The organism is Halobacterium sp. R2-5 (assembly GCF_011734195.1).
GTDB lineage: Archaea > Halobacteriota > Halobacteria > Halobacteriales > Halobacteriaceae > Halobacterium.
The window spans coordinates 1-109,654 of record NZ_JAANTH010000002.1; the positions used below are offsets into that span (position 1 = coordinate 1).

Annotated in this window: 113 protein-coding genes and 3 tRNA genes (1 of these 116 cut by a window edge); 54 read left to right on the plus strand and 62 right to left on the minus strand. The window is 69.2% G+C overall.

Annotation, left to right across the window (positions count from 1 at the left end):
• Window positions 1-112: 112 nt before the first annotated feature.
• Window positions 113-185, minus strand: a tRNA-Pro gene (locus G9C83_RS08475).
• 84 nt (window positions 186-269) lie between these two features.
• On the opposite strand from G9C83_RS08475, the gene G9C83_RS08480 reads away from it, so the two are divergent.
• Window positions 270-551 (plus strand): pro-sigmaK processing inhibitor BofA family protein, encoded by a 282-nt coding sequence (locus G9C83_RS08480; RefSeq protein ID WP_167245714.1) that lies wholly within the window; start codon window positions 270-272, stop codon window positions 549-551.
• Window positions 552-554: 3 nt separating this feature from the next.
• A complete protein-coding gene (locus tag G9C83_RS08485) occupies window positions 555-977 on the plus strand; it encodes a DUF6789 family protein (protein ID WP_167245715.1) in 423 nt (140 codons plus the stop codon).
• Here G9C83_RS08485 and G9C83_RS08490 read toward each other — a convergent pair whose 3' ends face one another.
• From G9C83_RS08490 to G9C83_RS08515, 6 genes are all read right to left on the minus strand, one after another.
• Window positions 978-2,786: a cbb3-type cytochrome c oxidase subunit I gene (locus tag G9C83_RS08490; protein ID WP_167245716.1), complete on the minus strand. Its 1,809-nt coding sequence runs from the start codon at window positions 2,784-2,786 to the stop codon at window positions 978-980.
• 63 nt (window positions 2,787-2,849) lie between these two features.
• Window positions 2,850-4,901, minus strand: coding sequence for a DEAD/DEAH box helicase (locus tag G9C83_RS08495; RefSeq protein WP_167245717.1), 2,052 nt, complete (start codon window positions 4,899-4,901; stop codon window positions 2,850-2,852).
• A 253-nt stretch (window positions 4,902-5,154) separates the two neighbouring features.
• On the minus strand, window positions 5,155-5,535 hold the full coding sequence (locus G9C83_RS08500) for a cupin domain-containing protein (protein ID WP_167245718.1): 381 nt from the start codon (window positions 5,533-5,535) through the stop codon (window positions 5,155-5,157).
• A 48-nt stretch (window positions 5,536-5,583) separates the two neighbouring features.
• A complete protein-coding gene (locus G9C83_RS08505; protein ID WP_167245719.1) occupies window positions 5,584-6,516 on the minus strand; it encodes a ring-cleaving dioxygenase in 933 nt (310 codons plus the stop codon).
• 48 nt (window positions 6,517-6,564) lie between these two features.
• Window positions 6,565-7,407: a 3-keto-5-aminohexanoate cleavage protein gene (locus G9C83_RS08510; protein ID WP_167245720.1), complete on the minus strand. Its 843-nt coding sequence runs from the start codon at window positions 7,405-7,407 to the stop codon at window positions 6,565-6,567.
• Window positions 7,404-7,589 (minus strand): hypothetical protein, encoded by a 186-nt coding sequence (locus tag G9C83_RS08515; protein WP_167245721.1) that lies wholly within the window; start codon window positions 7,587-7,589, stop codon window positions 7,404-7,406. The genes G9C83_RS08510 and G9C83_RS08515 overlap by 4 nt, the downstream gene beginning before the upstream one ends.
• A 126-nt stretch (window positions 7,590-7,715) precedes the next feature.
• On the opposite strand from G9C83_RS08515, the gene G9C83_RS08520 reads away from it, so the two are divergent.
• The 3 genes from G9C83_RS08520 (at window position 7,716) to G9C83_RS08530 (ending at window position 11,185) form a co-directional block, all read left to right on the plus strand.
• Window positions 7,716-8,732: a ring-cleaving dioxygenase gene (locus G9C83_RS08520; protein ID WP_167245722.1), complete on the plus strand. Its 1,017-nt coding sequence runs from the start codon at window positions 7,716-7,718 to the stop codon at window positions 8,730-8,732.
• The gene (locus tag G9C83_RS08525; RefSeq protein WP_167245723.1) at window positions 8,729-9,946 is read left to right on the plus strand and encodes an iron-containing alcohol dehydrogenase family protein; all 1,218 of its coding nucleotides are present in this window, start codon (window positions 8,729-8,731) and stop codon (window positions 9,944-9,946) included. The genes G9C83_RS08520 and G9C83_RS08525 overlap by 4 nt, the downstream gene beginning before the upstream one ends.
• Window positions 9,947-10,012: 66 nt before the next feature.
• Complete coding sequence (locus tag G9C83_RS08530; protein ID WP_167245724.1) at window positions 10,013-11,185, plus strand: CBS domain-containing protein; 1,173 nt, start codon at window positions 10,013-10,015, stop codon at window positions 11,183-11,185.
• Here the strand turns inward: G9C83_RS08530 and G9C83_RS08535 are convergent, their stop codons facing one another.
• Both G9C83_RS08535 and G9C83_RS08540 read right to left on the minus strand, forming a co-directional pair.
• Entirely contained in the window at window positions 11,186-11,947 is a 762-nt protein-coding gene (locus tag G9C83_RS08535; RefSeq protein WP_167245725.1) for a DUF4097 family beta strand repeat-containing protein, read from the minus strand.
• A 220-nt stretch (window positions 11,948-12,167) separates the two neighbouring features.
• Window positions 12,168-12,240, minus strand: a tRNA-His gene (locus G9C83_RS08540).
• 130 nt (window positions 12,241-12,370) lie between these two features.
• On the opposite strand from G9C83_RS08540, the gene G9C83_RS08545 reads away from it, so the two are divergent.
• The 4 genes from G9C83_RS08545 (at window position 12,371) to G9C83_RS08560 (ending at window position 14,906) form a co-directional block, all read left to right on the plus strand.
• Window positions 12,371-12,760, plus strand: coding sequence for a metalloregulator ArsR/SmtB family transcription factor (locus G9C83_RS08545; protein WP_167245726.1), 390 nt, complete (start codon window positions 12,371-12,373; stop codon window positions 12,758-12,760).
• Window positions 12,753-13,898 carry an ACR3 family arsenite efflux transporter gene (gene arsB, locus G9C83_RS08550; RefSeq protein WP_167245727.1) on the plus strand — a complete coding sequence of 382 codons (1,146 nt, stop codon included), beginning with the start codon at window positions 12,753-12,755 and terminating at the stop codon, window positions 13,896-13,898. The genes G9C83_RS08545 and arsB overlap by 8 nt, the downstream gene beginning before the upstream one ends.
• 90 nt (window positions 13,899-13,988) lie before the next feature.
• Window positions 13,989-14,405 carry a low molecular weight phosphatase family protein gene (locus G9C83_RS08555; protein ID WP_167245728.1) on the plus strand — a complete coding sequence of 139 codons (417 nt, stop codon included), beginning with the start codon at window positions 13,989-13,991 and terminating at the stop codon, window positions 14,403-14,405.
• A gap of 48 nt (window positions 14,406-14,453) precedes the next feature.
• Entirely contained in the window at window positions 14,454-14,906 is a 453-nt protein-coding gene (locus tag G9C83_RS08560) for a DUF5814 domain-containing protein (RefSeq protein ID WP_167245729.1), read from the plus strand.
• Here the strand turns inward: G9C83_RS08560 and G9C83_RS08565 are convergent, their stop codons facing one another.
• The 4 genes from G9C83_RS08565 to G9C83_RS08580 form a co-directional block, all read right to left on the minus strand.
• Window positions 14,907-15,308 (minus strand): CopG family transcriptional regulator, encoded by a 402-nt coding sequence (locus G9C83_RS08565; RefSeq protein ID WP_167245730.1) that lies wholly within the window; start codon window positions 15,306-15,308, stop codon window positions 14,907-14,909. It abuts the gene before it with no gap.
• A 46-nt stretch (window positions 15,309-15,354) separates the two neighbouring features.
• Window positions 15,355-15,945, minus strand: a complete 591-nt coding sequence (locus G9C83_RS08570) for an RPA family protein (protein ID WP_167245731.1) — start codon at window positions 15,943-15,945, stop codon at window positions 15,355-15,357.
• 1 nt (window position 15,946) lies between these two features.
• Window positions 15,947-16,879: a replication factor A gene (locus G9C83_RS08575; protein ID WP_167245732.1), complete on the minus strand. Its 933-nt coding sequence runs from the start codon at window positions 16,877-16,879 to the stop codon at window positions 15,947-15,949.
• A 62-nt stretch (window positions 16,880-16,941) separates the two neighbouring features.
• Window positions 16,942-17,562, minus strand: coding sequence for a LysE family translocator (locus tag G9C83_RS08580; RefSeq protein WP_167245733.1), 621 nt, complete (start codon window positions 17,560-17,562; stop codon window positions 16,942-16,944).
• A gap of 148 nt (window positions 17,563-17,710) precedes the next feature.
• Here G9C83_RS08580 and G9C83_RS08585 point away from each other — a divergent pair, with 148 nt between their 5' ends.
• On the plus strand, window positions 17,711-18,706 hold the full coding sequence (locus G9C83_RS08585) for a sugar phosphate nucleotidyltransferase (RefSeq protein WP_167247174.1): 996 nt from the start codon (window positions 17,711-17,713) through the stop codon (window positions 18,704-18,706).
• Window position 18,707: 1 nt separating this feature from the next.
• Here G9C83_RS08585 and G9C83_RS08590 read toward each other — a convergent pair whose 3' ends face one another.
• Window positions 18,708-19,178, minus strand: a complete 471-nt coding sequence (locus tag G9C83_RS08590; protein WP_167245734.1) for a Tfx family DNA-binding protein — start codon at window positions 19,176-19,178, stop codon at window positions 18,708-18,710.
• Between the two features lie 120 nt (window positions 19,179-19,298).
• Between G9C83_RS08590 and G9C83_RS08595 the strand changes: the two genes are divergently transcribed.
• On the plus strand, window positions 19,299-21,368 hold the full coding sequence (locus G9C83_RS08595; RefSeq protein ID WP_167245735.1) for a hypothetical protein: 2,070 nt from the start codon (window positions 19,299-19,301) through the stop codon (window positions 21,366-21,368).
• 91 nt (window positions 21,369-21,459) lie between these two features.
• Window positions 21,460-23,526 carry a hypothetical protein gene (locus G9C83_RS08600; RefSeq protein ID WP_167245736.1) on the plus strand — a complete coding sequence of 689 codons (2,067 nt, stop codon included), beginning with the start codon at window positions 21,460-21,462 and terminating at the stop codon, window positions 23,524-23,526.
• Here G9C83_RS08600 and G9C83_RS08605 read toward each other — a convergent pair.
• From G9C83_RS08605 to ahaH, 13 genes are all read right to left on the minus strand, one after another.
• Complete coding sequence (locus G9C83_RS08605) at window positions 23,523-24,008, minus strand: TRAM domain-containing protein (RefSeq protein ID WP_167245737.1); 486 nt, start codon at window positions 24,006-24,008, stop codon at window positions 23,523-23,525. The genes G9C83_RS08600 and G9C83_RS08605 overlap by 4 nt on opposite strands.
• Window positions 24,009-24,080: 72 nt before the next feature.
• Complete coding sequence (locus G9C83_RS08610) at window positions 24,081-24,473, minus strand: DUF6276 family protein (RefSeq protein ID WP_167245738.1); 393 nt, start codon at window positions 24,471-24,473, stop codon at window positions 24,081-24,083.
• A gap of 60 nt (window positions 24,474-24,533) precedes the next feature.
• Complete coding sequence (locus G9C83_RS08615) at window positions 24,534-25,214, minus strand: V-type ATP synthase subunit D (RefSeq protein WP_167245739.1); 681 nt, start codon at window positions 25,212-25,214, stop codon at window positions 24,534-24,536.
• A gap of 67 nt (window positions 25,215-25,281) precedes the next feature.
• Window positions 25,282-26,301, minus strand: a complete 1,020-nt coding sequence (locus G9C83_RS08620) for a Brp/Blh family beta-carotene 15,15'-dioxygenase (protein WP_347877791.1) — start codon at window positions 26,299-26,301, stop codon at window positions 25,282-25,284.
• The gene (locus G9C83_RS16040) at window positions 26,298-27,008 is read right to left on the minus strand and encodes a lycopene cyclase domain-containing protein (protein WP_167245741.1); all 711 of its coding nucleotides are present in this window, start codon (window positions 27,006-27,008) and stop codon (window positions 26,298-26,300) included. Before G9C83_RS16040 ends, G9C83_RS08620 begins: the two co-directional genes overlap by 4 nt.
• 98 nt (window positions 27,009-27,106) lie before the next feature.
• Window positions 27,107-28,525, minus strand: coding sequence for an ATP synthase subunit B (locus tag G9C83_RS08630; RefSeq protein WP_167245742.1), 1,419 nt, complete (start codon window positions 28,523-28,525; stop codon window positions 27,107-27,109).
• Window positions 28,525-30,276 carry an ATP synthase subunit A gene (locus G9C83_RS08635; RefSeq protein WP_167245743.1) on the minus strand — a complete coding sequence of 584 codons (1,752 nt, stop codon included), beginning with the start codon at window positions 30,274-30,276 and terminating at the stop codon, window positions 28,525-28,527. Before G9C83_RS08635 ends, G9C83_RS08630 begins: the two co-directional genes overlap by 1 nt.
• Before the next feature lie 7 nt (window positions 30,277-30,283).
• Window positions 30,284-30,613 (minus strand): V-type ATP synthase subunit F, encoded by a 330-nt coding sequence (locus tag G9C83_RS08640; protein WP_167245744.1) that lies wholly within the window; start codon window positions 30,611-30,613, stop codon window positions 30,284-30,286.
• Window positions 30,610-31,659, minus strand: a complete 1,050-nt coding sequence (locus tag G9C83_RS08645) for a V-type ATP synthase subunit C (protein ID WP_167245745.1) — start codon at window positions 31,657-31,659, stop codon at window positions 30,610-30,612. Before G9C83_RS08645 ends, G9C83_RS08640 begins: the two co-directional genes overlap by 4 nt.
• Window positions 31,656-32,243, minus strand: coding sequence for a V-type ATP synthase subunit E (locus G9C83_RS08650; RefSeq protein ID WP_167245746.1), 588 nt, complete (start codon window positions 32,241-32,243; stop codon window positions 31,656-31,658). The genes G9C83_RS08645 and G9C83_RS08650 overlap by 4 nt, the downstream gene beginning before the upstream one ends.
• Window positions 32,244-32,265: 22 nt before the next feature.
• Window positions 32,266-32,535, minus strand: coding sequence for a F0F1 ATP synthase subunit C (locus G9C83_RS08655; protein ID WP_167245747.1), 270 nt, complete (start codon window positions 32,533-32,535; stop codon window positions 32,266-32,268).
• Between the two features lie 5 nt (window positions 32,536-32,540).
• A complete protein-coding gene (locus tag G9C83_RS08660) occupies window positions 32,541-34,766 on the minus strand; it encodes a V-type ATP synthase subunit I (protein WP_167245748.1) in 2,226 nt (741 codons plus the stop codon).
• The gene (gene ahaH / locus G9C83_RS08665; RefSeq protein WP_167245749.1) at window positions 34,753-35,085 is read right to left on the minus strand and encodes an ATP synthase archaeal subunit H; all 333 of its coding nucleotides are present in this window, start codon (window positions 35,083-35,085) and stop codon (window positions 34,753-34,755) included. Before ahaH ends, G9C83_RS08660 begins: the two co-directional genes overlap by 14 nt.
• Before the next feature lie 103 nt (window positions 35,086-35,188).
• Between ahaH and G9C83_RS08670 the strand changes: the two genes are divergently transcribed.
• Window positions 35,189-35,830: a methyltransferase domain-containing protein gene (locus G9C83_RS08670; protein ID WP_167245750.1), complete on the plus strand. Its 642-nt coding sequence runs from the start codon at window positions 35,189-35,191 to the stop codon at window positions 35,828-35,830.
• Here G9C83_RS08670 and G9C83_RS08675 read toward each other — a convergent pair whose 3' ends face one another.
• Window positions 35,831-36,292, minus strand: a complete 462-nt coding sequence (locus tag G9C83_RS08675) for a type IV pilin (protein WP_347877792.1) — start codon at window positions 36,290-36,292, stop codon at window positions 35,831-35,833.
• Window positions 36,293-36,331: 39 nt separating this feature from the next.
• Window positions 36,332-37,537, minus strand: coding sequence for a hypothetical protein (locus G9C83_RS08680; RefSeq protein WP_167245751.1), 1,206 nt, complete (start codon window positions 37,535-37,537; stop codon window positions 36,332-36,334).
• A 205-nt stretch (window positions 37,538-37,742) separates the two neighbouring features.
• Between G9C83_RS08680 and G9C83_RS08685 the strand changes: the two genes are divergently transcribed.
• The 3 genes from G9C83_RS08685 to G9C83_RS08695 all read left to right on the plus strand — a co-directional run bounded on the left by G9C83_RS08685 (window position 37,743) and on the right by G9C83_RS08695 (window position 40,750).
• Window positions 37,743-38,906 (plus strand): hypothetical protein, encoded by a 1,164-nt coding sequence (locus G9C83_RS08685; protein WP_167245752.1) that lies wholly within the window; start codon window positions 37,743-37,745, stop codon window positions 38,904-38,906.
• A gap of 72 nt (window positions 38,907-38,978) precedes the next feature.
• Window positions 38,979-39,779, plus strand: coding sequence for an electron transfer flavoprotein subunit beta/FixA family protein (locus tag G9C83_RS08690; protein ID WP_167245753.1), 801 nt, complete (start codon window positions 38,979-38,981; stop codon window positions 39,777-39,779).
• A complete protein-coding gene (locus G9C83_RS08695) occupies window positions 39,776-40,750 on the plus strand; it encodes an electron transfer flavoprotein subunit alpha/FixB family protein (RefSeq protein WP_167245754.1) in 975 nt (324 codons plus the stop codon). The genes G9C83_RS08690 and G9C83_RS08695 overlap by 4 nt, the downstream gene beginning before the upstream one ends.
• Before the next feature lie 15 nt (window positions 40,751-40,765).
• Here the strand turns inward: G9C83_RS08695 and G9C83_RS08700 are convergent, their stop codons facing one another.
• Entirely contained in the window at window positions 40,766-41,989 is a 1,224-nt protein-coding gene (locus G9C83_RS08700; RefSeq protein WP_167245755.1) for an acyl-CoA thioesterase/bile acid-CoA:amino acid N-acyltransferase family protein, read from the minus strand.
• Between the two features lie 300 nt (window positions 41,990-42,289).
• Between G9C83_RS08700 and G9C83_RS08705 the strand changes: the two genes are divergently transcribed.
• On the plus strand, window positions 42,290-43,132 hold the full coding sequence (locus G9C83_RS08705) for a polyprenyl synthetase family protein (protein ID WP_167245756.1): 843 nt from the start codon (window positions 42,290-42,292) through the stop codon (window positions 43,130-43,132).
• Here the strand turns inward: G9C83_RS08705 and G9C83_RS08710 are convergent.
• Complete coding sequence (locus tag G9C83_RS08710; protein WP_167245757.1) at window positions 43,129-44,226, minus strand: DUF373 family protein; 1,098 nt, start codon at window positions 44,224-44,226, stop codon at window positions 43,129-43,131. The two genes, G9C83_RS08705 and G9C83_RS08710, sit on opposite strands and share 4 nt — an antisense overlap.
• A 119-nt stretch (window positions 44,227-44,345) precedes the next feature.
• Between G9C83_RS08710 and G9C83_RS08715 the strand changes: the two genes are divergently transcribed.
• A complete protein-coding gene (locus tag G9C83_RS08715) occupies window positions 44,346-45,341 on the plus strand; it encodes a radical SAM protein (RefSeq protein ID WP_167247176.1) in 996 nt (331 codons plus the stop codon).
• Window positions 45,342-45,405: 64 nt separating this feature from the next.
• On the opposite strand, the gene G9C83_RS08720 is transcribed toward G9C83_RS08715, so the two are convergent.
• Window positions 45,406-45,675, minus strand: coding sequence for a hypothetical protein (locus G9C83_RS08720; RefSeq protein ID WP_167245758.1), 270 nt, complete (start codon window positions 45,673-45,675; stop codon window positions 45,406-45,408).
• A 392-nt stretch (window positions 45,676-46,067) separates the two neighbouring features.
• Window positions 46,068-47,318, minus strand: a complete 1,251-nt coding sequence (prf1, locus tag G9C83_RS08725) for a peptide chain release factor aRF-1 (protein WP_167245759.1) — start codon at window positions 47,316-47,318, stop codon at window positions 46,068-46,070.
• A gap of 117 nt (window positions 47,319-47,435) precedes the next feature.
• Here prf1 and G9C83_RS08730 point away from each other — a divergent pair, with 117 nt between their 5' ends.
• Window positions 47,436-48,272, plus strand: a complete 837-nt coding sequence (locus G9C83_RS08730; RefSeq protein ID WP_167245760.1) for a MinD/ParA family protein — start codon at window positions 47,436-47,438, stop codon at window positions 48,270-48,272.
• A 147-nt stretch (window positions 48,273-48,419) separates the two neighbouring features.
• Here G9C83_RS08730 and argS read toward each other — a convergent pair whose 3' ends face one another.
• Window positions 48,420-50,174: an arginine--tRNA ligase gene (gene argS, locus G9C83_RS08735; RefSeq protein WP_167245761.1), complete on the minus strand. Its 1,755-nt coding sequence runs from the start codon at window positions 50,172-50,174 to the stop codon at window positions 48,420-48,422.
• 113 nt (window positions 50,175-50,287) lie between these two features.
• Here argS and twy1 point away from each other — a divergent pair, with 113 nt between their 5' ends.
• From twy1 to G9C83_RS08755, 4 genes are all read left to right on the plus strand, one after another.
• On the plus strand, window positions 50,288-51,244 hold the full coding sequence (gene twy1 / locus G9C83_RS08740) for a 4-demethylwyosine synthase TYW1 (protein WP_167245762.1): 957 nt from the start codon (window positions 50,288-50,290) through the stop codon (window positions 51,242-51,244).
• A 65-nt stretch (window positions 51,245-51,309) separates the two neighbouring features.
• Window positions 51,310-52,017: a DUF120 domain-containing protein gene (locus G9C83_RS08745; protein WP_167245763.1), complete on the plus strand. Its 708-nt coding sequence runs from the start codon at window positions 51,310-51,312 to the stop codon at window positions 52,015-52,017.
• The gene (gene ribB, locus G9C83_RS08750; RefSeq protein WP_167245764.1) at window positions 52,001-52,663 is read left to right on the plus strand and encodes a 3,4-dihydroxy-2-butanone-4-phosphate synthase; all 663 of its coding nucleotides are present in this window, start codon (window positions 52,001-52,003) and stop codon (window positions 52,661-52,663) included. The genes G9C83_RS08745 and ribB overlap by 17 nt, the downstream gene beginning before the upstream one ends.
• Window positions 52,664-52,834: 171 nt before the next feature.
• Window positions 52,835-54,520, plus strand: coding sequence for a Na+/H+ antiporter NhaC family protein (locus G9C83_RS08755; protein ID WP_347877807.1), 1,686 nt, complete (start codon window positions 52,835-52,837; stop codon window positions 54,518-54,520).
• Window positions 54,521-54,536: 16 nt separating this feature from the next.
• Here G9C83_RS08755 and G9C83_RS08760 read toward each other — a convergent pair whose 3' ends face one another.
• A complete protein-coding gene (locus tag G9C83_RS08760; RefSeq protein WP_167245766.1) occupies window positions 54,537-55,988 on the minus strand; it encodes a Na+/H+ antiporter NhaC family protein in 1,452 nt (483 codons plus the stop codon).
• Window positions 55,989-56,130: 142 nt separating this feature from the next.
• Here G9C83_RS08760 and G9C83_RS08765 point away from each other — a divergent pair, with 142 nt between their 5' ends.
• The gene (locus tag G9C83_RS08765) at window positions 56,131-57,057 is read left to right on the plus strand and encodes a branched-chain amino acid transaminase (protein WP_167245767.1); all 927 of its coding nucleotides are present in this window, start codon (window positions 56,131-56,133) and stop codon (window positions 57,055-57,057) included.
• On the opposite strand, the gene G9C83_RS08770 is transcribed toward G9C83_RS08765, so the two are convergent.
• Entirely contained in the window at window positions 57,058-57,651 is a 594-nt protein-coding gene (locus G9C83_RS08770) for a DUF502 domain-containing protein (RefSeq protein ID WP_167245768.1), read from the minus strand.
• A gap of 48 nt (window positions 57,652-57,699) precedes the next feature.
• Complete coding sequence (locus G9C83_RS08775; protein ID WP_167245769.1) at window positions 57,700-58,539, minus strand: proline dehydrogenase family protein; 840 nt, start codon at window positions 58,537-58,539, stop codon at window positions 57,700-57,702.
• A 120-nt stretch (window positions 58,540-58,659) separates the two neighbouring features.
• On the opposite strand from G9C83_RS08775, the gene G9C83_RS08780 reads away from it, so the two are divergent.
• Window positions 58,660-59,205, plus strand: a complete 546-nt coding sequence (locus tag G9C83_RS08780; protein WP_167245770.1) for a CDP-2,3-bis-(O-geranylgeranyl)-sn-glycerol synthase — start codon at window positions 58,660-58,662, stop codon at window positions 59,203-59,205.
• 244 nt (window positions 59,206-59,449) lie between these two features.
• On the opposite strand, the gene G9C83_RS08785 is transcribed toward G9C83_RS08780, so the two are convergent.
• Window positions 59,450-59,938, minus strand: a complete 489-nt coding sequence (locus tag G9C83_RS08785; RefSeq protein WP_167245771.1) for a GNAT family N-acetyltransferase — start codon at window positions 59,936-59,938, stop codon at window positions 59,450-59,452.
• Window positions 59,939-60,013: 75 nt separating this feature from the next.
• Between G9C83_RS08785 and pyrE the strand changes: the two genes are divergently transcribed.
• The 4 genes from pyrE to G9C83_RS08805 all read left to right on the plus strand — a co-directional run bounded on the left by pyrE (window position 60,014) and on the right by G9C83_RS08805 (window position 63,203).
• Window positions 60,014-60,541 carry an orotate phosphoribosyltransferase gene (gene pyrE / locus G9C83_RS08790; protein ID WP_208288761.1) on the plus strand — a complete coding sequence of 176 codons (528 nt, stop codon included), beginning with the start codon at window positions 60,014-60,016 and terminating at the stop codon, window positions 60,539-60,541.
• Between the two features lie 87 nt (window positions 60,542-60,628).
• Window positions 60,629-61,342: a phosphoribosyltransferase family protein gene (locus G9C83_RS08795; protein ID WP_167245773.1), complete on the plus strand. Its 714-nt coding sequence runs from the start codon at window positions 60,629-60,631 to the stop codon at window positions 61,340-61,342.
• Between the two features lie 131 nt (window positions 61,343-61,473).
• Entirely contained in the window at window positions 61,474-62,910 is a 1,437-nt protein-coding gene (locus G9C83_RS08800) for an NCS2 family permease (RefSeq protein ID WP_167245774.1), read from the plus strand.
• A gap of 50 nt (window positions 62,911-62,960) precedes the next feature.
• Complete coding sequence (locus tag G9C83_RS08805) at window positions 62,961-63,203, plus strand: glutathione S-transferase N-terminal domain-containing protein (RefSeq protein WP_167245775.1); 243 nt, start codon at window positions 62,961-62,963, stop codon at window positions 63,201-63,203.
• A 94-nt stretch (window positions 63,204-63,297) separates the two neighbouring features.
• Here the strand turns inward: G9C83_RS08805 and G9C83_RS08810 are convergent, their stop codons facing one another.
• Entirely contained in the window at window positions 63,298-64,260 is a 963-nt protein-coding gene (locus G9C83_RS08810) for a transcriptional regulator (RefSeq protein WP_167245776.1), read from the minus strand.
• 138 nt (window positions 64,261-64,398) lie between these two features.
• Here G9C83_RS08810 and G9C83_RS08815 point away from each other — a divergent pair, with 138 nt between their 5' ends.
• Window positions 64,399-65,658, plus strand: coding sequence for a tRNA(Ile)(2)-agmatinylcytidine synthase (locus G9C83_RS08815; RefSeq protein WP_167245777.1), 1,260 nt, complete (start codon window positions 64,399-64,401; stop codon window positions 65,656-65,658).
• A gap of 85 nt (window positions 65,659-65,743) precedes the next feature.
• Window positions 65,744-65,959 carry a hypothetical protein gene (locus G9C83_RS08820; protein ID WP_167245778.1) on the plus strand — a complete coding sequence of 72 codons (216 nt, stop codon included), beginning with the start codon at window positions 65,744-65,746 and terminating at the stop codon, window positions 65,957-65,959.
• 30 nt (window positions 65,960-65,989) lie between these two features.
• Here the strand turns inward: G9C83_RS08820 and G9C83_RS08825 are convergent, their stop codons facing one another.
• Both G9C83_RS08825 and G9C83_RS08830 read right to left on the minus strand, forming a co-directional pair.
• Window positions 65,990-67,066: a pyridoxal-phosphate dependent enzyme gene (locus tag G9C83_RS08825; RefSeq protein ID WP_167245779.1), complete on the minus strand. Its 1,077-nt coding sequence runs from the start codon at window positions 67,064-67,066 to the stop codon at window positions 65,990-65,992.
• Window positions 67,066-68,022, minus strand: coding sequence for a succinylglutamate desuccinylase/aspartoacylase family protein (locus G9C83_RS08830; protein ID WP_167245780.1), 957 nt, complete (start codon window positions 68,020-68,022; stop codon window positions 67,066-67,068). Before G9C83_RS08830 ends, G9C83_RS08825 begins: the two co-directional genes overlap by 1 nt.
• A gap of 84 nt (window positions 68,023-68,106) precedes the next feature.
• On the opposite strand from G9C83_RS08830, the gene G9C83_RS08835 reads away from it, so the two are divergent.
• Window positions 68,107-68,394: a hypothetical protein gene (locus G9C83_RS08835; protein ID WP_167245781.1), complete on the plus strand. Its 288-nt coding sequence runs from the start codon at window positions 68,107-68,109 to the stop codon at window positions 68,392-68,394.
• Between the two features lie 50 nt (window positions 68,395-68,444).
• Entirely contained in the window at window positions 68,445-69,038 is a 594-nt protein-coding gene (locus G9C83_RS08840; protein ID WP_167245782.1) for a hypothetical protein, read from the plus strand.
• On the opposite strand, the gene G9C83_RS08845 is transcribed toward G9C83_RS08840, so the two are convergent.
• Window positions 69,035-70,225 carry a potassium channel family protein gene (locus G9C83_RS08845; protein ID WP_167245783.1) on the minus strand — a complete coding sequence of 397 codons (1,191 nt, stop codon included), beginning with the start codon at window positions 70,223-70,225 and terminating at the stop codon, window positions 69,035-69,037. The two genes, G9C83_RS08840 and G9C83_RS08845, sit on opposite strands and share 4 nt — an antisense overlap.
• Window positions 70,226-70,355: 130 nt before the next feature.
• Here G9C83_RS08845 and citZ point away from each other — a divergent pair, with 130 nt between their 5' ends.
• Complete coding sequence (gene citZ, locus G9C83_RS08850) at window positions 70,356-71,492, plus strand: citrate synthase (protein WP_167245784.1); 1,137 nt, start codon at window positions 70,356-70,358, stop codon at window positions 71,490-71,492.
• Between the two features lie 469 nt (window positions 71,493-71,961).
• A complete protein-coding gene (ilvA, locus tag G9C83_RS08855) occupies window positions 71,962-73,191 on the plus strand; it encodes a threonine ammonia-lyase (RefSeq protein ID WP_167245785.1) in 1,230 nt (409 codons plus the stop codon).
• A 1-nt stretch (window position 73,192) separates the two neighbouring features.
• On the opposite strand, the gene G9C83_RS08860 is transcribed toward ilvA, so the two are convergent.
• Entirely contained in the window at window positions 73,193-74,032 is an 840-nt protein-coding gene (locus G9C83_RS08860) for a hypothetical protein (RefSeq protein WP_167245786.1), read from the minus strand.
• Window positions 74,033-74,120: 88 nt separating this feature from the next.
• Here G9C83_RS08860 and G9C83_RS08865 point away from each other — a divergent pair, with 88 nt between their 5' ends.
• From G9C83_RS08865 to thsB, 5 genes are all read left to right on the plus strand, one after another.
• Complete coding sequence (locus G9C83_RS08865; RefSeq protein ID WP_167245787.1) at window positions 74,121-74,504, plus strand: Rid family detoxifying hydrolase; 384 nt, start codon at window positions 74,121-74,123, stop codon at window positions 74,502-74,504.
• On the plus strand, window positions 74,505-74,693 hold the full coding sequence (locus G9C83_RS08870; RefSeq protein WP_167245788.1) for a hypothetical protein: 189 nt from the start codon (window positions 74,505-74,507) through the stop codon (window positions 74,691-74,693).
• Window positions 74,694-74,739: 46 nt separating this feature from the next.
• A tRNA-Ser gene (locus tag G9C83_RS08875) sits at window positions 74,740-74,821 on the plus strand.
• A gap of 383 nt (window positions 74,822-75,204) precedes the next feature.
• Window positions 75,205-75,426 carry a TRAM domain-containing protein gene (locus G9C83_RS08880; protein WP_167245789.1) on the plus strand — a complete coding sequence of 74 codons (222 nt, stop codon included), beginning with the start codon at window positions 75,205-75,207 and terminating at the stop codon, window positions 75,424-75,426.
• Between the two features lie 169 nt (window positions 75,427-75,595).
• Window positions 75,596-77,263: a thermosome subunit beta gene (gene thsB / locus G9C83_RS08885; protein WP_347877793.1), complete on the plus strand. Its 1,668-nt coding sequence runs from the start codon at window positions 75,596-75,598 to the stop codon at window positions 77,261-77,263.
• Between the two features lie 312 nt (window positions 77,264-77,575).
• On the opposite strand, the gene lrp is transcribed toward thsB, so the two are convergent.
• The gene (gene lrp, locus G9C83_RS08890; RefSeq protein ID WP_167245790.1) at window positions 77,576-78,037 is read right to left on the minus strand and encodes an HTH-type transcriptional regulator Lrp; all 462 of its coding nucleotides are present in this window, start codon (window positions 78,035-78,037) and stop codon (window positions 77,576-77,578) included.
• 124 nt (window positions 78,038-78,161) lie between these two features.
• Between lrp and glnA the strand changes: the two genes are divergently transcribed.
• Window positions 78,162-79,535, plus strand: a complete 1,374-nt coding sequence (gene glnA / locus G9C83_RS08895; protein ID WP_167245791.1) for a type I glutamate--ammonia ligase — start codon at window positions 78,162-78,164, stop codon at window positions 79,533-79,535.
• A 49-nt stretch (window positions 79,536-79,584) separates the two neighbouring features.
• Here the strand turns inward: glnA and G9C83_RS08900 are convergent, their stop codons facing one another.
• From G9C83_RS08900 to G9C83_RS16165, 6 genes are all read right to left on the minus strand, one after another.
• Entirely contained in the window at window positions 79,585-80,409 is an 825-nt protein-coding gene (locus tag G9C83_RS08900) for a phosphatase PAP2 family protein (protein WP_167245792.1), read from the minus strand.
• On the minus strand, window positions 80,406-81,608 hold the full coding sequence (locus G9C83_RS08905) for a YihY/virulence factor BrkB family protein (protein WP_167245793.1): 1,203 nt from the start codon (window positions 81,606-81,608) through the stop codon (window positions 80,406-80,408). The genes G9C83_RS08900 and G9C83_RS08905 overlap by 4 nt, the downstream gene beginning before the upstream one ends.
• Before the next feature lie 16 nt (window positions 81,609-81,624).
• Window positions 81,625-82,743, minus strand: a complete 1,119-nt coding sequence (locus tag G9C83_RS08910) for a tRNA (guanine(26)-N(2))-dimethyltransferase (RefSeq protein ID WP_167245794.1) — start codon at window positions 82,741-82,743, stop codon at window positions 81,625-81,627.
• 222 nt (window positions 82,744-82,965) lie between these two features.
• Window positions 82,966-84,270: a malate synthase AceB gene (gene aceB / locus G9C83_RS08915; RefSeq protein WP_167245795.1), complete on the minus strand. Its 1,305-nt coding sequence runs from the start codon at window positions 84,268-84,270 to the stop codon at window positions 82,966-82,968.
• Window positions 84,271-84,313: 43 nt separating this feature from the next.
• Entirely contained in the window at window positions 84,314-85,369 is a 1,056-nt protein-coding gene (locus G9C83_RS08920; RefSeq protein ID WP_167245796.1) for an isocitrate lyase/PEP mutase family protein, read from the minus strand.
• Entirely contained in the window at window positions 85,362-85,493 is a 132-nt protein-coding gene (locus G9C83_RS16165) for a hypothetical protein (protein ID WP_279587167.1), read from the minus strand. The genes G9C83_RS08920 and G9C83_RS16165 overlap by 8 nt, the downstream gene beginning before the upstream one ends.
• Window positions 85,494-85,728: 235 nt before the next feature.
• On the opposite strand from G9C83_RS16165, the gene G9C83_RS08925 reads away from it, so the two are divergent.
• Window positions 85,729-86,067 (plus strand): hypothetical protein, encoded by a 339-nt coding sequence (locus tag G9C83_RS08925; protein WP_167245797.1) that lies wholly within the window; start codon window positions 85,729-85,731, stop codon window positions 86,065-86,067.
• Window positions 86,068-86,264: 197 nt separating this feature from the next.
• Here G9C83_RS08925 and G9C83_RS08930 read toward each other — a convergent pair whose 3' ends face one another.
• The gene (locus G9C83_RS08930) at window positions 86,265-86,456 is read right to left on the minus strand and encodes a hypothetical protein (RefSeq protein WP_167245798.1); all 192 of its coding nucleotides are present in this window, start codon (window positions 86,454-86,456) and stop codon (window positions 86,265-86,267) included.
• A gap of 55 nt (window positions 86,457-86,511) precedes the next feature.
• Complete coding sequence (gene hisH / locus G9C83_RS08935; protein ID WP_167245799.1) at window positions 86,512-87,168, minus strand: imidazole glycerol phosphate synthase subunit HisH; 657 nt, start codon at window positions 87,166-87,168, stop codon at window positions 86,512-86,514.
• Between the two features lie 130 nt (window positions 87,169-87,298).
• On the opposite strand from hisH, the gene G9C83_RS08940 reads away from it, so the two are divergent.
• From G9C83_RS08940 to phnE, 3 genes are all read left to right on the plus strand, one after another.
• Entirely contained in the window at window positions 87,299-88,333 is a 1,035-nt protein-coding gene (locus G9C83_RS08940; RefSeq protein ID WP_167245800.1) for a phosphate/phosphite/phosphonate ABC transporter substrate-binding protein, read from the plus strand.
• Window positions 88,334-88,419: 86 nt separating this feature from the next.
• Entirely contained in the window at window positions 88,420-89,163 is a 744-nt protein-coding gene (phnC, locus tag G9C83_RS08945) for a phosphonate ABC transporter ATP-binding protein (protein WP_167245801.1), read from the plus strand.
• Window positions 89,160-90,173: a phosphonate ABC transporter, permease protein PhnE gene (phnE, locus tag G9C83_RS08950; RefSeq protein ID WP_167245802.1), complete on the plus strand. Its 1,014-nt coding sequence runs from the start codon at window positions 89,160-89,162 to the stop codon at window positions 90,171-90,173. Before phnC ends, phnE begins: the two co-directional genes overlap by 4 nt.
• Before the next feature lies 1 nt (window position 90,174).
• Here the strand turns inward: phnE and G9C83_RS08955 are convergent, their stop codons facing one another.
• From G9C83_RS08955 to G9C83_RS08965, 3 genes are all read right to left on the minus strand, one after another.
• Window positions 90,175-90,771 (minus strand): uracil-DNA glycosylase, encoded by a 597-nt coding sequence (locus tag G9C83_RS08955; protein WP_167245803.1) that lies wholly within the window; start codon window positions 90,769-90,771, stop codon window positions 90,175-90,177.
• A 152-nt stretch (window positions 90,772-90,923) separates the two neighbouring features.
• Entirely contained in the window at window positions 90,924-91,475 is a 552-nt protein-coding gene (locus G9C83_RS08960; protein WP_167245804.1) for a DUF99 family protein, read from the minus strand.
• An 81-nt stretch (window positions 91,476-91,556) separates the two neighbouring features.
• The gene (locus G9C83_RS08965; RefSeq protein ID WP_167245805.1) at window positions 91,557-91,736 is read right to left on the minus strand and encodes a DUF5786 family protein; all 180 of its coding nucleotides are present in this window, start codon (window positions 91,734-91,736) and stop codon (window positions 91,557-91,559) included.
• Window positions 91,737-91,842: 106 nt separating this feature from the next.
• On the opposite strand from G9C83_RS08965, the gene G9C83_RS08970 reads away from it, so the two are divergent.
• Together G9C83_RS08970 and G9C83_RS08975 are read left to right on the plus strand one after the other, a co-directional pair.
• The gene (locus tag G9C83_RS08970) at window positions 91,843-92,448 is read left to right on the plus strand and encodes an MBL fold metallo-hydrolase (protein WP_167245806.1); all 606 of its coding nucleotides are present in this window, start codon (window positions 91,843-91,845) and stop codon (window positions 92,446-92,448) included.
• A gap of 64 nt (window positions 92,449-92,512) precedes the next feature.
• On the plus strand, window positions 92,513-93,109 hold the full coding sequence (locus G9C83_RS08975; protein WP_167245807.1) for a GNAT family protein: 597 nt from the start codon (window positions 92,513-92,515) through the stop codon (window positions 93,107-93,109).
• A 1-nt stretch (window position 93,110) separates the two neighbouring features.
• Here the strand turns inward: G9C83_RS08975 and G9C83_RS08980 are convergent, their stop codons facing one another.
• Window positions 93,111-93,254, minus strand: coding sequence for a 50S ribosomal protein L40e (locus G9C83_RS08980; RefSeq protein ID WP_058984215.1), 144 nt, complete (start codon window positions 93,252-93,254; stop codon window positions 93,111-93,113).
• 160 nt (window positions 93,255-93,414) lie between these two features.
• The gene (locus G9C83_RS08985) at window positions 93,415-93,912 is read right to left on the minus strand and encodes a DUF367 family protein (RefSeq protein WP_167245808.1); all 498 of its coding nucleotides are present in this window, start codon (window positions 93,910-93,912) and stop codon (window positions 93,415-93,417) included.
• A gap of 265 nt (window positions 93,913-94,177) precedes the next feature.
• Here G9C83_RS08985 and G9C83_RS08990 point away from each other — a divergent pair, with 265 nt between their 5' ends.
• Window positions 94,178-94,540, plus strand: coding sequence for a nuclear transport factor 2 family protein (locus tag G9C83_RS08990; protein ID WP_167245809.1), 363 nt, complete (start codon window positions 94,178-94,180; stop codon window positions 94,538-94,540).
• Here the strand turns inward: G9C83_RS08990 and G9C83_RS08995 are convergent.
• Together G9C83_RS08995 and serS are read right to left on the minus strand one after the other, a co-directional pair.
• Window positions 94,492-95,460, minus strand: a complete 969-nt coding sequence (locus G9C83_RS08995; RefSeq protein ID WP_167245810.1) for a TIGR03557 family F420-dependent LLM class oxidoreductase — start codon at window positions 95,458-95,460, stop codon at window positions 94,492-94,494. The genes G9C83_RS08990 and G9C83_RS08995 overlap by 49 nt on opposite strands.
• A gap of 80 nt (window positions 95,461-95,540) precedes the next feature.
• Window positions 95,541-96,920, minus strand: a complete 1,380-nt coding sequence (gene serS / locus G9C83_RS09000; protein WP_167245811.1) for a serine--tRNA ligase — start codon at window positions 96,918-96,920, stop codon at window positions 95,541-95,543.
• Window positions 96,921-97,059: 139 nt separating this feature from the next.
• Between serS and G9C83_RS09005 the strand changes: the two genes are divergently transcribed.
• From G9C83_RS09005 to G9C83_RS09020, 4 genes are all read left to right on the plus strand, one after another.
• Window positions 97,060-98,235, plus strand: a complete 1,176-nt coding sequence (locus G9C83_RS09005) for an inorganic phosphate transporter (RefSeq protein WP_167245812.1) — start codon at window positions 97,060-97,062, stop codon at window positions 98,233-98,235.
• A gap of 64 nt (window positions 98,236-98,299) precedes the next feature.
• Window positions 98,300-99,214, plus strand: coding sequence for an MBL fold metallo-hydrolase (locus tag G9C83_RS09010; RefSeq protein WP_167245813.1), 915 nt, complete (start codon window positions 98,300-98,302; stop codon window positions 99,212-99,214).
• Window positions 99,215-99,219: 5 nt separating this feature from the next.
• A complete protein-coding gene (locus G9C83_RS09015) occupies window positions 99,220-101,157 on the plus strand; it encodes a long-chain fatty acid--CoA ligase (RefSeq protein WP_167245814.1) in 1,938 nt (645 codons plus the stop codon).
• Between the two features lie 99 nt (window positions 101,158-101,256).
• Window positions 101,257-103,122, plus strand: a complete 1,866-nt coding sequence (locus tag G9C83_RS09020; RefSeq protein ID WP_167245815.1) for a cation:proton antiporter — start codon at window positions 101,257-101,259, stop codon at window positions 103,120-103,122.
• A gap of 24 nt (window positions 103,123-103,146) precedes the next feature.
• Here the strand turns inward: G9C83_RS09020 and G9C83_RS09025 are convergent, their stop codons facing one another.
• From G9C83_RS09025 to G9C83_RS09035, 3 genes are all read right to left on the minus strand, one after another.
• Window positions 103,147-103,626, minus strand: a complete 480-nt coding sequence (locus tag G9C83_RS09025) for a GtrA family protein (protein WP_167245816.1) — start codon at window positions 103,624-103,626, stop codon at window positions 103,147-103,149.
• Entirely contained in the window at window positions 103,623-104,384 is a 762-nt protein-coding gene (locus G9C83_RS09030; protein WP_167245817.1) for a glycosyltransferase, read from the minus strand. Before G9C83_RS09030 ends, G9C83_RS09025 begins: the two co-directional genes overlap by 4 nt.
• A 79-nt stretch (window positions 104,385-104,463) precedes the next feature.
• Window positions 104,464-105,609 carry a thiolase family protein gene (locus G9C83_RS09035; protein WP_167245818.1) on the minus strand — a complete coding sequence of 382 codons (1,146 nt, stop codon included), beginning with the start codon at window positions 105,607-105,609 and terminating at the stop codon, window positions 104,464-104,466.
• Between the two features lie 131 nt (window positions 105,610-105,740).
• Here G9C83_RS09035 and G9C83_RS09040 point away from each other — a divergent pair, with 131 nt between their 5' ends.
• Both G9C83_RS09040 and G9C83_RS09045 read left to right on the plus strand, forming a co-directional pair.
• On the plus strand, window positions 105,741-108,794 hold the full coding sequence (locus tag G9C83_RS09040; protein WP_167245819.1) for an FAD-binding and (Fe-S)-binding domain-containing protein: 3,054 nt from the start codon (window positions 105,741-105,743) through the stop codon (window positions 108,792-108,794).
• A gap of 165 nt (window positions 108,795-108,959) precedes the next feature.
• Window positions 108,960-109,654: the 5' portion of a flippase activity-associated protein Agl23 gene (locus tag G9C83_RS09045; protein ID WP_167245820.1), read on the plus strand. 982 nt of this gene lie beyond the right edge of the window; only the first 695 of its 1,677 coding nucleotides appear in the window; its start codon is at window positions 108,960-108,962; its stop codon lies off the right edge, out of view.

A 109,654-nucleotide genomic window follows, 5' to 3' on the forward strand; every position in this document is an offset into this window, starting at 1 on the left:
CGTGACAAACCGGCGGCTCCGCGAGTAGGTCCGAGCGCGGAGACTCACGCAGACCACCCCGCAGAGCCGTCGCTAAGTGTCGGGAAAACCCGGAAAAGGGTTTTATACGCAGTGGGACCGCCCGAATTTGAATCGGGGTTATCGGCACCCAAGGCCGAAAGGATACCAAGCTACCCCACGGTCCCGCAGGCTTACGTACCGCGGCGTGCGGCGTAAGGGTTTCGTTCGTCGCCACAACGACTTTCGCGGTGGGGGACACACCGGGAGGTATGCCTACGATGCTGGAGGTCGGGCTTCTGCTGCTGGTGCTGGCGGCGTTGTTCGGCGCGTACGGTGTGATTCGCGCGGTGAAGCCGTTCGTCGTGAACGCCGTCGTGGGGCTGGTGGTGATTCTGCTCGCGCAGTGGCTGGGCGTGCAGGTGGCGGTGTCGCCGCTGGTGTTGCTGGTGGTGGCGCTCGGCGGGGTACCGGGCGCGATACTCGTGGTGTTGCTGGCGACGCTCGGGATAGCGTTCGCGCCGGGACTGCTCGCGGTTCCGCTGGGGGTGTGAGAGATGGATCCGGTTCGACGCGTTATCGGTGGCGGGGTCGCGGGCACGATCGTGATGACCGTGGTGCTGGTCATCGCGGAGATCGAGGCGCGCTTCGAGCTCGGCATCGGCGGGGCGATAGCGGGGTACGCGGGCGTCGCGGACCAGCCGGCGCTCGGGCTACTGGTCTTCCTGCTGGTGGGGATGGTCGTCTTCCCCCTCGTCTTCCTCAAACTGGAGGCGCCGCTGTCGCGGGTGCCGGGCGGCGGCGACCCGGCGATCCGCGGGATGGCGTTCAGCCTCCCGCTGTGGGTGGTGTTCATCCTCATCGGGTCGCCGGACCTGGGGTCGCTGCGGGGCGCGCTCCACCTCTCGTTCACGCTGTTCGCGCACCTGCTGTACGGGTTCACGCTCGGCGCGGTCTACCACTCCCTCGAGGACGTCTGATCAGTCCCGACTGTAGGGGAGTTCGTCCCACTCGGCGGTGCGCTGGTCGCCGCGCTCGCGGAGGTCCCAGGGGTCGTCCGTCGTGACGGGGTCGCCCATGCGGTAGGACTGCACGAGGTTGAACAGCCAGACGACGGTGCCGAGTGCGATGAGGACGGCGCCGAGCGTCGCGACCTGCTGGAGGCCGGCGAACTCCGCGGGGTAGGCGGCGTACCGCCGCGGCAGTCCTTCCTGGCCCATAATCATCATCGGGCCGAACGCGAGCACGATGCCGGCCGTGGTGAGCACGAAGTGCGCGACGGCGAGAGCGTGGTTCGGGTGTTTCCCGACAACGAGGGGGTACCAGTAGTAGGTCGCGGCGAAGAACGCGAACGAGATGAGCCCCATGATGATGAAGTGGAAGTGGCCGACGACGTAGTAGGTGTCGTGCAGCAGTAAGTCGACGGGGATGGCGGCGAGGAAGATGCCGGTGACGCCGCCGACGATGAACGTGCCGACGCCGCCGACGCAGAACAGCATCGGGGCGGCGAGGCGGACGCGGCCGTTCCACATGGTGGTGATCCAGTTGAACACCTTCACCGCCGACGGCACCGCGATGGCGATGGAGACGGCCATGAAACTCGCCCGGAGGCGGGGGTCGATGCCGGTGGTGAACATGTGGTGGGCCCACACGCCGAACGAGAGGACGCCGATCGCGAGCGTGGAGTAGACGACGAACTTGAACCCGAACAGCTTCCGCCCCGCGAACTTCGGAATCAGGAGGCTGACGATGCCCATCGGCGGCAGCACGAGGATGTACACCTCGGGGTGGCCGAAGAACCAGAACAGGTGCTGCCACAGAATCGGACTGCCGCCCTCCAGCGCGAAGAACGTGGTTCCCAGATTGCGGTCGAGCAGCAGCATGACGAGCGCGCTGCCGAGCAGCGGGAACGCGAACAGGATGAGTCCGGACTGGGTGAGCATCGTCCACGAGAAGATGTCGAGGTTCTTCCACGACACTTCGCGCTCGGTGAAGATTGTCGCGATGAAGTTGATGGCGGACATCGTGGTGGCGACCCCGGAGAGGTGCAAGCCCAGGAGGACGACGCTCACCGTCGGCAGGTCGATCTGGACGGACAGCGGCGTGTAGAACGTCCAGCCGGTGGCGGGCGGCGCGAGCGCGAGCAGCTGTTCGCCGAGGGCTCCGAGACCGCCCGCGACGAAGACGTGACCGAGGACGTCCGAGAGCAGCCCGGCGCGCATCAGCACGAGCGCGGGCACGAGCAGCCAGAACGCGATGGCGTTGATGCGCGGGAACGCCATGTCGTCGGCGCCGATCAGCAGCGGCAGCAGGTAGTTCCCGAGGCCGGCGAGCGCGGGCGTCCCGAACAGGAACAGCATCGTGAGCCCGTGCATCGTGAACAGCGCGTTGTACGTGTGTTCGTCCCAGACGGAGACCGCGGGGTCGTACAGCTCCGTCCGCATCATCATCGCGTCGGTGCCGCCCCAGAGGAACGCCACCGCGGCGAACGCGAGGTACAGCAGCCCGATGTCCTTGTGGTCGACGGTGGTGAGCCAGCGCGTCACGCCGCCGCGCTTGTGGGACTCGGAGGTGCCGAGGAGGTAGCCGGAGTCCGCGGGTTCGCCGCCGTCTGGCTCCGGCGGGCCGTTCGTATTCGTTCGCTCGCCGCCGTCCGCACGGGTCGGGCCCGTTGTCGACCGCGCGCCGCGCGCGCCCCGCGACGGGCTGGCGCGCCACGCGGCGTACAGCACGAGACAGGCGGCGGCGACGCAGAGCGCTGTCAGACCGGCCGCACCGACCAGGGTCATGTGCGCCGATTCACAGGCCTCGGGGTAAAATCAAACGGCGGATTCGGGGCTGAACTGCGGCCCCTACTCGTCGTCGCGCAGTTCGATGTCCGCGACGATCTCGTAGGGGTGTTTGGCCTTGCGGACGCCGTCCAGAATCGTGAACGCGGCGCCGGGTTCGAGGAAGTGCGTGGTCACCGCGCGCCCGAGCGGCGTCGGCTCGAAGCCGTCGACGAACTCGTACTCGATGAGTTTCCCGAGCGCGTGCTTGGTCGGCACCTCGCCGAGCATCCGGTCGTTCAGTCGCTTGGCGGCCTTCCCGCCGACCGTGACGTTCGCGAGCGTCTCCTCGACGGCCGCGGTCTCGTCGTAGTGCGTGACGACGTCTTCCATCTCGCCCTTCAGGAGTTTGAACGCGATCTCCTCCTCGGTGCCCTCCATGGAGGCGTGGTAGGAGGCGTCCGGCTCGACGAGCATGTACACCTTCCCGCGGTCGTGGTAGTCGGGGCGGCCGGCGCGCCCGAGCATCTGCTCGAACTCCTGGACGGAGAGCCACTCGATGCCCATCGCGAGCGTGTCGAAGATGACCTGCGACGCCGGGAAGTCCACGCCCGCCGCGAGCGCCGCGGTCGTCACGACGGCCGAGAGGTCCTGGTTCCCGAAGCGGCGCTCGACGGATTTCCGCTCGCCGTAGTCCAGCCCCGCGTGGTAGGCCGCCGAGGGGTAGTCGAGCTTGCGCGAAATCTCGTGGCAGCGCCTACGGGAGTTCGTGAAGATGATGGTCTGGCCCTTGTACCCCTTCGAGGACTCCTGGTCGAACTCCCGGCGCACCAGCTTGTTCTCGATGTCCGGCTTCTCGTTGCCCTCGGCGAACGTGACGTGGCGCTCGATGGGAATCGGGCGCTCCTCGAACTCCACGAGGTTCGCGCGCATCCCCCGCGCGAGCTCGCCGGGGTTGCCGACGGTCGCCGAGAGGTAGATCCACTGCGCGCCGCCGTAATCCTGGTACTGCTGCTCGCGCTGCTCGCAGTAGTACTTCAGTCGCGAGATGAGGCCGTCGAGGCGGTGGCCGCGCTCGTCCTCCTTGAGCGTGTGCACCTCGTCGATGACCACCGTCCCGATGTCCCCGAGGTCCTTCCCCGTGCGGAGCGCGTGGTCGATGCCCTCGTACGTCCCGACGATGATGTCCGCCGAGGGGTCGAACGCGTGGCCGTCGTCCCGGATGCGCGAGGAGCCCACCCGAATCGTGACGTTCGCGAGGTCGCCGTACTCGTCCTCGAAGTCCTCGTGCTTCTGGTTCGCGAGCGCCACCAGCGGCACGAGGAACAGCATCTTCCCGTTCCCGGAGAGCAGCCGGTGGAGGCCCGCCATCTCCCCGACGAGCGTCTTCCCGGTCGCCGTCGCGGACACCACGAGCTGGTCCTCGCCGTCGAGCAGCCCGTGCTCGACGGAGAGGCTCTGCACGGGCAGTAACTCGTCGAAGCGGCTCTCGAACAGCTCCTTCACGCCGGGGTGGAGGTCGAGCTCCGACACCGGCATCAGGTCGACGTCGTCGGTCGTCGCGGACACCTCGTCGAACTTCGTGAGGTCCGGGTCGAGGTTCCCCTGCAGGAGCCCCGTGATGCGGTCGAGGTCCTGCTCTTCGAGCAGTAGTTCCTCGAGGCGGTCCTGGGCCGCGCCCGTCATGCCGCCGTTGAACGACAGCTCGCGCTCCAGCTCGCGGACCGCACAGTCCTGGCAGATGTACTCGCCGTCAGCCTCGATGGCAGTATCGGAGGTGATCGGCGAGTACCGGCCCTTCCCCGCGCAGTACCGGCACGTCCGCACCGCCTTCGCGTCCTGCTGGTAGGCGTCCAGCATCTCCCGGAGCTCCTCGCGGCCCGCCTTCGAGGTCTGCTCGCTGATGCGGATGCGGTCCGCGCGCCGCGCGATGTCCACGAACTGGTCGGGGCTGCGCGGCTCCTCGCCCCCGCCGGTCTTCACGCGGAATCGGCCGGGCCGCGGCCCCGCGTCCCGCTCCGTCAACTCCAGTTTCGCGCGGAACAGCCGCTCCCCGTCCCGCTGAGCGACCGCCAGGTAGTCGTCCCCCGTCTCGTGGAGGAACAACGTACCCACGCGCTGGACCTGCTCAGACACGAATCGTGGTAGGCGAGCGCGGTATTTCAGGGATTCGCTTGCTAGGTATCGTCTTCACTGTCGCGTTCGTACTCGCTGGAGTTCTCGACGTTTCCTCGAAAGCCCCGAGACTGTAGATCCGGTGCGCTCGCTGCGCTCCTCGTCACTCGCTGTGCTCGTTCCTGCGGTGCTTGCTTCGCGCGCCTTCGTCTACAGTCTCGCCCCTTTCGTCCACCCGTTGTCGGCTGCTCAGTCGCTGTCCACGGTGGTCAGGTCACTCCACGAGTTCGATGCTGTCGTCGCCGTTCGGGACGACGCAGATGAACGCCCCCTCCTCGTCGCCGTCGTTCTCGTACCAGTGGACGGCGCCCGCGGGGACGAGGAGACTGTCGCCGGCGCTCACCTCGTAGGTCTCGCCCTCGATGCCGACCGTGTACTCGCCCGCGAGGACGTACTGCTCGTGTTCGACCTCGTTCGTGTGCTCGGGGACGCTCGCGCCGGATTCGAGGACGAACCGCCGCATCGCGAAGTTCGGCGCGCCGTCGGAGTCGTCCAGCAGCACGCCCTTCCGCATCCCGTCGGCCGCGTCGACGGTCTCGTACTCGACGTCGCTCGCGCGGCGGACCACGTGGCTCGCTGTCTCGGAAGCCGTCATACCACGGGATAGGCGAGCCCGCGCCTTAGGCGTAGCCGTCGCCGCCGGCTACTCGTCGGCGCGCAGCGGCGGCAGCCCCGCCTCGATTTCCCCGCGGCGGTCCTCCAGCCACTCCGGGAGGACGAGGCTGGAGCCGAGTTCGTCCAGCGGCTCGTCCACGGTGTACCCGGGCTCCTTCGTGGCGTACTCGAAGAGGACGCCGCCCTGCGTGCGGGCGTACACGGACTCGAACCACTTCCGGTCGATAATCTCGGTCGGCCGCAGCCCCTCGCGAACGAGGATGTCCCGCCACTCCGACTGGTCCTCGCGTGTCACCTGGAACGCGACGTGGTGGACGGTGCCGGCGCCCGGCTGGCCGCGGGGCGCCTGCGGGTTCTCGCAGACGTCGACGACGAACCCGAGGTCGCCGTCGCCCTCGTAGCGCTGGCGGCCGCGGTCGCGCTCGGTCGGCCGGAACCCCATCGCCTCCAGCAGGCGGGCCGTCGAGTCCGCGGACTGCAGGGACAGCGTCACGCCGAAGAACCCCCGAATCGCGTGCTCCGCGGGGACGGGGCCCTCGGGCGGGTCGCCGGCGGGCGCGTCCTCGTGCGCGACGAGTTCCAGCGGCAGGCCGTCCGGGTCGCGGAACGGAATCACGGTGTCGCCGAAGCGCTCCCGGGGGTCGTCCGCGTCGACGCCCTCGCTGGCGAGCCGGTCGACCCAGTAGTCGACGCTGCCGGCGGGTATCAGGAACTGCGTGGCGCTCGCCTGCCCGGTGCCGACGCGGCCCTGTTGGGCGCCGACGTACGGGAAGAACGTCATGCTCGTGCCGGGCGACCCGCCGCGGTCGCCGTAGAACAGGTGGTAGACCGAGACGTCGTCCTGGTTCACGCTCTGTTTCACGAGCCGCAGACCGAGCGTCTCCGTGTAGAACGCGTGGTTCGCCTGCGGGTCGCTCGCGATAGCGGTCACGTGGTGGATGCCGGGGATGTCCGCGGGCATACGCGGTCGTTCGCCCGGCAGCCGGAATAGTGTCGGGGCCGCGACGGTTCAGAGCCCGAGAATGTCGCGAGCTTCGTCGGGAGTGGCGACTGGGCGCCCGAGCGTCTCCGCGACGCCGACCACGCGCTCGACGAGCTGGGCGTTGCTCTCGGCGAGCTCGCCGCGCTCGTAGTAGACGTTGTCCTCGAGGCCGACGCGGACGTGCCCGCCGAAGAGGACGCCCATCGTCGCGAACGGGAGCTGGTGCGGGCCGAACCCGAGCGTGTTGAACGCCGCGCCCTCCGGGAGGTTCGAGATCAGGTTGAGGAAGTTCCGGGGGCGCGGCCGCGTGAGCGTCCCCGGGCCGAATATCAGCGTGGCGTAGACGGGGTCGTCGAGGTCGCGGCGGTCGAGCAGCCCGTGGACTTCGTTGAGGTGGCCGTCGTTGAACACCTCCAGTTCGGGCTTGATGCCGCGTTCTTCCATCTCGTCGTACAGCGAGTCGACGAGCCCGCGGGTGTTCTCGCTGGTGAGGTGGTCGTAGCGGTTCAGCGGCCCCATGTCGAGGCTCGCCATCTCCGGCGCGGGGTCAGTCCGCAAGGGCTCGTGCCGGAGGTCGTCGGGCGCGCCCGTACCGCCCGTCGAGTGCTGGATAATGACATCGTCCGCTCGCGCCCGGATTTCGTCGTCGATGGCCTGGAAGTCCTCGGTCGCGAACGACCGCTCGCCGTTCGGCTTCCGCGCGTGGACGTGGACGACCGCGGCGCCCGCCTCCTCGGCTGCTGCGGCCGCCTTCCCGACCTCCTCGGGCGTCTCGGGAACGTTCGGGTTCGCTTCCTTGCCGTGGACGCCGCCGGTCAGCGCCGCCGTCACGATTACCGGTTCGTCCGCGAGGAACGCCTCGTAGCTCATTGCTCGTCCGCGTGCTCGCGGAAGATCTCGCAGTGCTCGGCGTGGTCGAGGTCGTAGCGGTCGTTGCAGACGTCCGCGCGCATCGGCTGCACGAACTCCCCGATGGCTCCGCAGTACGCCCGCTCGGTGTCGAACGAGCGGCCGTCGCCCTCGCTGCGGTACTCCAGGAACGGACAGGTCATACGCTCCGTTCGCCCGCTGGCGTGTTAACAGTTCGCTGGCTCGGCCGTCGCGGGGTGACGCGCCCGTCACCCGGTGACGGTGCCGTCTAACGTGGGTATACGTGCGTGGGAGCGCTACAGCGAGATATGCCACCGACTACGCCGGGACTCCACCACGTCACGGCCATCGCGGGCGACCCGCAGGCGAACGCCGACTTCTACGTCGGGACGCTCGGCCTGCGCTTCGTCAAGCGGACCGTCAACCACGACGACCCCCAGACGTACCACTTCTACTTCGGCGACTACGAGGGGTCCCCCGGGACGAACGTCACGTTCTTCCCGTGGTCCGAGCGCGGCCGCGACGGCGAGTTCGGCGCGGGCCAGACGCGGGACACCGCGTACCTGATTCCGCCCGACTCGGTCGACTACTGGACCGACCGGCTCGCCGACGACGGCGTCGCTGTCGAGGAGAGCGAGCGCTTCGGCGACACCGTCCTCCGCTTCTCGGACCCGGACGGCATCGGCCTCGAACTGGTAGCCAGCGCGGAACGCAGTTCCGCGGAACGGGCGAGCGGTGACGAACCGCGAGCCAGCGACCACGCCGCCGATGCCGACGCGGTGCCGTGGCCCGACGGCCCCGTTCCCGACGAGCACCAGCTACGGGGGTTCCACAGCGTCACGCTCGCGGTCCGGGAGTTCGGCCCCACTGAGGAGATTCTCACCGACGTGCTCGGCTACGAGCGCGTCGCCGAGGATGGTGACAGACGGCGTTACCAGACGCCCGCGGACGGCGCGCACTCGATTCTGGACCTCGTGGAGACCGACGCCGGCCGCGGCCGGATGGGCGTCGGCACCGTCCACCACGTCGCGTTCACCGCCGAGAGCGTCGACGAGCTGGAGGCGTGGAAAGAAGCCTACGGCGAGCGCGGGCTCTCCGCGAGCGGTCCGATCGACCGGAAGTACTTCCGGTCGCTGTACTGCCGGGAGCCCGGCGGCGTGCTGTTCGAGATCGCGACCGACGGCCCCGGGTTCGACGTCGACGAGTCCGTCGAGGACCTCGGCTCCAGCCTCGTGCTCCCGGAGTGGCTGGAAGACGAGCGCGCCGAAATCGAGGCCGCGCTCCCCGAGTTCGAGCCGCCGAGTGTGGCCGGAGGCGCTCGATGACCGGCCGCTCCGGCGACCGCGTCGGCGCGCCGTTCCGCTTCGACTACGACTCCCCCGTCCTCCGGTACGGCGCCGACTGCGTCGCCGACCTCGCGGACGAACTCGACCGGCAGGGGTTCGAGCGCGCGCTCGTCGTCTGTGGGTCGACCGTCGGCAGCACGCCCGCCGTGATGGACCCCGTGCGGAGCGGCCTCGGCGACAAGCTCGCGGACGTCTTCGACGGGACGACCCCGGAGAAGCGCCTCTCGACGGCGCTCGACGCCCGCGACGCCTACCGCGAGCACGACGCCGACGTCCTCGTCTCGCTCGGCGGCGGCAGCAGCCTCGACGTCGCGAAGGCCGTCAGCGTGCTCGCAGCGGGCGGCCACGCCCGCGACGCGGCCGCCCAGGAGTTCGCCGAGACGGGTACGCTCTCCGCGGACGGCGACCTCGACCCCATCGTCGCCGTGCCGACGACGCTCGCCGGCGCGGACCTCTCCGTGGTCGCCGGGCTCAACGCTCACCCGGATTCGGGACTGGTCGACGAGGCCGTCAGCGGCGGGCTCTCGGACCGCCGGCTGATGCCGCGCGCGGTCTGCTACGACCCCGCGCTCGTCGCCACCACGCCCCGGGACGTGCTCGCCGGCTCCGCGATGAACGGCTTCGACAAGGGCATCGAGACGCTGTACGCAGCGAACGCCACGCCCGTCACGGACGCCACCGCCGCCCGCGGCCTCGGCCTGTTCGCCGACGGCCTGCGCGAGCTCGGGCGCGGCGACGTGACTGTCGACACCCTCGAACCGGTCCTCGAGGGACTGCTCCTCGTCCAGTACGGTATCTCGCGGCCCGACGAGACCACGCTCTCGGTCATTCACGCGTTCGGTCACGGACTCACGGACGGCTACGCGGTCCAGCAGGGCGCCGCGCACGCCGTCGTCGCGCCCCACGTCCTCCGGCACCTGTTCGCGGAAGTGGACGGCCGCCGCGACCTGCTCGCGGACGCGCTCGGCGTCGGAACGGCGGACGACCCCGCGGAAGCCGTCGTCGAGGCGGTCGCGGACGTCCGGGACGCGCTGGGGCTGCCCGACTCCCTCGAAGACGTCGCAGGTCCCGAGCCCGACGACTTCCCCGCGGTCGCCGAGACCGTCGTCGAGGACGCGTTCGCGGCAAACGCCCCCCGCGGGCTCGACCTCACGACCGACGACGTCGAAGCCATCCTCCGGGCGGCGTACTGACCGCCGGGCTGCTCATGGGCGGCCGTCGCCCCCGCCTTTATCCTGCGTGCGCCGATACCTCAACGTATGCGAAGCTTCAAGGTCGGGAGCGCGTTCGGCATCCCGATAAAGCTCGACGTCACGTTCCTGCTGATTCTGCCCGTCTTCGCCTACCTCATCGGAACGCAGGTCGACGTCTGGATCGGGACGCTGAACGGCGCGCCCTTCTTCGCGAACCTCGACGCCGAGGCGCTCACCGCCGGCGACACCCAGTGGTACCTCGGTGCCGCCGCCGCAATCGGGCTGTTCGCCGCGGTCGTCCTCCACGAACTCGGGCACAGCGTCGTCGCGATACGCTACGGGTTCCCCATCGACTCCATCACGCTGTGGATTCTCGGCGGCATCGCGGCGCTCTCCGACCAGCCCGAGGAGTGGAGCCAGGAGTTCTGGATCGCCATCGCCGGCCCGGTCGTCAGTATCGCCGTCGGCGTGCTCTCGTACGGCGTCCTCCTCGCGCTGCCGGCGTCGCTGGACGCCGTCCGGTTCGTGTTCGGCTACCTCGCGCTGATGAACTTCGCGCTCGCCGCGTTCAACCTCCTGCCCGGCTTCCCGATGGACGGCGGTCGCGTCCTCCGCGCGCTGCTCGCCCGCACGCGGCCGTTCGCCCGCGCCACCCAGATCGCCGCCGAGGTCGGGAAGCTGTTCGCCGTCGTGCTCGGCATCCTCGGCATCCTCGGGTTCAACCTCATCCTCATCGCCATCGCCTTCTTCATCTACATCGGCGCGTCCAGCGAGGCCCAGCGCACCGTGATGAACGCCGCGTTCCAGGACGTCAGCGTCGCCGACATCATGACTCCCGAAGTCCACACCGTCGGCGCCACCGACTCCGTCGCGACGCTCATGGAGCGCATGCTCGACGAGCGCCACACCGGCTACCCCGTGATGCGCCAGGGCAGCGTCGTCGGCATGGTCACGCTCGACGACGCCCGCGACGTCAACGCCGTCGAGCGCGACGCCGTCCGCGTCGAGGACGTGATGTCCGACGACGTCTACTCCATCTCCCAGTCGAGCAACGCGATGGACGCTCTCGACGCCATGCAGGAGCACGGCGTCGGCCGCCTCGTCGTCCTCGACGACCGCGATGAGATGGTCGGTCTCGTCTCCCGCACGGACCTCATGACCGCCTTCGACATCATCCAGTCGACGGGCGTCAGCGAGAACCCCGACCTGCGCGCGAGCGGCCGGCAATCCGCTCGCTGACTACTCCAGTGCCCGTATCTCGACTGCCCCGTTCGCCGTCTCGACCGTCACGTCGTGCGTACCGTCACCGAGCGTTCCCGTGACGTCCGCGTCGTCCCCGCTCCGATTCTGTAGTTCCAGCCCGTCGATTTCCACGTAGTTCGTCTCCGTCTGCGCGGCCAGCGTCGCGTCGACGTCTGCCGACAGCGCCACCCCGACGTCGCCGTTCTCGCTGCGCACCAGTACGTCGCCGGGGAGCGGTGCCGGCACGTCCACGGCGACGTCACCGTTCGCGCTCGACACCGAGGAGACGGGGCCCGCGTCCCGGACCGTCACGTTCCCGTTCACCGAACGCGCCGCGGCCACTCCGGAGACGCCACGGACCTCGACGTCGCCGTTCTCCATCTGTACGGGCGCCACCGCGGCGGCCTCGGGGACGCGCAGGTCGAGATCGACGCTCACCCTGCTCGCGTCCCCGTCGACGTCCGCAGTCACTGCGATTTCGTCGCCGTCCTCGCTCACCGACACGGTCACGTCGTCGAGGCGGCGCTCCCCCGGCGCCGTCACCGTCGCGTCGACGCTCGCCTCCGGCTTATCGCGGCCGGTCACAGCCACGTCGCCGTTCTCGTTCTCGACGCGAATCCGCGCGCCGTCGGGCACGTCGAAGTACTGATCGCGGGTCTCCTGCACCGGGTCGCCGAACAGGCTCCCGGCGTCCGTACAGCCGGCCAGGGCGGTCGTCGTGCCGGCCGCGAGGCCGGCGAGGAGGGCTCTGCGCTCCATACCGGACGCCCGTGGCGAGCGTGTAAAGTCGTTGCCGTGGTGTGGCACGCGTTCAGCGTCTGCTGGGCGATTCTGGTGTGTGAAGAGGTCCAGGGGCGAGAATCGAACCGGAGCCAGAGGTTCCTGCTCGCTCCCGGTGGTCGCTGCGCGGGCGTGCCACTGGCAGAGCTCGCTCTCGCCTGCTGGACTTTACGCTCCTCACTTCGTTCGTCGCGAAAAGGTCCAGGGGCGAGAATCGAACCCGCGTCTCAGCCTCCACAAGGCTGAAGGATAGTCCACTACCCTACCCCGGACACTGCATCCGTCTCTAACCGACTGGAATTCAAATACGTTACGACACGCGACGATTCCCCGCCGCCCGACTCTATCTGAACGAGAATTCAGACCGCAACAGCTATCTGAACGCTCGTACAGATAGAGCGTATGGCTCAGACGTCCGACCGGCTGCGGCGGCTGCTCGCCGACGAACTCGGCGAGTGCTGCGACGGCGACGTCGAGCGGCGCCTCGGCGAACTCCGCGCGCTCGCCGACGACGCCTTCGACGACGACGCCCAGTCCGTGTTCGCGGTGCTCGGCAACGACACCCGCTACCGGCTCGCGCGCGTGCTCGCCGCCAGCGACGGCGAGCGCTGCGTCTGCGAGCTCGAACCGCTCGTCGCCGTCTCCGACAGCGCCGTCAGCCACGCGCTCTCGGACCTCGTCGACGCCGGGCTCGTCACCCGGCGGAAGGACGGCAACTGGCGGTACTACGACGCCACCGCGCTCGCCGACAACCTCTTCGCGGCCGCCAACCGCGGGGGCACCGATGAGTAACGCCCACGAGCACGGTCCGAACTGCGACTGCGAGGCCTGCGGCGACCCGCGCTCGATGGACTTCCTCGACAAGTACCTCACCGTCTGGATTTTCGGCGCGATGGCGGTCGGCGTCGGCCTCGGCTACGTCGCGCCGTCGGTCACGCGGCCCATCCAGGACCTCCACCTCGTGGAGATCGGGCTCGTCCTGATGATGTACCCGCCGCTCGCGAAGGCCGACTACTCGCAGCTCCGCGCCGTCTTCAGCAACTGGCGCGTGCTCGGACTGAGCCTCGTGCAGAACTGGCTCATCGGTCCGACGCTGATGTTCGCGCTCGCCGTCGTCTTCTTCGGCGGCGTCGTCCCCGGCCTCCCGGCGCGTCCCGAGTACTTCCTCGGGCTCGTGTTCATCGGGATGGCGCGCTGCATCGCGATGGTGCTCGTCTGGAACGAACTCGCGGAGGGCTCCACCGAGTACGTCACCGGGCTCGTCGCGTTCAACAGCCTCTTCCAGATTCTCACGTACGGCGTCTACGTCTGGTTCTTCGCCCTCTTCCTGCCGCCGCTGCTCGGCATGGAGACGCTGGTCGCGGGCATCTCGACGTTCGACGTCACCCCGACGCAGGTGTTCGAGGCCATCGTCGTCTTCCTCGGCATCCCGTTCGCGGCGGGCTTCCTCACGCGCTACGCCGGCACGCGGCTCCGCAGCGAGGAGTGGTACGAGGACGTGCTCGTCCCGAAAATCGACCCGCTGACGCTCGTCGCGCTGCTGTTCACCGTCGTCGTGATGTTCGCGACGCAGGGCGGCAACATCGTCGCCGCACCCGGCGACGTCCTCCTCATCGCGGTGCCGCTGACCGTCTACTTCGTCGTGATGTTCCTCGTGAGCTTCGGGATGGGGAAGGGCATCGGCGCGGACTACTCGACGACCACCGCTATCGGCTTCACCGCCGCGAGCAACAACTTCGAACTCGCGATCGCCGTCGCCGTCGCCGTCTTCGGCGTCGGCTCCGGCGTCGCGTTCGCCACCGTCGTCGGCCCGCTCATCGAGGTTCCGGTGCTGCTCGCGCTCGTGAACGTCGCGCTGTACTTCCAGCGGAAGTTCGACTGGACCGGCCACACCACCGGCAGCCTCGACACCCCGCCTACCGATGACTGAGCCACCGACGACCCTCGCGTTCGTCTGCGTGCAGAACGTCGTCGCACCGGCGGTGCGACGTGCTCTGCACGCCCCGCGAGAGGTGGTCGCGTGACCACCACTGTCGCGTTCGTCTGCGTGCAGAACGCCGGCCGCTCACAGATGGCGTACGCGTTCGCCGAGCGCGAGCGCGCGAACCGCGGACTCGAAGCCGAAATCGACCTCGTTACCGGTGGTACCGACCCCGCCGACCACGTCCACGAGGAAGTCGTGGACGCGATGGCCGACGCCGGCTTCGACCTCTCGGACCGCACGCCACGAGAGGTCACCTTCGAGGAGGTCCGGGACGCGGACTACGTGATCACGATGGGCTGTTCCGCGGAGGATGTCTGCCCCGCGGGCTGGGCGGGCGAGAACCGGGACTGGGACCTCGACGACCCGGACGGCAGGTCCCCCGAGGACGTCGCGCGGATTCGCGACGAGAGCCGGGAGCGCGTCGCCGACCTCTTCGACGAACTCGCCGCCTGAACGCGGACGATACGCTTTTCCACGGCAGCCGCCTACTGTCGGGTGACTGTGGCCGTCACGGACAAAATCTACGTGAAGAACCACCGGCAGATCGCGTCCCAGCTGGACACGCGCTTCCCGAAGAGCGCGTTCAGCGGCGCGACCCTGGACATCCTCTTCACGGGCGACCTCTCGGACCTCGACGAAGCCACCCGCGACAAAGTGCTGGACTTCTCGGAGGACTTCCTCGACTGCGGCTGCGACTCGAACCCCTACTGCGGGCACCCCGAACGGAAGTTCGTCGCGTACCTCCTCGACCTCCGCGCGCAGGGCTTGGACCCCGAGTCGATGGTCGACGTGATGACCGCCGACTACATGGTGTACGCCTACCCGGGCGACCTCTACTCGTTCCTCGACGACGCGGTCCGCACGCTCGAAGCCGTCGAGGACCTCGCCGAGGTGGACGGCCGCCGCGAGCAGGCCGAGCGCGCGAGCCGGGAGAAACGCGAGCTCACGCGGTAGCTACCCGAGCTGGTAGGGTTCGTCGTCGTCGCCGTCGAGCTCCTCGAGGTGGATGACCTCCTCGACGTCGCCGTCGGCCTCGATCTGCTCGCGGAGGTGGTCGATGTACTGCTTGTGTTCTTCGAGCTGGTCGCGGAGGTGCTCGGCCTCCAGTTCGAGGCGCTCGTGCTCGCGCACGAAGCTCTTCGACACCTCGACCTTCGGCGGGAACTCCTCGCCGTCGACAGCCTCGGGCTCGTTCTCGGGGACGACCCGGACCTGGCCGTCGTGGGCGACCAGCGAGTCGACGTAATTCCGGAACACCGCGGACAGCGAGAGGTCGCGCTCCTCGGCGATGTCCCGGAGCGCGTCGAACGTGTCCTCGTTCACGCGGAACGAGATGGTCTTGTTCTTGTTCCCCATTCGAGCGGAGATAAGAAAACGAGCCCTATAATTGTTTGTCAGACGGTCACGCGTCCGCCGGCACGTCCGCCTCTGTGTCGAAGTCCTCTAAGGCTTCGAGGAGCGCGCGGCGGTACGCGGAGACGTCCTCGCCGTACTCGGCGCGGGCGCGCTCGGCGTACTCGTTGCCTTCGTCGTCGAACGCGTCGAGGCGTTCGAGCGTGCGCTCGGCGGTCTCGACGACCCAGCGGTCCCGGGTCGCCTCGTCGACCTTCGTGATGGACTCCGGCCGCAGGGAGACGTTCACGGACCCGTCGTCGGTCTCGAAGGTCCGCGGCTTCCCGACCACGGCGACGTACTGTGGCGTCTCGGCGTCCCGGAGCGCGGACGCCGCGTCCGGCTGGTACTGGCCCGCGTACACGAAGAACGTCCCGGTGGGGTCGACGACGCGGCCCCGCCAGTACTCGGAATCCTCGCCGATGTCCTCGGTCTCGGTGAGCGTGCCGACGACGAACACGCGGTTCGCGCGCTCGCCGGTCGGCAGCAGCGCGTACAGCGGCGCGCGCTCGTCGTCGGACTCCTTGAACGTGAACTGGGCGTCGTTGAACTCGGCGGCGAAGGCGCGTCGCGCGACCTCGCGAGTGGGTGCGTTGCTCATTTCACATCGACCTCGCTTTGATGAGGACGGCTTCCGGGTCCGCGGGTTCGTCGAGCTGTTCGGTGTCGTTGGCGAGCACGTACCGGCCGAACGTCGGGCCGGTCACGCGGTAGTAGCTCCCGAGGACCGTCTCGCGCATCTCGTCGGCGACGACGGTCGTGTCGAGGGCGTCCTTGGCCATCTGCTTGGCCTCCTCGAGACCGATGCCGGTCAGCGCCTCGGTGGCTTCCTCGTCGAAGATGACCTCGTGGACGTCCCGGCCGTCGTCGAGCACGCCCTTGATGCGGAGGTCGAACTCGCCCTCCACCTCGCCGTGCTCGTTGCAGCGGCCGTTCTGGAGGACGCGCGTGCAGTCCTCCTCGGGGCAGCGCTTGATGAGCCCGCTCCCGGACTGGATGTCCACGAGCGCGCCCTCGACAACGTCTTCGTTGTCGCCGACGTCGAAGTCCTCGTCGACCTCCTGGATCGAGGTCGTGCGGTTGAGCTTCACGGAGTACCGGCCCTGGTACTCGTCGGTGACGACGTTCCCGAGGCGGTAGGTCTGACCCTCCTGGAGGTCCTGGAGGTCGGATTTGGCCCACTTCGTGAACTTGATCGTGCCGGTCGGGTCGCCGAGCAGGCCGACCTGCCCGACGGAGTCCGAGCGCGGCTCCCAGAGTTCGACGACCTTCGCAGTGAGGTCGACCCACTGCTCGGGTTCGTCGACGTCCTCCACCTGGACGGTCTCGTTGCCGCCGCCGCCCGCGAGGTCGTCGCGGTCGAGGCCGGCCTCGTCGAGGTAGTGGTTCTCGACCGAGCGCCGCGCCTCGTCGAGCGGGACTTTGTACTCGGAGACCAGTTTCTGTAGCCGTTCTTCTACGTCGTCGACGGTCGCGTCGACGTGCTCGGAGAACTCGTCGTGGATCTCCGTAGCGGTGTCTGAAAGGTCGCTCATGGTCGTATTCGTCTCCGCGTGTTTTCGGTGGGAGACGTATCGACGTTGGTTCGCTACGGTATTTAAATTGTCGCCACCGGGGTGAAAGTGGTCGCTGCGGCCTCCGCGAGCACCCCGAGGCCGAGCGCGAGCAGGGCCGCTCCGGACAGCACTCGGAGCGCTGTGGCGTGGTCGTCGAACAGCGACCGCGCCCGGCCCGCGGTCGCGCCGACGGCGCCGAGGTAGGCCGCGGTGAGCACGGCGTACGTCGCGCCGAGCACCGGCACGTTCGTGGCCGCGCCGCCGTCCACGAACTGCGGGAGAAAGGCGAGGAAGAACACCGCTACCTTCGGGTTCAGGACGTTCGTCGTCACGCCCGTGACGTACGGCCGCGACACTTCACTTTCACCGCCGAGACTGCCGCCGCCAGCGAGCGTCCGCGCGCCCAGCCAGCAGAGGTACGCGCCGCCACAGAGCTTCAGTGCGGCGAACGCCGCCGGCGACGCGGCCAGCAGCGCGGCCACGCCGACCGCCACGAGTCCCGTGTGGACGAGCACGCCCGTACTGACGCCGAGCGCCGCGAGCGCGCCCGCTCGCTGGCCGCCCGCCGCGCCCGCCGACAGCACCAGCACGGTGTCCGGGCCCGGCGCGAGCACGAGCGCGCCCGCAGCGAGCACGAACGCCGCGAACCCCGCGTCGAACACGTCTGCCCGGACGCGCCCCCGGACGGTAAGCCCCGCGGTCGGCACAATCCGGCCCCGCAGGCCTATAACGCGAGGCGTGCAAGCCCGAGTCGATGCACTGCTCGCCCGACGCGCGTTCCTCGACGCTCGCGACCGCCGGTGGTTCCACGTGGTGACCACTGCCGCTGTCCTGCTCGCAGGCGGTACGGGAACGCGGCTCTACCCGGCAAGCCGTAGCCACCGCCCGAAGCAGTTCCTCGCGCTCGGCGACGACGACCGCAGCCTCCTCCGCCGGACCGCCGACCGCGCCGGCTTCGCCGACGAGCTGTTCGTCGTCACCCGCGAGTCGTACGCCGACCGCGTCCGCGATATCGTTCCCGAGGCGTCCGTCCTCGTCGAGCCAGCGGGCCGCGACACCGGGCCGGCGCTCGCGTACGCCGCCAGCGACATTCGCGAGCGTTATCCCGACGCCGTCCTGCTCTGCCTGCCCAGCGACCACGTCGTCGGCGACGGGTTCCGCGCGACAGCCGAAACCGCCGCCGACGTGGCCGCGCGCACGGACGCGCTCGTCACGCTCGGCGTCGAACCCGACAGGCCCGCCACCGGCTACGGCTACATCCAGCCCGGCGACGACCGCGGCGACCACTACGAGGTCGCGCAGTTCCGCGAGAAACCCGACGAGGAAACCGCCGCGGAGCTCCTCGACGCGGGCTGTTTCTGGAACGCGGGGATGTTCGCGTGGGCGCCCGACGCGTTCCTCGCCGCCGCCCGCGACGGCCCGCTCGAACCACTCGTCGACGCACTCGAAACCGGGGGCGACGTCGACGGCGCGTTCGAGGAAACCGAGCCGGTGAGCGTCGACTACGCGGTCTTAGAGCGCGCGGCGGACGTCAGGGTCGTGCCCGCGGACTTCGAGTGGGACGACGTCGGCGCGTGGGACGCGCTGTTGCGGCTCGCCGACGGAGAGAACGCCACGCTCGGCGACTCCCTCGCAGTCGACGCCTCCGGGAACGTCCTCGCCAGCGACGACAAGCACGTCTCCGTGGTCGGCGCCGACGACCTCGTCGTCGCCGCCTTCGACGACCGCGTGCTCGTCGTCCCCACCGACGAGGCTCAGCGCGTCCGCGAAGTCGTCGCCGAACTCCGCGAGGACGAACTGTTCTGAGTTAGCTGTCGCCTTCTCGCACCTGGAGGTCGCCGTCGCTGGTCACGGAGACGAGCAGCGGCGCGTGGACGCCGCGGCCCCGCACCGCCGACCCCGCCGCGTCGCTGACGCGTTTCATCACTTCGGGCGCGGACAGCGACACCTTCACGTTCGCGTCGTCGCAGGCCGCGTACACCATGTCCGGCACGTCGTAGAGGTCCGCGCCGGCGTCGATTTCCACGCGCACGGGCGCCTGCAGCGCCGCCGCGAACGCCACCGTCTCGCGGGCCTTCGCGACGTTCTCGCGCGCGCTCGCCTCCACCTTCGAGATGTTCGCGCGCGAGGTCCCGAGCTGGTCGGCGATGTCGGCCTGGGCGGCGCCGCGCTCGCGGAGCGCCAGCACCTCCGCCTGCCGCCGCGTCAGCACGCTCTCGTCGGCGTCGAAGCCCGCGCTCGCCAGCACCTCGTCGGCGTCCGGAACCTCCCCGTCCATACGTCCGACGACGCCGGGGGAACGCAAAAACCCCGTGGACGACCCCCGAACGCTTTTACGCACCGGAAACGTTCTGCCACCAATGAATCGAGGGCCGGCCGCGGGCCGGGGTCGTCGGGCGTGACGATTCGCGTCGACGCGCTCGACGACGAACGCGGAATTCGTGTTCGCGACACTTCCGAAGGCGAAGCGGTAGCGCTCCGCACGGACCGCGAGCCGAACCCCGAACCCGCGAGCACGGAGGGGTTTACGATGCCCGTCGATGCCGCGTTCGCCATCGACGCGGGCGAACTCCACGCGCCGGTGATCACGACTGCGGTGTTCTGGCGGGACGGCGAGGTCGTCGATCGCGCGTCCCCCGACGACTCCCCGCAGCTACCCGCCGGAACGTACGAAATCGACTTCTCGCCGCCCGCCGCGAAGCTCTACGTGCGCGTCGAAGGCGGTGCGCCGACTGCCGAGTACACCGGCGACCACACCTACCTCGACTTCGGCGGTGCGAGCCGGGTTGTCGTCGGCGTGCGCTCGTTCCACGAGACGCCAGCCGCCACGGTGACGACGACGGACGACCCGCGGGACTTGATGCGGGCGGTGTCGACGATGGGTTCGGCGCTGAAGACCCAGTCGCCGGACCGGTCGTGGCCGACGCTGCGGGGGCACCCGCCGGCCATCGAGCGCGGCGACGAACTCTCCATTCCCGAGGAAGTCAGTCCGCCGGAGACGGGCGTGACCGTCGAGGTGCCGCCGGAGTACGGCGCGATCTACACGGTGGCGCCGCTGGCGTACTACCTCGGCGCCACCGTCGAACCCGGTGGCCACCCGCGACTGGTCGCGGCCGGCGGGACGTACGAGTTCGACACCGCGGATCTCGCTGGCGACGTCCGGTCCGTGCTGGAGCACGTGTTCACCCTCGACTGCGTCGTGCGGACAGCGGGCATCTACCCGTTCGAAACCGCGGCGTCCGACGGGCTGGCGGAGCGCGTGACGTTGGACTACGAGCGGCTGTTCGAGCTGCCGCTGGACGACCGGACCGCCGAGTACCTCGAGATTCCGCGGTCGGCGACGGAGGGCTTGCTCGACTGGCACTACACCGCCGACGTGGCCGCGGCGCCGTCGTACGCGCCGGCGCTCCCGTACCTGCTGGACGAGATGGCGCTGGTACGGAGCCCGCCCCAGCGCGCTTCCGAGGTCGACCTGACGCCGTCACCGAACGCGCTGGAACCGCGGACCGACGACGCGCTCGCTCGGTCGGTCGCCAGTGCTACGGCGGACCCGCTCTCCGGGGTCGTTCCGGCGGACACCGGGACGCCCGGCCACGCGTGGGTCGCCGGCGACTTCTCCCCGAGCGCGGCGAACCCGACGGTGGGGTCGTTCCGGCGCGGCCTCGACTGGCCGCAGGGCGACGACCCACTGGACGTGCACGTCGTCTACAACGATGCACGCCTCGAGGCCGGCGACGAGACCGCCTACGATACCCACCAGACCGCGGAGACGGACGTGCGGGTGTCCCGCGACCTCTCGACGGCGGAGCTTCGGGAGGCGCTGTATGCGGAGACGGACTTCCTCCACTTCGTGGGGCACGTTACCGATTCAGGAATGGTGTGCCCGGACGGGACACTGGACACGCGGACGCTCGCTCGGACTGGCGTGAAGGCGTTCTTCCTGAACGGCTGCCGGTCCTACGAGCAGGGCCGCGCGCTGTTGACGGCGGGAAGCGTCGGTGGTGTCGTCACGGTCGACGACGTCGCCGACGACGTAGCGGGCCGAGTCGGGCACGACATCTCGCTGCTCCTGGACAGCGGGTTCCCGCTGTACGCGGTTCTGGACGTACTCGACCGTACCGGCACGCCCGCGGAGCGCTACTCGATTCTCGGCAGCGGGACGCTCGCGTTCCGTCGGAACCCCAGTGGAACCCCGTCGATGTACGCCTTCGATACGGACGAGTTCGGCGCTGATTCCGACACCGTCCCGGTGAGCATCCAGCGGTATCCCTACGGCGAGAACGGGATGGGTACCTTCGTCGTTCCCACGTACCCCACCGTCGATGGAGTCGTCGCTAACGGTGGCGTTCGTCGTAATTCAATCCCGCTCGCGGCGCTCGAACAGCTGCTTGACGCGTCCCCGGCACCCATTCTGCTCGACGGCGACCTCCGGTACACGTCGAACCTGACGCTGGAGGACTTCGAATGACTGGGCCCCACCACGGACAGAATGTTTTTACTCGAAACACCCCAGCACCCAGTATGGGCTGGAGGCCGACTGTCGGCAGGAGTCGCGAAACGTGACGATTCACGTCGACGCGCTCGACGAGGACGACGGTGTCCGCGTCCGCGACACCGCCGAAGGCGAGCAGTTCCCGCTCCGGACGGACCGCGCGGTCGACCCGACCCCGGCGTCGACCGACGTGTTCACGATGCCCGTCGACGCCGCGTTCGCCGTCGAGGCGAGGGAACTCCACGCGCCGGTGTTCGTCGCCGCGGTGTTCTGGCAGGACGGCGAGGTCGTCCACCGTGCCGAGTCCGATGAGTCGGTAGAACGCCTCCCGCGGGGGACGTACGAGGTGGACTTCTCGCCGCCGGGCGGGAAACTGTACGTGCGCGTCGAGGACGCTACGCCGACCGTGCGCACCCGGAACGGTCGAACGGCGCTCCGTACGGAGACGCCGACGCGGATGGTTCTCGGCGTGCGCTCGTTCCACGAGACGCCGGCGGGGACGGTGACGACGACGGACGACCCCCGGGATCTGATGCGGGCGGTGTCGACGATGGGTTCGGCGCTGAAGACCCAGTCGCCGGACCGGTCGTGGCCGACGCTGCGGGGGCATCCGCCCGCCATCGAGCGCGGCGGCGAGCTCTACATTCCCGAGGAGGTCAGTCCGCCGGAGACGGGTGTTCGTATCGAGGTGCCGCCGGAGTACGGCGCGATTTACACGGTGGCGCCGCTGGCGTACTACCTCGGCGCCACCGTCGAACCCGGTGGCCGTCCGCGGCTGGTGGCGGCCGGCGAGACGTACGAGTTCGACACGACGGACCTCGCTGGCGACGTTCGCTCCGTGCTGGAGCACGTGTTCGCGCTGGACTGTGCGGTACGAACGGCGGGCGTCTATCCGTTCCGGACGGCGACCGTCGACGAACTCGAAGACCGAGTTACACTGGACTACGAGCGGCTGTTCGAACTGCCGCTGGGCGACCGGACCGCCGAGTACCTCGACGTGCCGCGGTCGGCGACGGAGGGGTTACTCGATTGGCACTACACCGCCGACGTCGCGGCAGACCCGACGTACGCGCCGGCACTGCCGTATCTACTCGACGACCTGGCGCTGGTGCGGAGTCCGCCACAGCGGGCGTCGGCAGTCGACCTCTCGCCGTCGCCGAACGCCCTCCAGTCAGCGGACAGCGCGCTCGCGCGGTCCGCGAGCGAGACGTCACCCACGATGCGCTCGGTCGTCGTCCCCGAGGACGCCGGAACGCCCGGCCACGCGTGGGTCGCGCCCGGGCACGCGGTCCGCGCGGCGAACCCGACGGTGGGGTCGTTCCGCCGGGACATCTCGGCGCCGGCGGACGACCCCCTCGACGTCCACGTCGTGTTCAACGACGCTCGGCTCCAGCGGGGCGACGTCTCCCTGTTCGACTCCCACCCCTACCAGGAGACGAACGTGCGGGTGTCCCGGGACCTCTCCACGACGGAACTCCGGGAGGCGCTGTACGAGGACGTCGACTACTTCCACTTCGTGGGGCACGTCACGGACTCCGGAATGGTGTGTCCGGACGGGACCCTGGACACCCGCACGTTAGCGAGGACGGGGGTGCAGGCGTTCTTCCTGAACGGCTGTCGGTCCTACGAGCAGGGCCGGGCGCTGTTGACCGCCGGCGCCGCCGGCGGCATCGCCACGGTCGACGACGTCGCCGACGGTGACGCGCGGTCGGTTGGCGAGATGGCTGCCGTCCTCCTCAGCGCGGGGTTCCCGCTGTACGGGATTCTGGACGCCCTCGAGCTCGCGGGCACGCCGGCCGACAGGTACACCATTCTGGGCGACGGACGGAGCGGCGTCCGACGCAGCTACTCCAACATCTCCGTCCTCCACGTGTTCGACACCGACGCCATCGACGCGGCGTCCGGGGCGTGGCCGATGTCTATCCGTCACTACCCGCACGGGAAGGGCGGCGTGGGTGGAATGACGGCGTACGCACACACGGACACCTCCACGGACGTCCACGACGCGTCCGTGCGGGAGACGACACTCCCGCAGTCGGCACTGGAAGCGTTCTTCGGAGACACCGGAATTCCGGTGCTCGTCGACGGGACTGTCCGCCTCACCGACCACCTCGCGGTCGAGGAGTTCCGCTAGCTACCCCAGAAGTTCTCGCGGCTGCCGAGGCGCTCGCGGTCCGCTCCGCCGTCGCCGCTGTCGCCCTCGTCGGATTCGTCGGCTTCGTCGGCCTCGCTGGCCGCCTCGTCGTCGCCGTCGGCGTCCGCTTCCTCGTCGTCGGGCTCGTCGGGGAGCTTCTCGACGAGGTCGGCGCGCGCGTAGTTCGGCTTCACCTTCGTCACCTCGGCCTTCACGCGGGCCGGCGGCAGCACGCCGTCGACCATCACGATGAAGCCGCTCTCCTCCTGCCGCCCGACGCCGGCGCCGCTCTCGTGCATGTCGTCGACCTCGAGGACGACCTCCTGGCCGGGCACCACGGGCGCGGTCTTCAGGTCCTCGATGGGCTGGCTGTAGTGGTTGCACCACTCCATCCCCCCGCGGTCGCCGTAGTGCTGGCACCCCATTCCCTCGATCTGCTCCTGGAAACTGGGGCATTCGTCGGCGAGTGGACAGTCGGCCATACAGGTGATTACTGACCAGCGGGCTAAACGCTTGCGGCACGCCGTCGCTGCCGGTGGTCGCGCGCTTCCACCTCAGATGAGCTGTTCGAGCTGGCGCCGACGCCGCTCGACGTCGAGCTGGGGGTCCAGTCCCGAGTCGCCGGCGAGCCTGTCGAGGAAGAGCAGGACGTCGACGCCGCGCCGCTCGGCCTCCGTCGCGACCCGTTCGGCGTCCTCGCGGTGGACGACCAGCCGGTCGAGCAGCGCGAGCAGGCACGCGAGCCCGGCGCCCGTCTCGCCGTCCGCGGGGAACGCGTCGCTGACGCGCGTAAAATCCGGGTACTCGTCGGGTACGTCGTCGGCCGGCGCCACCGCGAGGCAGTTCGTGCACAGCGTCGCGGCCGGCCGGTCGTCGGGCAAGTACTCGGCGACGGCTTCCGGAATCGGGAATTGTAGTTCCTCGCCGCCGCAGTTCGGACAGCTCATACCTCGACGTCGCGCGGGCGGTACTTAGCCGGCGCGGACGGAAACGAGAGACCGCAGAGATCAGTCGGCGAGCGCTTCCTCGCGTGCCTGCTCGGCTTCCCGCTCCTCGTCTTCCTCCTCCTCTTTTTTCGCCTTGACCTTCTTCATGCGGAAGATCTCCTCGCGCTCCTGCTCCTCGAGCTTCTGCTCGATGTACTCCTGGCCCTCGTAGAGCTCGGGGAGGAGCTTGAACTCCAGGGCGTTCACGCGGCGCTTGGTGGTCTCGATCTCCGTGAGCATCTTCTTCATCGCGGTCTCGACTTCCGCCGCGAGCACGATGGTCTCCAGCAGGTCCTCGTAGGCCTCGGCGGCCTCGTCGATGCGCGCGCTCGTGCCGAGGATGCCGTAGCCGCGCTCGTCGAGGCTCTTGCGGACCTTCGAGGATTCGATCTCGGGGACGACGACGCCCATGATGTTCCGGGACTCCACCGTGATCTCGGGGTGCTCTTCGAGCGCCGCGGCCGCACCTCGGACCGACATGTCGCCCTCCATCGCGCGCGCCATGTTGATCTTCTTCTGGGCGGTCTGGTAGTTGGCCTCGACGTCCTCGCGGACGTCCTGGGCCTGGTCGAAGATGTCCATGAACTCCATGATGAGGCCGTCGCGCTTCTGTTCGAGCGTGTCGTGGCCCCGCTCGGAGAGTTCGATGCGGTCCTCGATCTCCATGAGGTTCTTCCGGGTCGGTTTGATGTCCTGGGCCATCTGTTCTCTTGGTCGTGGGTTGTCCGCGCAGGGTGGTAAACGTTTTCAGTCGCTGCCGCCGGGAGCGCTACAGGAGCCCTTGCGCGCGGTCCATCCACGCCACCACGGCGACGTGCGGCAGCGTCAACACGGCGATGAACACGAGGTACAGCGCGGCGCCGCCCGACAGCGTGGTCGGCGGGTTCGGCACGGCGAGGTAGAGCCCGCCGAGCAGCAGCAGCGCGGCGGCGGTCAGCGGCGCGGCCTCGCGTCCGAACCGGCGAAGTGGCGCCCGCAGGTCGCCGGCCGCCAGCGCCGCCCGCGACCCGTCGTGGACCGCGACCGCGCGCGCGACGTGGCGGACCGCGTGCCAGAAACAGAAGTAGACGCCCACCGCGAACACCGGCGGGACGGCGAGGAAGAACGCCCACAGGCCGACGGTCTCGGCGGCGTCGACTCGCCACGCGGTCGGTGGCGACTCCGCGGTCGCGAGGCGGTTCGCGGCCAGCGTCCCCGCGGTCAGGACGGCGAACCCGGCGCCGAGCGCGAGCCGCGCGTCCGGCGCGAACAGCCAGAGGTCGCCGACGCTGCCGCCGAACGGCGCGGCGAACGCCGCCACCACCTCCCGGTACGTCTCCGGGTTCCCGAGCAGCGGTACGAGCATCGGCAGGCCGCCGCGAACGAGGCCGGTCGTCGCGCGCCGCGCCGGCGAGTCGAGGTAGTCGGCGTCCAACAGCACGGCCAGCGGGTAGACGTCGCCCTGGCCCCAGTGGAGCCACGTCAGGCCGACGAACGCGAACGCCGCGGCGACCGGGACGGCGAACCACGCGGCCGCGTAGGCGGCGCCGAGCACGAGGTAGAGCGCGCCGACGGCGGCGAGCCAGCGCCCGGTCACGCGGCCCGCGACCGCTCGCGGCAGCGCGACGTAGTCGATGGCACCGTGTGGCAGGCCGAAGACGACGACGCTCGCGACCAGCGGCGCGTACCGCACGGTCGTCGATAGCTCGACGCCCGCGAGCGCTGGCAGCGCCGCGACGAACAGCGCGACCCAGCCGGCGGCGAGCGTCGGCCCCGTGAGCGTGTCTCGCACCGAGCTGTCGAGAGTCACTCCCACCGCGCGACCACCCAGTCGAACAGCACCAGCCCCTGCACGACGAAGAGGTTGGTCACGAGGAAGAATGCGCCCTCTTCGACGGGGAGGCCGGCGACGGCGATCCCCGTCGTGTACTCGGGGGAGAGCGTCCAGATGCCGTCGGCGAGCGCGAACCGGTCGGCGACCGAGAAGTACAGCGTCGGCACGCCCGCGCCCGCGGCGACGACGCGGGGTCGCTCGGCGAGGTACCGCCAGCCGACGCCCCACTGCATCGCCAGCACGGGGCCAGCCCACGCGAGGATGGCGCCGAGGTAGAACGTGTCCGCCGTCCCGAGGCACGCGAGTCCGGCGCCGGTGACGGCGAGGCCCCCGACGACGCCGGCGGCGACGTCGCGCTTCGACGACAGGAACTCGGGAGTGGCTGGACCGGCCACCCGTTGGACCCATAGCCCGGTCACGACGGTCTGGCCCGCGACGAACGCGTACTCCTCGACGGGCGCGAGCCACAGCCGCGCGAGCACCGTCCCCGTGCCGTACGTCCAGACCCCCCGGCTCACGAGGTAGTTGTCCCACGGGGTCGTGTACGCCAGCGCGAGCACGAGCAAGACGCCGACGCCCGCCAGCGACCACCAGTCCTCGTGACGGTCACGGGCCCGTAGCGCGGCGAGGACGAGCAACGGCGGTGCGACGGCCACCGCGAGGAACTGGAGGTACGTCGCCATCAAGCCCCCCTCGCGTTGTCTCGTGCGCGCACGCGTGGCTGCCGGCGTGCGTCACGTTCGAAAAATCGGGTCGTGGTCGGCACCGCCGCGTCGAGCCGTCAGTCCGCGGCCGCGGCCTCTTCGGCCTCGGACTCGTCCTCGACGTAGTACTGCTCGATGAGCTCCTCGTCGACGCGGTTGAGCTCGTCCTTCGGGAACAGGCTGAGCAGTTCCCAGCCGAGGTCCAGGGTCTCCTCCACGCTGCGGTTCGTGTCGAAGCCCTGGTCGACGAACTCGTCCTCGAAGCGGTCCGCGAAGTCGAGGTAGAGGTTGTCGCGGTCGCTGAGCGCCTCGCGACCGACGATGTTCACGAGGTCGCGGAGGTCCTCACCTTCCGCGTACGCCGCGTACAGCTGGTCGGAGATGTCGCCGTGGTCCTCGCGCGTGAGGCCCTCGCCGATGCCGTCGTCCATCAGCCGGCTCAGGCTCGGGAGGACGTTCACGGGCGGCGTGACGCCCTGGCTGTTCAGGTCGCGGTCCATCATGATCTGGCCCTCGGTGATGTACCCCGTGAGGTCCGGAATCGGGTGGGTGTCGTCGTCGCCCGGCATCGTCAGGATGGGAATCTGAGTGACCGAACCCTCCCGGCCCTCGATGCGGCCGGCGCGCTCGTAGAGCTGCGCCAGGTCCGTGTACATGTACCCGGGGTACCCGCGGCGACCCGGCACCTCTTCGCGTGCCGCGCCGATCTCGCGGAGCGCCTCGCAGTAGTTCGTCATGTCCGTCAGGATGACGAGGACGTGGTAGTCCTTCTCGAAGGCGAGGTACTCCGCGGTCGTCAGCGCCATCCGCGGCGTGACCGTCCGCTCGACGGCGGGGTCGTCCGCGAGGTTCATGAAGACGACGCTGCGTTCGAGCGCGCCCGTGCGCTCGAAGTCGTCCATGAACTCGTTGGCCTCCTCGGCCGTGATGCCCATCGCGCCGAAGACGACAGCGAACTCGCTGTCCTCGCCGTCGCCCTCCTCTTCCTCCGGGACGGAGGCCTGCCGGGCGATCTGGAGCGCGAGGTCGCTGTGGGGCAGCCCGGACGCCGAGAAGATCGGGAGCTTCTGGCCGCGTACGAGCGTGTTCATGCCGTCGATGGCCGAAACCCCCGTCTGGATGAACTCCTCGGGGTACTCGCGGGCGTGCGGGTTGATCGCTTCGCCGACGATGTCCAGCCGTTCTTCGGGGACGATGTCGGGGCCGCCGTCGATGGGCTCGCCGGAGCCGTCGAGCACGCGACCGAGGAGGTCCTCGGTCACGGGCATCTTCAGGGTTTCGCCGAGGAACCGCACCGAGGCGTCCTGTCCGATGCCCTCGGTGCCCTCGAACACCTGGATGGCCACGAACTTGTCGCTGGATTCGAGCACCTGACCGCGCTTGACTTCGCCGTCGGGCGTCTCGATTTCCACCATCTCGTCGTAGGCCACCGGCTCGTCGATGTCGACGTACACCAGCGGGCCGCTGACTTCGGTGATTGTCTTGTACTCTTTCATTAGTAGAGGTCCCGTAGTTGCTCGGTGAGGTCGTCTTTCAGTTCCTCGATGTACTCCTCCCAGTCCTCCTGGACGCCCATCCGGTTCAGGCGCGGCGCCGCGTCGACGTTCTGAATCTCGTCGACCGGGACGCCGGCCTCGAGCGCCTCGAAGGCCTCGTCGTTGAACGTCTGGATGGCCGTGAGCATCTTGTACGTCTTCTCGGGCTCACAGTTCGTGTCGACGTCGTGGAGCGCGTTCTGCTGGAGCCACGCCTCGCGGAGGTAGCGCGCCACCTCGAGGGTGAGCTGCTGGTCGTCGGGGAGGGCGTCCTTCCCGACGAGCTGGACGATCTCCTGCAGTTCGGTCTCCTCGTCGAGGACGTCGACGGCCCACTGCCGGACCTCCGGGAAATCCTCGGAGACGTTCTCGCGCCACCAGTCGTCGAGCTGGTCCTTGTACAGCGAGTACGACTCGTTCCAGTTGATCGCGGGGAAGTGACGGCGCTCGGCGAGGTCCGCGTCCAGCGCCCAGAACGTCTTCACGATGCGCAGCGTGTTCTGGGTGACCGGCTCCGAGAAGTCGCCGCCCGGCGGGCTGACCGCGCCGACCACGGACACCGACCCCTCCTCGTCGTTGAGGGTGGTGTAGAGGCCCGCGCGCTCGTAGAACTGCGCGAGGCGGGCGGCGAGGTACGCGGGGTACCCCTCCTCGCCCGGCATCTCCTCCAGCCGCGAGGAGATCTCGCGCATCGCCTCGGCCCACCGCGAGGTGGAGTCCGCCATCAGCGCGACGTCGTAGCCCATGTCGCGGTAGTACTCCGCGATGGTGATGCCCGTGTAGATGCAGGACTCGCGGGCCGCGACCGGCATGTTCGACGTGTTCGCGATGAGGCAGGTGCGGGCCATCAGCGGGTTCCCGGTCTGAGGGTCCTCCAGCTCCGGGAAGTCCTCGATGACCTCGGTCATCTCGTTGCCGCGCTCGCCGCAGCCGATGTAGACGACGATGTCCGCGTCGGACCACTTCGCGAGCTGCTGCTGGGTGACCGTCTTCCCGGAGCCGAACGGCCCCGGAATCGCGGCCGTCCCGCCCTTCGCGAGCGGGAACAGGCCGTCCTGGATGCGCTGGCCGGTGACGAGCGGCGTCCGCGGCGTGTGCTTGTCCTCGGTCGGACGCGCGCGGCGGACCGGCCACTCCTGGTGCATCGTGATCTCCTCGCCGCTGTCGAGCGTGACGATGGGCTCGTCGACCGTGTACGAGCCGTCCTCGACGTCGACGACTTCACCGCCGTCGCTGCGCGGCGGGACGAGCACCTTGTGCTCGATGCTGATCGTCTCGTCGACGGTGCCGAGGACGTCACCCGCCTCGACGTAGTCGCCCTCCTCGACGACGGGGGTGAACTCCCACTCCTTCTCGAGGTCGATGCCGGGCGCGTCGACGCCGCGGTCGAGGAACGCCCCCATCTCGCCTTGGAGGACGTCCAGCGGGCGCTGGACGCCGTCGTAGATGGAGTCCAGCATGCCGGGCCCCAGGTCGACCGTGAGGGGTTCGCCCGTGTTGTCCACGGGGCCGCCCGGGCTGACGCCCGAGGTCTCCTCGTAGACCTGGATGGTTGTTACCTCGTCTTCGATTTCGATGACCTCGCCCATCAGCCCTTCGTCGCCGACGTAGACGACGTCGTTCATCTGGGCGTCGAGGTCCGTGGCGGTCACGACCGGACCGCTCACGCTCTCGATTACGCCGGAGTCCGTGATTTCTTCTGCTTGACTCATTCGTTGATTAGTCTTCCTCGGCCATCAGGTCGATGCCGATGGCTCGCTTGATCTGGTCGCGCAGTCCGCTCCCGCCGGCGGCGCCGCCGCCGATGGTCACGAACGTCGGCTCTACGCTCGTCTCGACTTCCTCGCGCACCTGTCGGGAGAGCGCGTCGAGGTCGTCGTCGTGCATCACCGCGATGCCGACGTCGTCGTCCTCGAGCACCGACTCGACCGCGTCGTCGAGTTCCTCGTCTTTCTCGTCCTGCGGGACGTTCTCGAACTTCCGGACGCCCGCGAGCCGGAACCCGGTCGTGAACTCCGGGCTGCCGACCACTGCGATTTCCTGGCTCATAGGATGACGAGCTCCTCCTCGATTTCGTCCTCGCTCAGACCGGCCTCGCGGCCGCGAGCGATGGCGCGAATGTTGTCCACTTCCCGTTCCTTCGCGAGCACGTACGCCAGCACCGGGCAGACCGACAGCGGGTAGACGTACGAGAGGTGGTCGGAGTACTCCAGCAGCGCCCGGTCGAGGGCGTGCTCGAAGCCGATGAGGCTGTCCGCCTCCTCCAGTTCGTCCAGCGCCCGCGAGAGCTCGTCGCCGTACCGGCTGTCTCGGATGTGGCCGACGAGCGCCGAGCGGTCCGCGGCGAGCTGGCTGATCTCCTTCCGGTCGAACAGCGCGCCGCCCTCGATGAAGTACTCCGCCGGGTCGACGTCGGCGCCCGACCGCGCCAGCCGCAGCGCGTTCCGCGCGTTCCGGAAGTCGATCTCGGCCTCCAGGAACTCGCGGTACAGCGCCGCCGCCTCGCCGCGGGCGGAGGCGTCGGGTACGAGGTTCTCGTAGTACGCTCGGTCGATGGCGTTCTCCAGCGGGACGAGCGTCCCGGACTCCTCGTAGGCCTCGTACGCGCCTTCGAGATACGTACCGAAGAGCGTGTCGTCGAGCAGGTCGACGACGGCCTCGATGGATTCGGCCGCGACCAGGCGGTCGAGGAAGTCCGCGTCGAACTCGCCGGCCTCGATGAGGTCGGTGCGGATCTCCGCGTCGGTCGCCTCCGAGTAGCGCCCGCGCAGCACCGTCTTGACGTTCCAGGCGTCGAACTTGCGGAGGTAGCGAGCGACCTGCTCGTAGAGCCGGCCCTCGCTGTACCGCAGCAGGTCCTGGAAGTCGTCGGCGAGCGTCTCGTTGAGCGCGTGCTCGATGAGGTCGACGCCGCTGAACCGGGAGCCCAGCGCGTTCACCGCGTCCTCGTACTGGGTCTCCTCCATGAACCGGGCGATCTCGCCCGTGCCCATGCGGAGCAGCTTCCGGTACTCGTCGTCGCTGAACAGGCTGGCTCGGCGGTGGCGGACGCGGGCGACCACGTACTCGTAGTTTGCCGACCCGTACACGCTCATCGCTCCTCGTCGAAGAGGCGTGCGCTGATTTCCTTCAGGTTGTTCTCCCAGACGTCGTCGATGACCGAGTCGAACGTGTTGTTCACGCGGACCCGGGACGTCTCGCTCTCGACAACGACGCCGCCGAGACAGTCGTACTCGCCGGCGTACTCGAAGCCGTCGTAATCGTCGAGGATGTCCGAGATGAGGGCCTCGTCGTCGCTGCGGCCGTAGACGCTGACGTCCGCGTCGGCGTCGAACTCGTCGGCCGCGGCGTCGAGGAGCGCGCGAGTGAGTTCCTCGCGGTCGTCGCCGTCGATGTCGGCGATCTCCTCCTCGGCGAGCTCGCGGACGTCCGCGAGGGCGTCCCGGCGCGCTTCGAGGCGCATCTGCTTGGCCTCGAGTTTCGCGCTGGAGACGCGCTGCTCGCGCTCGCGCTCGATTTCGCGCTCGGCCTCCGCTTCGGCCTCTGCGACGATGTCGTCGGCGTCGGCTTTCGCCTCCGCGACGATGTCGTCGGCGCGGGATTCGGCGTCGTTCCGAATCTCCTTCGCGCGCTCGCGGGCCTCGTCTCGAATGTCCTCAACTACTGTTTCCAGGCTCATAGATGGAGAGGGGGGACGGTTGTTAGAATGCGGACGGCACGACGAACACGACGACCAGCGCGAGAATGACCAGCGTCTCCGGGAGGACCGTCAGGATGAGGCCCGTACCGAAGAGGTCCTGGTCTTCCGCGATGGCGCCGACTGCGGCGCTACCGATGCCGCGCTCGGCGTACCCGGCGGCGAGGGCTGCGAGACCGACCGCGAGAGCGGCGGCGGACTTCGGGGTGATTGCGGGGCTGCTGCCCCCGGACTGTGCTGCGACGGTTGCGACTTCTGCGAGTGTGTCGAACATTTTACTTAGTCCTCAGTGGTGTAGTTTCGCTGGTAACCGAACGGGTTGTACTTCTCGCCACCGCCTTCATAAAACTTGTTAAAGAACTCGACGTATTCCAGGCGTAGAGCCTGTAAGCCGGCGGATGTGACGCCGAGTCCGAGCACGAGCATGTGGCCGAGCACGAGCACGACCACGCCAGCGAGCACGCCGCCCCAGCCCATGTGGATGAGGCCGTCGAACACGACCGAGTAGTACTCGGCCTGGTGGCTCCCCGGCCCACTGAACAGCATGAAGTGGGTCTCGTGCTGGATCTCTGTCGGGAACAGCCCGAACAGGTAGTCCGCGGTGTACGGCTCGTACCCGTGGGCCTGAGCCGCCTCGGTCGTCAGGTCGACTTCGTACGCGCCGAACACCAGCAGGTTCACGACGTACGCCATCCCCGCCTTCGCGAGCAGGACCGCGGCGATACGCGTGTAGGAGACGGTGTTGACGAGCGCGTACGTCGGGCTCTCGAGGAACCCTGCGGCGCCCTCGCCGATCGTCACGAGTACGAGGCCGAGCAGCGCGAGCGCGAGCCCCGCGATGCCCACGACGGGCGGGAGCTCGAGCGCGCGGTACAGCAGTTCGGGGCGCGGACCGCCGCCGGACTGCATGTGCGTGCTGAACAGCCACGCGCCGACACCTGCCATCAGCAGGAGCGGGCCGCCGCTCTCCGTGACGGCGGTCTTGACGCCGTGCGAGCGCGTCTCGTTGACGAGCCCGAACACGTAGCCGATGGCGAGGTGCGCGATGCCGAACAGCAGGCTCGCCGCGAGCCAGAGTTCGGCGAACGCGCCAACGTGCAGGCCCTTCTTCAGGGGCGCGTCGGCGAGGCCGAACACGCCGCTCCACACGTACTCCGTGATGAGGTGGAGACCGAAGATCTCGCCGTACAGCACGCCGAACAGGGCCGTGAATCCGCCGGCCCACATCGCGACGCCGCCGAGCTTCGAGATCATCTCGCTGTCGAACCCGCGGTACAGCCAGAAGCCGAGCGCGGCGTACAGGATGCCGTACCCGAGGTCCCCGATCATGAACCCGTAGAACGCGGGGAACGTCAGGAACAGCACGATGGTCGGGTCGAGCTCCGTGTACTTCGGCCGGTTGATGACCTCGGTCAGCGCCTCGAACGGCCGCGCTGCGCCGGGGTTGTCCTGGATGACCGGTGGGCTGTCGTCCTCGTCGAACTCGGAGGCCGTGCCGCCGTCCGCGGCGACTTCGCTGTCGTCGACCTCTTGACCGCCCTCGACGGGCGCGTGGTGCCCGTGACCGGACGGCTCGTAGTCGGCGCGCTCCAGTTCCTCGACGGCCGCGTGGTCGCCGACGGCGTCCTGGACGGCCTCGACGAACTCCGCGTACTCGTCGCTGGGAATCCACCCCTCGGCGACGAACGCGCGTTCGGTGGTCGCGAACTGCAGCGGGACCTCCGTCTTCTGGACGTCGATGGAGAGTTTCTCCTCGGCGGCCAGCAGGAAGCCCGCGTGCTCCACGCGGAGGTCTTCGAGCTCGTTCTCGACGCTGTCGAGCTTCGACTCGACGGTGTCGCGTTCGTGGCGGAGTTCCTGGACGTACTGCTCCGGACTCGCCTCCGCGTCCGGCACTTCCAGTCGCGCGAACTCCACGCCGACGAGCGCGTCGTCGAGCGCGTCCGGGTCGTCGTGGCGCGGGTACGCGAACGCCGCGGCCGTGTTCTCGCCCTCGAAGACCTCGTAGGACTCGATGGCCTCCTCGGTCCGGAGCGCCTCGCGGACGTCGTCCGCGTCGCCCTCACCGACTGCGACCTGCAGGCTGTCGTAGCCGCCGAGCAGGTCGAGGTCGATGCCGAGGTCCGCGAACGGCGCGACCGCGTCGATTCGCTCGTCGACCTCGCGGAGCTCGTCCTCGAGCTCGCCGCGGCGGTCGTCGAGGTCGTTGACCTGCACGCGGATCTCCTCGAGTTCCGTCTCGAGGGCGTCCTCGGTGACGATGCGCGTCGGACCGGCGTCCTCCTCGTCGACGTCGAGCGTCGATTCGAGCGAGCGCACCGTGACGAGCTTCTCGGAGGCCTCGTCCGCGCCCTCCATCGGGTTCCCGTTCTCGAACCCCTCGATGTCGCCGTCGTAGTCGGAGAGGTGGACGAGATTCAGGTCGTGAATCGTCTCGATGACGTCGCTCATCACGCGCTTCGAGCCCGTCACCGAGACCTTGCTCATTCGCTCAGGTCTGAGCATGTACCGCCTCCTCGAACCGTTCGACGGCGAAGGCGACCGCCTCGTCCTCGTGTTCGGCGGCGAGGGCTTCGAGCTCTTCGCGCTCGGCTTCGCCCTCCTCGAGGATGCGGTCGCGCTCCGCCTCGATGTCTTCGCGTGCCTCTTCGTGCTTCTGTTCTTTCAGCTCGCGGGCCTCCTCTTCCGCCTCGCTGCGGATTTCATCGGCCCGCTGGCGGGCTTCGGACAACCGTTGCTCCCGGTCCTCCTCCGCCTCGGCCACGATGTCGTCGGCGTCCGATTCAGCCGATTTGATGTCTTCAAGAACCTCTGGCCTTGGCATACACTCTTACCGGTCGGAACTTTGGCTACGGCCTATATGGTAGTTGCGAAGTTCCCGGGCGTAACGCAAGCTATTATGCCGCCTCGCCCGCAATTCCTGCCTGATGGGAGTCCTCGAAGACAAGGCGCGGGCCCGCACTTTCTACAAGTACCTCTCGAAGGTGTACGACCGCGTCAACCCGTTCGTGTGGAACGAGGAGATGCGCGACGAGGCCCTCGAAATGCTCGACGTCGACGCCGGCGACCGCGTCCTCGACGTGGGCTGTGGCACCGGCTTCGGGACGGAGGGACTGCTCCGGTACACCGACGACGTCTACGGGCTCGACCAGAGCCCCCACCAGCTCGCGAAGGCCCGCGAGAAGCTCGGCCGACACGACCCGGTGGCGTTCCACTACGGGGACGCCGAGCGGCTCCCGTTCAGGGACGACAGCTTCGACGCGGTCTGGTCGTCGGGCTCCATCGAGTACTGGCCGAACCCCGTGGAGGGCCTGCGGGAGATTCGGCGCGTCCTGAAGCCCGGCGAGTGGACCGTCGTCGTCGGCCCGGACTACCCGAACTCGACGGTGTTCCAGAAGGTCGCGGACGCCATCATGCTGTTCTACGACGAGGCCGAAGCCGACCGGATGTTCGCGGAGGCCGGCTTCGTGGACGTCGAGCACCGCGTGCTGCAGGCGAAGCCGGGGAGCCCGCGCGCTATCGTGACGCTCGCGAGAGCGCCCGAGGACGGCGAGCTCGCCGAGGACTGATCACGACGCCTTCTCGACGGCCGTCTCGGTGACGGCGACCACGTGGCGGTCGACGCGTACCTCCACGCGTAGCGTCTCGCCTGCGCGAATCGCGGGCTCGTTCGTCGCCGCGACGCGCAGCGACGCGGCCTCGCCGACCGTCCACGTCGGGTCCGCGGCGACGTTGAACGGGCCGGTCGGGCCGCCGTGGAATCCGCGCGCCGCGAAGAACGGCACGGGCGGCTGGCGAGCCAGTGGCTCACCGTCGACGGAGAGCCGCACGCTCGCCTGCCGAACGTCGATCGGTTCGCCGGACAGCAGCGTGATTGTGACGCGACCGTCGGCCGAGGCGTCGACGCCGACGGCACGCTGGGGCGGCGACTCGCCCGGGAGCGCGGGGAGGCCGGCGGCGACGGCTGCGGCTGCGACGACGGTGATCGCGAGCAGCAACACGACGGCGACGGGCGCGTAGCCGCGAGCCACGCCACGCGGTGGTCCCGTCCTCCTACAAGAACACTCGGACTACGGCGCCGGGCGCGCGGTCACGTTGACCTGTAGCGTCTCGAACCCGTAGACTGCCGAGACGGAGTACTCGCCCGCCGGGCTCACCAGCCAGAGACGGCCGTCGTCGCCGGTCTCCCCGACGTCCGTGCCGTTCAGCACGACGGTCGTGTCTATCGCGCCGCCGGTCTCGTTCTCCACGGTGACCAGCAGCGGCCCGCCCGTGTACGTCCGGGAGGCGGACAGCGTCGCGTTGTTCGCGGTGGTGTTCACCTCGGTGTCGCCGGGGAGCTGGGCGAGCGTCTGGCGGTGGCGCTCGACGTAGACGCGCTCGGTCGTCGAATCGATGTACGCCTCGAGCTGTCCGTGGCCGTAGTTCGCCGTGTAGTGGAAGGCGTACCCGCCCCGGGTCTCGATGCTCGGGGACGTCGAGTGGTTCGACACCCACGGGTACTGCGCCTGGATGACGGCCGGGGCGTCAGAGATGTCGCCGCCGAGCTCGCTGTCGACGTTGTCCGGCCGGTACACCTCCCGGAGGTACTGGTCGCCGTCGATGGTCGACAGCATCACGCCGTTCCCGGCGGTGACGTGGACGCGGACCTGGTCGCGCTCGCCGTGGATGGCCTCGGCGATGCGCTCCCGGACGGGGCCCTCGACGGTCGCGAGCTGCGCGCGGAGCCGGTAGATCCGCGTGCCGATGTCCGAGAAGCCGTTGTCGTAGGCGTACGCGTACAGCGTCCCGGGAGCGGACGTGCTGCCGAGCGCGCCGGACAGGCTCTCGGCCTCGGCGTGCAGTTCGCCGAGCACGAGCGCGTACTCGCTGGCGGTAATCTCGCCGGCGGCGAACGCTTCCTGCGCGCCGCGTGCTCGAGCGCGGAGCGTGTCGACGCGGTCGGCGGCTCTGTCGGTGGTGTTCTGGAGGATTTCGCGGCGCTGGCTGCGCTCCTCTGTGGCTTCGAGACGCTGTTCGACCTGCTTGACGTCGAGGTCGATGGCGAGGTCGGCGTACCCCGCCGAGAGGGTGTTTGTCACGGTCGCGTTCGGTTCTTCGAAGGAGGCTGCGCCGGCTTCCGTGAGGAGGAGGACCTGGGAGGACTGCTCGGAGGTGCCGACGACGGGTCCGTCGGCGGGTTCGGCGGGCGCGCCCACGTCGCCGACGGCGACTGCGGCCGTCGCGGCGGCGGACACGAGGAGGACGGCGACGAGGACGGGGCGGACGCGGGACATGGGAACGCGTTCGAAGCCACCCGACAAAAACGATGCGGAGACGACGAGCGCCCCGAAGGCCGCCGGCTTTGCGCCGTCGCGGCGACCGAGGCGTGTCAGGCGGCTGCGAAGACGGTCTCGCTGCCGTATCGCGGTCAACGCCCGCGAGTGGGGGGATTTCCCGGGATAGAAAGTACTTTGCACGAGCGGAGTTGACGAAACGGGTATGCGGCAGGCCGCCCTCCTCGTCGCCGTCGTCTGTCTCCTCGCGGTGCCCGTGGCCGGTGCGGTGGGCGCGCCGGGCGCGCAGTCGTCGGCAGCCCTCCAGGATGATTCGACGCCGGCAGCCCTCCAGGACGCCTCGGCGCCGGAACGGTCGGGCGTCGACGTCACCGTCCAGATACGGCCCGACGGCGACGCCCGCTGGACGGTCTCCTCGAAATACCCGCTCGGCGACGCCAACGACACCGCGGCGTTCGAGCGGCTCCGCACGGAGTTCGAGGCCGCCCAGACGGACAGCGAGTTCTCCGCGGACGTGTTCCGCGCGGTCGTTCCGCGGGTCAGCGACCGCGTCGGCCGCGAGATGGAGATCCGGAACGTCGACCGCTCCTCGCGGATCGTCGAGGCGGCGAACAACTCTACCGGCGTGCTCGCGATCCAGTTCACGTGGACGAACTTCTCGCGGGTCGAGAACGGGGACAACCCTCGGCTCGTCGTAGACTCCTTCTCTGGCGGCTGGTTCGGCGACCTCGCCGCCGACCAGACGCTGACGATTCGCACGCCCGAGGGCTACGACACCGACCAGGTCCAGCCCGGCCCGAACAGCATCACGAACGGCGCCTACCAGTGGTCCGGCCCGCAGTCGTTCGGCGCCGACCAGCCGCGCGTCGTGTTCACCGAAGCCGGCAGCCCGGTCGGCGTCTCGCTGCTCGTCGTCGCGGTCGTCGTCGTCGTCGCGCTGCTCGCCGGCGCCGCGTTCGTGTGGATGTACTATCGCGGCTCCTCGCCGTCGTGGTTGGAAAGCGGTGGCGAAGCGAGCGACGAGTCCACTGTGGACGCGACCGCCGACCCCGCCGCCGACGAGCAGCCTCGGGACCCCGCGACCGAAGCGGGCGCGGGAGCGGCGGCAGGCGGTGCGGCGGCCGACGCCGACGAGGAAGACGACGCGGTCGACCCCGAGCTGTTGAGCGACGAGGAGCGCGTCGAGCGGCTGCTGCGCGAGCACGGCGGCCGCATGAAGCAGTCGAAGATCGTCGAGGAGACGCGGTGGTCGACGGCGAAAGTCTCCCAGCTGCTGTCCTCGATGGCCGAGGAGGGCCGCGTCGAGAAGCTCCGCATCGGCCGCGAGAACCTCATCTCGCTGCCGGGCGAGGGCGTCGACGAGGAGTGACGCCGAGAAACTGTTCGTGCGCTCCTAGCGGTTCCGAAAACGTTTACCTCCGTCCAACGGGATGGGCGTACGATGAAAGTTCTCGTCACCGTCAAGGAGGTCGCGACCGTCGAGGACGACTTCGAGATTTCCGGCACGGAGATCGAGGAGACGTACCTCGACTACGACCTCAACGAGTGGGACGACTACGCCGTCGAGGAGGGCGTCCAGCTCGCGGAAGCGGGCGACGACGTCGAGGTCGTCGCGGTCACCATCGGCCCCGAGCGCAGCGAGGAGACCATCCGGATGGCGCTCGCGAAGGGCGCCGACCGCGCGGTCCGGGTCTGGGACGACGCCATCGACGACGTCGAACTGCTCGACGTCGAGACGAAGGCCGAGCTGCTCGCCGCGGTCGTCGAGGACGAGGACCCGGACGTCGTGCTCTCGGGCGTCCAGGCGAACGACGACAGCTTCGGCGCAACCGGCGTCGCGCTCGCGGAGACGCTCGGCTTCGAGTGGGCGGCCGTCGTGAACGCCCTCGACACCGAGAAAGTGCTCGACGAGGGCGTCGCGTCCGTGCGCCGCGAGCTAGAAGGCGGCGTCGAGGAGCTCACTGACGTCGAGCTCCCCGCGGTGCTCGCCATCCAGACCGGCATCAACGAGCCGCGGTACGCCAGCCTGCGGGGCATCCGGCAGGCGCAGTCGAAGGAGATCGACGTCCAGAGCCTCGACGACCTCGCGCTCGGCGCCGACGACGTCGCCAGCGACCTCGACGTCACGGCGATGTACGAGCCGGAGACGGAGAGCGACGCCCAGTACCTCGAAGGCGACGCCGGCGAGCAGGCGTCCGCGCTGGCTGAAGTGCTCCGCGAGAAGGGGGTGGTCGGCGAATGAGCGACGTACTCGTCGTCGCCGACCACCGCCGCGGGGACCTGCGCGACGTGAGCTTCGAGCTGCTGACCGCGGGCCGCGAGCTCGCGGACGCCGCGGACGGCGACCTCCACGCGGCCGTCGTGTCGGGGAACGTCGAGGAGTTCGCCGAGGAGCTGAACCGGGAGGGCGTCGACCAGGTCCACACGGTCGACTACGGTGAGGAGTTCAACCACGACGTCTACACGCAGGCGGTCGTCGCGCTCGCCGAGGAGCTCGACCCCGAGTTCGTCGTGACGCCGAACAGCGTCAACGGCCTCGACTACGCGCCCGCGGTCGCGACCCGGCTCGGCCGCCCGTACGTCTCGGACGCCACCGGCCTCGACTACGCCGACGGGACGCTCGAAGTCACCCGCGAGATGTACGGCTCGAAGGTCGAGACCACCGTCGACGTCGCCGAGGGCCCGTTCGTGGTGACCACCCGCGGCGGCGAGTGGCCGCCCGTCGAGGGCTCCGGCGACGCCGAAATCTCGGCGTTCGACGTGGACGTCGACGAGGACGCCGTCCGGTCGACCGTGAAGGGCTTCGAGGAGGTCGGCGGCGGTGACGTCGACATCGGCGAGGCCGACTTCCTCGTCTCCATCGGCCGGGGCATCGAGGAGGAGGAGAACCTCGCGCTCGTCGAGGAGCTCGTCGACGCCACCGGCGCGACGCTGTCCTCGTCCCGCCCCATCGTGGACAACGGCTGGCTGCCAAAGAACCGGCAGGTCGGCCAGTCCGGCAAGCAGGTCACGCCGGACGTCTACCTCGCGATCGGTATCTCCGGCGCCGTCCAGCACGTCGCCGGGATGAAGGGCGCGGACACCATCATCGCGGTCAACAACGACCCGAACGCGCCCATCTTCGACATCGCGGACTACGGCGTCGTCGGCGACCTCTTCGACGTCGTGCCCGCGCTCATCGAGGAGTTCGGCGGCGAACCGCCGAGCGTCTGAAGCGGACGTAGCGGCTCACCTCTCGTTTTTCAGCCCAGTTTCGAGCGTATCCAGCACTGCCGGCCACGCGTTCTCGCCGGCGCGGGCGGTGCCGCGTGCGGTGCCGCCGGCGCGGTCGGTCTCGTCGATGCCACGGAGGGGCGCGTACGGTGTGCCGACGAGGTGCCCACAGTCGTCGTAGGTGCGGTGCTCGAAGTCGTGGGAGAAGCCGCGTTCACGGAGCCGGTCGGCGACGGCCTCGGAGAGGCGTCGCGAGTTCCAGACGGTGTCGTCGCCGCCGGAGAGCAGGAGAACTGGGCCGTCGGCGTTTTCGACGGGCGGGACGACGTCCGCAATGGGGTGCTCGTCGAGGTCCTCGAATCGTGGCGCTTCCTCGGCGGTGAGGTGGGGGACGGGGTCGCCGTCGCGCGTCCACGCGGGTTCGCCGCTGGGCGTGTCCCAGGGGACGCTGCCGGCGTAGGAGACGACGGCGCCGACCCAGTCGCAGTGAGCGGCGAGCAGGAGCGCGAACTCGGCGCCGCGCGAGGCGCCGACGAGGCCGACGCGACCGTCTTCGACCTCGGATTGGGCGCGCAGCCAGTCGGCGGCGTCGCCGGCGTACGACAGCGGGATGCGTTCGAGTTCGTCCGGTAGCCCGTCGTATTTCTCGCCGAAGTACGTGAGCGCGAGCGCGGCGTACCCCTCGCTGGCGAGCCGTTTCGCGGTGCCGTCGCCGCGGCGGCCGCCGGAGCCGTGGAGCTCTATCACGCCAGGGTAGGGTCCGTCGCCCGGAGGGAGATAGAGCGTGCCGACGAGGCCGTCGCACTCGACGGGTCGGGCCTCGACGTCGTCGTGAAGGACACGGGTGATTGTACGGGCAGCTTCCGCGTCGTCGGTGGCTGCGCGGAGCGCGATGTCGACGCGCCGGAGGTCGCCGAACCGCGCGAACGGCGCGTCGGCGTCGCTGGTCATCGACCACAGCCAGCCCATCGGTTCGACGCCGTGGTAGCTCCCGGCGTCGGGCGCGTGCTCGGTGCAGTCGACGACGCCGTTCTCGTCGGCGGTGAACGTCGCCTGCGAGGAGAATTCGACGCCGTCGGCGTCTTCGAGCGCTGCCGTGAGCGTCACTTCCTCGCCCGCCTCTGCGCCCGTGATGCGGACGGTGACGGGTTCGTCGTTCGGGCTGACGTCGGGGGCGTCGATTGCGAGCGGTTGGCCGGTCGTGGACGCACTCGTCGCTGACTGTCTGTCTTCTGTCATGGTCTCGGGGCGCTCTCGGTTAGCTGGCGATACGACGGACCAGAGGGTGGGTGGTACTGTGACGGATGCTACGTGTATACGGCTATCCGCAAAAAGAGTTGTGGGAAAGTTTGAACTTACTCTTCACTTACAAATTCGTCGCGCGGGTAAATAGGCGTTTTCCGGATTCGCCTGACACTTCTGCGAGTCAGGCCGACGGGCACGAACGGCCGAGTTCTGTCGGACCCGGAGGGACGCGTGCGCGCCGCTGGCCGCGGAATCCCGTCATATATTTCCGCGCGAATCCCCGACTGTCGGGTAATGGAGTACGTGGAGGCGCGCCGCGCCGCCATCGAACAGCGGCTCGCGGAGACCGTCGCGGCCGTCGAGCCGTCGGAGCTCAGCGACGAACTCGAACACGTCGTGCTCGCGGGCGGCAAGCGCGTGCGACCGACGCTCACCGTGCTCGTCTGTGAGGCGGCGGGCGGCGACAGCGAGGACGCCATGGACTTCGCGGTCGGCGTCGAGCTCGTCCACAACGCCTCCCTCGTCGTCGACGACATCATCGACCAGTCCGCGCTCCGCCGCGGGAAGACCAGCGCGTGGGCGGAGTTCGACCACGGTCCCGCCCTCGTCGCGTCGAACGGTCTGCTCGGCGAGGCGTTCGCGCTGTTCTCCCGTGACCCCCGCGCGATGGAGTGCGTGACCGACGCGCTCGTCGAACTCGGCGAGGGCGAGGCCATCGAGCTCGTCGACCGGCCGGGGACCGAGGCGGAGTACATGGAGCTCGCGCGCCGGAAGACGGGTGCGCTGTTCCGCGCCGCGGCGGAGCTCGGCGCGGTCGCCGCGGACGCCGACGGCCGCTCGATAGAGGCGCTCGGGGAGTACGCCGAGCGCGTCGGCGTCGCGTTCCAGATCCGGGACGACGTCCTCGACGCCACCGCCGCCAGCGAGGACCTCGGGAAACCCGCGGGCATCGACGAGGAGATGGACCGCCCGAGCATCGTCCGCGTGACGGACCGCTCGCCCGCGGAGCTGAACGCGCTCGCCGAGCGCGAGAGCGAGCGCGCGATGGACGCCCTCGACAGCCTCGACCTGCCCGCCGGAGAAGCCTACGACTACCTGGAGTACCTCGCGGAGTTCGTCGTCTCCCGGGAGGCTTAGGCGGCGTCAGCGTCGCCGCGGCGCTTCGCCCGCCAGGACTCGACGACGGCGAACGTCAGCGTCGACAGCACGCTCACCAGCGTCCCCGCCGTCAGCACCGCGGCGAGCTCGGTGAGCGTGACGTACCCGAGGAAGAACGCCGACAGCATGTGGAGCACGGCGGCGATGGAGAGCACGTAGAACGGCGCGTTCAGGTACCGCCAGCGGAACCGGTCGGCGAGGTACTCGTCCGTGACCTGGCCGAGACTCGTCGTGAGCCCCGCCGCGGCGAACCACCGGACGGCGCCGTACGTGAGCGCCGCGACGATGGTCGAGGGCGCCAGCGACCCGGCCGTGTTCTCGCGGACGGCGGCGAGTTCGTTCATCCCCTCGACGCCGCCGATGACGAGCAGTGCGGCCGCGACGACGTACGTGATGAGCGTGACTCTGCCGGTGTACAGCCCCGAGCGCACGCGGTCGACGGCCTCGTCGACGACGGTTTCGAGGCCGAGCCCGCGGAACAGCGCGTACAGACCCACTGCCGCCGACGAGACGCCGAGGACGGCGCCGGGCAGCCCGAGGAAGTCCGCGAGCACCGCGAGCGGGTAGATGAGCAACAGGATGCCCAGCGGCACCAGAATCGTCCCCCGGGTCTCGGGGTCGTTCATCACCTGCTTGAGCGTGTAGTACATCGACTCCAGGTCCTGGGCCTGCCGCACGACCACGCGCTTGACGGCGTCGATGGGCACCCGCGAGCGGATGACCGGGACGACGGACTCGTCTTGGGCGCCGTCCGTGACGACGACCGCCCGCACGGGGTCGTCGGTCTGGATGCTCGCCAGCACCTCGTCGACCTCCCGGCCGACCTTCCGGTTGGCGGCGACGTCCCCGCGTTCGAGGCCCGTGACGGCCGCGACGACGACTTCCTCGTCGGGGCTGTACTGGTCGTAGAGGTGGACGCCCTCGAAGAGGACGTTCACGTCGCTGTCCTCCGGGTCGGCCTCCGCCAGCGACACCGCGGCGTGCTCGACCTCGTTGCGACCGACCACCGGCGTCGGCACGCCGGTCTTGCGCCCGAGGTCGTCGTCGAGGTCCACGCACAGCACGAGCAGCATTCGGCGGGAGATACGTGAGGCCGGTATAACTGCTTTCGGGACCCTGCGGGCAGGCGGACGTTCGTCCACCCCGATTCGCACGGTTTTTGAGTCCTCGGGGAGTAGACGTGTTCCAACGAATGATCTCGAAGGGCTGCGAGCAGTGCGCGAAGGGCGGCAAGATGGTGCTCTTCGTCTACGGGTACTGCGACCAGCGCGACTGCTTCTACTGCCCGCTGGGCGAGAACCGGAAGAACGTCCAGCAGGTGTACGCCAACGAGCGGCCGGTCGAGAGCGACGAGGACGTGATCCGGGAGGCGAAGCTGATGGACGCGCTCGGCACCTCGATTACGGGCGGCGAGCCCCAGGAGGTGCTGGACCGGACGTGCCGGTACCTCCGCCTGCTCAAGGACGAGTTCGGGGAGGACCACCACACGCACCTCTACACGGGCATCACGGGCGGCCGCGAGAACATGCGCCGCCTCAGCGAGGCCGGCCTCGACGAGATTCGCTTCCACCCGCCGGTCGAGCAGTGGGGCGACCTCCACGGCACCGAGTGGGAGGACATCCTCTACATCGCCCGCGAAGAGGGCCTGACGCCCGCCTTCGAGATTCCCGGCATCCGCGCCGAGCAGGAGTTCCTCGACTTCCTCGACGAGGGCGCAGCCGACTTCTGCAACGTCAACGAGTTCGAGATGAGCGACGGCAACTACGAGCGCATGCAGGACGAGGGCTTCGAGCTCCAGGAGGACCACATGAGCGCGGTCGACGGCTCGAAGGACGCCATCCTCGAGGAGATGGCCGACCACGAGAAGGTGTACTTCTGCACGAGCGTCTTCAAGGACGCTGCGCAGCACCGCTCGCGGCTCAAGCGCATGGCGCGGAACGTCCGCCGGGAGTTCGACGACGTCACCGAGGACGGCACGCTCGTCTACGGGAAGACGACCGTCAGCCCCGAGCGCATCCGCGAACTCGGCGTCCCCGAGGAGTTCTACACGGTGAAGTCCAACCACGTCGAGGTCGCGTGGTGGCTCCTCGAGGAGATGGTCGAGGAGGGCGACATCGACAGCGGCGAGATCGTCGAGCAGTACCCGACGTACGACGGCCAAGTGGTCGAGCGGACGCCGCTGGCGTAGCTCCGGATATTCTCGTCTGACTGCAACAGTAGTCGAAAAGTGGCAGCAGCCGCCGGCCCGCGTTTCAGGTCGAGAGCGGGCTCCGGTGCCAGCCGGGGTCGTGGCCCGTGCGCTCGATGAGGTCCGAGCGGCAGGCAGGGCAGTAGTCGGGGGTCTCCGAGGCCGTCCGGGGAACGTACACCGCGCCGCCACACTCCACGCACGCGTCGTCTACGACGGTCGCACAGTCCGCACAGACGTTGAAGTCGTCGACCGTGAGGTCGCGCAGGGGTTCGAGTTGTTTGTCCAGCGTGTACTCGTCGATGACCGCCTGACAGTTTTGGCACGGTTTCATAGCGATGCGCTTTGACCCATGTGACCACGCCACAAGTACCTGTCCCTGGCGGCGAAACGGGATTTGCGATGGGTACCTTGCTGTTGAGACAAAACACAACAAGCATCCGCGAGCCGAGTGGCTCGAAGTTCTCGTGAGCGAAGCGAACGAGAGCCCGCGAGACCGAAGGTCTCGCTAAGAGCCCGAGGCGAGCGGTTCACTCGCGGCGAAGCCGCGAGGCCGACGAGCGACTAACGCGAGCGTAGCGAGCGGCAGGAGCGAGGAGTGCTTTTTCCGCAAGTTTTTGCCCGAGCGAGACCGGAGGTCTCGCTGGCCGTGCGAACGGGCGCTTCGCTCCCGTGAGCAGACGAGGGGCGCGCGGAGCGTGCCCCACGCAGAGTAAAAAGTGGTTACTATACGCCAGTTCCGTAGCGCAGCAGCCCCGCGATGCCGCCGAAGGCGGTGAGGAGCTGTTCGCCTTTCTCGAAGTCGGTGGAGATGAAGTGGGTGTCGGTGCCGCGCTGTTCGGCGATCTCCATGAGGTGGTCGATCGCGTCGTCGCGTTCGGCGGCTTCGGCGTCCTCGCCGCACTCCGAGCACGTGTGTTCGGGGGTGTCGGCGCGCTGGGCGACGAGTTCGCGTTCCTCGTGGTCGTTCGGGCACTCGTAGGTGACGACGTCCTTGCGGAGGTCCTCGGAGATGAGCAGCGTCTCGACGGAGCCCATGACGAGGTTCTTGCGCGTGGGCTCGAACCCGTAGGTGGCGAGGTCGCCGCCGTTGAGCTCGGCGAAGAACTCCTCCATGTCGGACTTGTCGTCCATCAGGTCGGCTTCCGCGAGCGTGTCCTGGGCGCGGTTGACGAGCTCCTTCAGGCCGGACTCGTCGGTGTAGGAGACGTCGAACTTCCCGAGGACGGAGTCCTGGAGCTCGTGGTGGAGGTAGTCGCCGTCGAGGAACTCGTCCTTGGTGGGGGAGGGACCGCCGACGAGGATGCCGTCGAGCTCGTGGCGGCGCGGGACGAAGAGGTCGTCGGCCATCCCGGCGACCTCCTGGTAGAAGTTGTCGATTGCTTCGAGGCGGAGGCGGGCGAACCGCTGTGCGGACTGACCGCCCTTGCGCTGTTTGCCGGGGACGAGGCTGGACGCTGACTTGACGGCCTCGATGCGTTTCCCTTTCAGCCAGCCGACGTTGGCCTCGCGGCGGTCGAGGACGATGAGCCCGTAGAGGCCCTTGTCGCCGAGCATCTCCTCTAAGGGCTCGGTGAGGAACGCGTCGTCGCAGTGGTAGCGGAACGACTGGATTTCCTGGGGCGGGGACTCCAGAACTTCGGTCACCATGTCGGTGCGGCCGCCGCCGGTATCGACGGCCCCGGAGAAGACGACGAGGCCGTTGTCCGGCGGGAACGTGTCGTAGTACCGCAGCCGGTCCTTGATGGATTTGAGGGCGTCCTGGACGTTCGTCCGGGTCTGCTTGGACTTGATGTTGGAGGCTTCGGAGTGCTCCTGGGTGACGTGGGCGACGACGTCCGAAATCTGCTTGTCCGGGGGGATGTAGATGGTCACCAGCTGGGTGCCGCTCCCGGTGTACTCCTTGAGGTCCTCGATGACCTTCTGGAACTCGTACTTTCGGCGGTCCTCGGACGGTGCGCCCTCCTGCTCGCTCATTACTCCGAGATAGCCGGCGTGCGCGTAAGTAAGCTTTGACCCGCGAGGTTCCCGCTCGGTTCGCGGTCCACAGTCCCGCCCAACGCTTTAAGTGCCGCTCTGCGTACGCGACAAACAATGACTGGACGCGTGTTCGCCGTCGCCTCCGGAAAGGGCGGCGTCGGCAAGACGACGACGGCCGTGAATCTGGCGGCGGCCATGGCGGAGGCCGACCGGTCGGTGGTGCTCGTGGACTACGACCTCGGCATGGCGAACGTCGGGGCCGTCCTCGACATTGAGCCGGGGGCGGCCACGCTCCACGACGTGCTCGCGGGCGAGGCGGACGCGCTGGACGCCGTCGTCGAGGCGCCCGGGGAGTTCGACGTGATGGTCGGCGGCACGAACATCGAGGACTTCGGTCGCGCGGACCCGTCCGGGCTCCGGGAAGTCGCGGCGGACCTCCGCGAGGAGTACGACGTCACCATCGTGGACACGGGCGGCGGGCTCAGCCACGACACGACCGTGCCGCTGGGGCTCGCGGACGACGTGCTGCTCGTGTCCACGCCGCAGGGCGCCGCGCTGGAGAACACCGCGAAGTCCCTGGAGCTCGCCGACCGCGTCGGCGGCGACGTGACGGGACTGGTGTTGACGCGAGTGGGCGGCGGCGACGCGGACGTGGAGGCCGCCGTCGAGGCGGTCGACGCGCCGCTGCTCGGCACGATTCCCGAGGACGGCGCGGTCCCGGACAGCGAGGCGGCGGGCGAGCCGCTGCTCGTCTACGCCCCGGAGAACCCGGCGGCGCAGTCGTACCGCGAGCTCGGCTACGAGCTCCTCGGGGAGTCGCCGCCGGTGTCGTTCCGGGACGGCGACGAGGACGGCGAGGTGTCGCCGGGCGCGGCGTTCGCGGAGGTCGCCGACGACGTGCCCGAGGAGGAGTCGCTTCTATCGCGGCTGACGGGCGGGCGCCTCGGTTGAACGGCAACAATTAAGCGAATACGGCCGCCGAGTGTCGGGTATGGCAAACGAGAACTCCGTCTCGACCGGCTGGCTGCTCCTCTACGTCGTGGTGGCACTGGGCATCGTCTACGGGTCGCTGGCGTTCGTCGGCGCGCTGTAACTGTTCTACATCGACTCCGGCGCTTCGATGCCGAGGACGTCCAGCGCGTTCGCCAGCGTTGTGCGCGCCGCATCGACGAGCGCGAGGCGCGCGGCCGCGACGTCGTCGTCGACGTCCTCGCGGAGCACTGGACACGACCGGTAGAACGCGTTGAACGTGTCCACGAACTCGCGGGCGTACGTCGCGACCTGGTGGGGTTCGCGGTCCATCGCGGCTTCCTCGACGACGCCGGGGAACCGCGCAACTGCTTTGAGGAGGTCGCGTTCCTCCTGTTCGTCCAGCAGGCCGGCGTCGAGCGCGGGTTCGAGGTCGCCGGCTTCCGCGCTGATGCCGCAGGCGCGAGCGTGCGCGTACTGGATGTACGGCGCGCTCTGTCCCTCGAAGTCGAGGGCGTCCTCCCAGTCGAACGTGATGGCTTTCGTCGGCTGCTTGGAGACGATGTCGTAGCGGACCGCGCCGATGCCGACCTGCCGGGCGATGCGCTCGACGTCGTCCTCGGTGAGGTCGTCGTCGCGGATGCGGTCGTCCATGCGCGAGCGGACGGCCTCCTCGGCGCGCGCGACAGCCTCGTCGAGCAGGTCGTCCATGTCCACGCCCGTCCCCTGCCGCGTGCTCATCGACTCGCCGCCCGGGAGGTTCACCCACGCGTAGAACACTTCCTCGAGCTGGTCGGTGTCGTTGCCGAGGATGTCCAGCGCGGCGTTGAGCTTGTTCGCGTGGAGCTCCTGGTCCTCGCCGAGTACGGTGACGGCGTAGTCGAATTCCTCGAACTTCCACTCGTGGTGCGCGAGGTCCCGGGTCGTGTACAGCGTGGTGTCGTCCGAGCGCAGGAAGACGAACGACTGCTCGATGCCCCAGTCCGCTAAGTCGAGCTGCCACGCGCCGTCGTCCTCGAAGGCGTACTCCGACTCGCGGAGCTCGTCGACGACGCCGTGCGTGGAGCCGTCCCGGAGGAACTGCGTCTCCTTGACGAACTCGTCGAACTCCGCGGGCAGCCGGCCGAGGGTCTCGGTCATCCCGCCCAGCACCGTGTCGACGACTTCCTCGCAGCGCGCCAGGGTCTCCTCGTCGCCCTCGTCGAGGCTCTCGATGATGGACGCGATTTCGGCCTCGGCCTCCTCGACGTCCTCCGGGTCGCCCTCCTCTAAGAACTCGTTGCCCTTGCGGTAGTAGCGTACGAGGTCGTAGTCGTCTTTCTCGCGCTCGGGCTCGGAGAGGTCGCTCTCGTCGAACGTCTCGTACGCCCACGTGAACACGGCGATCTGGCGGCCGGCGTCGTTGACGTAGTACTCGCTGGTGACGTCGTGGCCGGCGTAGTCGAGGACGCGGGCGAGCGCGTCGCCGAGAATCGGGTTGCGCGCGCGGCCGACGTGGACGGGCCCGGTGGGGTTCGCGCTCGTGTGCTCGACGACGACGGACTCGCCCGTGTCGGGGAGCCGGCCCCAGTCCTCGGACTGGGCGTCCGCGAGCGCGCCCTCGAAGTACGCCTCGCTGGGCGCGAAGTTCACGTACGGACCCTGCGTGGAGACGCCGGCGACGTACTCGGCGTCCGCGAGGTCGACGGCGTCCGCGATTTCGGCGGCGACCTCGGGCGGCGGCGCCTGCGCCTCGCCCGCGAGTCGGAACGCCGCGCTGGACGCGAGCACGGCGGGCACGTCCGCGGGCGGTTCCTCGATGCCGAGGTCCTCGGTCGGGTAGCCGAGGTCGTCGAGCGCGGCTTCGAGGGCCGCCTCGACTTCCCGGCGGAAAGCGATGAACATGCTCGCTCGTTTACCGCGACGGCTAAAGGGATTTCCGAAGCCGACCGGCCGCAGCGACCCGCGCGTGCGGCCGTAGCGCCACGTTTTTCCACGCGCTCGGCCAACACTGGCGTATGCCGAAGCAGGTGGACGACCCGGACTACCACCACGACAACCACACCGCCGCCCAGACCTGTGGCTGGACGGCGAACGCGCTCCGCGGCGAGGGCACCTGCTACAAGCACGCGTTCTACGGGATTCGCTCGCACCGCTGCATCCAGATGACGCCCGTGGTGCGCTGCAACGAGCGCTGCGTGTTCTGCTGGCGCGACCACGCCGGCCACACGTACGAACTCGACGGCGTCGACTGGGACGACCCGGAGGCGGTGGTGGACGCCTCCATCGAACTCCAGAAGGACCTGCTGTCGGGGTTCGGCGGGAACGACGACGTTCCACGTGAACGCTTCGAGGAGGCGATGGAGCCCCGGCACGTCGCCATCTCGCTCGACGGCGAACCCACGCTCTACCCGTACCTCCCGGAGCTGCTGGAGGAGTTCCACGACCGCGGGCTGACGACGTTCCTCGTGTCGAACGGCACGCGGCCCGAGGTGCTCGCGGAGTGCGACCCGACGCAGCTGTACGTCTCCGTGGACGCGCCGGAGCGCGCGACGTTCGACGACGTGGTCGGCGCCACGGAGGACGACGCGTGGGAGAAGCTCGTGGACACGATGGACGTCCTCCACGACAAGGCGGAGACGCGGACGGTGCTGCGGACGACGCTCGTCGGCGGCGAGAACATGGCGAACCCGGACTGGTACGCGGGCTTCTACGACCGAGCGGACCCGGACTTCGTGGAGCTGAAGGCGTACATGCACGTCGGCGACAGCCGGGACCGCCTCGACCGGGAGGCGATGCCGAGCCACGAGGACGTCCTCGACTTCGCGCGAGCGGTGCGGGAACACATGCCCGAGCACACCGTGCTGCGCGACCAGGAGGTCTCGCGAGTGGCGCTGCTCGCCCGTGACACGGACACGTGGGTGCCGAAACTCGAAGCCGATTCGGAGTTCTGGGCGGGCTCGGCCGCGGACTGACACTCAATTTCGAGACGCGTTCCACTTCCGGTATTCTTATGCAGGGCGCACCAGTACGTCCAGTCATGTCCCAATCCACGGGCACGGGCGAGGTCGGCTTCGACGAGCTCGCCGTGCTGAAGCTGCTCGCGCTCGACGGCGCGCGCCGCGGCGAGGTCAAGGTCTCCTGTGGGGACCTCGCGGACCGCCTCGACGCCTCCAACCAGACCGCCTCGCGGCGCCTCCAGGCGCTGGAGGACGCCGGGCTGGTCGAACGCGACCTCGTCAACGACGGCCAGTGGGTCGCCATCACCGACGACGGCGAGCGCACGCTCGAACGCGAGTACGAGGACTACCGCCGCATCTTCGAGGACGCCGGCGAGCTCGACCTCGTCGGCACCGTCACCAGCGGCATGGGCGAGGGTCGCCACTACATCAGCCTCCCCGGTTACATGCGCCAGTTCGAGGAGAAGCTCGGCTACGAGCCGTACCTCGGCACGCTCAACGTCGACCTCAGCCAGGAGAGCCAGCGCGCCCGCTCGGCGCTCGACGCGATGAGCGGCGTCCGCATCGAGGGCTGGGAGGACGAGGAGCGCACCTACGGCCCGGCGACGTGCTACCACGCCACCGTCGAGAACGCGGACGGCGGCTCGTTCTCCCCGGTCCACGTCATCGTGCCCGACCGCACGCACCACGACGAGAGCCAGGTCGAGGTCATCGCCCCGGAGAAGCTCCGCGAGGAACTCGGCCTCCTGGACGACGACGAGGTGACTGTCCGTGTCGAAGAGCAGTAACGCTGCCCGCGTCGAGCAGGCCGTCGCGGCGTTCCGCGCCGGCGACCCCGTGCTCGTCCACGACGCCGCCGACCGCGAGGGCGAGGTCGACCTCGTCTACCCCGCGGCCGCGGTGACGCCCGAGGACGTCGCGCGCCTCCGTAACGACGCCGGCGGGCTCGTCTGCGTCGCGGTCGACGACGCCGCCGCGAACGCGTTCGACCTCCCGTTCCTCGGCGACGTCATCGACCACCCGGCCGCCGACCACGGCCACCTCGGGTACGACGACCGTTCGTCGTTCTCGCTGCCCGTGAACCACCGCGAGACGTACACCGGCATCACGGACGACGACCGCGCGCGCACCATCACGGAGCTCGCGGCCGCGGCCGCCCACCCCGACGAAGCGGACTTCGCCGCGGAGTTCCGGGCGCCCGGCCACGTCCACGTGCTGCGCGCGGCGCCCTCCCTGAGCGACAGAAAAGGGCACACGGAGCTCGCGATCGCGCTCGCGAAGGAGGCCGGCGTCGCGCCCGCCGCGGTCGTCTGCGAGATGCTCGACGGCGACACCGGCGGCGCGCTCTCGGTCGCGGACGCGGAGGCGTACGCCGACCGCGAGGGCCTCGTCTACGTCGAGGGCAGCGAGCTGCTGGCGGCGTTCGGCGAGTAGCCCCGGACTAACGATTCCCGTCTGATCACCGAGATAGCTGGAGGCGCGTAGTCCGTATCGGCTGGCGGGCAAACGGCCGTAGATTTATCACGGCCTGTTCTGTACCTCCCGCACATGTCAGAGTACGGTGCGCTCGCGTTAGTGCCGCCGCTGCTGGCCATCGTCCTCGCGATGACGACGCGTCAGGTGCTGGTGTCGCTGTTCGCCGGCGTCTGGTCGGGCGCGCTCATCGTCGAATCGTGGAACCCGATCGCCGCGACCGCGCTCACGATGGACTGGTTCGTCGAGGTCGTGCGGTCGCCGTTCGACACGAAGTTCATCATCCTCATCCTGTTCATGGGCGCGGGCGCCGCGTTCATCTACCGCTCGGGCGGCATCCTCGCGCTCGAACGCTGGATCGGCGACCGCGTCAGCACCGCCCGCGAGTCCCAGGTTCTGACGTGGCTCGTCGGCGTGTTCATCTTCTTCGACTCGTACACGAGCACCGTCGTCACCGGCAACGCCACCCGCGAGCTCTCCCAGGAGAACCGCTCCTCGCGGGAGATGCACGCCTACGTCCTCGACTCCACGACGTCGCCCGTGACGACGTTCGGCCCGGTGTCGAACTGGATCGGCTTCCAGGTGTCGATGATCATCGCGGGCTTCGAGGCCACCGAGGTCACCGCCGAGCAGCTAGACCTCACGGCGTTCGGGCTGTTCCTCCAGTCCATCCCGTGGAACATCTACTGTTTCATGGCGTTCTTCATGGTCGGGTTCGTCGCCCTCACGCAGCGGTTCTACGGCCCGATGCTGGACGCCGAGTGGCGCGCCCGCGCCACCGGCGCGACGATTCGGGAGGACGCGACGCCGCTGTCCGACGTCTCCAGTGACGTCGGCGAGCCCAGCGAGAAGAACCCCTCGCTGGTGAACTTCTTCGCGCCCATCCTCGTGTTGCTGGTGGTCGGTCTCGTCTCGATGTGGTACCTCGGCGGCGGCCACCAGCCGGGCGTCGACGTCGCCACCGCGTTCCAGGAGACCGACGTCGCGATGGGGCTGCTCCACGGCGCGTTCGCGTTCATGCTCACCGGCTTCGTCGGGTCGCTGGCGTACGGCACGATGGACCTCGAGGAGGCCAGCGACACCGTCATCAACGGCTTCAAGACGATGAACATCGCGCTCGCCATCATCGTGCTGGCGTGGGCCATCGGCCTCGCCGCCGAGGAGGTCGGCACCGCGCAGTTCATCGTCGACACGATGGTCGGCAGCGGCGTCCCCGGGAGCTTCCTCCCGCTCATCATCTTCGTCGCGGCGATGCTCGTCGCGTTCACCACGGGGACGTCGTGGGGGACGATGGCGATTCTGACGCCGCTGGCGATTCCGCTCGGCTACCAGCTCGTCGGGCCGTCCGTGCTCCCGGTGCTGGTCGGCGTGCTGTTCGGCGGCGCCATCTGGGGCGACCACTCCTCGCCCATCAGCGACACCACGGTGATGTCCTCGATCTTCGCGGGCTCGGACCACATCGACCACGTGAACACCCAGATTCCGTTCGCCGCGACCGCCGCGGGCGCAACCGTCGTCGTGCTGGTGCTGTACGGGCTCGGCCTGCAGTCCGCGTACGTCGCGCTCCCGCTGGCCGCCGTGCTCACGCTCGGTGCGGTCGTCGCGCTGAACAAGCTCGACGCCCGCCGGAAGGGCCTGCCCGAGGTGATGCCGTCCGCCGAGGAACTCGACGCCGACGACGTCGCCGCGGTCGAGCGCGGCGAGCCGCCCGCAGCGAACGGGAGCCACGACTACTTCTCGCTCGTGCCCGTCGTGGCCGTCGTCGTCGTGGCGGCGTACCTGCTGCTCGTGTTCGCGTTCGCGACGTTAGGCGCGTAGAAGAGCGGCCGCGGCGTCAGTCGTCCGCGGGCGCCACGCCTTCGGCCGGCTCGGGCTGCTGCGTGTAGCCGTGGCCGGTCAGCGCCATCGCGAACAGCACGAGCGGCGAGAGGATGCCGAAGAAGTAGAACGGCACCCACCACCACGAGATGGCGCCCTCGGCGCTGTAGAGCGCGCCCGTCATGAAGACGGCGCCGGCGTGCCACGGGAAGAACGGGCCCGTCGGGGTGCCGGCGGCCTCGACTGCTCGCGAGAGGTCACGCTCGTCCAGGCCGTACTCCTCGTAGAGGTTCCGGAGGCTGAGCCCGGGGACGACGATGCTCATGTACTGCTGGGCGGAGAAGGCGTTCGTCACGATGGCGGCGAGACCGGTGCCGGCGACCAGCGACCCTGGCGACCAGACGGCCTGCGTGAGGTGATGGGCGAGCGTTGGGAGGATGCCCGTGCGTTCGAGCAGCCCGCCGAGCGTGAGCGCCGCGACGACCACGGCGATGGTCCACGCCGACCCCGAGATGCCACCGTGCGCGAGGAGGTCGTTGACAGTACTGCTACCTGTGGCGGGACTGGTTCCGTACAGGAAGGTGTTCCACGCGGCGGTGAAGCCGACGCCCTGAACGAGGATGGCAGTGAACGCGCCCGCGAAGACGCCGGCGAGCAGCGACGGGAGCGCGGGGTATCCGCGAATCGCGAGGGCGAACGTCACCACGAGCGGCAGGAAGACCAGCGGCCCGAGCGCGTACGAGTCGGCGAGCGGGCCGGTGAAGGCCGCAATGTTCGTGTCGCCGGTCTCCACGATGAAGACACCGAGGGCAGCGTACGCGAGTACTGAGAGGCCGAAGGCGATTCCGGTGCCGACGCGCATGCCCTTGATGTGGTCGTAGAGGTCGGCGTCGGTGACGGCGGCTGCGAGGTTCGTGGTGTCCGACAGCGGGCTCTGCTTGTCGCCGGCGTACGCGCCGGAGACGATGGCGCCCGCGGTCATCGCCAACGGGACGCCCAGTCCTTCGCCGATGCCGACGAACGCGATGCCGAGCGCCCCGACCGTGGTCCACGAGGAGCCGATGGCGAACGCGACGATGCCCGCGAAGATGGCCGTGACTGGCAGGAAGATGACGGGAGTGAGCGTGCCGAGCCCGTAGTACATCAGGCCGGGGATGGTGCCGGCGCTGATCCACGTAGAGATCAGCCCGTAGATGACGAACAGGATGAGAATCGCCTGCAGTCCCATCTGGAGGCCGGAGGCGGCGGCGTCGTAGACGCCGTCCCAGTCGTAGCCGAGCCGGTAGCGCGCGAACAGTCCCGTGAAGGCGATACTCCAGACGAGGGGCGCGTGTGGCGCGAGGCCGAGGTAGCCCGAACCGACGCCGAGCGAGACGACGACGGCCGCGATGGGCACGAGCGCCTCGACGAGGCTGGGGCGGCGGGCCTCGTCGATGTCCTCGTACGCAAGCGGTGCGTGATCGCTCATCGGCTGTTTGTAATTCACTACAGTAATTAAGCTTCTCGGTTGAATTATTGTGGGACATTCACACGGTTTTTCGGACTGGCGGCAATCCTCGCCGACAGCCGGCACTCGTGGTTTTATGAGCGGGCCCGTCCATCCCACGGGTATGAGCGCCTTCGACGACATGGACGTGGACACCATCTGGATGAACGGCGAGTTCGTGGACTGGGACGACGCCCAGATTCACGTGCTCACGCACGCCCTGCACTACGGCAGCGGCGTCTTCGAGGGGGTCCGCGCGTACGACACCGAGGAGGGCCCCGCGCTGTTCCGGTGGGACGAACACTTAGACCGCCTGTTCGCGTCCGCGAAGCCCTACGACCTCGACATCGACTTCACCCGCGAGGAGCTCACCGAGGCCACCGTCGAACTGCTCGACCGCCAGGACCTCGCGTCCTGTTACGTCCGCCCCATCGCGTACTTCGGCTACGACTCGCTGGGCGTCTCCCCGAAGGACTGCCCGACCGAGGTCGCCGTCGCCGCGTGGCCGTGGGGGACGTACCTCGGCGAGGACGCCCTCGAGAACGGCGTCGAAGTGATGATCTCCTCGTGGCGCAAGCACGCCTCCAGCCAGATCCCGACGAACGCCAAGACCACCGGCCTCTACGTCAACTCCATGCTCGCCGGCGAGGAAGCCCGGCGCAACGGCTACACGGAAGCCATCGTCCTCAACAAGGAGGGCAACGTCGCCGAGGGCCCCGGGGAGAACCTCTTCCTCGTGCGCGACGGCGAGATCTACACGCCCGGGCTCTCCGAGAGCATCCTCGACGGCATCACCCGCGACACCGTCATCACGCTCGCCGAGGAGCGCGGCTACACCGTCCACGACAACGCCTCCATCTCCCGCGGCGAACTCAACACCGCCGACGAGCTGTTCTTCACCGGCTCCGCCGCCGAAGTCACGCCCATCCGACAGGTCGACAACGTCGAGATCGGCTCCGGCACCCGTGGCCCGGTCACCGAGGAGCTACAGAAGGCGTTCTTCGACGTCGTCGAGACCGGCGACCGCGAGGAGTGGTTCCACTACGTCTAACTACTCGTCGTCCTCGGTGAACGGCTCCGGAACGTCGCGCTCGTTCTCCCCGAACCCCGCACTCAACACCCGCGTCAGGGCGTCCTCCGTGGACTCGTCGGCGTCCTGGATGTCCTCGGGTTCGAGCTCCATCACGAACCCCGAGGTGATGTTCGGCGCGGTCGGCATGAACACCACCTCGCGGCCGTCGTCGGTCGTCTTCCCGGTCTTGAACGCGGTCAGCCGCATCCCGTCCCACGGCTCGACTTTCACGGGCTTCTGGAACTCGTCGGCGCCCCCGGACAGCACGGTCTCGACGGCCATCTTCGAGGCGTTGTAGACGATGCGCAGCCCCGGCAGCCGGTTGACGAGGCCGTCGAGGACCTCCTCCGCGAACGTCCCGATGGCGGTCCGCATCAGGTAGCCGACGGAGAACACCAGCAGCACGAACACCACGAGCGTCAGCCCGACCGCGACCACCGGGTCGTCGACGTTCGTCGCGAGCAGCGAGAACCGCGCGATGAGCGAGAACAGCCAGTAGAGGACGTACAGCGTGACCAGAATCGGCGCGAGCACGACCAGCCCGCTCGCGAAGTCCCGCTTCCACGAGGTCATACCCGAGACCACTGAGCGGCGACGTATAGGGATTTCGAGGTCTGAGCGTTACCGGCCCAGCACCGCCCGCAGCGCGAACAGCATGTTCTCCTTGCGCTCCATCGCGCGCCGGTAGAAGTACGAGAACCACTTGTCACCGTACGGCACGTACTGGTAGACCGTGACGCCGTCCGCCGCGAGGTCGACCTGCGCGTCGTCCCGGACGCCCATCAGCATCTGGACCTCGTAGTCCGTGCCGTACTCGTCGTGGAGGTCGCGGGCGTGCGCTATCATCCCCGGGTCGTGGCTGCCCACGCCGATGCCGCCCTCGAACTCCCGGAACATGTACTCGAGGTAGTCGCGGTACGCCTCGTTGACGCGTTCCTTGCGCTTGTACGCGATGGACTTCGGCTCGTCGTACGCGCCCTTCACCAGCCGCACCTTCCCCGGGAGGCCCGCGAGCCGTTCGAGGTCGCCCTTCGTGCGCTTGAGGTTCGCCTGGATGCAGACGCCGACGCCGCCCCCGTACTCCGTCGTGAGGTCCTCGTAGGCGTCGAGGGTGGCGTCCGTCGTCTCGTGGTTTTCCATGTCAACCCACGTGAACACGCCGTGCTCGTCGGCCACCTCCACGATGCCCGCGAGGTTCTCCGCGAACACGTCGTCGCCGACGTCCAGCCCGATCTGAGAGGGCTTCACGGAGATGCAGGCGTCGACGCCGCTGCTGTCGATGTCCCGCACGAGGTCCTCGTAGGCCGCGGCGTCCTCGTCCGCGGGCGGGCGCTCCTCGTAGTGCTCGCCCAACAGGTTCAGGATGGCCTCGACGCCGCGGTCGTTCAGTGCCCCGGCGTGCTCGACGGCCTCCGCCGGCGTCTCCCCCGCGACGAACTTGCTCGCGATGGGCGGTATCATATCTACACTTGCGGCGGCGCGTCCCTTAAACGACGTGCCTCCCTTGGTCGGGGCCGCCCCCGAGAGCGCCGCACTCCGGGAACCCACGGGTTTTTGCCCGGGCCGCGTCCACCCCAACGCATGGGTCTCGCAGCGACGGTCGCGACCGCCGTGTGGGTGATGCTGCCCGCGTACGTCCCGAACAACGCCGCGGTGCTCGCCGGTGGCGGCCGCCCGATCGACGGCGGTCGCACCTGGGGCGGCAAGCGCGTGCTCGGCGACGGCAAGACGTGGCGCGGCACCGCTATCGGCACGCTCGTCGGCGCCGCGCTCGCCGCCGTCCTGAACGCAGTCCAGCCCGCTGCCGGCGACGCTGTTGGCGTCGCGCTCCCCTCGTTCCCGCCCGCCGCGATGCTCGCGCTCCCCGCCGGCGCCATGCTCGGCGACATCCTCGCCTCCTTCCTCAAACGCCGCACCGGCCGCGAACGCGGCGCCGCATTCCCCCTCCTCGACCAGCTCGACTTCGTCGTCGTCGCGCTCGCGCTCGCGGCTATCGCCGCTCCCGCCTGGTTCGGGGACACGTTCACACTCGGCGTCCTCGTCGCGATTCTCGTGCTCACGCCGCTGCTCCACGTCCTCACCAACGGCGCGGCGTACCTGCTCGGCCTGAAGAACGAGCCGTGGTAGTACCTTTTGCGCTGCGCTCGCGGCGCTATGCGCCGCTCGCTCGGCAAAAGCTACGCTAAAAGCACTCCTCGCTCCAGCGCGCCTTCGGCGCTTAGTCGCTCGTCGGCCTGCGCTCGCTCCGCTCGCGCAGTGAACCGCTCGCCTCGGGCTCTTAGCGAGACCTTCGGCCTCGCGGGCTCTCGTTCGCTTCGCTCACGAGAACTTCGAGCCGCTCGGCTCGCGGATGCTCGTCGCTGTCGGTTGGTCAATCGTCGTCGAGCGGTTTCGCGTACTCGCAGTTCTCGACGTGGAGGCGTTCGTCGTAGTCGTCGGCGACGTGCTCGAAGCCGCGGGCCTCGTAGAATCCGCGGGCGTCGTCGTTGTCCGCCATCACGACCAGCCGGAGGCGGTCGTAGTCGCGCTCGCGCGCTATGTCCTCGATTTCGACGAGCAGGCGGCTGCCGACGCCCTCGCCCTGCTGCTCGGGGTGGACGTAGATAGAGCCGAGCGTGTACGCGCCGTCGCCGTCGACGCCGCTGGCGTACCCGACGACGTCGCCGTCCTCGCACGCGACGACGGTCTCGCTGTCGCCGTCGCGGTACCGCTCGCGGAGTTCGTCGACCGCGTAGTAGTCGGCGAGGAACGCCTCGACGGCGTCCGGGCCGACGATTTCGTCGTGGGCGTCGTGCCACGCGGCGTCGGCGACTGCCCGCACGTTCGGCGCGTCCTCGGGCGTCGCCTCGCGGACGTGCATACCGTTCCGTTCGGCGACCGCGGGCTTAGCGTTTGGGCGGGACCGGCGCGCTTTTGACGGGGCGGCCCGCCAACTCTGGCAATGTCCGAGGACCTCGTCCAGCTGCTCCGCGACGCGGACGCCGTGAAGTTCGGAGAGTTCGAGCTCGCCCACGGCGGCACCTCCGAGTACTACGTCGACAAGTACCTCTTCGAGACGGACCCCGACTGCCTGCGTGCCATCGCGGAGGCGTTCGCCGAACGCCTCGACGCGGACGCGAAGCTCGGCGGCGTCGCGCTCGGCGGCGTGCCGCTCGCCGCCGCGACGGCCGTGGAGGCCGACGTGCCGTACGTCATCGCGCGCAAGCAGGCCAAAGAGTACGGTACGGGCAACCGCATCGAGGGCCGCCTCGAAGAAGGCGAAGAGGTCGTCGTCGTCGAAGACATCGCGACCACGGGGCAGTCCGCCGTCGACGCGGTGGAGGCGCTCCGCGAGGCGGGCGCGGAAGTCGACCGCGCGCTGCTCGTGGTGGACCGCGAGGAGGGCGGCCGCGAACTGCTCGCCGAGCACGGCGTCGAGATGGAGGCGCTCGTCACGGCGAGCGACCTGCTGGACGCCGAGTGACGCCTCGCGGCTAGTACCCGCGTTTGTGATTTCTTCGCACTCCAACTGATTCGAGGTATTCAAGTTTGTGGAAACGTGCCTACCGGTATGAACCGAGCCGAGAAGGCCGCCCTGCAGCTGCGGGCGGTCGACGTGTTGCGCACGCTGAAGGAGACGCGGACGTACGACGAGCTCTCCGCGGAGACCGGCCTCCCGGCCGGCGACCTGAACCGCTACGTGAACGGCCACGTCCTCCCGAGCGCCGAGCGCGCCCGCGAGGTCGTCGAGGACGCCGGCGCCGACCTCCTGCGCGAGGAGCTCGAAGCCCGCGTGCGCCTCGACGACGAGGGCTACGTGGACAACTCCGGGGTCGTCTTCGACCAGTCGTTCCTCGACCTCGTCGCGCCGGTCGCCGCCGAGACGTTCGACTTCGAGCGCCCGGACGTCGTGCTCACCGCGGCCACCGACGGCATCACGCTCGCGGCGTCGCTGGCGTCGTACTACGGCGCGCGCTGCGCGTACGCCAAGAAGTCCAAGGAGACCGCCGTCGAGGAGTTCATCGAGGCGCGCAAGCGCTTCGAGTCCGGCATCGAGCTCACCTACTACCTCCCCGCGTCCGCCATCGACGCCGGCGAGACCGTCCTCGTCGTCGACGACCTCATCCGCTCGGGCGAGACCCAGGAGATCCTGCTCGACATCGCTGCCGCCGCGGACGCCGACGTCACGGGCGTGTTCACGCTCATCGCCGTCGGCGACGACGGCGTCGAGCGCGCCCGCGAGCTCACCGACGCCCCGGTCGGCGCGCTCGCCGAGCTCGAATAACGCGCCCGACCCCAGTTTTGGGCACGTTCGTGCACTTTATGGGTGGTTCTTCACCTCCAGACGGCACGCCCTTCCAACGTGCATAACAACGCTTAAGCGGGCGGTGTAGTTATGCCCGAACGTGCATCATAATGGGGCTCGCTGACTACTTCGGCTTCGACGAACACGACACGGACCTGCGCACCGAGGTCCTCGCTGGCGTGACGACGTTCCTCACGATGTCCTACATCGTCGTCGTCAACCCCGCGGTGATGACCCAGGTGACCCAGGACGGCGAGGTCGTCAAACCCGGCATCGCGCTCGCGAACCACAGCTACGCCGAGACGGTCCAGATGCTCGCCGTCGTCACCCTGTTGGCGTCGGCGGTCGCCATGCTCGTGATGGCGTTCTACGCGAACCGCCCGTTCGCGCTCGCGCCCGGCCTCGGACTCAACGCGTTCTTCGCGTTCACCGTCGTCGGCGCGCTCGGCATCCCGTGGCAGACCGCGCTCGCCGCCGTCGTCACGGAGGGCGTCGTCTTCATCGTCCTCACCGCGGTCGGCGCCCGCGAGTACGTCATCAGCCTCTTCCCCGAACCCGTGAAGTTCGCCGTCGGGACCGGCATCGGCCTCTTCCTCGCCATCATCGGCCTCGAAGCGATGGGCGTCATCGTCGGGGACGCCGGCACCATCCTCGCGCTCGGCGACCTCGCGCAGAACCCGGTCGCCATCCTCTCCATCGTCGGCCTGTTCTTCACGCTCGCGCTGTACGCCCGCGGCGTCACCGGCAGCATCATTCTCGGCATCGTCTCGACCACCGTCGCCGGCGCCGCCCTCACGTTCGCGGGCGTCGTCGAACCCGGCGTCCTCATCGACGGGTTCGTCCGCAACGGCGGCTTCGCCGCCGGCCAACTCCCGCAGGCCCAGTACGACATCACGCCGCTGGCCGGCGCGTTCGTCTCCGGCTTCCAGAACGTCGAGGCCCTCAGCTTCGCGCTCGTCGTGTTCACGTTCTTCTTCGTGGACTTCTTCGACACCGCCGGCACGCTCGTCGGCGTCGGGCAGGCGGGCGGCTTCCTGAACGAGGACGGCGACCTCCCGGACGCCGACAAGCCCCTGATGGCCGACGCGGTCGGCACCACCGCCGGCGGCATGCTCGGCACCTCGACGGTCACCACGTACATCGAGTCCGCGACCGGCATCGAGGAGGGCGGCCGCACCGGCATGGTCGCGCTCGTCGTCGCCTGCCTCTTCCTCGCGTCGCTCGTGGTCGTCCCGCTCGCCGCCGCGATTCCCCAGTACGCGAGCCACATCGCGCTCGTCGTCGTCGCGCTGCTGATGCTCGGCAACGTCACCGCGGTCCAGTGGGACGACGTCACGCACTCCATCCCCGCCGGCCTCACCATCCTCGTCATGCCGTTCACGTACTCCATCGCGTACGGCATCGCCGCCGGCATCGTCTCCTACCCCGTCGTGAAGGCCGCGACCGGCGAGTACGACGACGTCTCCCTCGGCCAGTGGCTGCTCGCGGTCGCGTTCGTCGTGTACTTCTTCGTGCGCACCAGCGGCGTCCTCCAGACCGTCGCCTAGGTCCCGCCGCTACCCCGCCGCTCTTCTGCGTCGACGCCGTACGGGCGCGTGTGACGCTGGAACTGTACGCTCTCCCGGGCTGCCCGTACTGCGCGAAGGTCAAGACCAAGCTCGACGAACTCGACGTAGAGTACGTCGAACACGAGGTCCCGAGCTCGCACAGCCAGCGGACCGAAGTCGAGGAAGTCAGCGGTCAGACCGGCGTCCCCGTGCTCGTCGACGAGGAGCACGGCGTCGACGGGATGCCCGAATCGGACGACATCGTCGACTACCTCGAAGAGACGTACGCGTAACGCGCGCTCTCTTCGTCCGAATTTTCCGAGAAACAGCGGTCCGAGCCGCGGCGCTACCGACCGACGGCGGTCGTAGAGGAGTGGGGCGGCGTCGTCAGGCTTCCTGGGGGTCGCCGCGGTCCGCGAGCAGGTCGCGGAGGTCGTCGGAGTCCTCGACGTCTTCGAGTTCCTCGCGCTCCACGATGGCGGTGTCGTCGACGGATTCGCGGGACGCCTCGTCGACGACGTAGACGGCTCGCGTGTGCGTAATCGCACCGAGCGAGCTCATGATGCGGGCGCGCTTGACCGCGGCGTCCGTGAACGACGAGTGGCCGGTCAGCAGGCGGTCCGCGCGCGAGGCGTCCTCGCTGACGGCCTTGAACGGCGCGCGGTCCGTCGGGTGGACCTCGAAGCCGACGCGGGCGAGCACCGACAGCACGGGCACGTCCTCGGGGTCGGCCTCCGGGTCGTCGGGCGTCGGGTCGGCGTCCCGGACCTCCTCCGCGCCGTCCATCACCGAGACCGGCGAGGTGAGTTCGCCGCCGAAGAGGTCTTCGAGCTCCATCGCGACCTCGATGCTGGCGTTCATGCCGTCCTCGTACTTCGAGACGGTGCGCCGGGAGACGCCGAGTTCGCTGGCGAGCTGGCCGAGGCTCAGGTCCTCCTGCTGGCGGCGGTCCGCGAGCACGTCGCCGTCGATGTTCACGTAGAGGCCGCCGGGCGCCGCGTAGATGAGCGGCGGGACGCCCTCCACGAAGAACTCCATCGCGGTGTCGGGGCTGAGCACGGGCACGCCGTGGCGGAAGTAGACGACGCCGGGCTTGAGCTCCTCGTCGCGGGTGCGCAGGCCGATGACCATCGGCGTCGCGTCGAGGTACGTGCCGAGCCGCCGCATCTCCGCGCCGGTCGGCGCGTCGAAGGCGTCGATGTTCCCCAGGATCTTCACGAGGATGACGTCGTTCTCTCGGCGGGCGGCCACGTCGAAGCTCTTGGGCCGCGTCGCGCACCGGTCGCTCACCGTGAACCCCGCGTCCGCGAGCATGGCGGTGACGTTCTCGATGAGTACCGACCGTGACATACTCGTGGATAAGCCGTCGGCGACATATATGCGTTGTGCCGATACGGCGGCGCTGCCCCGCGGTTTCGGTCATTCGGCCGCCACTATCCCGGTCGGGACCGGAAGCGCGAAAAGCGGGGCTCCCCTACCACGGAGGCGATGACGGTCGTCGCGCTGGACGACACTGACTCCCGCGAGCGCGGGATGTGCACGACGTACGCGGCCCACCTCGTCGCCGAGCGGCTGCGCGACCGCGGCGCGAGCGTCGAGCGCGTGCTGCTCGTGCGCCTGAACCCCGCCGTCGAGTACAAGACCCGCGGGAACGCCGCGCTCGCCGTCCACGCCGACGTCGACCCCGACGTGGGTCTGGCGGTCGCAGAGGAGGTCGTCGCGGAGGCCGCGGAGACCGACGACCCCAGGACGAATCCGGGCGTCGTGGTCGCGCCCGACGCCGACGCGCCCGAGCCAATCGCCGAGTTCGCCGAGCGCGCGATGCGCGAGCACCTCGACCCCGGAGAGGCCCGCGCGCTCGCGGCTACCCACGGCTACGACACCGCGCAGTGGGAGAATGGCCGCGGCGTCGTCGGCGCGCTCGCCGCCGTCGGCGCGTGGTCGGCGTTCGACGACTGGACGTACGAGCGCATCGACTATCGCGAGCCCGACCGCTGGGGGACCGAACGAAACGTCGACGCCGAGAGCGTGTTCGCCGCCGCGGACGCCGCCTACCCGGACGCGTGGGACACCGTCGACCGCGAGGAAGGGGAGCTGGTCTGCGTGCCGCACACGCCCGGCCCCATCCTCTACGGTATCCGGGGCGACGACGCCGACACCGTCACCGAACTCGCCGATTCAATCGAGAGCGAGCCGGTGTACGCCAGCGAGCTGTTCGTCACGAACCAGGGGACGGACGCCCACCTACGGGACGCCGCGCTCGCGGACCTCGAAGACGGTCGTGCGTACCGCGCGGACGCCACCGTCGCGAGCGAGCCGGAGACGCGGCGCGGCGGCCACGTCTTCGTGTCCGTCGCGGACGACGCGCGCGTGGAGTGCGCGGCGTTCGAGCCGACCAAGCGGTTCCGCGACCGCGTGCGCGCGCTCCGACCCGGCGACCGCGTCACCGTCTGCGGCGAGGTCAGCGGCGGCACGCTCAAACTGGAGAAGTTCGCGGTCCGCGACCTCGAGGAGACGGAATCCGTGACGCCGACGTGCCCCGACTGCGGGACGTCGATGGAGAGCGCGGGCGCCGGGCAGGGCTACCGCTGCCGGGACTGCGGCACGTCCGCACCCGGGAAAGTCGAGCGCGACGTCGACCGCGACCTGGAACGGGGGTGGTACGAGGTGCCGCCGTGCGCGCGTCGCCACGTCGCGAAACCGCTGGTCAGGGGCGAGTGGGACGCGCTGGTCCACCCCGAGCGGTAGCCGCCGTACAAGTGTCTTCTGCTGCTTGCCACTGCGAACCAAACGCCCACAACGCTTTATCCGACTACGGAACGAACGTACGTCCATGCGCCCCGACCGCCGCAGCCCCGACGAGGTTGGCGCCGCTCGCGAGACGACGGACCGCGACTCCGTCGCGGGACGACTCGCCGCGCACGTCGAGGTGCAGGACGGCGAGCGGGCGTGTACGCTGTTCCCCGCGGACGCCGACGCCGACGACCTCGTCACCGAGTGGATGACCGCCGAGGGCGACGCGTTCGTCTCGGTGGCCGACCGGCGGTAAGCGAGACAGTCGGCCCCGCGCTCGCAGCCGTTACTTCTTCAGGCCGCTGCCCGTCAGTGCTACGGCCACGTCGTCGCCGGCGACGCCGCGCTCGCGGTACGCGTCGAGCCCAGCCACGGCGACGGCGCTGGTCGGCTCCACGTAGAACCCGTGCTCGTGGAGGTCCGCCAGCGCGGCCTCCGTCTCCGCCGCGTCGCACGCGATGGCGTCCCCGCCCGTCGCGTCGATGGCGTCCAGAATCTGGCTCTTCCGGGCGGGCTCCTGAATCTGGATGCCGTCCGCGACGTCGTTCGTCCCCGCCGCTTCCGCTCCGTGGAGCGCTTCGACGACTGGCGCGACGCCCGTCGCCTGCACGCCGAGCAGCTGCGGCACGGAGTCCGTCCAGCCCGCTGCTTCGAGCGCGCGGAAGCCGCGGTACGCGCCGAGGAACAGCGTCCCGTGCCCGAGCGGCAGCACCACGGCGTCCGGAACGGTCCAGTCGCGTTGGGCCGCGAGTTCGAGCGCGAACGTCGACGTCCCCGCGTAGAACGCCGGATTCCACGCGTGGCTCGCGTACCACGCGTCCCCGCCAACTGCCTCTTCTACACAGGCGTCCGTGACGTCCTGCCGGCTCCCCTCGACGCGCACCGCCGTCGCGCCCGCGGCCTCGATGGCGTCGAGCTTCGACTGCTTGGCGTCCGCGGGCACGTAGACGTCGGCGTCGATGCCGGCGCGCGCGGCGTACTGTGCGACGGCCGCGCCCGCGTTCCCCGAGGAGTCGTCGACGACGCGCTCGACGCCGAGTTCGGCCGCCCGCGACAGCGTCAGCGCCGCGCCGCGGTCCTTGTAGCTCCCCGACGGGAACACGTAGTCGAGTTTGAACTGCGCGTCCCAGCTCGGCGCGTCCGCCAGCGGCGTCCACCCTTCGCCCAACGTCACCTCCGCGCCAATCGGGAGGAACTCGTCGAACGCCCACAGCCCCTCGCGGGGGTCGACGTCCGGCTCGTCGCTGTCCGGCAGCGGCCGCTCGGCGAAATCCAGCGCGTGCCCGCACTCGCAGCGCCAGGGCTCTGACGAGCCGGATTCGTAGGTTCGACCGCACGAACGGCATTCGAGACCCGCTGGCATCAATACTCGTCCACGTCCGTGCCGACCGAGCAGACGTACTCGCCGGTGGCGACCTGCGGGAGGCGACGGCTGCGCCAGAAGATGCCGTCGTTGTCGGCGGTGACGGTGGCTTTCAGGGTGCCGAAGACGTCGGTGACTTCGAACAGCGTCTCGCCGGCGCTGACTTCGTCGCCGAGGTCGCGCTTGAACTCGACGAGGCCGCCGACGGGGGAGCCGTAGCGGTCGAAGTCGGTGGCGCGAGTCTGGGGCTCCGTCTGGACGTCGCCGTCGAGGAAGCCGTAGTACCGGAGGACGTTGAACACGCCGTCGACGCCGTACTGGACGGACTCCTCGTCGAAGCCGACGCTGCCGCCGAGCTCGGGGTCGACGGTGGGGATGCCGTCGTCGGGGCCGGCGCGGGCGAGCTGGCCCTCGGGGCCCTTCTGGTCGAGGACGTGTCCGCAGCCGAACGCCTTCGCGAGTTCGAGGCAGTCGCTGTGCATGCGGTGGTGGCGGCCGCAGCGCACGCGCACCTCGTTGATCATGCGGGAGGTCGACCCCTGGTGGAGGTCGACGATGAGGTCGGCGTCCTCCGCGGCGGAGAACGTCGCGTGCGCGATTCGCTCGGACGAGGAGCCGTTCGCGCTGCCGGGGTACGCGCGGTTGAGCTTCGTGTCGTCGATGGGGTTGCGGTGTTCGGCGATCTGGAACGCGTGGAAGTTCGTGATGCCGACGACGCGCACCTCGCCCGCGAGCTCCGCGGGGTCGAGCTGGGGGACGACGCGGCGGAGCACGCCGACGCCGTTGAGTTCGTCGCCGTCGCTGGCTGCCTGCAGGTAGAGCGTCTTCCCGTCGCGTTCGCCGTTCACGACCGCGACCGGGAGACCGACCGCGGTGCCGTCCCGCATCTCCCCGACGGTGAGCCGACCCGTGTCGAACTCGCCGGGGGCCGCGGACGCGGTGCCGAGCGTAGTCATTACACTAATCCCACGCACGCGTCGCCTTGAGCGGTTCGGTCCCGAATCGGCGGCGTTTTCACGCGGCCGACCGAACCCCCGCGTATGTCCGAGCGGTCCGAGCAGCCGGCCGACACGGCGTCCGACCGCCCCGGCGTCGACAACTTCATGCGCGCGCTCGGCGTCGCCACGCAGGCCAAACGCGGGTTCGCGGTCGGCCTGCTGGTCGCCGCCGCGACGTACTACTTCTTCGTCGTGGCGTCCGGCGGGTCGCCGCACTCGACGGCGTACCTCGTCGCGCTGGCGGCGGTGCTCGCGTTCACGGTCGGCCTGCTCGCGACGCTGGCGTTCACGGTCGGCGCCGCCTACCGGCTGTCGCAGCGCCTGGAGTAGTTGGCTCCCCGAAGAAAACCTATTGTGTGCGGGCCGACTCCATTCCGGAGATGGCCGAAGACGACTTCCCGACCCGCCTCGCCGCGTTCACCGGCGACGACGCGGACGGCGGGGAGGGGTTGCCGTCGCCGTCGGCGGTCGTGGCGGGCGTGCTCGCGCCGCTGCGGGGCGCCGAGAAGTCATCGGGCGGCGAGCGTTTCGACGTCGCGGAGACCGACCACACCGAGCGGCGGTACGCGTTCTCGTGTCCAGTCGAACTCGCGGGCGCGGACTGCACGTCGCGGCTCGTCGTCCGGCGCGAAGACGGGTACGTGTACGCGAGCCACGGCGTCCACCCGCCCGAGAGCGGCGGGCTGCTCTCCCGCGTCCGCGGCTCGAAGACCGGCTACGACGCCCTCGACGTCGAGCCGGACCGCGTCGCTCGGCTCGCGAAGCGCCGACGCAAGGTCGTCGCCGGCGGCATCGACAAACGGGTCGTGACGCCGCGGCTCACCGACGATCCGGTGGGGTTCGAACTCCGCCTCGAAACCGCGGAGACGGCGGTCCTCTCCGTGACGGGGTACGGTGACGGCCGCGACTACCTCTCGGTACCGCTGCCGGACCTCGCGCTGCGCGCGCTCGCCGCCGAGCGCGACGCCCTCTAGGCGGCGAGCGCGCGCAGGCGGTCGGCGCCCGCCCGCGTCCCCTTCGCGAGCAGCACGTCGCCCGCTCGGACTGCGGTCTCGGGGCCGGGCTGGACGACCCACTCGTCGCTGTCGGCGTCCGGCCGCCGCACCGCGATGACGCGCATCCCGGTCTCGGTCGCGACCTCCTCCCCCCCGAGAGTCGCGCCGTCGAGCGTGCTGCCGGCCTCCACTGCTTCCCGGACGATGACCTCGTCGGACTCCTCGACGGCTTCCTGCACGACGACGTGGGTGTCGAGGCCGCGCAGCACGCCCTCGCTGATCTCGACCGCGGCGTCGCTGATGACCTCCGTCGCGGTCGCGATGTGGACGAGCCCGCGCAGCGACACCGGGTCCTCGACGCGGCCCGCCGCGCGCAGCGTCCACGCCTCGAAGCGGGACTTCAGCGCGTCCACCTCCGCTTCCAGCTCCACGACCTCCGCGGCGAGGTCCGTCGAGTCGAACAGCACGGCGCCGTACGCGAGGTCGACGGACAGCTCGCTCATGTTCTTCATCGTGACGACGGAGTCGACGGCGCGCTCCAGGTCGTCGAAGTCCGGCTCGGGGACCGCGGGCGGCTCGTAGGGTTCGCCGGTCACCGTCTCGTAGACGCCGCCGATGCGCTCCTCGGGGCCGCGCAGCAACAGCACGTCGCCGGCCAGCAGCGCGGTGTCGCGGTCGGGGTTGAGCAGCCAGTCGCCGCCGCGCCGGATCGCGAGCACGCGCACGCCCGTCTCGGTCTCCAGGTTCACGTCCAGCAGCGTGCGGCCGGCGTACGCGGAGTCGTCGGCGAGCTCCGCGCGCACCAGCGACTCGACGGCCGCCGGGAGCGCGCCCCGGATGGCGTCCGGCACGCGGATGTCTTCGAGGACGACCTTCGCGATGTCGCCGGCGGCGTCGCTGATCTTCTCGGCGGCGCCGACGACGCCGAGCACGGGCGCCAGCGTCTCCGCGTCCTCGGGGTTGCGCGCGGCCATCAGGAGGCTCATTCTCGCGCGCAACTGGAGGACGTCCATGCGTTCCTCCAGCTTGAGTACTTCCGCGGCCACGTCGTCGCTGCCGTGCAGCACCGCCGAGTAGGAGAGGTCGATGAGGAGTTCGGCGGTGTCTTTCATCTCCGCGAGGAGGGATTTCACGCTCGCGGGCTCGTACTCGACGCGGCCGCTCATGTCCGCGGATTCGACCCCGTACCCGAAAAACGTTCGCGTCACTCGGGGCTCCAGTCCCGGCTGTATGTGGAATATACGACCGTGAAGGAAACCGACACACATTAAGTAGAACCGTCAGAAACCGTAGGACATGGCCGACGAACTTAAGAAGGGTTTGGAAGGTGTGCTCGTCGCGGAGTCGGAGCTGAGTTACATCGACGGCGACGAGGGCAAACTCGTCTACCGCGGGTACACCATCGAGGATCTCGCGCGCGGCGCGAGCTACGAGGAGGTCCTCTACCTGCTCTGGCACGGCCGCCTCCCGAATCGGGAGGAGCTCGAGTCGTTCCGCGACGACATGGCCGGCCACCGTGAGCTGGACGACGACGTCCTCGACCTCGTCGCGGACCTCGCGGCCGCCGACGAGGACCCGATGGCGGCGCTCCGGACGGCGGTCTCGGAGCTGTCCGCGTACGACCCGGACGGCGACGCGGACCCGACAGACCGCGAGGCGAACCTCCGGAAGGGCAAGCGCATCACCGCGAAGATGCCGACGATCGTCGCGGCGTTCACACGCCTGCGCGACGGCGACGACCCCGTCGAGCCCCGCGAGGACCTCGGGCACGCTGCGAACTTCCTCTACATGCTCAACGACGAGGAGCCCGACGACGTGCTCGCGGACGTCTTCGACCAGGCGCTCGTGCTCCACGCCGACCACGGCCTGAACGCGTCGACGTTCTCCTCGATGGTGACGTCGAGCACGCTCGCGGACCTCCACTCGGCGATCACGTCGGCCATCGGCACGCTCGGCGGGAGCCTGCACGGCGGCGCGAACGCGAACGTGATGCGGATGCTCCAGGAGATCGACGAGTCCGGCAAGGAGCCAGTCGAGTGGGTTGAGGACGCCCTCGAAGAAGGCAAGCGCGTCGCCGGGTTCGGCCACCGCGTCTACAACGTGAAGGACCCGCGCGCGAAGATTCTCGGCGAGCGCAGCGAGGAGCTCGGCGAGGCCGCCGGCGACACGAAGTGGTACGAGATGAGCGTCGCCATCGAGGAGTACATCAGCGAGGAAAAGGGCCTCGCGCCGAACGTCGACTTCTACTCGGCGTCGACGTACTACCAGATGGGCATCCCCGTCGACATCTACACGCCCATCTTCGCGATGTCCCGCTCGGGCGGCTGGATCGCCCACGTGCTCGAACAGTACGAGGACAACCGTCTCATTCGGCCGCGCGCCCGGTACGTCGGGGAAGAGGACCGCGAACTCGCGCCTCTCGACGAGCGGTAAACGCGAGCTATCTACTGCGAGCGCTGGGAGGCGCGAGCAGGCCGACGAACCGTCGAACCCGCGTACTGCGCGGGTGAGGCGGTGAGGACGGCTTTTTGCCGGAGCTTTTTGCAAGCGACCGAAGGGAGCGCTGCAAAAAGGTCCTGGACGACCGCCTCATTCGGCCGCGCGCCCGGTACGTCGGGGAAGAGGACCGCGAACTCGCGCCCCTCGACGAGCGGTGATCGCGGATCGACACCGAGTAACCCGTTTCAGCTGTCGGCGGTCACTGCCCTCGGACACTCGGTGTCAATCGCCTATCAAGTAGGCTCACCGGCCCTCAGTCGGGCACTTTCACTTTCACTGCGCTTTGGTTGCTTTTATCACCCTCCCGGCCATTCGTCCAGTCGTCACACGCTCCGGTTCCCTCGATTCTCGGGGCGGCGGTACACCACCAACCGTTAACAGCGGCTGCGTCGTAGCCGGCGGCATGATCGGACTCGACGACGTCCTCGACGCCCGCGAACGCGTCGCGGACGTCGCCCGCCACACCCCGCTGGACTACTCGAACACGTTCTCCACGATGACGGGTGCGGAAGTCCACCTCAAACTGGAGTGCTTCCAGCGCACCGGCTCGTTCAAGATTCGCGGCGCCACCAACCGCGTCCGCACGCTCTCCGAAGCCGAGCGCGAGGCCGGCGTCGTCACGGCGTCCGCGGGCAACCACGCGCAGGGCGTCGCGCTCGCGGCGTCCCGGTCGGGCGTCGACTCGAAGGTCGTGATGCCCGAGGCCGCGCCCATCTCGAAGATCAAGGCGACGAAGAGCTACGGCGCCGAGGTCGTCCTCCACGGCGTCGACTACGACGCCGCCCAGGCTCGCGCCCACGAGCTCGAAGACGAGGAGGGCCGGACGTACGTCCACGCGTTCGACGACGAGCGCGTGATGGCCGGGCAGGGGACGCTCGGCCTCGAAATCGTCGACGACCTCCCGGAGCTCGACACCGTGGTCGTCCCCATCGGGGGCGGCGGGCTCATCTCCGGCGTCGCGACCGCCGTGAAAGCCCACGACCCCGACGTCCGCGTCGTCGGCGTGCAGGCCGAGGGCGCCTCGACCGTGGCGTCCTCGCTCCGGAAGGGACAGCCGCAGGCCGTCGACTCCGTGGACACCATCGCGGACGGCATCGCCGTGCGGCGGGTCGGCGAGAAGACGTTCCTGGTCATCCGGGAGCGCGTCGACGAGGTCGTCACCGTCTCCGACGACGAGATCGCGACCGCGCTGATGCTGCTGCTCGAACGCGGGAAGACCCTCGTCGAGGGCGCGGGCGCGACGCCGCTCGCGGCGCTCCTGGAGGGGAAGTTCGTCTACGAGGACGACGAGGTCATCGTGCCCGCGCTCTGCGGCGGCAACATCGACCTCAACCTCCTCACGACGGTCATCATGCGCGGGCTCGTCGACCAGGGCCGCTACGTGAAGGTGCGAACCGTCCTGAAGGACCGCCCGGGCGCGCTCAACGACCTCCTCGATGTCGTCGCCGACGCGCGCGCGAACATCTACGCCATCCAGCACGACCGCACGAACCGCGACATCGCGATGAACGCCACGGAGGTCGAACTCGACCTCGAAACCCGCGGCCCCGAGCACGTCGACGCGCTCCTCGACCGCATCCGCGACGAGGGCTTCGAAGTCACCGTCCTCAACGGCCCGCGGCCGCAGGAGTGATTCACGCCCGCCGAATCGCGTACTCGACGGTGAGGAACTGCGCGCCGCAGAGCCACATCTCGTGGGTCGCCAGCGCCACCGCGTCGCCGCCCGTCGGGTCGCCCACGTCGGGCGCTGCTACGGAGCCATCCGTCGGCCACACGTGGAATCGCTGGTCCGCCGGGAGCGCGAACCCGACCGGCGGTACGACCCAGTACAGCCCCGGGTCGCCGGCGGCCCTCGTGGTCAGTTCCACGCCCGTCGCGTCGCCCGCGCCGAGGTGGTCGACGCGCAGCACCGTCGAGAGGTTGCCGCCGGGCAGCGGCGCTGCGATGTTCACGAACCGCTCGCCGTCGCTCTCGTGGCTGGCGTACAGCGCGACGAACACCGCGTCGCCGCCCCCGTCCGTGCGAATCCACGCCCGCGCGCCGTCTCGCGGGTCGATAACCGGGTCGAGCGCGACGAACCGACTCTCGAGCCGGCGCCAGTCCTCGTCGCCCGGCCCGGGGAGGTTCAACTGCGCGACGCGGGACGTTATCGGGCTAGCGAGCGCCGCGCCCGTCCGGAACGGCCGGTGCCAGCGCGCACGAAGCAGCATCTCGTACTCGGCCGTGCGCTCGTAGAACCGCCGTACGTCGCCGGCGACCCGACCCGGGTCGAAGCCCTCTCGCGCGTACGCAGCCATGTCGTCCATCTCGCCCGCAATCGCGGGCGCGCTCGGGTCGGCGAGCCCCCGATGTGCGACGAACTCCGCGCCGATTCGCGCGCCGCCAGAGACGGGGCTGAACGGGACGCCCCGCGCCCGCCACGCCGACGCGCCCGCGAGCAAGCCGACGACGCCAGCGGCGGTTCGACCGCGCATACTCCCGCTTGCGACCGCACCGACCAGAGGTTTGCGGGCGCCGGCGGGGACGCGGGCATTTAATATGCGGCGCCGCGACGCATCTGCCATGAAGCGGACCATCGAGACGCCCGACGCCCCCGCCGCGGTCGGCGCGTACAGCCAGGCGACGACTGACGGCGACGTCGTGTTCACGGCCGGCCAGATTCCGATGACGCCGGACGGCGAGCTCCTCGACGACGAGCCCATCGCCACCCAGACCCGCCAGAGCCTCGAGAACGTCAAGGCCATCCTCGAAGCCGAGGGGCTCACGATGCAGGACGTCCTCAAGGTCTCCGTGTTCATGGACGACATCGACGACTTCGACGCGATGAACGACGCGTACGCGGAGTACTTCCAGGACAACCCGCCCGCCCGGTCGGCCGTCGAGGTCGCCGCGCTCCCGAAAGGCGTCGGCGTCGAAATCGAAGCCGTCGCCGCCCAGCGCGACTAGATGGACCGCTCCACGCTCGACACGCTGGCGTGGGGCGCTGTCGGCGCGCTCGCGTTCCTCGTGCTCGCACAGGGCTACCGGCTGTTCGCCGGCGACGGCGTCGGCTTCCTCCCGCTGCTCGGCGTCGCCGCCGTCGTCTTCGCCGCCTCCACCGGCGTCGCGCACCTCGCCGCAACCCGGCTGCGCTGACCCGAAAAGAAGGGTTTAAACGACAGACCCGGATAGATTACGACGGGCCGGGATGGCCGAATGGCAAAGCGCACGCCTGGAAAGCGTGTCCCCTTACGGGGTTCAGGGTTCAAATCCCTGTCCCGGCGCTTCTCGTGACGTAACGGCTCCGAGCGGCGCGTCTCGTCGCGCCGCGAGAGCCATCGTCGAGTGAACGCGAGGGATTTGCACCACGGCAGACCGAACGCGGTGAGGGCTGGCATCGGGTTCAAATCCCTGTCCCGGCGTTGTACCTTTTTACTCCTCGGGTGCGCTCGCTTCGCTCGCGCACCGCTCGTCGCAAAAATCTACGCTACAAACTCCCCGCTCGCTCTTCGTTCGCTCGCGGTGAAACGCGCGGCCGAGCCGCGCGTATGCTTGCTCCGCTATTGGGGATTTAGTGCCTGAAAGTCGCAGCCCACGCGGCTATGCGGGCGCGACTGTTCTCCGCACGGCCCAAGCGTTCTTCTCGTCGGCTGCCGAAGGTCACAGTATGAGTGACCGGGATTCTTCTGTGCCCGTCGAGGAGGACGAGGAGTACGTCGTGGACGTCGAGAGCATCGGCGAGGAGGGCGACGGCGTCGCGCACGTCGACGACTTCGTTGTGCTGGTTCCCGAAGGCGACATGGGCGACCGGGTGCGGGTGCGCATCGACCGCGTGGAGGCCGACTACGCGATGGCGGAGCTGGTCGGCCACGAGTCCGACGTCGCGTAACTTAAAGCCCCACTCTCCGAGGGCACCTCGTGGTAACGACTGTCACACTATTCGGCATCTGTAGTTATTTTGCGCGGGATTCACGGCGTATCGGCCGTTCCGACACGAGGCGACCTCGGGGTAACATAGGAACCTTTATATAGAATCACATTCAATCTTTCAGGTACCTATGGCACAACAGCAGCGGATGCAGGGTCAGCCCATGATCATCATGGGAGACGACGCACAGCGCGTGAAGGACAAGGACGCTCAGGAGCACAACATCTCCGCGGCGCGAGCCGTCGCGGACGCCGTCCGCTCCACACTCGGGCCGAAAGGCATGGACAAGATGCTCGTCTCCTCGATGGGCGACGTCACCGTCACGAACGACGGCGTCACCATCCTCCAGGAGATGGACATCGACAACCCGACCGCGGAGATGATCGTCGAAGTCGCCGAGACCCAGGAAGACGAGGCCGGCGACGGCACGACGACCGCGGTCGCCATCGCGGGCGAACTCCTCAAGAACGCCGAGGACCTCCTCGAGCGCGACATCCACCCGACCGCTATCATCAAGGGCTACAACCTCGCCGCCGAGCAGGCCCGCGAGGAAGTCGACAACGTCGCTATCGACGTCGACCCCGACGACGAGGACCTCATCCGCAGCGTCGCGGAGACCTCCATGACCGGCAAGGGCGCCGAGCTCGACAAGGAGCTGCTCTCCGGCATCATCTACCAGGCCATCAATCAGGTCTCCGTGAAGGCCGACGACGGTAGCGTCGTCGTCGACGCCGCGAACATCAACATCGAGACCCAGAACGGCCAGAGCGTCGGTAACTCCGAACTCCTCGTCGGCGGCGCCATCGACAAGGACCCCGTCCACGACCAGATGCCCAGCGAGGTCGAGGACGCCAAGATCCTCCTCCTCAACGAGGCCGTCGAGGTCGAGGAAGCCGAAGCCGACACCTCCGTCAGCATCGACAGCCCCGACCAGCTCCAGTCCTTCCTCGACCAGGAAGAAGAGCAGCTGAAGGAGAAGGTCCAGCAGATCGTCGACACCGGCGCGAACGTCGTCTTCTGCCAGAAGGGCATCGACGACATGGCCCAGCACTACCTCGCGAAGGAGGGCATCCTCGCGGTGCGCCGGACGAAGAAGTCCGACATCGAGTTCCTGACGAACGTCCTGAACACGTCCGTCGTCACGGACCTCGACGCCGCCTCCGAGGCCGACGTCGCCAGCGGCTCCGTCACTCGCGACGCCGAGGACGAGCTGTTCTACGTCGAGGGCCACGACGACGAGGCCCACGGCGTCACCATCCTCCTGCGCGGCTCCACCGACCACGTCGTCGACGAGCTCGAGCGCGGCGTCACCGACGCCCTCGACGTCTCCGCGCAGACGCTCTCCGACGGCCGCGTCCTCCCCGGCGGCGGTGCCGTCGAGGTCGAGGTCGCCGACCGCCTCCGCGACTTCGCGGACTCCGTCGAGGGCCGCGAACAGCTCGCCGTCGAAGCGTTCGCGGACTCCCTGGAGCTCGTGCCGCGCGTGCTCGCCGAGAACGCCGGCCTCGACTCCATCGACACGCTCGTCGACCTGCGCTCCGCCCACGAGTCCGGCGAAGCGCGCACCGGCCTGAACGTCCTCTCCGGCGACCTCGAAGACACCTTCGAAGCCGGTGTCGTCGAGCCCGCACACGCCAAAGAGCAGGCCGTCACGAGCGCCTCCGAGGCCGCGAACCTCGTGCTCAAAATCGACGACATCATCTCCGCCGGCGACCTGTCGACCGACAAGGGCGACGACGAAGGCGGCGCCGGCGGCATGGGCGGCGGTATGGGCGGCGGCATGGGCGGCATGATGTAAAATCGGTCTGAGACCGATTTTACAGCAGCCGACGGAGCTCCGCTCAGTCGGAACGATGTAAACCCACGTTTCGCCCTGCGCTCGCGGCGCTTCGCGCCGCTCGCTCGGCCAAAACTTGGGGGAAAAGCCCCGTCGGCCCACCGAAGGTGGGCCTCGGGGCCCGAGCGCTTTGCGCTCGGGGAATCGCGCGGCTTCGTCGCGCGAATGCTAGCCCCTACTGACCCGCTCCGCCTGCACCGCTCGCTGACCGATTCGCGATTTTCTTCCGGTAGTTCGCTCGACAGCCGAGCGGCCGCGAAAAACGGGGCCGGCTTACTCGTCGTCGATGTCGAGTTCGAACTGCTCGTGTTCGGCCGCGGCGTTCAGCACGACGCTCGTGTTGGACTCCTTGATGTCGGCGTCCGCGAGCAGTTCCTTGATGAGGGAGTTCATGTCGTCGGTGTCATTGAACTTCCCGACGGCGATGACGTCGTGGTCGCCGGTGACCTCGTAGACGGACACCATCTGCTTGTGGTCGCGGAAGCGGTCGGTGATGTCGGGGAGCGCGCCGCCCTCTACCTTGAGCTGGATGATGGCGGTGACGTCGTAGCCGAGCTGGTCGTAGTCGACGACGGGCACGTACCCCTCGATGACGCCCTCGTTTTCCAGGTCTTTGAGGTGGTTCGAGACGGTAGTGACGGATACGTCGAGCTCGTCGGCGAGGCTACGGAGGCTCGCGCGGCCGTCCGCGAGAAGTTCGTTGACGAGGTGCGCGTCGAGGTTTTCGTACGTCATATCTCCCCCTTCACCCTCCTCCGTATAGAAGTTTACGAATGTCCAGTTATCGGTTGGAAGCACAAATTTACGTTAACCCATACTGCTTTAATGGTGGACGGCATCGTCTGTCCTGTCCACACAAATGACGGACGGGAATCCTAGCGAGGGCCTCGGCCCGAGCGAGCAGGCGGTACTCGAAAAGATCGACGAACAGAACATCGACTTCCTCCGCCTCCAGTTCACGGACATCCTCGGCACCGTGAAGAACGTCTCGATCCCCGCGAGCCAGGCGGAGAAGGCGTTCACGGACGGCATCTACTTCGACGGCTCGTCCATCGAGGGCTTCGTCCGCATCCAGGAGTCGGACATGCGCCTCGTCCCCGACCCCGACACGTTCTCGGTGCTCCCGTGGCGCACCCGCGAGGACGAGGGCTCCGGCGGCGCCGCGCGCCTCATCTGCGACGTCATCAACACGTCGACCGGCGAGCCCTTCGAGGGCGACCCGCGGTACGTCCTCAAGCAGGCGCTCGACCGCGCCGAGGAGATGGGCTACACCGTCAACGCCGCGCCCGAACCCGAGTTCTTCCTCTTCGAGGAGGACGAGGATGGCCGCGCCACCACGAACACCAACGACGCCGGCGGGTACTTCGACCTCGCGCCGAAGGACCTCGCCAGCGACGTGCGCCGCGACATCATCTACGGCCTCGAAGACATGGGCTTCGAGATCGAGGCCTCCCACCACGAGGTCGCGCAGGGCCAGCACGAGATCAACTTCGAGTACGACGACGCCCTCTCGACGGCCGACAACGTCGGGACGTTCCGCACGGTCGTGCGCGCTATCGCGGCCCAGCACGACCTCCACGCGACGTTCATGCCTAAGCCCATCCCGCGCATCAACGGCTCCGGCATGCACACCCACATCTCGCTGTTCAAGGACGGCGAGAACGCGTTCCACGACGGCGACGACGAGTTCGACCTCTCGGAGACGGCCAAGCAGTTCACCGCCGGCATCCTCGAACACGCGCCCGCCCTCGCCGCGGTCACCAACCCGACCGTGAACTCCTACAAGCGCCTCGTCCCCGGCTACGAGGCGCCGGTGTACGTCGCGTGGTCGGACCGCAACCGCTCCGCGCTCATCCGGAAGCCGGCCGCGCGCGTGCCGGCCGCGAGCCGCATCGAGGCGCGCTTCCCCGACCCGTCCTGTAACCCGTACCTCGCGCTCGCGGCGCTCATCCACGCCGGCCTCGACGGCATCAAGAAGGGCCTGGAGTGCCCGGACCCGGTCCGCGAGAACATCTACGAGTTCGACGAGCAGAAGCGCGAGGAGTACGGCATCGAGACGCTCCCGTCGAACCTCGGCGAGGCCCTCGACGCCCTCGAGGAGGACGAAGTCGTCCAGGACGCCCTGGGCGAGCACGTCGGCGAGAAGTTCCTCGAAGCGAAGAACTCCGAGTACGACGACTACCGCGTCGACGTCTCTCAGTGGGAGCTCGACCGCTACCTCGAGAAGTTCTGAGCGCCCCCCCTCGACTTTTCTTTCGCGTCGACGGACCCGACAGCGACCGCTACCGGCCGAGAATCGGGAGTGCGACGAACGCCACGCCGGCGGCGGCGTGTGCGACGCCGACCGCTGGCAGCGCGACGTCGAACGCGAGCGTGAACGCGGCCGCGCCGCCGAGGACGGCGAGCACCGGTACTACCACTTTCACGGAGACCGCGTCGTGGAGCGCGCCGCGACGGGTGACGAGTAGCCAGCCGGCGAGCGCGCCGATCGTCCCGCCGAGTGCTGCGATCGGGTCCTCGACGGGGCCGACGACGACGACGGCGGCGGCGGCGGTCGCGACCGCGACGCCGAACCCGTAGCCGACGCGGCGCCGCGTCAGCGCGAGCAGCACGGCGACGAACGCCGCGCCCACGAGCGCGCCCGCGACGACGTCCGCGAGGTAGTGGACGCCGAGCACGAGCCGCGTGAACGACACGAACGCGATCATCCCCGCGGCCGCCGCGTACCGGCGGGTTCGCTCGCCGGTGTCGAGCAGCGCGGCGAGCGCGCCGTAGAACGCCGCCGACCCCATCGCGTGCCCGCTCGGGAAGCCGTTGCCCTCCTCGGGGATTCGCATCACGGTCTCGGGCGGCCGCGGCTCCGCGAACGCGCCCTTCGCGAGCACGACGAGCGCGAGCGCGCCGACGCTCGCCGCGAGCAGGCGCGCGCCGTCCCGCCGCGACAGCCAGCCCCGTTGCGGGCCGAACAGGTAGACGGCCGGGCCGACGGTCGTCACGAACCACGTGCTCCCGAGGTACGTCAACACCACGAACACCGGCACTAACGCGTCCGGGAGGCCGCCGGCGAGCGCGTCAGTGACGCCGGCGTCCCGGCCGCCGAGGCTCATTGCCGCCACGACCGCCAGCGGTCGGCGACGCGGCCGGGCAGTCCGATGGCGCTGAAGCCGACGCCGAACAGCACCATCAGCACGTACAGCCCGAGCGTGGAGAGCCACACCACGAGCATCGCCAGGATCGCCCAGCCGCCGGAGAGGTAGACGAACGCTCCGACGGTCATCGCGGTGCCGTACAGCAACACGAGGTACGGCCCCCAGCCGCGGGCCTTCCCGCGGCGCAGCCGCTGGCGGACGTACTGCTTGAGGTCGGCCTGTAGCTCGGATTTGCTCACGGTCTTGGCGTCGAGCTCCGCGCGCAGCTCCTCGACCTCGGCGCCGAGCTCGGCGACGTCTGGTGCCTCGTTCGGCGGCTCACGTTCCGGTTCCGGCGAGTCGTCGTCTCCGTGTCGGTCCGACAGCACGGCGTTGAATACCGCACCGAGCGTGATAACGATGCCGCCGAAGTACAGCCACGTCACCAACAGGAGCGCACCGCCGAGGATGCCGTACACCTCGCCGCCGCCCGCGTACGCGGTGTACAGGCGGAAGCCCTGTGCGAGCAGCGTCCACCCGATCGCCGCGAACACCGCGCCCGGCAGCGCCTCGCGGACGGTCATGTCGACGTCCGGGAAGACGTAGTACGCCGGCAGGAACACGAGCACGAGCGCGATGGGCAGCGTCAGCCCGCTGATGGCGGTGACGTACGGAATCACGGTGAGCAGCGGGAGGACGACGGCTAGCACGACCGCCGCGGCGACCGCGAGCGGCACCGTCACCAAGACGATGAGGGCGTCGACGATCTGCTCGGGGAGCGACTCGACCTCGTCGGCGCCGTACACCTTCGAGAACGCCACGTCGAGCCCGCGGAACAGCTTGAGCGCCGACCACGTCAACAGCAGGAGGCTGGCCACCGACGCGCTCGCGCGGCCGCGGTCGCTGGTTAGCGTCTCCCGGAGCGCCTCCTGGCCGGAGGTCGACAGGAACTGCGACATCGACTCGACGACGGCGTCGACCAGCCCGACGCTACCGACGGCCGTGCTGACCGCGACGCCCAGTACCAGTAGCGGGATCAGCGAGACGAACGCGTAGTAGGCGACGGCGGCCGAGAGGAACGTCACTTGCTCGTCGCTCGCCGTCTCTGCGACGCTGCGCACGACGCCGACGGCGTTCCCGATTCGTGTCACGGTACTGTCTTCGACGCGGGGCGACATAAATCACCGCGGACGCCTACTCGCGCACCGCGGCCTCGACGTCCGCGAGCGACCCGTCGGTCTTGAACGTCGTGCCGCCGAACTGGGTGCGGGAGGCGGCGAGGCCGGCGTCCCGGAGCGAGTCGAGGAACTCGTCCATACCGACGGCGGGCTCGGACCACCGCTTGTAGAGGCGGTGCTGGTCGTAGTGCGTGGGTTCGTGGAGCTCGCCCTCGATCGTGTCGAGGAGCTTCCGCGCGCGCTTGGCGGCCCCCATGTAGTCGGTGACGTGCTCTCGCACCTCGGCGACGAAGTCGGCGTCGTGGGCGGGCCCGAGCCACAGCGGGCCCGCGGGCAGCACCTGCGAGCCCCCGCAGTGCGCGCAGGACTCGGGCGGGTCCGCAATCAGGCCGCGCTCGTGCTCGCGGTGCAGGCACTCCTGGCAGTGGTAGACGTAGCCGAGTTCGTCGATGGCGTTGTTCGCGTCCGTCGCGCGGTGCGAGAGGTCGAGGTACGTGCGCACGTAGTGGTCGCTGACGTGGCTGAGGATGGGCGTGACGCCGACGTCGTAGCGCGCGGCGGTGCGCGCGAGCGCGGACAGCAGCACGCGCAGCCCCATCTCCGCGTGGTACTCGGTGTTCCGCGGGACGGCCGAGTACTTCCGGACGCCGGACTCGAAGTGCGCGCCACACAGCGGCGCGGTGTCGGTCGCGGTCACGCAGACGAGGTTGCGCGCGTTCGCGAACGCCGCGTCCGCGAACGGGATCGGCGTCCCGAACGGGTCGAGGTCGACCACGTCGAAGAACCGGCCGTCGTCGTGCAGGAGGCTGTTGACGTTGCGCTCGACGACCTCGCCGTCGAGGTCGTTGCGCGAGAGGTTCTCCCGCGCGAGCGCGACCGCGTCGGGGTCGAGGTCCGCGAGCGTCGCCGTCCAGCCGTGCTCGGCGGCGCGCACGCCGCGGACGCCGCTGGCGGCCATCGCGTCGAGGTACGTCTCCGCGCGCGGCTCGCGCTCCCGGTACGCCGACAGCGCGGCGACCGTCAGGTCCCGGTTGAGCTCCTGGGTCGGGTTGAAGAACACGCCGTCGCCGGCGCCCTCGCCGCCGCCGGACTCCCCGGGGACTTCGACGGTCACGCGGCCTTCCTCGACGAGCATACCGCTACTCCGAGCGACGCCGAAAAAAGGCCGACGGTTGCGAGGGCCGAAGGCCCTCGACAATGCGAACGGGGAGCGCGTGCTCGACCGAAGGAGAGCACGGAACGACGAACGGCGAACGCAGTGAGCCGTGAGCTACGAGGAACGAAGTTCCTCGGAACGAGCGAGCGGCGAGAAACTACTGCGAGCCGCGGGAGTGAGCACGTCCGCGGGCGGCTCGCCCTAGTTCCCGACGTCGGTCGCGCGCTCGACGACGTCGCTGCCGTACTTCGCTTCGAGCTCGTCGTGCTGGTCGGGCCGGTGCTCGTAGACGTCCTGGAACAGCGTGATGGGCGTCTGCGCGGCCTGGTAGGTGGCTTCGTCCCACATGCGGTCCTTGCTGAGGTCGACCTCGACGCCGTCGACGTCGAGGGTGGCGGACTGGGTCATCGCGATGGCGCCCTTGCCCGCCTCCTTGGCGGCCTCGAACTCCTCCATGGAGTCGACGATGTCGCTCATGCTCGGGACGTACGCGGTCCGGTCGAGCAGCTCCTCGCGGAGCTCGTCCTCGTCGAGTTCGCGCTCGTCGCCGCGCGCGCGGAGGACGTAGGTGTCGCCGTTCTCCTCCAGGTCGAGGTCGTCGCCGTCGTACACCTGGCGGCCGTCCTCGGCGTCGAGTTCGACCTCGCGGCCGCCGACGTCGAGCAGCCAGCTCCCGGTCTCCGGCGGGAGCGGCGCGGCGTTGGCCACCTCGACCTGTTCGGGGGTGAGCGACCAGATGCCGGTCATCCCCTTCGAGCGGTTGTCCCGCATGCGCTCGCGGTAGCCGTCGACGTCGCGGATGTCGTCGTACGGGCCGTCGACGGCGACGAGGCCGGCGGCAGCGGCGCCCCGCGAGGTGTTGTGGCGGAGTTCCGCCCACGGCGGCAGTTCGCCGGTGGGCGTCATCGCGCGCATGTCCTTCGTGTAGTCGACCTCGCCGTCCACGAGCAGGAACATGCGTTCGAGGTTGTTCGACGGCTTGCCCATCTCCTCGCGGAGGTCGCCCATCGCGAGCTCGGCGGCGCCGCTCTCGACGATGACGGACATCGAGAGGCTGCCCTCCTCGAGGCCGTGCTCGTGCTCGACGACGGTGATGGCCTCGTCGGCCTTCTTCCAGTCGTCGACGTCGCCAACCTCGGGAATCACGAAGCCGTCGACGTGCTCGACGGCGCCGCCGTCGGGGTCGGCGATGGTGCGAATCTGCTCGAAGCCGCGGCGGCGGGCGCCCGGGCTGTCGCGGTGCCAGACCACCCGCGGGTGGATCTCCCCGGGGAAGTCGGCGCCGTGCTCGCTCACCACCTCGACGATGTTCTCGGCGCCCTCCTCGCGCATCGACGGCGCGGTGGCGTCCTCGTTGTCCGGCACCCAGACGTCGGGGGCCTCCATCCCGCTGAGTCCGGCGGCGCTACGCAGCATCTTCGCGGAGTCGTCTTCGCCTTCGACCGCGGTCGGCGTCGTGAAGAACGTGCGCACGAACTCGCGGTCGTAGTGTCGCTCGGTACTCATGTGTCCGTCATGTGTGTCTTCGCATATTAATCATGTAGGCGACTCAGTCGTCCTGGCCGGCTTCCGGCGTCGCCTCGTCGGCCGTGATGGGGTCGCTCTCGTCCTCGGTGAACCCCTCGGACTCCTCCATGCGGCGACGGGCCTCGGGGTCGAACTGGGTCTCGATGTCCTGGTAGCGGCTGACCAGCGAGAGGTCGTGGTGGGACTCGGTCTCGTGGCCGAGGTAACGGTCTTCGAGGTCGAACTGCGCCTGCTCGGCGTTGTTCGCGATGTTCTCCATGTCCTCGTAGACGGCGTGTGCGCCCGAGTGCAGGCCGTAGAGGGTGATGAAGATGTACTCGTAGCCGAGGTCGCCGAGCTCCTCGAACGTCAGCGGGTCGTCTTCCTCGCTCCACGCGAACGACGACGAGTAGTTGAACGCCAGATCGAGGTCCGGGTGGGTCTCGTGGATGGTCTCGGCGTACTCGACGGCGTCCTCGCGGGACGGGTCGGGCATCTCCGGCCAGACGAGGTCGGCGCCGGCGTCCGCGTAGATGCGGCCGCGTTCGAGGTGGTCCTCCCAGCTGCCGTTCGCGGAGCCGTACGAGTCGATGCGAGCGATGATGACCGTGTCCTCGCTCTGCTTGGCGTCGACGGCGGCCTCGAAGCGCGAGCGCGCCTTCTCCTGGGAGACGACTTCCTTCCCGGCGATGTGGCCGCAGCGCTTGGGCGTCGTCTGGTCCTCGATGTGGATGGCGGCGACGCCGGCCTTCTCGTACTCGCGGACCGCGCGCCGGACGTTGTGGACGCCGCCGTAGCCGGTGTCGGCGTCCGCGATGACGGGGAGGTCGGTGGCGTCGACGATGCGCTTGGCGTTCTCGACCATCTCGGTCATCGACACCATCTCGAGGTCCGGGAAGCCGAACTGCCCGAGGACCGTGGAGTAGCCGCTCATGTAGACGGCGTCCAGGCCGGCGCGCTCGGCGAGCCGCGCGTCGAGGGCGTGGTAGAGCCCGGGCGCGAACACGTAGGGGTCGTCGTTTGCGAGCAGGTCGCGGAACTCGCGGCCTGCGGGGTTGTCGAGGTCTCGGTGCGTGTAGTCGGGGTAGTCGTCACTCATCGGTGGGTTCCGTGTGTCGGTGGCTCCAGACGGTCTCGGAGAGCGATTCCTGCTGGTCGGCGTCGGCGCTGAGGTCCGGGACGACGGGCGCGCCGGTGTTCTCTATGTCCGTGTAGGTGGGCATGGTGGGTTGTCGGTGGGTCGGCGTGGTGGTCGGTAGCCGGTGCGTGCGTTCGTCGGGTGGGGTGCTACGTGCATCGCGACTGGTGAGGCGACGGGCAGCCGCATAAAGTTAATGAATAATAATGTAATATGGCACGAATGGCATTAACAATAATTAAGGAATTATTTTGATACGTCACTACATACCACAGTCCGGCACCGAACCTGCTAAACCACGCCCCGCCCAACACCGGTGCGTGCCCGAGGTCGACGACTGGCGGGCCGCACTCGCCGACGCCGGCGAACTCACCGCCCCCATCACCCAACGCATCCTCGCCGAACACGGCGACCGCGGCCAACGCGCCATCGAAGCCGCCAGCGAAGGCCGCGTCAAACAGTACAACGACTTCACGGTCGTCGTCGGCCACGAAGACGAGTACATCGTCGAAGACGGCAACTGCAACTGCCAGGACAGCCAGTACAACCTCGACCCCGACGAGTCCTGCTGGCACGCCATCGCCACCGACATCGCCGAACGCGTCGGCGAAGTCGACCACCACGACATGTACTACAGCGAAGTCCGGGATTTCCTATAGCGACCTTTTACGCTTCGCTCGGCGGCTACGCCGCCTCGCTCGGTAAAAGCTCGGCCAAAAGCACTCCTCCCTCACTTCGCTTCGCTCCGTTCGGTCGTCGGCCCGCGCTCGTTCGCTGCGCTCACTCGCGCGGTGAACCGCGACCCTTCCGGGTCCTCCGGACCGCTCGGGTCGCGGATGCTCGTCGCCATTTTTCCTCACTCTTCGTCGCGCCGGTGTAGCATCCACGAGAGCGGTTCGGGGTCGCCGTCCTCGCGCAGGAGCACCGTCTCGTCGGTGTGTTCGAGCGCGCGGCGGACGCTCTCGGTGTCGCGGTCGGCCCACCAGTCGTACTCGCGGTACAGCGACTGGAGCTCCTCGGCGGTCGCGCCGAACTCGACGGTGGCCATACCGAGTCGTCGGCGAAGCGGGAGAAAAGCGTTGCTCGGGCGGGGGAGCGGTTCCCTACTGGTCGGCGCAGATGTCCACGAAGTTCCGGAGGATCTGGAGCCCCGTCTCCCCGGACTTCTCCGGGTGGAACTGCGTACCGAAGACGTTGCCCTCGTCGTTCGCGACGATGGACGGGAACGTCTCGCCGTAGTCGGTCTCCGCGACGACGTGGCCGCCGTCCTCGGGCTCGGCGTAGTAGGAGTGGACGAAGTACGCGTACTGGCCGTCGACGCCGTCGACGAGCGGGTGGTCGCGCGTCACGTCGAGCTCGTTCCAGCCCATGTGCGGGACCTTCACGTCGCCCGTGAACCGGCGGTTCCGCCCCGGAATCAGGTCTAACCCCTTCACGTCGCCCTGCCCCTCGCGTTCGGCCTCCTCGCTCTCCGTGAGCAGCATCTGCATCCCCAGACAGATACCGAACAGCGGCCGCCCCTCCTCGGCGGCGTCGGTGAGCGCGTCCCGGAACGGCCCCGCGTTCTCCATGCCGTCGCCGAACGCGCCGACGCCCGGCAGCACGATGCCGTCTGCGTCGTCGAGCGCGCCCGGATCGTCGGAGATCGTGATGTCCGCGTTCGCGCGCTCGAGCCCGCGCGTGACACTCCGGAGGTTCCCCAGCCCGTAGTCCACGACCACGACGGACGCCGTCGTCTGGTCGGTCGACGAGATACTCATGGTCGTGCCTTCTCCCCCCAGGCGCAAGTGGGTTTCCCTCCGCCGTTTGGTACATAGTGATGGGTATTCCTCGTTATAGTTGAATGGCAAATCTTTTCAGGCACCTCTCGTATTCACAAACGAATTCCCCATGGCGGGACGACGCAACTTCCTCAAAATCGCAGGCGCGACAGGTATCGCTGGACTCACTGGACTCGCTGGCTGCACTGGTGACGGCAGCGGCGGCGACGGCGACGGTGGGAGCGGCACGACCGAGAGCAACGGGACGACCGCCGGCACGACCGAGAGCGGCGCGGCCGAACTCACGTTCACGCTCACGCCGGCCGAGTCCGAGGTCGACGTCAAGCAGCAGTACCAGCCGATGTTCGACTACCTCGAGTCCGAGGCGGACGTCGAAATCACCTCCAGCGTCGCGGCGGACTACGCCGCGGTGTACTCCTCGCTGGAGTCCGGCCAGACGGACGTCGCGGACGCCGCCCCGGCGATCGCCATCCAGAGCGCTGACAACGACGTCGCGGAAGTTGCGGGCATCCGCATCGCGTACGGCGCCGCGAAGTACTTCTCGCTCATCACCACGACGACGGACAGCGACATCGAGGAGCTCGCCGACCTCGAGGGCGAGACGGTCGCGTTCGCCGACCGGCTCTCCACGAGCGGCTCCATCTTCCCGCTGTACATGCTCAACGAAGCGGGCCTCGACACGGGCGGCGCGCCCAACGGTACGCCCAACGACTTCGAGGGCCAGTGGTCGGACCACTCCCAGGCCCGCGAGACCCTCATCAACCGCGACCCCGTGAAGGCCGCCGGCACCGGCGCGTTCTCCACGGCGACCCACGTCCCCAAGGACCAGTTCCCCCAGCAGTTCCTCGATATGTCCGCGGAGAACGACGGCGACCTCGGCACCGAGGACCCGGACCTCGACCTGATCGCGACCTCGGACCCGATTCCGCGCGCGCCCATCCTCATCCGGACGGGACTCGACGAGACCGTCAAGTCCGACGTGACCGACGCTCTGCTGAGCGCCACCGAGGAGGACCTCATCAACGAGGACCTCGGCGACGACCAGCAGCTCTGGTTCACGGGACTCGAAGAGGGTACCGTCGACGACTACCAGCCGGTCCGTGACGCCTTCGACGCGCTCGGCGTCGAACTCGGCGACGCGTAACGCGACACCGCTAACCGATTAACCTATTTGTTCCCCGTGATGACTGCCCACAAGCCCGCCAGTCGGGTTAGGCGGCCGTACAAGCAATGATCGAAGTCTCAAATCTGAGCAAATCCTACGGCGACATTCAAGCTGTCGACGACGTCTCGTTCACGATCCCCGACGGTGAGTTCGTCGTCGTGCTCGGCGAGTCCGGCGCGGGGAAGTCCACGCTCCTGCGCTGTCTCAACGGCATCACCGAGCCGACGGAGGGGACGATTACCATCAACGGTGACCCCGTCGAGGGGCCCCGGGACGACGTCGCGATGGTGTTCCAGCAGCACTACCTCATCGAGGAGATGAGCGCGTACAACAACTCCCTCACGGGCGCGCTCGGTCGCACGACGTTCTTCAACAGCCTCCTCGGCCGCTACACCGAGGCGGACAAGTACGAGGCGCTGCGCGCGCTCGAAACCGTCGGCTTGCTCGACGAATCCGGGCAGTCAGTCGGGCAGATGAGCGGCGGCCAGCAGCAACGCGTCGGCATCGCTCGCGCGCTCGTCCAGAAACCGAACCTCCTGCTCGCCGACGAGCCGGTCGCGAGCCTCGACCCGGCGTCCGCCGAGCAAGTGATGGCGTACATCCGGCAGGCCGCCGACGAGCGCGGCCTGTCGACGCTCGCGAGCCTCCACCAGGTGAACATCGCTCGCGAGTTCGGGGAGCGGTTCCTCGGCATGAAGGACGGCGAGGTCATCTTCGACGGCTACCGCGAGGACCTCACTGTCGACATCATCGACGAGATCTACGGCGCGATCGAGACTGAAGCGATTCGCACGGAGGCGGAAGCATGAGCGCGGAGACCGAAGGCGCCGACGCCTCCGCCTCGGGCGCCGTCAAGGAGCAGTTCACGCGCATCCGCATCAACAAACGCGCGCGGCAGGTGTTCGCGCTGTTCGCGCTGGTCGTGTTCGGGTGGCTGTTCTCGCTGGCGCTCGGCCAGGTCGGCTTCTCCATCGCGGAGATCATGGAGTACTGGCCCGACTTCGAGGACGCGCTCGGGCAGTTCTTCCCGCCGGGCGAGGTGTTCGGCATCCCGTTTGTCGACCTGGGTGCGTACTGGTCGTTCATCCAGGCGAACAACCTCCTGTTCCAGCTGGACACGAACGGCGCGGGCGTCGCGTTCTGGAACTGGACGTTCGTCCCCGGGCAGATGTTCGTCACGCTCGCGATGGGGTTCGCGGGCACCGTGCTCGGGCTGCCGGGCGCGCTCCTGCTGGGCGTGCTGGGCTCCGAGCGCGTCACGCCGTACCCGTTCAACTTCATCTTCCGCGGTACGATGAGCGTCATCCGCGCGATTCCCGCGCTCGTCTGGGCGCTCATCTACATCCCGCTGGGCGGCGTCACGCCGTTCACGGCGACGCTCGCCATCGGCACGGACACCATGGGGAACCTCGGCCGCCTGTTCACCGACGCCCTCGAAGAGGTCGAGGACGGCCCCATCGAGGCAATCGGCTCGACGGGCGCGAACGGCCCGCAGCGCGTCGTCTTCGGGATGCTGAGTCAGGTGTTCTCGCCGTTCATCGCGTGGACGATGTACATCCTCGAGATCAACACGCGCATCGCCGTCACGATGGGGCTCATCGGCGGCGGCGGTCTGGGGTTCGTCCTCCAGACTCAGCGCGGGCTGTTCAAGTACACGAACATGATGGCGACGATTCTGGTCATCTTCGTGCTCGTCATCTCCGTGGAGATCGTCAGCCAGCGCGTCCGGTCGTACATCCGCGGCACCGAGGAGTCCTCCGGACTCATCGCGCTCATCGTGGAGTTCCCACAGCGGATGGTCCGCACGCTCTGGCAGTGACTCAGTAGTCCCCGAGCTGGGACTGCCCGCCGCTCTCGCCCGCCATCGTCGCTGCTTTCGCTATCGTCTCCGTGAACGCGTCCCGCTGGCTCGCGTCGTACAGCGTCGCCGCCGGGTGGAGACAGATCAGTACTTCCCGCCGCTCGCCCCCGAGTTCGACGCGCTCGACGCTCCCGGTCTCGTTGGTCACCGCGACATCTCTGCCGAGGAGGTGTTCGCCCGGCACTTTCCCGAGCGTGACGACGACTTCCGGGTCGACGAGGTCGATTTCGCGTTCGAGGTACGGCCGGCAGTTCGCGAGCTCTTCTTTCGTCGGGTCGCGGTTCTCGGGCGGCCGGCACCGAACGCAGTTCGTGATGCGGACGTCCGCCCGCGAGAGCCCGGCGTCCCGGAGTTCGTCGTCGAGCACGCCGCCGCTGCGCCCGACGAACGGCACGCCCTCCTCGTCCTCGCTGGCGCCCGGCGCCTCGCCGACGAACAGCACGTCCGCGTCCTCGGGGCCGTCGCCGTTAACGATCTGGCTGCGGGAGTCGACGAGCGCCTCGCAGCGCGTGCACTCGGTGACTTCCAACCCCTCCATGCCGTCGGTGTCGCTCATACCTACGCCGTCCACGGCCGCGTGGTTAAGCGTTGCAACCTGCGGTCACGCTCGGTGTTCGTCGGCCGCGCGGCTCACGGTTCACTCCCGCCTCACTGCGTTCGCCGCTCGTCCGCACTCTCCCGGTGGTCGAGCACGCGCTCACCGTTCGCTCAGTCAGCGGCCTCCATGCGGTCGGCCGCTCGCGCAGCCAATCGCGCGACCCGCAACGGCTCCGGCCGGCCGCCTTCGGGCGCGAACGCGCGCACGACCTCCGCGGGGTTCTCGCAGCCGACGCTCCGCACGAACACGCGCTCGCCGTTCACGTCGACGGGCCGGCGGTCGGGCTGGCGCTCGTACACCGCGAGGCGTTCGTCGCGCTCCTCGCCGGAGAACTCCCGCTCGATGGCGGCTTCCAGTCCCTCACTCGCTTCGAAGGAGACGGAGAGCACGGGCCGCGAGACCGCCTCGTGGACGGCGTGCAGGTCCACGACGTTGAACCACGCGGGCGCGATTCCGGAGACGAAGACGTACCGGACGTCCTCGCGGTCGAGCCGCTGGTAGCACTCGACGACGGCCGCGGTGCTGTCGAGGCCGCCGACCGTACACGAAGTGAACGAGAATCCGTCCGCGACGCGGGACGCGCGCACGACGGCTCCGGCGAGCGTCGACGCGTTCCCCCGATACGACTCCGCGACGCCGAGCGCGCGCGTCCCGGACTTCACCGCCCTACTCGTTTCCGTCGGTCGTCTTCTCGCGGGCTCCGCCCGCTCGCTGGTCCCGTGGACGCTCCACAGCCGTCCACGCTACTCGCCCTTGATGTCCTGCAGCCGGTCGAGGAGCTCGTCGTTCGACGCCCCGATCTCGTAGTTCACGTCGCCGCTGTGTTCGAATTCCTCGGTGTCGAGTCCGTCGTCGGCGTCGATGTCTTCCGAGTCGAGAGACTGGTTCTCCTGTTCGGATTCGTCGTAGCTCCCGAAACCCATGTTCACTTGAACCTACGGGCCCCTCCCCCAAAAATTCCCCGCCGCGTTGGACGCCGACGCTGAAAAACCCCGCCGTTTTACGACCGCCGCGGGCGTGGGTGGTCGCATGGACGTCACCAACGTCACGCGCGACGCCGAGTCGTTCACGTGCAACGCCTACCTCGCGGACGGCGAGGAGTCGACGCTCGTGGACGCCGGCGCCTACGACGGCGTCGTCGACGAAATCCGCGAGCAGGTCGACGACCTCGACAGCGTCGTGCTCACCCACCAGCACGGCGACCACGTCGAACAGCTCCCCGCAGTCGTGGACGCCTTCGACCCGGACGTGTACGCGTTCGCGGACCACCGCCTCCGCACGCACGAACTCGAAGACGGCGACACCGTCCGCGTCGGCAGCGAGGCGGCGGAGGTCGTGTTCACGCCCGGGCACGCCCCCGACCACGTCTCGCTCGTTTCCGAGTCGTCGCTGTTCTCCGGGGACGTCGTCGTCCACGACGACGGCGCGTTCGACGACGGGAGCTTCGGTCGCACCGACATGAGTGGCCAGTCCCGCGAGCGACTCATCGGGAGCATCCGGGAGCTCCTCGACCGGATGCCCGCCGGTGTCGAGCACATGTACTCGGGCCACGGCGGCGTCTTCGACGGCGACGTCCGCGAGGTCGTCGAGCGCGCGCTCGAACGCGCCGAGCGCCGCGAGCCCAAGTACGACTGAGAGGTCTGGGACCGTCTGTCACACCTCGGGAATCCTTTTTCTGATAGGCGGCGTGTTCTCGCGCATGCCCGGGAGACCGTTCCTCGAAGGCGATACTGTCGACCTCTGCGCGGTCGCAGAGGACGACCTCGACTTCCTCCGCGAGACGCTGAACGACCCCGCGGTCTGGCCGTCGCTGTCCGCGCGAACGCCGCTCACCGAGCAACAGGAACAGGAGTGGTACGAGGAACGCGCCAGCGACGAGAACGGCGACGTGAATTTCGTCGTCGCCGTCGACGCTCGGAACTCGCGGAGCGATTCCGACGTCCATCAGAACGCCACGCGTTCTGAGGGTATCCAGCCAGTCGGCAGCGTCGGCGTGCACGGCCTCGACGACGTCGACGGCGGCGCCGAGGTCGGGCTCTTCCTCGGCGAGGAGTTCTGGGGGAACGGCTACGGCACCGAGGCCGGCCGGCTCGCCACCGACTACGCGTTCGCCCAGCACCGCCGCCACCGCGTGCTCGCGCGGGTCTTCGAGGACAACGAGGCGTCCGCGCGCATCTGGGAGAAGCTCGGCTTCGAACTGGAGGGCACGCACCGAGACGAAGTCTACGTCGACGGCGAGTACAAGGACGTGCGCTACTACTCGGTGCTCGAAGACGAGTGGAACGGCGAGAACTGAGTTACGTCGAGCGGGACTCCTTGGCCTTCGGACGCAGGTTCTTGTACCCGCACTTCCGGCACTCGCTGGCGCGCTTGGGGTTCCGGGCGTTACACCGCATGCAGATCTGCTTCTCGAGCAGTCGGGCCTCGATGGACTCGCTCATGCGCTCCCGTTCGCTCGGGGCGCGTTTAAGCGATTCGGAACCAAGCCCTCCCTCGCTCGTTGCACTCGCTCGGTCGCCCTTGGTGATTCCACCAGGTTACTGCGTGTTGAACCGGCTACTAGAGTAGGTTGTCGAGTCTTACATGAGGATACCGGCCGTTTCACTCCTCGTCGGCGAGGTAGTCCTCCTGTACCTCGACGACCTCGGCGGAGTCTTCGCACTCGCTGTACCGCCGCAGGGGCTCCTCGTTGAGTTCGAGGAACGTGTGCCCCCACGTGAACTTCGAGAGGATGCGCTCGGCGTGCTCGCGCTCCCCCAGGATGGCGAGCGCGCCCGCGAACGCCTCCACGGTGTTGAGCTGGAACGGCTGCCCGTAGTTCACGGGGTTCGCCGCGACGAGGAACGGGAGCGCGCGGTGCACGCCGTCGATCTCGAACATCGCCCGGCCCGCCGTCTCCCACGAGCAGTCCAGGGCCACCAGCCGGCCGTGCTCGGCGTCCGCCGGCGACAGCGCGGTGTCGGCGTGCGGATTCAGGACGACGCCGTACGGCGTCGCTCGCGCGGTCTCGTGGAGGACGGCCTCGTCGAAGCGCGCGAGCTTCCGCGCCGTGCACTTCTCGGGGTCGTCGTCGCCCTCGTACCGGACGTGCAGTTCCACGGGCGCAGTTGGGCGCCGGCGGGCAAAAGCCCCCCGCTCGACTGGACGACGGTCCGTGCTCGCTCGCGTTGTCGGAGATACTTCCTCGAAAGCCCCGGCGCTGTCGACTCGGGGGACTCGCTGCGCTCCTCGGCCTTCGGCCTGCGGTGCTTGCGTCGTCCGCCGTCGCCGACAGCGCCGCCCCTTTCAGTCCCGCCCGTCCCGTCGGCTGCGCCCCCGGCTACTGTCCCCCGCTTTCTTGGCCCCGTATCGCTTCTCTCACCGCATGGACGACGACGCCCTCGCGCAGGCGTACTACGACGCCATCGACGCCGGGGACTACGACGCGCTCCGCGACCTGCTCGCGCCCGACTTCGAGCACGTGCGCCTGGACATGACACTCTCCGGCAGGGAGGCGTTCGTCTCGTTCATGCGCGATGACCGCCCCAAGACCGACACGCGCCACGTCGTCGACGCGGTGTACGACGGCGCCGAGGGCGTCGCGGCGCGGGGCCGGCTGCTGGACGCGAACGGCGGCGAGCTGTTCGCGTTCGTGGACGTCTTCGACGTCGCGGACGGCGAAATCGCGGGACTGACGACTTACGCGAGCCCGGCGTCCTCGACGGCGGGCAGCACCTCCTCCTCGTAGAACTCCAGGAATCGCTCCTGCTCGGGGCCGACCTGGTGGATGTGGACGTGGTCGTAGCCCGCGTCGACGGCCTGCCGGATGGAGTCGACGTGGTCCTCGGGGTCGCGGCTGGTGACGAGCCCGGACTCCGCGACGTCCTCCTGGCTGACCGTCTGGCAGGCCTGCTCGAAGTGCGCGGTCGTCGGGAGCACCGCGGCGAGCTCGCCGGGGAGTTCGCTGTTCGGCCACCACTCGTGGGCGGTTTCGACGCCTTCCTGCTCGCTGTCGGCGTAACACGTGCTGAGCTGAGTGTACCGCGGACCCTCGCCGCCCGCGTCCGCCCACGTCTGGACGGTGTCTGCGGGGCCGACCGCCCAGAAGCCGTCCCCGAAGTCGGCGGCCGCGCGCGCCGTCGTCGGCCCGAACGCCGACACGACGATGGGCGGCGTCTCCTCGGGGAGCGTGAACAACCGCGCGTTCTCCACGGTGAAGTGCTCGCCGCGGTAGCTCTGCTGGCCGCCCGACCAGAGCGTCCGGATGATTTCGACCGCCTCTTCGAGCATCTCCAGGCGCACCTCGTGCTCGGGCCAGTGCTCGCCGACCACGTGCTCGTTGAGCAGTTCGCCCGTGCCGACGCCGAGGAAGAACCGGCCGTCGAGCATCGACGCCGCCGTCGCCGACGCCTGCGCGACGACGGCGGGGTGGTATCGTTTGATGGGGCAGTTCACGCCGACGCCGACGGGGATCTCGTCGGTCGCCTGCGAGACGCCGCCGAGCGTCGCCCACACGAACCCGCTCTCGCCCTGCTGGCTCACCCACGGGTGGAAGTGGTCCGAAACCGTGAGGAAGTCGAAACCCGCGTCCTCCGCGCGGGCGGCGTACTCCACGAGGTCGCTCGGCGGGTGTTCCTCGCTGGAGAGCGTGTACCCGACGTCGACCATTCACCCGCACCTCCGGCTGTCAATTTCTCGAACCATTACACTAGCACGTCGGCGCGAACCCGCAAAAGCGTGGTTGCAGATTACTCCCGGTCGCCCGCGCCGAGCGCCGACTCGCCGACTTTCGCCGAGCCCTCGACGAGTTCCTGGCCGCCCATGTACGGCTGGAGCGCCTCGGGGACGTCGACCGTGCCGTCGTCGTTCTGGTAGTACTCCAGAATCGCGACGAGCACGCGCGGGACGGCGAGCCCCGACCCGTTCAGCGTGTGGAGGTACTCCGCGCTCTCGTGGCGCTCGGGCCGGTACTGGATGCCCGCGCGCCGCGCCTGGAAGTCCTCGAAGTTCGAGACCGAGGAGACTTCGAGCCACCGGCCGCCCTGCTCGGGCCCCTCGTCCATGTCGTCGCCGGGCGCCCACACCTCGATGTCGTACTTCTTCGCCTGCGTGAACCCGAGGTCGCCCGTGCACATCTCCAGAATCCGGTACGGGAGCTCGAGCCGCCGAAGCACCTCCTCGGCTTCGTCGAGGAGGCCCTCGAAGCGCTCGTCGCTCTCCTCGGGTTCGACGAAGTTCACCATCTCCACCTTGTTGAACTGGTGGACGCGCACGATGCCGCGGGTCTCGGTGCCGTGCTCGCCGGCCTCCCGCCGGAAGTTCGGGGTGTACGCCTGCTTCTTCACGGGGAGGTCGTCGCTGAGCAGAATCTCGTCGCGGTACATGTTCGTCACCGGCACCTCCGCGGTCGGCAGCAGCCAGAGGTCGTCGTCGTCGTAGTCGGCGTCGTTGACGTCGCCGACCCGGTAGGCGTCCTCCACGAACTTCGGGAACTGGCCGGTGCCCTCCATCGACTTCGAGTTCACGGGAATCGGCGGGAAGACGTCCTCGTAGCCCTGCTCGCGGTGGACGTCGAGCATGAACTGCACGAGCGCGTGTTCGAGGCGCGCACCCGCGCCCTTCGCGAAGTAGAAGCCGCCGCCCGCGACCTTCGCGCCGCGCTCGAAGTCGAGGATGTCGAGTTCCTCGCCGAGGTCGTAGTGCGGGGTGACCTCCTCGGGGAGGTCGCGGAGGTCGTCGAAGCCCTCGCGGCGGCGCTCGACGTTCTCGGACTCGTCGGCGCCCACGGGCACGTCCTCGTGGGGGACCATCGGGAGCGTGAGCAGCTTCCGCTCCAGCTCGCTCTCCAGGTCGTCCGCGCGCTCCTCGACGTCTTCGAGCTCGTCTTTGAGCTCCTGCGACCGCTCGATGGCGTCCTGGGCCTCCTCCTCGTTGCCCTCCTGTTTGAGTTCGCCGATCTCCGAGGAGACCTCGTTGCGCTCGTGGCGGAGCTCGTCGCCGCGCGCCTTGAGTTCTCGCCACTCCTCGTCGACTTCCAGAATCCGGTCGAGGTCCGCGTCCACGCCCTTCTTCTCCAGGGCCTCGCGGACCTCTTCGGGGTGTTCGCGGACGTACTGTCTGCTCAGCATTTGCCCGAGTTTGCGCGGGCGGCGGCAAGAACGTATCGCATCCCCGTCAGCCGGTCGCACGCCCGGGCTGCGGCCGCACCCACAGCCGTCGGTCCCTATCCCGAATCTATACGAAACCCAACCGCGTACCTCTCGGCACATGACCACGGGGCTCCTGCTCGTCGGCGTCGCCGCCGCGGCGTTCGTCGGGTTCAACGTCGGCGGGTCGTCGACGGGGGTCGCGTGGGGGCCGTCGGTCGGGGCGGGCGTCACGGAGAAGACGACCGCGGCGGCGCTGATGACCGGGTTCGTGCTGCTCGGCGGGTGGACTGTCGGCCGGAACGTAATCGAGACGCTGGGCAGCGGCGTCGTCGCGCCGAGCGCGTTCACCGTGGAGGCGAGCATCGTCGTGCTGGCGTTCATCGGACTCGGGATGGCTGTCGCGAACGGCTACGGCGTCCCCGTCTCCACGTCGATGACCGCGGTCGGCGCCATCGCCGGTCTCGGCCTCGCGACCGGCACGCTCGACCGGGCGGTGCTCGGCGAAATCGTCGTCTGGTGGCTGCTCGCGCCCGTCGCGGGGTTCTGGTGTGGCGCGGTCGTCGGCCGCTACCTCTACGTCCACCTCGACCGCGTCGTCGAGATCGAGCAGTCCGACGGCCCACTCGTCGTTCTCGACCGCTCCGGCCCCGTCCCCGCGCCCGCGCTCGGCCCCGGGACGACGCCGCAGGAGTTCGCGAGCACCGCGCTCGTCGTCGCCGTCGCGTGCTACATGTCGTTCTCGGCGGGCGCGAGCAACGTCGCGAACGCGGTCGCGCCGCTGGTCGGCGGCGGCCTCCTCGACGTCGGGCCGGCGGTCGTGCTCGCGGCGGCGGCCATCGGCCTCGGCGCGTTCACCATCGCGCGGCGCACGATGGCGTCCGTCGGCAGCGAGCTTACGGAGCTCCCGCTGCTGGCGGCGACGGTCGTGACGGTGGTCGCGGCGACGATTACGACCGCCGCGTCCTGGCTCGGCGTCCCCATCAGCCTCGCGCTGTCGACGGTGATGACCATCGTCGGCCTCGGCTGGGGGCGGGCGTCGCGGACCGCGACCGCCGCCGAACTCGCGCGCGGCGACGTCGAGGCCGACGTCTCCGTGAGCGCGGTCACGGTCGACACCGGCGACTCGGTGCCCGAAATCGGCGAGGAGGGGTCCGCCGAACTCGGGGAGGCGGCGGCGCTGTTCGACGCGTCGACGGTCGCGCGCTTCGTCTCCTTCTGGATTCTCGGCCCGAGTCTCGCGACCGTCCTCTCGTATCTGGCCTTCCTCGCGCTGCCGGTCGCGGGGACGCCGTGACGCGGCCGCGCTTGCGCGTTCCTCCACGCGAAATCTTTTGCGTCCGGCACGCGGGACTTCGTGTATGGCTCCCGGCGACGTCTCCGACGTCGAACAGTGTACCGACATCGCGTACGTCGACACCGGCATGTACGACACCGCCGAGTACGGGTCGGTGTACGTCGTGGACGCCGACCGTCCGGCGATCGTCGACACCGGCATCGGCACGAACTACGAGCGCGTCCTCGACGCCCTCGACGAGCGCGGCATCGCTCGCGAGGACCTCGAAGCGATTCTGGTCACGCACGTCCACCTCGACCACGCGGGCGGCGCCGGCTTCATCGCGGAGGCGTGCCCGAACGCGGACGTCTACGTCCACGAGGTCGGCGCGCGCCACCTCGTCGACCCGTCGCGGCTCGTCGAGGGGACGAAGGAGGCGGTCGGCGAGCAGTGGCAGTACTACGTCGAGCCCGAGCCCGTCCCCGAGGACCGCATCGTGGAACTCGAAGACGGCGACACCGTCGACCTCGGGTCGCGGGAGCTGACCGCCCACCACGCCCCCGGCCACGCACCCCACCAGGTGGTCTTCGAGGACCACGAGGACGACGCCGTCTTCACCGCCGACGCCGCCGGCATCTGGATTCCCGCTCAGGACCGCGTTCGGGAGACGAGCCCGCCGCCGAACTTCGCCCTCGAACAGTGCGTGACGGACGCCGAGCTGATTCGCCGGCTCGACCCCGACGTCCTCCTGTACGCGCACTTTGGCCCCGGCCCCGAGGACGTCGACGCCGTCCTCAAGCAGTACGAGCAGGTGCTCCGGGACTGGGTCGAGGCCGTCAAGGCCGAGGTGATCGAGCGCGGCAGCGAGGAGGCCGCCATCGACCACCTCTCCAGCACGAACGAGGTGTGGCAGGTGTGGGGCGACCACAAGGCCCGCGCGGAAACTGCGATGAACGTTCGTGGAGTTCTCCACTACCTTAAGACAGAGGAGTCCCATTAGCGGCCATGGACTTCCGCGAGGCGGAACGCGACTACGAGGACGAGGTCACGGGGCAGACGACGCTCCCGCGACTGTTCGAGGACGCGGCGGCGCGGCACGCGGACCGGCCCGCACAGGGCTACAAGGGCGGCGTCTACGACCGCACGCTCACGCCGGACGTGCTGCCGCCCGCGCCGGACGGCGACTTCGCGGACGTCACGTACGGCGAGATGCGCGACGTCGTCCGGAACCTCGCCGCGGGCTTCCGGGACCTCGGCGTCGAGGCCGGCGAGCGCGTCGGCATCTTCTCGCACACCCGCATGGAGTGGGCGCAGAGCGACTTCGGGATTCTCGCCGCGGGCGCCGCGGTCACCACCGTCTACGCCAGTTCCAGCCCGCGACAAGTGAAACACCTCCTCGGCGACAGCGAGGCCGTCGGCGTCGTCGTCGAGGGCGAGACCGAGCTCGCTCGCGTCCGCAAGGTCGAAGACGACCTCAACCTGGAGTTCGTCGTCACGATGGACCGCGTCGCCGACGACGACGCCATCTCCCTCTCGGCGGTGTACGAGCGCGGGCAGGACGCCTTCGACCGCGACACCTACGAGTCGTGGGTCGACGACTGCGCGTACGACGACCTCGCGAGCCTCATCTACACGTCCGGCACCACCGGGAAGCCCAAGGGCGTCGCGCTCACGCACGAGAACTTCCGGGAGAACGTCAATCAGTGCCGCAAGCGCTTCGGCCCGCGACCCGACAAGGCCGGCGCCGGCGCCATCACCGCCGAGTCCAGCGTGGTGTCGTTCCTCCCGCTCGCGCACGTCTTCGAGCGCCTCGCCGGCCACTTCCTGATGTTCGCGTCGGGCGCGCACGTCTACTACGCGGAGTCCCCGGACACGCTCCGGGAGGACTTCTCGCTGTGCGAGCCCACGTCGGGGACGAGCGTCCCGCGCGTCTACGAGAAGATCTTCGACGCCGTCCGCGAGCAGGCCACCGAGTCCCCCGTCAAGGAGCGCATCTTCGAGTGGGCGACCGGCGTCGGCCGCGAGTACTTCGAGGCCGACGACCCCGGGCTGGCGCTGCAGGCGAAACACGCCGTCGCGGACAAACTCGTCTTCGAGCAGGTGCGGGACGCGCTCGGCGGCAACGTCGAGTTCTTCATCTCCGGCGGCGGGTCGCTCTCCGCCGAGCTCTGCGCGCTCTACCACGGCATGGGCCTCCCGATTCTGGAGGGGTACGGTCTCACGGAGACCAGCCCCGTCATCTGCGTGAACCCGCCCGGGCGCCCGCAGGCCGGCACCATCGGACCGGCCGTCACCGACACCGAGATCACCGTCGACGAGACCGTCGCCAGCCCCGAGCAGCGCGAGCGCACGGACGGCGAGGCCGGCGAACTGCTCGTGCGCGGCCCGCAGGTCTTCGACGGCTACTGGGGGCTCGACGACGCCACCGAGCAGGCGTTCACCGAGCGGGAGGGCCGGGAATGGTTCCGCACCGGGGACGTCGTGGAGATTCGAAACGACGGCTACGTCGCGTTCCTCGAGCGCGCGAAACAGATTCTCACGCTCTCGACCGGGAAGAACGTCGCGCCCGGACCCCTAGAGGACGCGTTCGCCGCGAGCCCGCTGGTCGAGCAGGCGATGGTCGTCGGCGACAACCGGAAGTTCGTCTCCGCGGTCATCGTCCCGAACTTCGACGGCATCCGGAAGTGGGCCGACGGCGAGGACGTCGACCTCCCCGACGACAAGGCCGCCGTCTGCCGGGACGACCGCGTCGAAGCCCGCATCCAGCGCGAGGTCGACGCGGTCAACGAGAACTTCGAGAGCTACGAGCAGATCAAGCAGTTCCGCCTCGTCCCCACGGAGTTCACGGAGGACAACGACCTGCTCACGCCGACGATGAAGAAGAAGCGCCGCAACATCCTCGACGAGTTCGCGGACGAAATCGGCGACATCTACGCCGAGTAGCGCGCCCGCCCCCCGTTTCCTGTCCTCGCTCGCCGGGACCGCGGTGCTTTAACACCGGTGTTGCGAAAGCACCTCCGTGTTGATGCCAGAGGTGTCCCCGTGAGCGCAGAACTCATCCCCGTCGTCGCCACGATAATCGCACTCGGCGTGGCGTCGCAAGTGCTCGCGGCCCGCCTCCAGGTGCCGAGTGTGCTGTTCCTCATCCTCACGGGCATCCTCGTCGGCCCCGAGGTGTTGGGCGTCGTCACCCTGGAGTCGTTCGGCGGCATCGAGACGCTGTCCGGCATCGTCGGGCTCTCCGTCGCCGTCATCGTCTTCGAGGGCGCGTTCCACCTCAAGGTCGAGAAGCTCCGGGAGGCGCCGGGCGCGTGGCTCCGCCTCGTCACGGTCGGCGCCGCGGTCGCGCTCCTCGGCACGACGCTGGCGGTGCGACTGCTGCTGGGCGCCGACTGGGGGGTCGCGTTCCTCGTCGGCAGCCTCCTGGTCGCGACCGGCCCGACGGTCATCACACCCATCCTGGACGTCGTCCCGGTGCGGGACCGAGTCGGCGCCGCCCTGGAGACCGAGGGGGTCGTCAACGACGTCACGGCGGCCATTCTCGCCGTCGTCGTCTTCGAAGTGGTGAAAAACCCCGAGCGCTCCGTCGAACTCGCCGTCCAGGACTTCGTCAGTCGGCTCGGCACCGGCGTCCTCGTCGGCCTCGTCGTCGCCGCGGTCGTCTGGTATCTCCTCCGGCACGTCGACCTCTCCCGGGGGAACGCTCCCCAGAACGCGCGGCTCATCGTGCTCGCCGGCGCGCTCGTCGCGTACGGCGCGGCGGACACCTTCTACGTCGAGGCCGGCATCGCCGCCGTCGCCACAGCCGGCGTCGTGCTCGGGAACGCGAACCTCCCTTACGAGGAGGAGATTGAGGCGTTCAAGGGCGACGTGACGCTGGTCGTCCTGTCCTTCGTCTTCATCGGGCTGGCCGCCCTGTTGTCCTTCGATACGCTGCTGGATCTCGGGTTCGCGGGCCTCGCGGTCGCCGTGGTCGCAGCGGCCATCGTGCGACCGCTCGCGGTGTTCGCGTCCACGACCGGCGACCGGTACGAGGTCGCCGAGCGCGCGTTCATGAGCGCGGTCGGCCCGCGCGGCATCATCCCGGCGTCGGTCGCGACGCTGTTCGCCGCGCAGCTCCAGACCCTCGGGATGGAGGAGGCCGCGAACCTCCTCGTCGGCACCGTCTTCCTCACGATCCTCCTGACCGTCGTCGTGGAGGGGGGATTCGCCAGGCACATCGCTCAAGCACTCGACGTCATACCAATGCGTGTCATCATCGTCGGCGGCGGCACCGTCGGTCGCGCGCTCGCGGAGCGCCTCGAAGACCGCGGTGAGAACGTCGTCATCGTGGAGAACCGTGAACCGGCAGTCGAACGAACGCGGAACGAGGGATACTCCGTCCACCGGGGTGACGGGACGGACACCGACGAACTCCGAGCGGCGGGCGCGGAGAACGCCAAGATACTGGTCGCCGCGACCGGCGATGACGACGTGAACCTCCTCGTCGCCCAGCTCGCCGAGTCGAAGTTCGACGTGGAGACCATCATCGCTCGCGCGAACAACCCCGACAACGTCGACGCGTTCGAGGACCTCGGCGTCCGCACCGTCTCCTCGTCGCTCGCGACCGCGTGGGGCATCGACAACATCATCGAGCGCCCCGCGCTCGCGAACTGGATGACCGAAATCGGGCGCTCCGGCGACGTCCAGGAGGTCGAAGTGACCTCGCCGGACCTCGTCGGACAGACCATCGAGGAACTCGACGAGGACCTGCCGTCGGGCGTCATCATCGCGCTCGCCGGCCGCGACGGCGAGAACCAGGTGCCGGACGCGGACTTCACGCTCCAGGAGGGCGACCACCTGACGTTCCTCGGGCGGAAGGACGCCGTCAGGGACGCCCTCCAGTGGTGTCACCCGGAGAACGCGTAGCTCGCCCGTCTCCCGGGCTCGTCCTCACTCGCGGTGGACCTGCCACGTGAACAGGCTCTCGAAGACGTAGTTCACGAGCATCGCGACGCCGATAGCGCCGCCTTTCACGACGACCAGCCAGAGGTCCACGCCCGCCAGCGAGAGGTCGACGGTCACGTTGTAGAACACCGCGACGAACAGCACGTACTGGAGCGTCGACCCGCCAGCGCGGACGAGATGCGAGCGCACCAGCCGCCGACCGATAGAGCGCGCGCCCGCCTCGCCGTGGCTCGCGAACGTCCAGCGCTCGTTCACCGTGAACATCACGAGAATCGCCGTCTCGATGCTGACGACGTTCGCGACGGCCGCCGGCAGCCCCGCGAGTTCGGTGAGCACGACGAGCGTCGTGACGTCGAAGACCGCGCCGATGGCGCCGACGGAGACGAACTGCCCGAAGCGCACCGTCGAGACGAGCGCCGCGAGCCTGTCCGGGAGCGCCTCTCGCAGCCGGTCGGCCCGGCTCATCGTCGCTCCACGAGCGCGGCCTGGTCGTCGCGGCGCGCCGCGATGGCCTCGTGTAGCTGGCTGTCCCGCAGCAGCTTCGACCGGTGGCGGGCCGCCAGCAGCGCGCGGAACAGCGCGACCGACGTCTCCACCGGCGACACCGTCGACCCCGGCTGGTCCTCCCACTCGATGGGGACTTCGAGCACGCGCAGGTCGAGCGCGCCCGCCATCGCGACGAGCTCGACGTCCCACGCGAACCCGGGCTCGTAGAGGTGGTTCCGGACCTCCTGCCACCCCTCGCTCGTGATGGCTTTCGCGCCGCACTGGTAGTCGTAGAGGTCGACGTCGAGCAGGCGGCCGGCGAGCCACGCGAACCCGTCGCCGAGGAACCGCCGCGCGAACGTCTGGTGGCTCGCGACGGCCGAATCCGGGTGGCGGCGCGACCCCACCGCGAGGTCGGCGTCGCCGTCCCGCACAGGGCCGATGACGCGCGCCAGCGACGCCGCGGGCGTGGCGCCGTCGGCGTCAGCGAACGCGAGTACGTCCGTCTCCAGCGTCTCGAAGCCCGCCGTGACCGCCGCGCCCTTCCCGCGACGGCTGTCGGCGTCGTTGACTGTCGCTCCGGCCTCCCGAATCGCCGCGACGGTCGCCGCGCTCCCCGCGTCGAGTTCGACGTGGAGGCGCTCGGGCGCGAGCGCCTCCCGGAGGGCGTCGAGGTAGGAGACGAGCACCTCGACGTCGGGGTCGTAGGCGGGGACGACGATACCGACGGAACGCATTGCGTCGAGAGAGTCGAGCGAACGGTATCAATTTCGTGGTATCGACGCGGGCGGCGGCCCACAGAAAGACGAAGTGCGACTACGGGCGCTCGAACGTAATCGCCGCTCCCTGGCCGAAGCCGACGCAGAGCGTCGCGAGCCCCTTGTCGACGCCGCGGTGCTGCATCTCGTGGACGAGCGTGACCGGGAGGCGCGCGCCGCTCGCGCCGAGCGGGTGGCCGAGCGCGATGGCGCCGCCGTTGACGTTGTACTTGTCGTTGTCCACGCCGAGCTCGTCGCGGGCGTAGACGGTCTGGGAGGCGAACGCCTCGTTGAGCTCCACGAGGCCGAAGTCGTCGATGTCCTGCCCCGTGCGCTCCAGGAGCTCCTTCGTCGCGGGGACCGGGCCGATGCCCATCACGCGCGGGTCGACGCCCGTGACGTTGTGGTCGCCGACGTACGCGAGCACGTCGAGCCCGTGGTCCTCGGCGAAGGATTCGCTGGTGACGAGCGTGGCGGCCGCGCCGTCGGAAATCTGGCTGGCGTTGCCGGGGGTGACGGTGCCGTCGCTCCTGAACACCGTCGGGAGCTGGCTCAGCGCCTCCATCGAGGTGTCCCGGCGGATCCCCTCGTCCTCCTCGACGAGGCCGTCGTCGGTCTCGACGGGGACGATCTGGTCGTCGAAGCGCCCCTCGTCGGTGGCCTCCGCGGCGCGCTGCTGGCTCTGGAGCGCGTACTCGTCCTGCTGCTCGCGCGTGATGTCGTAGCGGTCGGCGACCTCCTCGGCGGTCATCCCCATCTGGAGCTCGGGGATGTTGTAGCGCTCCGCGAGTCCCGGGTGGAGGTGCTCGTAGGAGTCGCCGTCCATCGGCACGCGGGACATGTTCTCGACGCCGCCCGCGATGATGGCGTCGCGCTGGCCCGCGGAGATGGAGTCGGCCGCGCGCATGATGGCCTCCATCGAGGACGCGCACCAGCGGTTGACGGACGCGGCGGGCACGTCCTCGCCGAGGTCGGAGAGCAGCGCGATGACGCGCGCGACGTTGTTGTCCTGTTCCTTGCGCTGCTGGGCGACCCCCCACTGGAGGTCGTCGACGTGGTCGCTCGTGAGGCCGTGCTCGTCGAGGATGTGGTCGACGAGCGCGACCGAGAGGTCCTCGCTGCGGGTGTCCGCGAACACGCCGTCCTCCTTGCCCTGGGGCGTTCGGTAGGCGGCGGCGATGACCGGAGTGTTGTCGCTTGCCATGCGTACGTGTGGGGGTCCGCGGACCATAAACCTCCGACAACGCGTCGCCCGCGGCTCGCCGTTTACTTCGGGGCGCGCGTAGTGCTGACGCGAGCCGAATCTTAATTATCGATACTGTGGAACACGGCGGTGTGACTTCCGAGCACTCGACGTGGTCCGCGCGGGAACTCGACGTCGACCGACCGGACGCCGCCGAGTACCAGGCTCTGGCGAGCGATCTCCGCGCTCGCGTCGACGGCCGCGTGGCGTTCGACGAGTACGCGCGCGTCCTGTACGCGACGGACGGCAGCATCTACGGCGCACAGCCCGCCGGCGTCGTCTTCCCCACGGACGTCGACGACGTGCGAGCAGCGGTGGCGGTGGCGACCGACCACGGCGTCCCGATTCTCCCACGCGGCACGGGGTCGTCGCTGGCGGGTCAGACGGTCGGCCCGGGCTGCGTCGTCCTCGACGTCTCCCGGCACATGGACGACGTGCTGTCCGTCGACCCGGACGCGAAGCGGGCGCGCGTCCAGCCCGGGGTCGTGCAGGACGACCTCGACGACTACCTCGCCGAGCACGGCCTGAAGTTCGCGCCCGACCCCGCGTCCTCGAACCGCGCGACCGTCGGCGGCGGCATCGGGAACAACTCCACTGGCGCCCACTCCGTCCGCTACGGCATCACCGACGCCTACACGGAGGCCGTCACCGCAGTCCTCTCGGACGGCTCCGTCATCGAGGCGCGGGAGGTCGTCGTCGACTCCCCGGAGTGGGACGACATCGTCGCCGGCGACGACCGCGAGGCCGAAATCTACCGAACCGTCCGCGCGGTGGTCGAGGACAACGCCGACGAAATCGAGGCGCGCTACCCCGACCTGAAGCGCCGCGTCACGGGGTACAACCTCGACCGGGTCGTCTACGAGAACGACGACGGCGAGCGCGTGCTGAACCTCGCGAAGCTGTTCGTCGGCGCCGAGGGTACGCTCGGCGTCGTCGTCGAAGCCGAACTGTCGCTCGTGACCGTTCCGGAGGAGACGGCGCTGGCGCTGTACTGCTTCGAGGACCTCGTGGACGCGATGCGGATGGTCCCCGTCGCCCTGGAGTACGACGTCAGCGCGGTCGAGTTGATGGACGACGAGGTGTTCCGGCTGGCCGCCGACTCGGACGGCTACGCCGAGTACGTCGAGCCGATTCCCGCCGGCGCCGACGCCGCGCTCATGCTGGAGTTCGACTCCGAACTCCACGATGACTTCGGGGCCGCCGTCGCCGCGACGAACGAGCGGTTCCTCGACGACGGCCCGGCGTTCGACGTCGTGGAGGCGTACACGGAGTCCGCCCAGGACAACCTCTGGAAGCTCCGGAAGGCCGCGATTCCGCTGCTGATGTCCCTCGACGGCGACCCGAAGCCGTACCCGTTCATCGAGGACGCGACCGTCCCCCCGGAGGAGCTCGCGGAGTACGTCGAGAAGTTCCAGGCCGTCCTCGACGACCACGGCACGTCCGCGGCGTACTTCGCGCACGCCGGCTCCGGCACCCTCCACATCCGGCCGATTCTGAACCTCAAGGAGGAGTCCGGCGTGGAGGCGATGCACTCCATCACGGAGGACGTCACCGACCTCGTGCTCGACCACCACGGCTCGTTCTCCGGCGAGCACGGCGACGGCATGGCGCGCACGGAGTTCACCCCGAAGATGTACGGCGACGACCTCTGGGCGGCGTTCAAGGAGGTGAAGACGGCCTTCGACCCAGAGTGGTGGATGCACCCCGGGAACGTCGTCTACCGCGACAGCGCCGCGGACGTCGGCCCGGACGCCGACCGCGGCGTCGGCGCGGACAACCGCGACCACCTCCGGTACGGCCCCGAGTACCAGTCCGTCGAACCGCAGACCGCACTCGACTTCTCAGAGGAGGGCGGGTTCACGGAGCTCGTGGAGCTCTGCAACGGCTGCGGCACCTGCCGGCAGACCGGCTCCGACGTGATGTGTCCCACGTACCGCGCGTCCGAGGAGGAGGTCCAGACGACCCGCGGCCGCGCGAACATGCTCCGCGCCGCCATCAGCGGCGACCTCCCCGAGGACGAGATTCACTCCGAGCGCTTCCAGTCGGAAGTTCTGGATCTCTGCGTCGGCTGCAAGGGCTGCAAGAGCGACTGCCCCACGGGCGTCGACATGGCGAAGCTCAAGGCCGAGACGAAACACCGCCACCACGAGCAGGAGGGCGCGACGCTGCGCGAGCGCCTGTTCGCTGACATCGACGCCGCCTCGAAGCTCGGTTCCGCGCTCGCCCCCGTCTCGAACTGGGCGACCGAGATTCCCGGCGCCCGGAAGGTCCTCCAGTCCGTCTTCGGCATCGCGCCCGAGCGCGAACTCCCGCCGTTCCGGCGCGAGACCCTCCAGGACTGGTTCGACGACCGCGGCGGCTCCGTCGTCTCGCCCGAGAACGCCGACCGCCGTGTGCTCCTGTTCCCGGACACGTACACGAACTACTCCTATCCCGCCGCCGGGAAGGCCGCCGTCCGCGCGCTCGAAGCCGCCGGCGTTCACGTCGCGATTCCCGACGACGCCGCGCCCTCCGGCCGCGCGGCGTTCTCCGCCGGAATGCTCGACCGCGCCGGCGAGCGAGCGCGCGCCAACGTCGACCAGTTCGCGCCGCGCGTCGCCGACGGCTGGGACGTCGTCTTCGTCGAGCCCTCGGACGCCGTGATGTTCCAGGACGAGTACCTGGACCTGCTCGGCGACCACGCCCACGCTGCGGACGGCGGCTCCCGCGCGCCCGTCGAGCGCGTCGCCGACAGCGCGTACGGCGTCTGCGAGTACCTCGACGCCTTCGGCCTCGACGAGAACCTCCCCGTCCCCGACCGCTCTCCCGGGGCCGCCGGCGCGCTCAGTTACCACGGCCACTGCAACCAGAAAGCCACCAACAAGGACCACCACGCAGTCGGCGTCCTCCGGCGCGTCGGCTACGACGTCGACCCCCTCGACACGACGTGCTGCGGGATGGCCGGGAGCTTCGGCTACCACGACGAACACTACGACCTCTCGCAGGCCATCGGCAGCCGGCTCTTCGAGCAGGTCGAGGACAGCCACGCCGACCGCGTCGTCGCCCCCGGCGGCTCCTGTCGCTCCCAGCTCGGCGACCGCGACGGCGTCGACGACATCCCCCCGCACCCCGTCGAAGCCATCGCCGAACGGCTGGACGAGTCGTAGCGCGGCGCGCCTCGCTGTTCGCGGCTCGCTGTCGTTCATTCCGAGGCGCCGTTGCTCTCCGCTCGCGGCTCACTCCGCTCGCCGCTCGCGTTCCCGAGAGCCCTCACCTCGTTCGGGCTCTCGCTATCCGGAAAGCGTTTATCGAACCCGTGGAAACGCCGTGGTATGTTCTCCTCGAGTGACGGGCGCGGCCGACGCCGGGTCGTCCTCGCGCTCGTCGCCGTCGCCGCCCTCGCCCTCCTCGCGCGGCTCTGGGACCTCGGCTGGCGGGTCGCCCACCAGGACGAGGGCCGGGTCGCGGACTGGACGCTGCACTACATGGAGGTGGGCGCGTGGCAGTACCGCCCCATCATCCACGGGCCGTTCCTCCCGCACGTCAACGGTGTCGTCTTCGACCTGCTCGGGCCGTCGGACTTCGCGATGCGGCTGGTCGTCGCGGTCGTCGGCGCGCTCCTCGTCCTCACGCCGTGGCTGCTCCGGGACCGGCTCTCGAACGCCGAGGTCGTCGCGACGAGCCTCTTCTTCGCGGGCAACCCCCTGCTGCTGTACTACTCGCGGTTCATGCGCAACGACCTCCTGCTCGCGGCGTTCATGTTCGCGGCGTTCGGGCTGTTCGTCCGGGCCCTCGACACCCGGAAGGCGCGGTACCTCTACGCCGCCGCGATTCCGTTCGGGCTCGCGTTCACGACGAAGGAGAACGCGCTGCTGTACCCCGTCTGCTGGCTGGGCGCGCTCGTGCTCGTGCTCGACGGCCGGCTCGTGCTCGCCGGCGCGGTCGACGACAGCCGCTGGGACGTCGTGCGCTCGCACGTCCGGCGCATCGCCCGCGCGGCGTGGCGGTACAAGCTCCACGTCGGCGC

Coding starts and splice junctions, on each gene's coding strand:
- G9C83_RS08480 (WP_167245714.1), top strand. CDS start 270: ATGCCTACGATGCTGGAGGTCGGGCTTCTGCTGCTGGTGCTGGCGGCG.
- G9C83_RS08485 (WP_167245715.1), top strand. CDS start 555: ATGGATCCGGTTCGACGCGTTATCGGTGGCGGGGTCGCGGGCACGATC.
- G9C83_RS08490 (WP_167245716.1), bottom strand. CDS start 2,786: ATGACCCTGGTCGGTGCGGCCGGTCTGACAGCGCTCTGCGTCGCCGCC.
- G9C83_RS08500 (WP_167245718.1), bottom strand. CDS start 5,535: ATGACGGCTTCCGAGACAGCGAGCCACGTGGTCCGCCGCGCGAGCGAC.
- G9C83_RS08505 (WP_167245719.1), bottom strand. CDS start 6,516: ATGCCCGCGGACATCCCCGGCATCCACCACGTGACCGCTATCGCGAGC.
- G9C83_RS08510 (WP_167245720.1), bottom strand. CDS start 7,407: ATGAGCTACGAGGCGTTCCTCGCGGACGAACCGGTAATCGTGACGGCG.
- G9C83_RS08515 (WP_167245721.1), bottom strand. CDS start 7,589: ATGACCTGTCCGTTCCTGGAGTACCGCAGCGAGGGCGACGGCCGCTCG.
- G9C83_RS08520 (WP_167245722.1), top strand. CDS start 7,716: ATGCCACCGACTACGCCGGGACTCCACCACGTCACGGCCATCGCGGGC.
- G9C83_RS08525 (WP_167245723.1), top strand. CDS start 8,729: ATGACCGGCCGCTCCGGCGACCGCGTCGGCGCGCCGTTCCGCTTCGAC.
- G9C83_RS08530 (WP_167245724.1), top strand. CDS start 10,013: ATGCGAAGCTTCAAGGTCGGGAGCGCGTTCGGCATCCCGATAAAGCTC.
- G9C83_RS08535 (WP_167245725.1), bottom strand. CDS start 11,947: ATGGAGCGCAGAGCCCTCCTCGCCGGCCTCGCGGCCGGCACGACGACC.
- G9C83_RS08545 (WP_167245726.1), top strand. CDS start 12,371: ATGGCTCAGACGTCCGACCGGCTGCGGCGGCTGCTCGCCGACGAACTC.
- arsB (WP_167245727.1), top strand. CDS start 12,753: ATGAGTAACGCCCACGAGCACGGTCCGAACTGCGACTGCGAGGCCTGC.
- G9C83_RS08565 (WP_167245730.1), bottom strand. CDS start 15,308: ATGGGGAACAAGAACAAGACCATCTCGTTCCGCGTGAACGAGGACACG.
- G9C83_RS08570 (WP_167245731.1), bottom strand. CDS start 15,945: ATGAGCAACGCACCCACTCGCGAGGTCGCGCGACGCGCCTTCGCCGCC.
- G9C83_RS08575 (WP_167245732.1), bottom strand. CDS start 16,879: ATGAGCGACCTTTCAGACACCGCTACGGAGATCCACGACGAGTTCTCC.
- G9C83_RS08590 (WP_167245734.1), bottom strand. CDS start 19,178: ATGGACGGGGAGGTTCCGGACGCCGACGAGGTGCTGGCGAGCGCGGGC.
- G9C83_RS08605 (WP_167245737.1), bottom strand. CDS start 24,008: ATGGCCGACTGTCCACTCGCCGACGAATGCCCCAGTTTCCAGGAGCAG.
- G9C83_RS08610 (WP_167245738.1), bottom strand. CDS start 24,473: ATGAGCTGTCCGAACTGCGGCGGCGAGGAACTACAATTCCCGATTCCG.
- G9C83_RS08615 (WP_167245739.1), bottom strand. CDS start 25,214: ATGGCCCAGGACATCAAACCGACCCGGAAGAACCTCATGGAGATCGAG.
- G9C83_RS16040 (WP_167245741.1), bottom strand. CDS start 27,008: ATGGCGACGTACCTCCAGTTCCTCGCGGTGGCCGTCGCACCGCCGTTG.
- G9C83_RS08630 (WP_167245742.1), bottom strand. CDS start 28,525: ATGAAAGAGTACAAGACAATCACCGAAGTCAGCGGCCCGCTGGTGTAC.
- G9C83_RS08635 (WP_167245743.1), bottom strand. CDS start 30,276: ATGAGTCAAGCAGAAGAAATCACGGACTCCGGCGTAATCGAGAGCGTG.
- G9C83_RS08640 (WP_167245744.1), bottom strand. CDS start 30,613: ATGAGCCAGGAAATCGCAGTGGTCGGCAGCCCGGAGTTCACGACCGGG.
- G9C83_RS08645 (WP_167245745.1), bottom strand. CDS start 31,659: ATGAGCGTGTACGGGTCGGCAAACTACGAGTACGTGGTCGCCCGCGTC.
- G9C83_RS08650 (WP_167245746.1), bottom strand. CDS start 32,243: ATGAGCCTGGAAACAGTAGTTGAGGACATTCGAGACGAGGCCCGCGAG.
- G9C83_RS08655 (WP_167245747.1), bottom strand. CDS start 32,535: ATGTTCGACACACTCGCAGAAGTCGCAACCGTCGCAGCACAGTCCGGG.
- G9C83_RS08660 (WP_167245748.1), bottom strand. CDS start 34,766: ATGCTCAGACCTGAGCGAATGAGCAAGGTCTCGGTGACGGGCTCGAAG.
- ahaH (WP_167245749.1), bottom strand. CDS start 35,085: ATGCCAAGGCCAGAGGTTCTTGAAGACATCAAATCGGCTGAATCGGAC.
- G9C83_RS08670 (WP_167245750.1), top strand. CDS start 35,189: ATGGGAGTCCTCGAAGACAAGGCGCGGGCCCGCACTTTCTACAAGTAC.
- G9C83_RS08680 (WP_167245751.1), bottom strand. CDS start 37,537: ATGTCCCGCGTCCGCCCCGTCCTCGTCGCCGTCCTCCTCGTGTCCGCC.
- G9C83_RS08685 (WP_167245752.1), top strand. CDS start 37,743: ATGCGGCAGGCCGCCCTCCTCGTCGCCGTCGTCTGTCTCCTCGCGGTG.
- G9C83_RS08690 (WP_167245753.1), top strand. CDS start 38,979: ATGAAAGTTCTCGTCACCGTCAAGGAGGTCGCGACCGTCGAGGACGAC.
- G9C83_RS08695 (WP_167245754.1), top strand. CDS start 39,776: ATGAGCGACGTACTCGTCGTCGCCGACCACCGCCGCGGGGACCTGCGC.
- G9C83_RS08700 (WP_167245755.1), bottom strand. CDS start 41,989: ATGACAGAAGACAGACAGTCAGCGACGAGTGCGTCCACGACCGGCCAA.
- G9C83_RS08705 (WP_167245756.1), top strand. CDS start 42,290: ATGGAGTACGTGGAGGCGCGCCGCGCCGCCATCGAACAGCGGCTCGCG.
- G9C83_RS08710 (WP_167245757.1), bottom strand. CDS start 44,226: ATGCTGCTCGTGCTGTGCGTGGACCTCGACGACGACCTCGGGCGCAAG.
- G9C83_RS08715 (WP_167247176.1), top strand. CDS start 44,346: ATGATCTCGAAGGGCTGCGAGCAGTGCGCGAAGGGCGGCAAGATGGTG.
- G9C83_RS08720 (WP_167245758.1), bottom strand. CDS start 45,675: ATGAAACCGTGCCAAAACTGTCAGGCGGTCATCGACGAGTACACGCTG.
- prf1 (WP_167245759.1), bottom strand. CDS start 47,318: ATGAGCGAGCAGGAGGGCGCACCGTCCGAGGACCGCCGAAAGTACGAG.
- G9C83_RS08730 (WP_167245760.1), top strand. CDS start 47,436: ATGACTGGACGCGTGTTCGCCGTCGCCTCCGGAAAGGGCGGCGTCGGC.
- argS (WP_167245761.1), bottom strand. CDS start 50,174: ATGTTCATCGCTTTCCGCCGGGAAGTCGAGGCGGCCCTCGAAGCCGCG.
- twy1 (WP_167245762.1), top strand. CDS start 50,288: ATGCCGAAGCAGGTGGACGACCCGGACTACCACCACGACAACCACACC.
- G9C83_RS08745 (WP_167245763.1), top strand. CDS start 51,310: ATGTCCCAATCCACGGGCACGGGCGAGGTCGGCTTCGACGAGCTCGCC.
- G9C83_RS08755 (WP_347877807.1), top strand. CDS start 52,835: ATGACGACGCGTCAGGTGCTGGTGTCGCTGTTCGCCGGCGTCTGGTCG.
- G9C83_RS08760 (WP_167245766.1), bottom strand. CDS start 55,988: ATGAGCGATCACGCACCGCTTGCGTACGAGGACATCGACGAGGCCCGC.
- G9C83_RS08765 (WP_167245767.1), top strand. CDS start 56,131: ATGAGCGCCTTCGACGACATGGACGTGGACACCATCTGGATGAACGGC.
- G9C83_RS08770 (WP_167245768.1), bottom strand. CDS start 57,651: ATGACCTCGTGGAAGCGGGACTTCGCGAGCGGGCTGGTCGTGCTCGCG.
- G9C83_RS08775 (WP_167245769.1), bottom strand. CDS start 58,539: ATGATACCGCCCATCGCGAGCAAGTTCGTCGCGGGGGAGACGCCGGCG.
- G9C83_RS08780 (WP_167245770.1), top strand. CDS start 58,660: ATGGGTCTCGCAGCGACGGTCGCGACCGCCGTGTGGGTGATGCTGCCC.
- G9C83_RS08785 (WP_167245771.1), bottom strand. CDS start 59,938: ATGCACGTCCGCGAGGCGACGCCCGAGGACGCGCCGAACGTGCGGGCA.
- G9C83_RS08795 (WP_167245773.1), top strand. CDS start 60,629: ATGAACCGAGCCGAGAAGGCCGCCCTGCAGCTGCGGGCGGTCGACGTG.
- G9C83_RS08800 (WP_167245774.1), top strand. CDS start 61,474: ATGGGGCTCGCTGACTACTTCGGCTTCGACGAACACGACACGGACCTG.
- G9C83_RS08810 (WP_167245776.1), bottom strand. CDS start 64,260: ATGTCACGGTCGGTACTCATCGAGAACGTCACCGCCATGCTCGCGGAC.
- G9C83_RS08815 (WP_167245777.1), top strand. CDS start 64,399: ATGACGGTCGTCGCGCTGGACGACACTGACTCCCGCGAGCGCGGGATG.
- G9C83_RS08820 (WP_167245778.1), top strand. CDS start 65,744: ATGCGCCCCGACCGCCGCAGCCCCGACGAGGTTGGCGCCGCTCGCGAG.
- G9C83_RS08825 (WP_167245779.1), bottom strand. CDS start 67,066: ATGCCAGCGGGTCTCGAATGCCGTTCGTGCGGTCGAACCTACGAATCC.
- G9C83_RS08830 (WP_167245780.1), bottom strand. CDS start 68,022: ATGACTACGCTCGGCACCGCGTCCGCGGCCCCCGGCGAGTTCGACACG.
- G9C83_RS08835 (WP_167245781.1), top strand. CDS start 68,107: ATGTCCGAGCGGTCCGAGCAGCCGGCCGACACGGCGTCCGACCGCCCC.
- G9C83_RS08840 (WP_167245782.1), top strand. CDS start 68,445: ATGGCCGAAGACGACTTCCCGACCCGCCTCGCCGCGTTCACCGGCGAC.
- G9C83_RS08845 (WP_167245783.1), bottom strand. CDS start 70,225: ATGAGCGGCCGCGTCGAGTACGAGCCCGCGAGCGTGAAATCCCTCCTC.
- citZ (WP_167245784.1), top strand. CDS start 70,356: ATGGCCGACGAACTTAAGAAGGGTTTGGAAGGTGTGCTCGTCGCGGAG.
- ilvA (WP_167245785.1), top strand. CDS start 71,962: ATGATCGGACTCGACGACGTCCTCGACGCCCGCGAACGCGTCGCGGAC.
- G9C83_RS08860 (WP_167245786.1), bottom strand. CDS start 74,032: ATGCGCGGTCGAACCGCCGCTGGCGTCGTCGGCTTGCTCGCGGGCGCG.
- G9C83_RS08865 (WP_167245787.1), top strand. CDS start 74,121: ATGAAGCGGACCATCGAGACGCCCGACGCCCCCGCCGCGGTCGGCGCG.
- G9C83_RS08870 (WP_167245788.1), top strand. CDS start 74,505: ATGGACCGCTCCACGCTCGACACGCTGGCGTGGGGCGCTGTCGGCGCG.
- G9C83_RS08880 (WP_167245789.1), top strand. CDS start 75,205: ATGAGTGACCGGGATTCTTCTGTGCCCGTCGAGGAGGACGAGGAGTAC.
- thsB (WP_347877793.1), top strand. CDS start 75,596: ATGGCACAACAGCAGCGGATGCAGGGTCAGCCCATGATCATCATGGGA.
- lrp (WP_167245790.1), bottom strand. CDS start 78,037: ATGACGTACGAAAACCTCGACGCGCACCTCGTCAACGAACTTCTCGCG.
- glnA (WP_167245791.1), top strand. CDS start 78,162: ATGACGGACGGGAATCCTAGCGAGGGCCTCGGCCCGAGCGAGCAGGCG.
- G9C83_RS08900 (WP_167245792.1), bottom strand. CDS start 80,409: ATGAGCCTCGGCGGCCGGGACGCCGGCGTCACTGACGCGCTCGCCGGC.
- G9C83_RS08905 (WP_167245793.1), bottom strand. CDS start 81,608: ATGTCGCCCCGCGTCGAAGACAGTACCGTGACACGAATCGGGAACGCC.
- G9C83_RS08910 (WP_167245794.1), bottom strand. CDS start 82,743: ATGCTCGTCGAGGAAGGCCGCGTGACCGTCGAAGTCCCCGGGGAGTCC.
- aceB (WP_167245795.1), bottom strand. CDS start 84,270: ATGAGTACCGAGCGACACTACGACCGCGAGTTCGTGCGCACGTTCTTC.
- G9C83_RS08920 (WP_167245796.1), bottom strand. CDS start 85,369: ATGAGTGACGACTACCCCGACTACACGCACCGAGACCTCGACAACCCC.
- G9C83_RS16165 (WP_279587167.1), bottom strand. CDS start 85,493: ATGCCCACCTACACGGACATAGAGAACACCGGCGCGCCCGTCGTCCCG.
- G9C83_RS08930 (WP_167245798.1), bottom strand. CDS start 86,456: ATGGCCACCGTCGAGTTCGGCGCGACCGCCGAGGAGCTCCAGTCGCTG.
- hisH (WP_167245799.1), bottom strand. CDS start 87,168: ATGAGTATCTCGTCGACCGACCAGACGACGGCGTCCGTCGTGGTCGTG.
- G9C83_RS08940 (WP_167245800.1), top strand. CDS start 87,299: ATGGCGGGACGACGCAACTTCCTCAAAATCGCAGGCGCGACAGGTATC.
- phnC (WP_167245801.1), top strand. CDS start 88,420: ATGATCGAAGTCTCAAATCTGAGCAAATCCTACGGCGACATTCAAGCT.
- phnE (WP_167245802.1), top strand. CDS start 89,160: ATGAGCGCGGAGACCGAAGGCGCCGACGCCTCCGCCTCGGGCGCCGTC.
- G9C83_RS08955 (WP_167245803.1), bottom strand. CDS start 90,771: ATGAGCGACACCGACGGCATGGAGGGGTTGGAAGTCACCGAGTGCACG.
- G9C83_RS08965 (WP_167245805.1), bottom strand. CDS start 91,736: ATGGGTTTCGGGAGCTACGACGAATCCGAACAGGAGAACCAGTCTCTC.
- G9C83_RS08970 (WP_167245806.1), top strand. CDS start 91,843: ATGGACGTCACCAACGTCACGCGCGACGCCGAGTCGTTCACGTGCAAC.
- G9C83_RS08975 (WP_167245807.1), top strand. CDS start 92,513: ATGCCCGGGAGACCGTTCCTCGAAGGCGATACTGTCGACCTCTGCGCG.
- G9C83_RS08980 (WP_058984215.1), bottom strand. CDS start 93,254: ATGAGCGAGTCCATCGAGGCCCGACTGCTCGAGAAGCAGATCTGCATG.
- G9C83_RS08990 (WP_167245809.1), top strand. CDS start 94,178: ATGGACGACGACGCCCTCGCGCAGGCGTACTACGACGCCATCGACGCC.
- G9C83_RS08995 (WP_167245810.1), bottom strand. CDS start 95,460: ATGGTCGACGTCGGGTACACGCTCTCCAGCGAGGAACACCCGCCGAGC.
- serS (WP_167245811.1), bottom strand. CDS start 96,920: ATGCTGAGCAGACAGTACGTCCGCGAACACCCCGAAGAGGTCCGCGAG.
- G9C83_RS09005 (WP_167245812.1), top strand. CDS start 97,060: ATGACCACGGGGCTCCTGCTCGTCGGCGTCGCCGCCGCGGCGTTCGTC.
- G9C83_RS09010 (WP_167245813.1), top strand. CDS start 98,300: ATGGCTCCCGGCGACGTCTCCGACGTCGAACAGTGTACCGACATCGCG.
- G9C83_RS09015 (WP_167245814.1), top strand. CDS start 99,220: ATGGACTTCCGCGAGGCGGAACGCGACTACGAGGACGAGGTCACGGGG.
- G9C83_RS09025 (WP_167245816.1), bottom strand. CDS start 103,626: ATGAGCCGGGCCGACCGGCTGCGAGAGGCGCTCCCGGACAGGCTCGCG.
- G9C83_RS09030 (WP_167245817.1), bottom strand. CDS start 104,384: ATGCGTTCCGTCGGTATCGTCGTCCCCGCCTACGACCCCGACGTCGAG.
- G9C83_RS09035 (WP_167245818.1), bottom strand. CDS start 105,609: ATGGCAAGCGACAACACTCCGGTCATCGCCGCCGCCTACCGAACGCCC.